Raw genomic sequence first — 110,576 nt, 5'->3', positions numbered from 1 at the left:
CTCAACGCCGGCTATTTTCTGCCATTGCTGTGGCGTGGCTGGTTCTCTCCGCCCGCCGACTGGCACGATGACAACTGGCGTGAGGAACGCTGGGAAACGCACTGGATGCTGCTCTTGCCTGCGCTGTTCACGGCCATGCTGTCGGTGCTGGTGGGTGTGTTGGCGGGTACGGCTTTGAGCCCGCTGGGTTGGGCACAACTGATCGTCAACCGAGAGTTCGCGCTATGAGTAGCGCCTGGCTCTGGTTACTGGTGCCGCTGGCGCCGCTCTTGGCGGCGGCCAGCCTGGCGATCTGGCGCGAGCGCGCCATCGGCTGGCTATGGTTGGCCTGCGTGCCGGCGCTGGCGATGGTCGTCCAGCCAGTGGCGCCGCTGGATCTGCCGATGTTATGGGAGGGCGTGCGCTGGGGCGCGAGTGACGACCTCAGCCGCGCCTGGCTGGGGTTCACCGCCGTGCTCTGGGGCTGCGCAGGCATCTTCGCCAGCAGCAGCCAGAAAGACGACCCGAAGCGGCTGCGCTTCTGGGCGTTCTGGCTGTTGGCGCTGGCTGGCAATCTGTTGTTGATCATCGCTACTGACGCCTTGAGCTTCTATCTCGGCTTCAGTGCCATGAGCCTCGCCGCCTACGGGTTGATCGTCCATCAGGGCGGGCCCAGACCGCGGCGTGCCGGGCGGTTGTATCTGCAACTGGCAATCACTGGCGAGATGGCTTTGCTGGCCGGGCTGATGCTGCGCAGCCATGCCGCGCAAGGCGATTTCTCGTTCGCCGCCTGGCAAGCGCTGCCCATGGACGCCCTGACGCTGATCTTGTTGCTGACCGGTCTGGGCTTGAAAGCAGGGTTCTGGCCGCTGCATGTCTGGTTGCCCCTGGCGCACCCGGCCGCGCCAGCGCCGGCCAGCGCGGTGTTGTCCGGGGCGATGCTCAAGGCCGGACTGCTAGGCATCTGGCGATGCCTGCCGGAAAGTGATCCGCTGCTGTCGAGCTGGGCGGACGTGTTGCTTGCCATGGGGATCTTTGGTGCCGTCTATCCGGCCCTGCTCGGGCTCGTTGCGAGAGAGGCCAAAGCAGTGCTGGCCTATTCGTCGGTCAGTCAGATGGGCTATCTGGTGATGCTGCTGGCGCTCGCCTGGCGGCATCCCGAGCAATTGACGGCAATGACCGTCGTGCTGATGCTCTACGGCGTCCATCATGGCTTGGCCAAGGGGGCACTGTTTCTAGCCGCAGGGTTGATTCACGCCGGTCGTCTCTCTCGTATCGGCTGGGTGCTGCTGGCGCTGCCGGCACTGGCGATTGTGGGGCTGCCGCTGACCAGCGGCGGGGCAGTCAAAACGGCTTTGAAAGACGTCTGGCATGCCGGTGAGTTCGAGGGCTGGCTGATCTGGCTGAGCCTCAGCAGCCTGACGACCTCCCTGCTGCTGATCCGCGCGCTATGGCTGTTACGTCGGGATGCTCGCAACGCCCCGGCGAACCGCCCGCCGTTAACCCAACTGTTGCCCTGGGCGCTGCTTAGCAGTTGTGCGCTGTTGTTGCCCTGGCTCTGGCCCGCCCTGCGCGAGCCGATGTTGCATGGGCTCTATCCGGGTGGCATCTGGGCGGCGCTGTGGCCGCTGCTGCTGGCGCTGGGCTTGGCTGGCGTGGTGCTCAAGCGTGGCTGGACGGTTCCGACACGCCTGGCCAATTTGCCCAACCCGGCGCTGACGCTGTCGCTGCGACTGCGACGTCTCACCCTGCGCCCACCGATGCCCGTACCAACCGTCCACCCCGATGCCTCGCGCTGGCGCCAACGGGAGCGCCGCTGGAACCGCTTCTGGAACACCAGCGCACTAACCATGAGCGCCTGGCTGCTGGCCGCTTTGCTGTGGTTGGGGTGGTTGTGGTGACAGGCCGCCGTGGCGCCTTACCCTGCAAACCAGCCCAAGTAAGGGCCGAATGGCTCCTGCCTCACAGCTGCAGTAGTTGATTTGATCAAGCTTTGGGTCAGACCTCGAAGCGCCGAACTTGCTGGCTTAGCGTGCTGCCGAGCCGCGCGAGCTCCACGCTGGAAGCGGCCGTCTGCTCGGTTGAGGTGGCGGACTCGTCAGCGATATCGCGCACTCGGGTCACGCTGCGGCTGATTTCTTCAGCCACGGCGCTTTGCTCTTCGGCGGCCGTTGCGATCTGCTGCATCATCTGCTGGATGGCGGCGATCATGAGGGTTATGTCCGCCACTGCAGTGCCTGTGTCGTTGACCCCGGCCACCGTGCGCGCTGTCAGCTCGCTGCAGCCCTGCATGGTATTGGCGGATTCCTCGGCAATCCGCTGCAGCCCCTCGATCAGTGACTGAATTTCGACCGTCGCATCCTGGGTGCGGCGTGCCAGCGTACGCACCTCGTCGGCGACCACAGCGAAGCCTCGTCCAGCATCGCCTGCTCGGGCCGCTTCGATCGCAGCATTCAGCGCCAGCAAGTTGGTCTGGTCGGCCACCGATTTGATGACATCCAGCACGCCGCCGATCCGCTCACTCTCGTTTTTCAGGCGTGCCATCGCCGCAGATGATTTATCCATCTCATCGGCAAGCTGCTTGATCTGCACGACCGCCTGGCGCGCCGTGGCTTCGCCGGTCTGAGCCTGTTGATCGGCCGAAATTGCGGCGCTGGCGGCTTCCTCGGAATTACGCGCGACCTCAAGCACCGTTGCAGCCATCTGGTGAATCGCGGTGGCTACCTGATCGACTTCTAGCTTTTGCGATATCACGCCTGCGCTCGCTTGCTCAGTTGACTGAGACAGCTCCTCTGCGGCGGATGATATGGTTTCAGCAGAGCGACGTACCTGTCCGATCAGCTCACCAAGACTGCGCTGCATCTCGCCAAGGGATGCCATGACGCTGCCAGCAGGCGCCTGCTCAATACCCGGCATGCTGCGCATGTCGCCAGATGCAACCCGGCGGGCTGCAGCAGACAGGTTGAGTGGCTCGGCACCGAGCGTGCGCAGCAGGCTCCGCACGATGCCGATGCCCAGACCCAGCGCGAGCAATACGGCAATCACGCAGACGCCGATCATCAGGTTGCGCTGGGTTTCATACGTCGCGCGCTCGGCCTCCACTTCGGCGTTTGCCGCCTCACGGCTGTGATGCATATAGGCTTCACCGGCTGCAAGCAGCTGACGGAGCAGGGGTATGCAATCCTGGTTGATCCGCACGATGGCTTCTTCACGCTGCCCGGCTACGGCGCGCTCAACAATATCCAGCGCCACTGGACCGTAGAGGCTTTCTACGCGAGCAATCTCTGCAAACAGCTGCTTTTCTTCGTTGGCGTCGGCGCTCGTTGATCGAGCTACTGCCGTTTTGAGGTCAGTGAGATGGGTCTGAACATCACGGTGTGCGTCTAGCACGGCCGCATGTTCGAGCTTCAGGTCTGCTTCAGAGGTGACCAGCACCAGGTTACGGGCCGCGACAGCGCGGCGCTGAGCCGCAATGAGCAGCGCGGAGGCAAGCTCCTCGCGAGCATTGACGCCCTCGACGTAGTCGGAAAACGCGCGGTTGAATTTCGCCAGCTCAACGATGGCCAGGGCGGAGACCAGCAGGACGATAAGGGTAAGCGCTGCAAAGCTCAGGCCGAGCTTTAGTTTTACGGTTAGGTTCATGACGTGCTCGCATAGTGTGAGGCTCGTCCATGAACTGACTGTGCAGGCAGTATGGTGGCGTGTTGATATTAGCAACACTGTACTTTGGTAGCGGGGTGTACAGGTTTCGTACAGGCTGGCTCGGCGTGGTTTTTCAGGGTGATCGGCTTTCCGACTGATCGTGCTATCACAGTGCGGATTGCGCTTCAGTTGGCCGTAAAGGGTACAGAGGGCAATAAGGCATCTGGCCTGATATACGTAAAAAAGCGTTGGCGTTGTGTCGGGCTATAAAAAGGCGCCAACGGCGCCTTGATTTGAAGCGTTAACGTCAGACCGTACCGAGTCCGGTGCGGTCGCTGCCGTCTTCGGCGACCAGCTGCCCGAGTGGAGTACGGTCGAAACCATCATCTACAACCTGCTCACTGATCGGTGTGTGATCGAAGCCATCTTCGGCGAGCTGCTCCGCTTGTGGCGTGAAGTCAAAGCCGTCTTCTGCAAACTGGTCGCTAAGCGGGGTGCGATCAAAGCCGTTTTCTGAAACGCTGCGATCGTTGATTACCTGCTTCTGCACGGTTTCGGCGCCCTGCGCTTCGCCCAGGATAGGTTGAGGATGGCTTGGCGGGATTGCCAAGGCAGTGGACGCGACGCTGGCCAGAATCACACTTGCAAGTAGCTTTTTCATGAGAGTGTCCTCGGTAGTAGGGGTACGGGGCCTATGCTACGAGCGAGGACGAACGGGACAAACGTGAGCGTATCAATAGTACAAATCGACGTATGTGATAACCCAGAAACAGCGTTTTACTGATTAACTCAGCCAGTTCGTTTATTCAATTAGATCGATAGCGAGCAGCCGTCATTTATCTCGCGGTTTCGCCCTGGATGGCTGAGCGTACCGGTTGAGGCCTGCCGATGGCGGCCATGCTGCGGTCGTGTAAACGCACCAGCAGCGTCATGGCGGTGAGGCTGCCGAGCAGTGCGCAGAACATGTCCGCCTGGGTGTCCCACTGATCACCCTGCATGCCGAGAAAGGCTTTGGCCCCCTGACCAAGCGCAAGGGCCGCCGCCCATTCGACCAGTTCGTAGACCGCGCTGAGCATCATGGCCATGCTTACGCAAACAAACGGCAACAGGTGTTTGCCATGAACCCGGTCCTTGCGCACCAGCAGTTCCCGCGCGATCAGCGCAGGCACAACGCCCTGGAAGAAGTGCCCAATGCGGTCGTAGTGGTTGCGGCTGAGGTCCAGCCAGTCCTGTAGCCAGAAGCCCACCGGCACGCGGGCGAAAGTGTAATGCCCGCCCGCAACCAGCCCCAGCGCCTGGACAGCCAGTAACAGATACAGCAGGGACGAAAGCGGAAATCGATGGTGGTTGTAGACCAGCGCCGGCAGCAAGATGGCCACCGGTAAGACTTCCAGCAGCCAGGTGGTGCGGTCATGCGGATCGATCGCGGACACCATCAAGGCCAGTACTACGAGACAAACCAGGGTTTTGAGCAACAGCGGGCGGTGCATTCAACCTGCCTTTTCAGAATCGGGACCTGTGCAATGGACCGCGAAACCGGGGCGATGACTGCTGCGAATAACCGAACGGTCCCCTCCAGGCAGGTAGTTGTCGTCAGGGCAGGGCTTTCTCGGCGTAGGTGCGGGTCGCCAGCCCAAGCTGGGCGCGAAAGCTTTCCATGTCGAACATGGTGCAGATTTCGCGGATCTGCTGTCCGGGCGTCAGGGTCCAGAACGCCATGGCCGAAATGCTCAAGACCTTGTCGCTGGGCGGATAGCCGAGCGCGGGTGTTTCGATGGTGCCAATCAGGGTGCTCCAGGTAACCACCTTGTCGCCTTCGGCAACGCAGTCTTCGACGACCACCTCAAGATCAGGCATGGCAGTGCGGATTTGGGTGACCATCGCGGCAAAGGCGGGACTGGCCATCGCGTGGCCAACGAAGGAGCTCTTGTAGAGGAAATCCTTGCTGTGCAGCTTCTCGGCGAGGGCCAGGTGTCCGCGGTTCCAGCTCAGGTCGATGTGCTGACGGACCAGCCGTTTGTTGTCGTCCAGTGACATCTGTCGCATCCGGTAGGTGACTTGGCCTGGAACTGTAGCAGCCAGTACCCGCCGCCGGCATCCATCCTCAGAGCCCTTCGTCGGGTCAGTCGAGCGGCAGGTGTAGCCGGAACGCCGCACCGCCCAGATCGGAATCATCCAGCCTGAGTTCTCCGCCGTAGCTGTCGATGATGTCCTTCACCACCGCCAGGCCGATGCCCTGGCCAGGATGCTGGGCGTCCAGCCGCTCACCGCGACGCAAGATACGTGCACGCTGGTCAGCCGGTACACCAGGCCCGTCGTCCTCGACACTCAGGATCAGCTGTTCGTCGACGTGCTGCAGGCTGATGCGCACCTGATGGAGGCAGAGCCGGTAGGCGTTTTCCAGCAGGTTGCCGAGCAATTCCATCAGTGCGCCCTGTTCCAGCGGCAGGGTGGCGTTGGCCGGAAGTTGCAGCTCGACCTGCACGCGCTTGTCCTGATAGACCTTGTCCAGCGTACTGCACAAGCGCACCAGCAAAGGTTGCAGCGCAACCCGGTGGCGAACCAGGCCGCTCTGGCCGAGACTGGCGCGTTGCAGCTGATAACCGATCTGCTGGCTCATGCGCTCGATCTGGTCCCGCATGACTCGGGACTGGTCACGGTTGTGGGGTTGGTTACTGATGACTTCGCCAACGCTCTGCAGCACCGTCAGGGGTGTTTTCAGGCTGTGCGCCAGATCCCCGAGCGAGTTGCGGTATTGCTCACGTTGTCGCCGCTCGCCATCGAGCAAGCGGTTCAGTGAGCGGGTCAGGCGCAGTAGTTCCCGTGGGTGCTGGTCGCTGAGGCGGTCCAGCCGACCGGCCTCAACCTGATCCAACTCGTGGCTCAGGCGCTTGAGCGAGCGAAAGCCCCAGGTCAGGCCCAGCCATAGCAGCGTCAGCAACACCAGCAGGCCGCCGCCAAGCCAGAGATAGAGCTGCCTGCGAAATTCCTCGAACAGGCTGCGGTATTCACTGGTGGGTTGCATGGTGACGAAGCTGAACGCCTGGCGCTGGTCGTTGTTCAGCCGCAGCTCGACGTCGTAGACGAAATATTCGGCGCCTTCAGCATCGCGGACTCGCAGGAATTCGGTGACATCGCCCCGCAGGCGTGGCTGGTAGTCGATGGACTCATCTTCGGCCGAGCGCGACTGCCAGAGCCGTTTGCCTTGTGGGTCGTAGATGTAGCCCAGCAGCCTGGCATCGGGCAGGTCGAATTCTTCGTCGGGCAGACGCTCCGGCATCAGCAGCTGGCCGGCTTGGATACGCGATGCGGTGATCAGCGTATTGGCATCAGCGGCCAACCGCTCTTCGATGACCCTTTCGAAGGCGAGGCTGAACGCAGCCTGCAGCACCGGCAGCAGGGCAAGCATGAACAGGAAGGCGAGGCCGGTGGCGCCCAGCATCAGGCGCAGGCGCAGCGACAGGCTGCCGTTGCGGGCGGTCCGAGCCATTACGAGCCAGCGTCGCCAACGAAGACTCATCGACAACGCTCGGTGAACAGGTAACCCAGGCCGCGAACGGTATCGATGGGTTTCAGCCCGCCGTGGGCCTCCAGCTTGCGCCGCAAACGTCCGACCAACACTTCGATGACATTGGCGTCGCGCTCGTTGTCGTCCGGGTAGAGCTGCTCCATCAGGCGTTCCTTGGCCACAACCTGCTGCTGGTGACGCATCAGGTATTCAAGAATGCGGTACTCAAAGGCAGTCAGCGGCAAAGGCTGGTCATCGACCAGCGCCTGCTTGCGGTTGAGGTCGAGCTTGAGTGGGCCGGCCTCGATACTTGCCTGGGTAAAGCCGGACGAGCGCCGCAGCAACGCGTTGAGCCGCGCCTCCAGCTCCTCGAACTGGAAGGGTTTGACGACATAGTCGTCGGCGCCGGCGGCCAGTCCTTCGACCTTGTCCTGCCAATTACCGCGCGCGGTGAGGATGAGGATGGGGAAACGCTCGCCATTGCTGCGCAGCTGGCGTATCAGATCCAGGCCGGAGATGCCTGGCAGCCCAAGATCGACCACCGCCAGGTCGTGATTGAACTCGCGGGTCTGGTACAGCGCCTCTTCGGCATCGGCTACCGCATCGACCACGTGCCCACTTTCGCTCAGGCGAGTCAGTAGGTGGTGGCGCAGCAGCGCCTCGTCTTCCACCACCAGCACTTTCATTTCCGGCTCCTGTCATGCAAACGGCCGGGACAATTCCGGCCGTGTTCCTGTTGATGCAACTTGCGGCCTGGCGCCGCTGGCTCAGAACTTGTAGTTCACGCCCAGGTAGGCCTGCTTGGTGCTGTGCAGGTCGATGGAACCCACCTTGCCGACGCCTCGCTCGGCCACTTCGGTGCCGGCATTGCTGCGCAGGTAACGGTAACCCGCTTCGATCGAGGTGTTGTGGCCGACGTCCTGCAGCACACCGGCTTGCAGACCGACCAGATAGCCGATATCGCTGTCGCGGCGGTAACCGCTGGACTCGTTCTCGAGTTTGGTCAGACCGACACTGGCACCACCGAACAAGCGGGTGGTATCTCCAACTGGCAAGAACAGGTCGTAGCTGCCGATCAGGTTCTGCTGGCGCAGCTTGAGTGAGCTGCCGTAGTCGTCAGAGACGTTTTCGTAGGTGGCATAGTAGCGCGCCTCGTCGGTCATCTGACCGGCGCGGATGCCCCAGGTGCCGCTGTTCTTTATGGTGTCATCGAAGCGATTCGCGCCCGGCATGTTCTGCTTCAGGGTGCTGGAGCGGTCGATGTTGACGGTGCTCTTGCCCCAGGTAAGACCGGCAAAGTTGTCGGCGGCTTGGGCGCCGATGCTGAAGACGCTGAGGGTGGTGGCGATGGCCAGGGTATGCAGCTTGTTCATCTGTCGCTCCTTTGCAGGCGTGGAATGCAGGCGTGGAAAATTCACGTCTCCATCCTGCCTAGGCACCGCTGAACGGCGCCTGAACCCTGGCTGAACCTGAGCTGAACGACCATGCAGCCGGCGTAGCCTGAGCTGCGCCGGCCATTCGCTAACGCCCGCGACGGCCCAATAGTGCGACCAGTGCTGCCGCACCCACGGCTACAGCGGCGGTGGTCGCGACCGGATGCTGCGTGGCGCGGGTGTAGAGGCTGCGTGTCAGTACTCTGCCGGGATAGTTACCGCTGGCGCTGCCGTCACCGGCGCTGCCGACATCGCTGGCATGGAGCGCCCCGCGTGGATGTCGATCCGGACGGCCGCTCTTGATGGTGTCGTAAACAAAGGTGCGGTTGATCCAGTCGGCCAGGTGCGGTGCGTTCTGCGCGAGCCGCGAGAGCAGCTTGGCATTGCCGATATAGACGTCGCGCTGCGGATGCTCGGCAGCATGCAGAATCGCGCGGGCGACGACTTCCGGCGCGTAGACGGGCGGCGGAAACACCGGAGCACTGGGCAGGTAGTTCTTGGAGTGGTCCATGAACTGGGTGTCGGTCGAAGAGGGGCGTACCAGGGTCACCGATACTGGTGTGCGCGACTTCTGCAGCTCGACGCGCAACACATCGGTCATCGCCTTGATCGCATGCTTGCTGGCGCTGTAGCTGCTGTGGAAGGGCAGGGCATTGGCCGACTCGACACTGCCGACGTTGATCAGCGCACCGCCTTTATCACGCAGATGCTTCACTGCGATGGACGAGCCGTAGTGCGTGCCCCAGAAGTTGGTCTGCATGACTTGTTGGTGGTCTTCGTCGCTGACCTCGTCGAAGCGGCCCCAGACCGAGCTGCCGGCATTGTTGATCCAGGTATCAAAGCCACCGAAGCGCGAGATCGTCTCGCTGGCGACGCGTTCCAGCTGCGCCCGCTCGCCCACGTCGGCCATGACGTGAAGGACGCGATTCCCCGCATTAAGCTCTCGCTCGATTTCGAACAGCGCTTCTTCGTTGCGCGCCACCAGCACCACGCGTGCGCCCTTTTCGATGGCGAGGCGGGCCGTGGCCAGGCCGATCCCGCTCGAAGCGCCGGTAATGACGATGACCTGCTCATGCAAAGGTTTGAGAGAAATGCGCATCGGGTCTCCTCGAATAGCGGCGATGGGGGTGGGCTCGGTAGAAGCCGCGGCCCCGCTTCCGGTTCCGGACAGGCGATGGATGGCAGCGCTGGTTGGGCTGGAGGCAGGTCGTCGATGTGGGGGCTAGCGAGAGCAGGGCGGCTACTCGATTGCTCCCGGCCTCTTTGATTGGTGATAGCCAGAGGAAAATATGTGCAAATGTTTCAGATTGCTTGGAACTCTTTTGATGGCCAATTGCTCTCAATTTCGCTTGGGAGATTCCTCCCGCATCCCCCATTTGATCAACACGCCGGCATTAGTCTCTTGCCGTGGTATGCCTCGATATCGAGCTAGGTGCAGGAATGAAACGCTTTGTTGTGCTGGATAGTTTTCGCGGTATCTGTGCGATTGCGGTGGTGCTGTTCCATACCCAGATCATGTTGAGTTTTTCCGAACTGAGTTTCTTCCGGCACGCCGACTTGTTCGTCGAGTTCTTTTTCGTGCTTAGCGGTTTTGTGATGTTTCACGCCTACGGCGGGCGCGAGTTCGGCCCCGTTGTGCTTAGGCGTTTCATTATCAGCCGCACCTTTCGGTTGTATCCGTTGCACCTGCTGATGCTGCTGGTCTTCATCGGCCTGGAGTTCGGCAAACTCTGGGCAGAGCACCACGGCTTCTCCTTCAATGATGCGGCTTTCACTGGCAAGACGGCGCCTGGCGAAATCCTGCCCAACGCCCTGTTGCTGCAGAGCTGGATTGGCGACTTCAACAGCCTGTCGTTCAACACGCCGGCCTGGAGCATCAGCATCGAGTACTACCTGTACATGGTGCTGGGAATGGTCCTGCTGGCAATGCCGCGGTACTGCGCACAGATCCTGGCACTGGCAACGCTGGTGTCCTTCGCGGCGCTGTATGTCGAGCTGGACGTGATCAAGCCCTTCATCTGGCGCGGCGCTTCCTGCTTCTTTGCCGGGGCGCTGACCTATCGGCTCTACCAGAAGCTGGAGCCAGCCATCAGCCGCTTTGAAGACCGGCTGTTCTTCAGCGTGCTCGAGCTGCTTTGCCTGTTGCTGGTGTACCGCACACTGACTCACGAATCGCCGCATCAGGGCATCATCGCCAGCCTGCTGTTCTGTGGGGTGGTGCTGGTTTTCGCCAGCGAGCGCGGTGCGGTTTCGCAGCTGTTGCAGCGCCGCGGCTTCGCCCGCCTGGGGGAACTGTCCTTCTCGATCTACCTGACCCATGCAGCGGTCATCTTTGCCTTCACCAGTGCGGCGGTGGTGCTGTCGAAGCTTTCCGGCACCGAATACACCACGATTCTGCAGCAGCCAGGAAGCGAGCAGATCATGCGCTACATCAGCAGTGGCAGCGTTGTGGTCGACGATCTGCTCACCCTGCTCGAGCTGGGAATGGTGCTGGCGATATCGAGCCTGACGTACCACTACGTGGAGCTGAAGGGCATTGAGCTGGGGCGTCGGCTCTCACGTCACCAGCCGCGACAGCTATCGCAGGTTTGAAGCGGACCTGGCGACCATGCTCTCCGCGGCCGGTGACTGGCGAGGAGCCGGCTTCGGAGCACCCGCGGGTTCGGTGGACGGGTAGCTCTGGTGCAAGGGTGTTTGCCCTTCACCGTCGATGGTCCAGGTGACGGTTGCCTCGATATGGCTATCGGGCGCCACGCCCAGCCAGTTGTTCAGCGGGCATTGGGTTTGGGGGGCGCTGGTCAGCTCGCCTGATTGGCGGCTGCGACTGGTGCCGGCTCGGCCTTGAGCGCGCACTTCCAGCTGATAGCTTAGCTTGTGGACTTTGGCACTGCTGAAGCACAACCGCAGATTCAATCGGTCGGCTTCAGGTACTAGCTCCAGGCGAGCGTCAACCGGGCCGGCGGCAGAGGCTAACAGCATGGCGGCGAGGGTCGCAGTGAGCATAAGTGAAGGCCAAGGGAGGGGGTCACTGTTGGGTAACGGTGGCCATGTTGCCGGTCCCCGTCTGCGAGATGACCGCGTTCATGAGCTCAGCGTTCTGGGTGATCGAGGCCTGGTTTGCCATGCCGACCTGGTTGATGCGGGCTTCGTTGTATCCGGCTAGCTGGTTGATGGCGGCGATGTTGTCATCGCCGGACTGCACGACGCTGGCTTGGTTGCCGTCGAACCATTGCACCAACTCGACACTGTTGCTGTTTCCGGTTGAGGACCCTCTGAACGAATTGCTACGCCCGCTCTGTTCAGCTGTCAGCAGGTTGTCGTCGCCTGCCTGATTGAACTCGACCTCCCCAAACAGGTTGTACTGCGAGATCGTCGCGGTGTTCAGATTGCCGTTCTGGGCCAGCTTGATATTGCCGCCATCGCCCTGCCCGATGGTCACCCTGTTCTCATCGCCGACCTGGTAAACCGCCAGCGTGGTGCCGTGGTAAAAGCCGTCTTGGGTCATTACCAGCGAATTGTCGTTGCCAATCTGACGTGCCTCGGCCTGGGCAAACCCCTGCTGGGTTGCGGTAATGAGGTTGTTGTCGCCAATGCTACTGAGGCGCAGGTCATTGGCATACCAGGTCTGCTCGACCTCGGCGCGGTTATCGGTGCCATGCTGATAGACGCTGGCGCTGGAAAAGTAAGTTTCATCACCTTGGTAGACAGAGGCGTTATTGCTGCCGATTTGGACGATGCTGGCCACATTCTGCTCAGCAATTACGCCCTGGTAGATCGAACCGCTGTTAGCCGTACCGTTCTGCCGGATTGTCGCCTCGTTCAGCACGCCCGTCTGATCAATCGTGGCGTCGTTATCACTGCCGGTCTGTACAAGTTTGGCGTTGTTGTCGGCATGGGCGCCAATGGCGACGGACAGCAAAGCGGCTGACGCGAGGAGATGCAGACTGCGCATAGGGTTACCTTCTTATTAGCGATGCTGGACGATCTGGACGCTTTGGCCGCTGCCGTATTGGGTGACACTGCTGCTCAAGCCGCTGCCGAGCTGTTCGATGCTGGCAGCATTGTCTGAGCCGATCTGAGCGATGGCGGCCTGGTTGTCGCTGCCGATCTGGCTGATATCCGCCAGGTTGCCCTCGCCGATCTGCAGAATGGTTGCGATCTGGTTTTCGCCCTGCTGAAGAATGAAGGCCTGCTGGTCGCTGCCCTGTTGCACGATGTTCGCCAGCTGAGCTGTGCCGGTCTGGCTTACGTCGGCCAGGTTGTCACTGCCTGTTTGCAGCACCCGTGCGACCTGCATGTCGGGCAGCTGCCATGCGGCCCCCGCCTGACTGGCAAGGCTCAGCGAGCCGTCTGCAAGATCCCCGTTGTCCATCAGATCGGCCGCATGAACCGCGTGACCGGTGAGCAGAAGGGCGGCGAGCAAGCCGCGGCGCAGTAGGGCTAGACGATCCATGCAGGCACCTCGAAGTAGTGCTCGGATTCTTGTCTGCGGGCCGGCTGCTGAACATCCATCGAACGGTGCAAAACAAGCGCTACGTGATGAACGGGAGGGATTAACTCCTCGGTCGCTCACAATTCGCCTCGGTCCATGTCGAAAGTGTCCTGAAGCAGGTTCTGCAGCTTGCTTCGGTTGACCTCTTCCAATATCAACTGCGCGGCTTGGGTGGCGATCTCCTCTATCTCCGCGACGTTGGGCTGCAGAAACCGTCGGTAGACGGTGAGCTGTCCGTACTCCACCCAAACCAGGCTGCCCCAGCGCGCCGAAGGGCGTTCGCGCACCACCAGATCGCCCTCTAGCGCGCTGGCGTCCTGCAGCTGGAAGCTGAGGTAGCGGTGAAAATCATGGCCGAAGCGGGTGATGGTGTTGTCGATGATCAGCCCACTCAGCTCGGCCTCGCCCTGCGCCTGGCTGAGCGGCTCCTCGGCCTGGAGGGGGCCAGCCAGGCTCAGCAGCAACAGGCACAGCGTCAGGCGTGGCACGACTCGGACCAATCCAGCCGGCCGCGAAGCAGAAAGGCCGCCTCGGCCCGATTGGAGGCGCCAATCTTGCGCAACAGGTTATGGATGTGGCTCTTGATGGTGTGCGGGCTCAGGCACAGCTGTTCGGCGATCTCGGCATTCGACAGGCCTTTGCCGGCCAGGCTGAGAATTTCGCGCTCGCGCAACGTCAGTGACGGCTTGCTGCCGGCGAGTTGGCGCATGCGTCGCCATTGGCTGAGCAGCCGTTCGGTCAGAACTCGAGGAAGCCAGTCGCCGCCGTCCAGTAGGACCTGAATGCCGTCGAGCAGATGCTCGCGCGTGGCATGACTGTAAAACACGCCACGAATGGTGGGGTGCTTGTCGACCAGCTGCTCGGCCTGTTCCGGCGCGATATTGACCAGCGCAACGGGCGTCTGCTCATCAAGCTGATCAAGCAGCGTCGACAGTTGCTCGGTCTGGCTGTTTCCAGAGTCGAGTAGATAGAGATCGGTGCTGCCCGGAACGATTTTCTCGAGCCGCGCCAGGGCTACCTCTAGCTGAGCCTGCTCACCAAGAAAGTGCTTGAAGAACAGTCCAAGTAGCTCATTGCCGGTCAGCAGGGTGACAGTAGGCCGGTTACGTTCCCGGTGGGTGAAATCCGCTTCGTCCATGTTCAATCCTTGGTCTGGGGTGCCGTTATGCTGCATAGAAAAGTTACTAAACGACCGGCTAGAAATGACGAAGTTCAGCGTTCCAGCTGGGATTAGGCCGGCATCTGCGCGCTGAGGATGACAACCCGACAGACGGTTAAATAAGCGGCTTGGCGGACCAAACGATCCATGTCGAGTCAATCACCCGTTCGATGGAGCCTGCATCTATACCCCTCGCACGAACTGCCAGTGCGCACGTCACTCATCGGTCTGCTGCTCGGTCTCGTGCTGACGCCTTCAAAGATCTCCTGTGAGGTGAATACCGGCTGGTCGCTAAACCTGTCGATCTACCGGCTTCGCCTACTGGCGTGGCCTGATGCGGGGGCTGGATGGCCTGACCACGCTGCGTGACAGGGATGTCCACCAGCCTACTGTCTCGTCTGCGGCCTCATCGACCGTCAGCGATTAGCCCCCAGCCACACGCGCCATAACAAACCGCTAGTTAACGGCCAGCGCAAGGGCATAAAAAACGGCCGACGAACGGTTTTGCCCTGGCTTGGCGACCAATGGCGATATGCCCGTGAGGCCCGCCGCATAAGGCCTTCATCGGTTCTGAAAGATCCTGTCATGCAGCAAGGTGAAATTTATTTCCACCACCATTGCCGTATTAGGTGAACCCCTTGAACTGGAGAGCGATCATGCAAACGACCAAGCTCGCCGCGCTGACACTGGCCGGCCTGATGTCTGCTTCTGCTTTTGCTGGCACTACTGATAACGGCGCCATGCACGACAAGGACGCCTACGATTCGAAAAGCAGTGCGATGAAAAGCGGCACTCATGACGGCAAGATGGATGGCGCTCATGACGACACCATGATGGATGGCAAAACCACCGACGACACCGACCGCACTGGATTGACAACCGGAGCAGGCACCACCGTTGACGGTGAGACGGCAGGCCCCGGTACTGAGACAGGTACCAGTGTCGGCAATACCACCGCTACGGGGAACAGTGCCACTGGCAACTGACTTGGCGTCGCAGCTAGATTAAAAGCCCCGGCCCTGCTGGGGCTTTTTCTTGCGCAGCCGTCAGCGTCCGCCGTCGGGGCTGGCCGCAGAGGGCTGATGATGGGGAGAAGATCATGGTCACACGCATCTGGTTATGCGCTTCGATACTGATAACAGCGCCGCTGGCGATCGCCGCCGGAACCGGCTCGACGCACCCGGAAAAGGCTCGCGAGCATCCGTTGGACTCACGTGAGCCACGCCAGGGCGTGATCGAGGGTGAAAGTCACGGCCAGCCACGACCACCAACGCTGGAGTCGCTGCCTGAGGCGCCGCCGGTAATCCCGGTCGAGAACCCGTCGCAACCTGTTCGGCCAGACGCCCGCTCGAGCGAGAATCGGGACCCAACCTCCAACTGATCAAACGATGCAGGTCTGTTTCAGCCCAAGCGGCAAACGAAAACGGGAGGCCTGAGCCTCCCGTTTGGTGCCGCCAGTGCTGTGTTTAGAACAGTACGCGGCTGCGGATAGTGCCGTTGACGTGCTGGAGCTTTTCCAGCGCCAGGTCGGAATATTCCTTGTCCACGTCGATTACTACGTAGCCGACCTTTTCGTTGGTCTGCAGGAACTGACCGCAGATGTTGATGCCGTTGTCGGCGAACACCTTGTTGATCTCGCTCATCACGCCTGGAATGTTCTGGTGGATGTGCAGCAGGCGGTGCTTGCCCGGATGCGAGGGCAGGGCGACTTCAGGGAAGTTGACGGAGGAAACCGAGGTACCGTTGTCGCTGTACTTGACCAGCTTCTCCGCGACTTCCAGGCCGATGTTGGCTTGGGCTTCGGCAGTGGAGCCGCCGATGTGCGGGGTCAGGATCACGCGGTCAAGACCACGCAGGGGGCTTTCGAATTCGTCGTCGTTGGACTTGGGCTCGACCGGGAATACATCGATGGCGGCGCCGATCAGGTGCTCATCCTTGATCGCGGCGGCCAGGTGATCCAGTTCTACAACGGTGCCACGCGCGGCGTTGATCAGAATGGCGCCTTGCTTCATGGCGCGGATTTCCTTTTCACCGATCATCCACTGAGTGGACGGCAGCTCAGGTACATGCAGAGAGACGATGTCGCACATGCCCAGCAGTTCGTACAGCGAGCCGATTTGAGTGGCGTTGCCCAGCGGCAGCTTGGTCACCACGTCATAGAAGAAGACCTGCATGCCAAGACTCTCGGCGAGCACCGACAGCTGCGTGCCGATGGAGCCGTAACCGATGATGCCCAGCTTCTTGCCGCGGATCTCGAAGGAGTTGGCCGCAGACTTAATCCAGCCGCCGCGGTGGCAGGAGGCGTTCTTCTCGGGGATGCCACGTAGCAGCAGGATGGCTTCGGCCAGCACCAGTTCGGCCACCGAGCGGGTGTTGGAGTAGGGCGCGTTGAACACCGCGATTCCGCGTTCACGGGCGGCATTGAGGTCGACCTGGTTGGTGCCAATGCAGAAGCAGCCGACGGCGATCAGTTTCTGCGCCGCGTCGAAGACTTCTTCGGTGAGCTGGGTACGCGAACGGATGCCGATGAAATGGGCGTCGGCGATCTTCTCCTTCAGTTCCGCATCGGTCAGCGCGGTCTTGAGGTACTCGATGTTGGAGTAACCGGCGGCCTTGAGGGTGTCGACAGCGTTCTGGTGCACGCCTTCGAGAAGAAGGAACTTGATCTTGCTCTTGTCGAGAGAGGTCTGGCTCATCTGCATTAAAACCTTAAGGCCGGAGGGTAGGACGAAGTGTCCAGCGAAGGCTGGCCGACCCGGTATCAGCGGTGTCGGGAGCTGCCGAGGCACGTTTCAAAAGGGTGCGTATGCTAGCATACAGGCCCCTCGAAACACCCCCTGTCCTGAGCTGAAGCGTGCTCAGGGTGACCATGAATCGAATGAGAGTTCCCATGATGACCGATCTCGCCCTGATCGACGAGCTGAAGACCCTGGTCGAGCCTGGCAAGGTGCTGACCGATGCCGATTCGCTGAATACCTACGGCAAGGACTGGACCAAGCAATACGCCCCGGCACCCTCGGCCATCGTGTTCCCGAAGAGCATCGAGCAAGTGCAGGCGATCGTGCGCTGGGCCAATGAGCGCAAGGTCGAGCTGGTGCCATCTGGCGGCCGGACCGGTCTCTCTGCTGCGGCGGTCGCCGCTAATGGTGAGGTGGTGGTCTCGTTCGACTACATGAACCAGATTCTCGAATTCAACGAGATGGATCGCACAGCTGTCTGCCAGCCGGGCGTGGTCACCGCACAGCTGCAGCAGTTTGCCGAAGACAAGGGGCTCTACTACCCAGTGGATTTTGCCTCGGCCGGCTCCAGCCAGATCGGCGGCAACATCGGCACCAATGCGGGCGGCATCAAGGTGATTCGCTACGGCATGACCCGTAACTGGGTGGCGGGGCTGAAGGTCGTCACTGGTAAAGGCGATCTGCTCGAGCTGAACAAGGATTTGATCAAGAACGCCACCGGCTATGACCTGCGCCAGCTGTTCATCGGCGCCGAGGGTACGCTGGGCTTCGTCGTCGAGGCGACCATGCGCCTGGAGCGTCAGCCGACCAACCTAACAGCGCTGGTGCTAGGCACGCCGGACTTCGAGTCGATCATGCCGGTGCTGCACGCTTTCCAGGACAAGCTGGACCTGACCGCCTTCGAATTTTTCTCCGACAAAGCACTGGCCAAGGTGCTCGCCCGTGGCGACGTGCCTGCACCGTTTGAAACCGATTGCCCGTTCTACGCGCTGCTGGAATTCGAAGCCACCACCGACGAGCGCGCCGATCAGGCGCTGGCGACCTTTGAGCACTGTGTCAACGAAGGCTGGGTGCTCGACGGCGTGATGAGCCAGAGCGAGCAGCAGCTGCAGAACCTATGGAAACTGCGCGAGTACATTTCCGAGACCATCAGCCACTGGACGCCGTACAAGAATGACATCTCGGTGACCATCGCCAAGGTGCCGGCTTTCCTCAAGGAAATCGACGCCATCGTCGGTGAGCATTACCCGGATTTCGAGATCGTCTGGTTCGGTCATATTGGTGACGGCAACCTGCACCTGAACATCCTCAAGCCGGATGCGATGGACAAGGATGAGTTCTTCGGCAAGTGCGCCACCGTCAACAAGTGGGTGTTCGAAACCGTACAGAAGTACAACGGTTCGATCTCCGCCGAGCACGGCGTGGGCATGACCAAGCGCGACTACCTCGAGTACAGCCGCTCGCCGGTGGAAATCGAGTACATGAAGGCGGTCAAGGCTGCCTTCGATCCGAACGGCATCATGAATCCGGGCAAGATCTTCGCTGTTTGAACAGACAGGAACCCACCATGACCTACAAGCACCAGTACACCGACGGCACGACTATCCACTACCCGCTGGGCAAGGTCGTCTGCATCGGCCGAAACTACGCCGAGCACGCTAAAGAGCTGAACAACCCGGTGCCGACCGAGCCATTGCTGTTCATCAAGGCCGGCAGCTGCACCGTGCCGCTGGACAGTGGTTTCAGCATTCCAGCGGACCGTGGCGCCGTGCACTACGAGGCGGAAATTGCCGTGCTGATCGGCAAGCCGCTGTCGCGCAAACCGAACGACGAGGAGGTTCGCGATGCGATCTCCGGTATCGCTCCCGCTCTGGACCTGACCCTGCGCGACGTGCAGGCCAAGCTGAAGGAAAAGGGCCACCCGTGGGAGATCGCCAAGAGCTTTGACGGCGCTTGCGTGCTGGCACCCTTCGTGCCGGGCGATGCGGTGGATGACCTCGGCGACATCGGTATCCGCCTGACCATCAACGGTGAAGTCCGTCAGGACGGCAACAGCAGCCAGATGCTCAATGCCATCCTGCCGCTGTTGCAGCACATTGCCGGGCACTTCAGCTTGCAGCCTGGCGACGTCGTGCTGACCGGCACGCCGGCGGGGGTCGGTCCTCTCAATCAGGGCGACGACCTGGTAGTGGAGCTGGTCGGGCTGTCGCGCTTCGAGAGCCGCGTGCTTTAACGTGCATATGAGCCGGGTACGCCTGACGTATCCGGCCCGCAGAGCTCTATCCTCCCTGTGACGGTCATGCTGTAATCGCACGCTCTCCCTGGGTTTGCCTACATGCCTGAGTCTGCCGTCCGACGTTCCCGCCTACGCCTGTTCCTCTACACTTCGCTGTTTCTGACCATTGCAATGGCCTTGCTGGCCGGCTGGATGCTGCATTGGAATGACCAATTGAAGCTCTATTGGCAGGAGCAAACTGTCGATGCCAACGCCCGCGCGGCGAGCATCTGGTTGCCGGACTATGAACTGGCGCTGGAGACCACTTTGTCCGGCCTCGAGGAAGACGAAACCTCAGGCCTGACCTGGAACGCAGAGACCGGGACGCTGTTCACCGTCACCGGACAAAACCCCCAGCTCGTGGAATTCTCCCCCGGCGGCGTGGTGCTGCGGCGCATCACCCTGACCGGATTCTCTGATCCTGAGGCGGTCGAAGCTCTGGATAACGGACAGCTCGGTATCGTCGATGAGCGGCGCCGACTGGTTGCAGTGTTCCGGTTGGCGCCTGGGGTGGAGAGCCTCGATCTCGAGGATCTCGCCACCTATGACCTGGGTTTCGACGGCGCCGGAAACAAAGGCTTCGAAGGACTGGCCTGGAATCCGCGCACCCAGCGCATGCTACTGGCCAAGGAGCGCGATCCGCAGGGCTTGTTCGAACTGCCCTTCCCTGGAGAAGATGGCGCTGCCGGCGCCCTTGAGTCGCTCCCTGACCAGCCGCTGCTGGTACGCGATATCTCGTCGGTAGCCATCGACCCGCGTACCGGGCATACCCTGATGCTTTCCGACGAGTCGCGTCTGCTGGTCGAGCTTGACTTGCAGGGGCGGCCACGCAGCTTCATCAGGCTGCTCGGCGGTCTCAATGGTCTGGTGGAGGGCATCGACCAGGCTGAAGGTGTAGCCATGGATGGGCAAGGCAGCATCTACGTCGTAGCGGAGCCGAACCGCTTCTATGTGTTCAGTCGGCGACGCTGACCTCCGATCCAGATCGCCGAAGCATAACTACTACCATCAAAGGTGATCAGCTATGACCACTTGCGGCGCCGGATGCGGCCGTGGGGGCGCGCACCGGGCTGATGGAGCCTGCCGCGAGAGGTCAGCGCTTGAGCGTCTGAACCCCGTCCGTTGTGCCCAGCAGCAGGACGTCGGCCGGGCGGGCAGCGAACAGCCCGTTGCTGACCACGCCCACGATGTTGTTTATCTGCGCTTCGACATCCGGGGCGAAGCCGATCATGAGGTTGTGCACGTCAAGGATGACGTTGCCGTTGTCGGTCACCACACCCTCACGGTAGACGGGGTCGCCGCCTAGCTTGACCAGCTCGCGCGCGACGTGGCTGCGGGCCATCGGGATCACTTCCACCGGCAGGGGAAACTCGCCGAGGCGTTCGACCAGCTTGCTGCCATCGGCGATACAGATGAAGGTGCGCGCCACTGCCGCGACGATCTTCTCGCGGGTCAGGGCTGCGCCGCCGCCCTTGATCAGCTCCAGATGGCTGTTGGTCTCGTCGGCACCGTCGACGTAAAACTCCAGGTCCGCTACGGAGTTCAGGTCATAGACCGGAATGCCATGGCCTTTCAGGCGCTCGGCGGTGGCATCGGAACTGGCTACAGCGCCGTCGAAGAATCCTTTGTGCTTGGCCAGCAGATCGATGAAGAAGTTGGCGGTTGAGCCGGTGCCGACGCCGACGATGCTGCGGTCGGTGAGCTGCGGCGCGATGAGGTCGACAGCGGCCTGGGCAACGGCCTGCTTGAGTTGATCCTGGGTCATGGCGTAAAGGTCCGGTCGGTAAGTAAGTCGTGGGGCGAGAGTATAGCGGGGGCTCGTCAGCGGGTCTTGCCCGCGAGACTGTACGGCTGTTTTGTGCGCGGATTGCCGGTGGTCGCGGCGTTTTTCGCAGAGTAGACTCGTCTGCCCCGCAAGGCCCGCCAAGATAGCTCACGATGCTCGAACAGTACGTCAAGAAGATCCTCACCTCGCGCGTCTATGACGTTGCGGTGGAAACCCCGTTGCAGCCTGCCCGTCAGCTCTCTGAGCGGCTGGGTAATCAGATTTTGCTGAAGCGCGAAGATCTGCAGCCGGTGTTCTCCTTCAAGATTCGCGGTGCCTATAACAAGCTGGCACAGCTATCACCCGAGGAGTTGGCGCGCGGCGTGGTTACTGCGTCGGCCGGTAACCATGCGCAGGGCCTGGCCCTGGCGGCCCGTGAGCTGGGCATCAAGGCGACCATCGTCATGCCGCGCACCACGCCGGAACTGAAGGTGCAGGGCGTGCGTGCACGTGGAGGCAAGGTGGTGCTTCACGGGGATGCCTTTCCCGAGGCGTTGGCCTACTCACTGAAGTTGGTCGAGGAAAAGGGTTACGTCTATATCCACCCCTACGACGACCCGCACGTGATTGCCGGGCAAGGCACCGTGGCGATGGAGATCCTTCGCCAGCATCAGGGTCAGCTTGATGCGGTCTTCGTGCCGGTCGGTGGGGGCGGCTTGATTGCTGGCGTCGCTGCGTACATCAAATACCTCAAGCCAGACATCAAGGTCATTGGCGTCGAGCCGGACGATTCCAATTGCCTGCAGCAGGCGATGGCTGCGGGCGAGCGTGTGGTGCTGCCGCAGGTGGGTTTGTTCGCCGATGGGGTGGCGGTGGCGCAGATCGGTCAGTACACCTTCGACATCTGCCAGCACTACGTCGATGAGGTGATCACGGTCAGCACCGATGAGATCTGCGCGGCGATCAAGGACATCTACGACGATACCCGCTCAATCACCGAACCAGCAGGTGCGCTGGCAGTGGCCGGTATCAAGCGCTATGTGGAGCGCGAGGGCATTGAGCATCAGGTGCTGGTCGGCATCGATTCCGGCGCCAACGTGAATTTCGATCGGCTGCGTCATGTGGCGGAGCGCGCTGAGCTTGGCGAGAAGCGCGAGGCGATCATCGCGGTGACCATTCCCGAGGAGCCTGGCAGCTTCAAGGCATTCTGCGAGGCCATCGGCAAGCGCCAGATTACCGAATTCAATTACCGCTACCACGAAGACCGTGAGGCGCACATCTTTGTGGGTGTGCAGACCCATCCGGAAAACGATCCGCGGACGGCCTTGGTGGATGGGTTGCGGGCGAAGGGTTTCCCCGTGCTTGATCTCACTGACAACGAACTGGCCAAGCTGCACACCCGGCACATGGTCGGGGGGCACGCCTCTGGCGTCAGTGATGAAGTGGTCTATCGGTTCGAATTCCCGGAGCGTCCGGGCGCGCTGTTCAACTTCCTCAACAATCTCGGCGGGCGCTGGAATATTTCGATGTTCCACTACCGCAATCACGGCGCGGCTGACGGGCGGGTGGTTGCCGGCCTGCAGGTACCTGCCGAAGACCGTCACTTGTTGCCGGCCGCACTGGACAAGATCGGCTATCGCTACTGGGACGAAACAGACAATCCGGCCTACCAACTTTTTCTCGGCTGACCAGCCGTACCGCGGGGATCGATGGAACACTACCAACTGCTGAACATGACTCACGCCGCTCTGGCGATTCTCCTCACGCTGGGGCTGATTGCCCACATCATCATGCTGTGGAAAGCCTGGCGGCGGGCCGATCCGGTGGTGCTGCAGAACAAGCTGCGCCGCACCCGGTTGATGTCGCTGCCATTGCTGGCGGTGTTTGCCTTGTTGCTTCCGGTGACCGGCTGGTGGCTGGCGCACCTGGCAGGTTTTCCGCTCGGTCAGCTGTGGTTGCTGGCCAGCTCGGTGCTGTTCCTGGTTCTGGTGCCACTAGGCCTGCTGCTCAGCGGCCGCCTGCGTGCCTGGCAAGCGCTGGGCGATGCCCCAGCGCCCGCGCGCCTGCCGCGCTTTGCGCTGGTTTACGCGGGTCTGATCCTGCTGATTCTGGTCGCCATCATGGGTTTGATGGGCGCCAAGCCGGTCTAGCGTTGAGGTCAGCGCAGGCTGATGATGCGCCAGCCGCGTTGCTCGGCGATGCCCTTCAGGGTCGGGTCCGGATCGACCGCTACCGGATGGCTGACGCGCTCCAGTAGCGGCAGGTCGTTGCGCGAGTCGCTGTAGAAATAGCTGTCATCCAGGCTCTGGTCATTTTCCATCAGCCAGCGTTCGATGCGCGTTACCTTGCCCTCCTGAAAACAGGGCACGTCGGTCAGCCGACCGGTGTAGCGTCCCTCTTGCATCTCACACTCGGTGGCCAGCAGCGTATCGACGCCCAGGCGCTTGGCGATTGGCCCGGTAATGAAGCGGTTGGTGGCAGTAATGATCACCACCCGGTCGCCGGCTTCATGATGCTGACGCACCAGTGCCTCACCCTTGGCCAGGACGATGGGCTCGATGTGGTCGCGCATGAACTCGGCGTGCCACTGCTTCAGCTGCGGCATCTCGCTGCGGCCCAGCAGCTCCTGGCAGAAGTTCTGATACTCCAGTACATCCAGCGCGCCGGCCAGATAGTCCTGATAAAAGGCATCGTTGCGGGCGCGGTACGCCTCGGCATCGACCAGCCCGCGCTGGCAGAGAAACTCGCCCCAGGCGTGGTCGCTGTCACCGGCCAGGAGGGTGTTATCAAGATCGAAAAGAGCCAGGCGCACGCTGCGTTCCTCGGGGGATAAAGGGGGGTGAAGCATAGCGGTATCGCTCGATAGATGGCAGCCGGCAAGCGTTCGGATCGAGGATCGGAGCCGGTAGATCAATGGCTTCCATGCGCGCTTTCTGCTTTTCACGTTTTTGTGGAACAATGCCGCGATATGCGTTTGCGAGGTTGTATGCCGTGATCGACTCCGATGGTTTTCGCCCCAATGTCGGCATCATCCTGACCAATGATGTCGGGCAAGTGCTGTGGGCCCGGCGGATTAATCAGGATGCCTGGCAGTTTCCGCAAGGCGGAATCAACCCGCGCGAGACGCCGGAGGAGGCGCTCTTTCGCGAGCTGAACGAAGAGGTCGGCCTGGAAGAGCAGGACGTCAAGATTCTCGCCTGCACCCGTGGCTGGCTGCGCTACCGCTTGCCTCAGCGGCTGGTGCGTACTCATAGTCAGCCGCTGTGTATCGGTCAGAAGCAGAAATGGTTCTTGCTGCGCCTTACCGGTGCCGAAGACCGGGTTCGTATGGATCTGACCGGCAAGCCCGAGTTCGACGGCTGGCGCTGGGTCAGTTACTGGTACCCGTTGGGGCAGGTGGTCACCTTCAAGCGCGAGGTTTACCGTCGCGCCTTAAAAGAACTCGCTCCGCGCCTCCTGGCGCGGGACTGACGGGAGAAAGCCCCTGAGCATGCTCGGCACGCTGCGCAAGATCGTCCAGGAAGTAAACGCTGCCAAGGACCTCAAGGCGGCCTTGGGCATTATCGTGCTGAGAGTTCGGGCGGCCATGGCCAGCCACGTCTGCTCGGTCTACCTGCTCGATCCCGAATCCGGGCGTTTTGTCCTGATGGCCACCGAAGGCCTGAACAAGAAGGCCATCGGCAAAGTCAGCATGGCGCCGAATGAGGGTCTGGTCGGCTTGGTTGGCACGCGCGAGGAGCCGCTCAACCTGGAGCATGCGTGTGAACATCCGCGCTATCGCTATTTCGCTGAAACCGGCGAAGAACGCTACGCCTCCTTTCTCGGCGCACCGATCATCCACCACCGGCGGGTGATGGGTGTTCTGGTCATCCAGCAGAGAGAACAACGCCTGTTCGACGAGGGTGAAGAAGCCTTCCTCGTAACAATGAGTGCACAGCTTGCCGGTGTTATCGCTCATGCCGAGGCGACCGGGTCGATCCGCGGCCTCGGCCGGCAGGGCAAGGGCATCCAGGAAACCCGCTTTATCGGTATTCCCGGCGCGCCTGGCGCGGCAGTGGGTACCGCTGTCGTCGTTCTGCCACCCGCTGACCTCGATGTGGTTCCGGACAAGACGATTGAGGACATCCCGGCTGAACTGGTGCTGTTCGAGGCTGCGCTCGAAGCAGTGCGAGCCGATATGCGTGCGCTGTCGGAAAAGCTAGCGACCCAGATGCGCAAGGAAGAACGTGCGCTGTTCGACGTCTATCTGATGATGCTGGATGACTCCGCACTCGGCGGCGAGGTGTCCAAGGTTATCCGCACGGGCCAATGGGCCCAAGGCGCGCTGCGTCAGGTCGTCAGCGACCACGTCGGCCGTTTCGAGATGATGGACGATGCCTACCTGCGCGAGCGCGCCTCGGACGTCAAGGACATCGGCCGGCGCCTGCTGAGTTATCTGCAGCAGGCCCGCCAGCAGACCCTGACCTACCCGGACAACACCATTCTGGTCAGCGAGGAGCTGTCCCCGGCGATGCTCGGCGAGGTGCCTGAAGGCAAGTTGATGGGCATGGTTTCGGTACTGGGTTCGAGCAACTCACACGTGGCGATCCTGGCGCGGGCCATGGGTATTCCCACGGTGATGGGGGCGGTTGACCTGCCATATTCGAAGGTCGATGGCATCGAGCTAATCATCGACGGCACCCGTGGCGAGATCATCACCAACCCGGCCAAGGTCCTGCGCGAGCAATACCTGGTTCTGGCCGAGCAGGAGCGGCAGCTGTCCGAAGGGCTCGACGTGCTGCGCGAGCTGCCTTGCGAGACCACCGACGGTTTGCGCATCCCGCTGTGGGTGAATACCGGTCTGCTCGCCGATGTGGTGCGCGCGCAGGAGCGCGGCGCCGAAGGCGTCGGCCTGTATCGCACCGAAGTGCCCTTCATGATCAAGGAGCGCTTCCCCAGCGAGAAGGAGCAGATGGCGATCTATCGCGAACAGCTGCAGGCCTTCCACCCGCTGCCAGTGACCATGCGCAGCCTCGACGTTGGCGGCGACAAGAGCCTGCCGTACTTCCCGATCAAGGAAGAAAACCCCTTCCTTGGATGGCGCGGGATTCGCGTGACCCTCGATCATCCGGAAATCTTTCTGCTGCAGACTCGCGCCATGCTCAAGGCCAGCGCCGGACTGAACAACCTGCGCATTCTGCTGCCCATGATCTCTGGCACCCGCGAGCTGGAAGAGGCACTGCACCTGATCCATCGTGCCTGGGGCGAGGTACGCGATGAGGGCACCGACGTCGAAATGCCGCCGGTGGGCGTCATGATCGAGGTGCCGGCTGCTGTCTACCTGACCCGTGAGCTGGCCCGTCAGGTCGACTTCCTCTCGGTGGGCTCCAACGACCTGACTCAGTATCTGCTGGCGGTGGACCGCAATAATCCGCGCGTCGCTGATCTGTACGATTACCTGCACCCGGCTGTGCTCGAAGCGCTGCAGCGGGTCGTTCGCGAGGCGCACGAGGAAGGCAAGCCGGTCAGCATTTGTGGTGAGATGGCCGGCGACCCCGGTGCCGCCATCCTGCTGCTGGCGATGGGCTTCGACAGCCTGTCGATGAACGCCACCAACCTGCCAAAGGTGAAGTGGATGCTGCGTCAGATCAGTTCGGTCACGGCGCGTGAGCTGTTGGCCAAGGTGATGAAGATGGACAGCCCGCAGGTCATCCACGCCACCGTGCAGCTGACGCTGCGCAATCTCGGGCTGGATCGCATGGTTAATCCATCTGCCGCGATCTAACCCAACACCTTTGCGGGCTCAGTTGTCGTCGGCGGCAGGTCTATCGCTGTTTCACCGGTCACACCCTTCGCGTCGAAACGGCGCTCGGTCATGCTCATGGATCCGTCCGAGCGGCGCACCAATAAGGTGATGGCGCGGGTGCCGTAGTCCGGGCTGGCGATGAACGCGCTGGACAGCAGCTTCTCCATCTCATGCGAGATGCCGGTAGTGGGCAGTTCGGCATCCGCGGCGGGCCGTGAGTCGCTCATGATCTCTAGCAACCGGTCGCGCTCCGGCGCACCGAGGCAGGCCTCTAGCGCCGATCGAGTGCTCAGCAGCTTTGGCCAAGGCGTATCCAGCGCTGCATTGGACAGACCGTAGACGCCCGGCGATAGAGCGCGGGGCGTTGCTTCCTTTGAATTGAGATACCAGAGCTCGGTGAGATTCCCGACCAGCAGGTTGAAGCCGGAATATTGACCGAGATTGCCGGTCAGCTCCTGCATATAGTGCGCCGGCGATTGCGCGCCCCGCAGGAAGCGTTCGGGCAGCTCGCCTCGCGAGCGCTCGCCAAGAGGGGCGCCAGGCGCACGAATATTGGTCAGCGCAGCGAAGCGTCCATCCGTGGTTTCACCCATCCAGGTGCCGCCTGCCTGCAGGTCGCGACCGGCTACGACCTGCGGCGCGTCGTCCCAATGCCCCAGCGGCAGACTGGGGCGCGCATGAAATTCGTCACGGTTGGCGGCGACGATCAACGGCTGTGCATGGCCGGGGCGCCAGGCGAATACGATCAAGCACATTAGAAACCGGACTCGGTAGCAAGGAAGCACCGAGGCTAGACGAAAACGCAGCGCCCACGCCACATCGGCAGGACGCTGGTTACGTTTCAGAGGATTGCCGCGTACCGCCCCGCTGGCGTTTTTCCGCTAACATGCCGCTTTGTTTTTCAAGGTGGCTCGATGGAGTTCGCGCTTTATCTGCTTCTCGGCGGATTCGCTGGTGTACTGGCAGGGCTGTTCGGTGTCGGTGGTGGCCTGATCATCGTTCCGGTGCTGGTGTTCAGCTTTACAGCGCAGGGGTTCGATCCACAGATCCTTACCCATCTGGCCGTCGGCACCTCGCTGGCAACCATCGTCTTTACCTCGATGAACTCAATTCTGACGCACCATCGCAAGGGCGCCGTGCAGTGGCCCGTGGTGCTCTGGATGACGCTTGGCATTCTGTTCGGTGCGGCGCTGGGAAGCCTGACGGCGGCGTCGATTCAAGGCCCGCTGCTGCAGAAGATCATCGGTTTGTTCGCCATCGCCATGGCGGTGCAGATGGGTTTTTCACTGCAGCCAAAGGCCAGTGCCGGTGTACCGGGCCGGCCTGTGCTGGCCGTTGCAGGCGCAGTCATCGGGTGGGCATCGGCCATCTTCGGGATCGGCGGCGGTTCTTTGACCGTGCCCTTCCTCAGCTGGCGCAGTGTACCGATGCAGCAGGCAGTGGGCACCTCGGCAGCTTGCGGTTTGCCGATTGCCATCGCCGGTGCATTGAGCTTCGCGGTTGTTGGCTGGCAGGATGCGCACCTGCCTGACTGGAGCGTCGGCTATGTCTATTTGCCAGCGCTGGTTGGCGTCGCCATCACCAGCATGTTCTTTGCCCGTGTCGGCGCTAATCTGGCGCATCGATTGTCCGCATCAATGCTGCGGCGCCTGTTCGCGCTGCTCTTATTGGGCGTAGGTATCAATTTCTTGATCTGAGGAAAACCCGGATGCTGCCTTATCCGCAGATAGACCCTGTGGCCGTGTCGCTTGGCCCGCTGCAAATCCACTGGTATGGCCTGATGTACCTGATCGGCATCGGCGGTGCCTGGCTGCTGGCATCGCGTCGGCTGCACCGCTTCGATCCCACTTGGGACAAGGACAAGCTTTCCGACCTGGTGTTCTGGGTGGCCATGGGCGTGATCGTCGGTGGGCGGCTGGGCTATGTGCTGTTCTACGATCTGGCGTCCTATATCAACGACCCGACGCTGATCTTCCAGGTCTGGAAGGGCGGCATGTCATTTCACGGTGGTCTGCTGGGCGTGCTGCTATGCACCTGGATATTCGCCCGGCGCAACGGCAAGAAGTTTTTCGAGCTGATGGACTTCATTGCCCCCTTTGTCCCCATTGGGCTGGGTGCCGGGCGTATCGGTAACTTCATCAATGCCGAACTCTGGGGCAAGGCGACCGATGTGCCTTGGGCGATGGTCTTCCCAACCGATCCGCAACAGCTGGCGCGGCACCCGTCGCAGCTCTACCAGTTCGCCCTGGAGGGCGTGGCCCTGTTCGTCATTCTCTGGCTCTACTCGAGCAAGCCGCGGCCGACCATGGCGGTGTCCGGCCTGTTCGCCGTGTGCTACGGCATCTTCCGCTTCATTGTCGAATTCGTTCGCGTACCCGACGCCCAGCTCGGTTACTTGGCGTTTGGCTGGCTGACCATGGGGCAGGTGCTGTGCATCCCGATGATCCTGATCGGTCTTGGCATGATTGCCTGGGGCTACCGTCACGAGCCGGTGAAGGCGGTCGCCTGACCGCACACCGTCCGGCTTCGTCGCCAAAAGGGCGACAAGCCGGACGTCGGCTTTTACTATTTGCAGCATTTCTCTCACCGCGCCCCGGCGCCCGCTTCGAGCCCATCGATGAAACAGTATCTCGACCTGATGCGCCATGTGCGCGAGCACGGCACCTTCAAGAGTGATCGCACCGGCACCGGCACCTACAGCGTATTTGGTCATCAGATGCGCTTCGACCTGGCGGACGGTTTCCCGCTGGTGACGACCAAGAAGTGCCACCTGAAATCGATCATTCACGAGCTGCTGTGGTTTCTTCAGGGCGATACCAATATCAAGTACCTGCAGGAAAACGGGGTGCGGATCTGGGACGAATGGGCCGACGAAAACGGCGAACTCGGCCCGGTCTACGGCTACCAGTGGCGCAATTGGCCGGCGCCCAACGGCGAGTCGGTCGACCAGATCAGCAAGCTGGTGGAGATGATCAAGAAAAACCCGGATTCGCGGCGGCTGATGGTATCAGCCTGGAACCCGGCGCTGGTCGATCAGATGGCGCTGCCGCCATGCCACGCGCTGTTCCAGTTCTATGTGGCGGACGGCAAGCTCAGCTGCCAGCTCTACCAGCGCTCGGCTGACATCTTCCTCGGAGTGCCCTTCAACATCGCCAGCTACGCATTGCTGACGCTGATGGTGGCGCAGGTGTGCGACCTGCAACCCGGTGAATTCATCTGGAGCGGCGGTGATTGCCACCTCTATGCCAATCACCTGGAGCAGGCCGACCTGCAGTTGACCCGCGAGCCGCTGCCGCTGCCGACCATGAAGCTCAACCCCGAGGTAAAGGATCTGTTCGCCTTCCGCTTCGAGGACTTCGAACTGGTCGGCTACGAAGCCCATCCACACATCAAGGCCCCGGTTGCCGTCTGAGACGCCCTTGCTCTATTGCCCGCCCAGGTAGCGTGCCTGCATGTCCGGCCAGCGGGGGCTGTTGGTGATATCCAGAATCGCCTGGCTCAGCCGCTCCCGGTACGGGCTGCCAGCGCGCACGGCAAAGGCATAGGATTGATCTTCAAAGGTGCCGGGCAGCAGTCGTAAGCCCTCGCCCTGCCTCTCGGTGTTTCGGTACTGAAGGATCGGCTGGTCGTAGACGACAGCGTCGGCCTCTCCATCGATCACGGCTTGAATCGCCTGACTGAGGTCGGAAAAGGCGGTGGTGCGCACGCGGTGGTGCTGTAAATAGTCGGAGCTGACGGTGCCGTCTACCGTCGCTACGTGAGCGCCGCGCAGATCGTCCGGCCCTTGCAGCCCGCTTTTCAGGCTGCCAACCGTCAAGGTACTGGTCACGGCCGCGGTGAAGGTCGACACCATGATCAACGCAGCGAACATCCAGACAATGGCGATCAGGCGACCGCCGAGGGTAACCGGCGCCTTGTCACCATAGCCGACGGTGGTCATGGTGACCGCTGCCCACCAGAAGCTGTTGCCTAGCCCCTCGACCGAACTGCCGCCGAACTGCTCGCGGTTGCGCCGGCGCTCGAACAGCCAGAGCAGCGCGCCGACCAGCAGCAATAACGCGCCCAGGCCCAGCACCAGGCTCGCGAATTGCCAGGAAAACAGGGCTCGAACGGCGCCCCAGCCACTGCCCTGCTGGGCTGGCGGAACGCCGATTGCCAGCCCCGTGCGGTAGAACGGGTGGGTGAAATCCACCAGCGCCTCGCGCTCGGCGGTCATGGTCAGCGCACCGACCACCACATCCAGCTGATCCTGCTCCAGTCCGGGCAGCAGCTGATCGAACGCCATGGGCTGCAACTCGTAGCGATATCCGGCCTGCTCGGCGATGGCCTGCCACAGATCGATGCTGATGCCGCTCCAGCGGCCATCGGCCTCCTGAATGACGAAGGGCGGCACCTCTGTGATGCCCACACGCAGCACCTCGCCTTGTGACTGGGCAGTGGCCTGCTGGCTCAACAGGGCGAACAGCAAAACGATCAGAAACCTCGGCACATGACTTTCCTCGTTGTCGTTATGCGCCAAGGGTAGCAAAGCTGGGCGGGAGGACTGCGGCGCCTTCGGTCCAGGAAAGTCGCCAGAGTGCCATCTGCGTTGTATAGACTCCGGTGAAACCATGATCAGAGGACGGAGCATGCGACGGGTCGTATTCAATCAAAAGGGCGGTGTCGGCAAGTCCAGCATTGCCTGCAACCTGGCTGCAGTCAGCGCAGCGCAAGGCTATCGCACGCTGCTGATCGACCTGGACGCGCAGGCCAATTCCAGCCATTACCTCACCGGCCTGACCGGCGACGAATTGCCAACGGGGATCGCCGACTACTTCAAGCAGATCCTGGCGGGAGGGCCCGCAGGGAAAAAGGCTCGCCCACCGATCACCGAAACCCGCTTCGAAAACCTGCACCTGATTACCGCCACCGCCGAATTGGCCGATCTGCAGCCCAAGCTCGAAGCCAAGCACAAGATCAACAAGCTGCGAAAGCTGCTGGAAAGCCTCTCTGAAGAGTACGGGCGCATCTATCTGGACACGCCGCCGGCGCTGAACTTCTTTACCCTGTCGGCCCTGATAGCTGCGGACCGCTGCCTGATACCGTTCGACTGCGACAGCTTTTCCCGGCAGGCGCTGTACAGCCTGCTCGAGGAAATCGAGGAGCTGCAGGAAGACCACAATGAAGCGCTGCGAGTCGAAGGTATCGTCGTCAACCAATTCCAGCCGCGCGCGGCCTTGCCGCAGCAGATGATCGACGAACTGCTGGCCGAGGGGCTGCCCGTACTACCGGTGCACTTGATGAGTTCGGTGCGCATGCGTGAGTCGCATCAGGTCTGCACGCCGCTGATCCACCTCGACCCACGGCACAAGCTGACACAGCAGTTCATCGAGTTGCACGCACACCTGGAAAACGCGGGCTGACCGAATTTCACGGACCGCTTTTTCGCGCCCTCGATGCGGTGGCCAAGGCTCGTCGCTCTTGTTTATAGCGCTAAACGTCGCAAGTTTTTGTGCAGGCGCAACCGCAGCGCCCGGCAGGACGGTTCCGTCAGAACTGTCCGCTCGCAACATCTATTGGCCCGCCCGGGTGTCAGTGCGCGATCAGCACGTCGCAGGGGGGCTGGTCGAGATACTCTCGTGTAAGGCTGCCGAGCAGCGCTTCGCTCATCGTGCCACGGCTGTGGCTGCCCAGTGCCAGGAGTTGTGGTTGCACCGCCGCAATGGCCGAGTCTAGACAGTTGTTGCGCTCACCGTACCGTAAGCTCGATTGCAACTGGGCACCGGTAGCGGCCAAGTGCCGGCGAAGATCCGCGACAAGCTGGTCGAACAGTTCGTGCTGCAGCGTCAGCTCGGCTGATTCCGGCGGGCACACTTCCGATGACTCATAGATATTCAGTGCGGTTAGAGCACTCCCGCCGGGCATCAACTGCCACGCCGACTGCAGTGCGCGACTGGCGCAGTCGGAGTAATCCAGCGCAGCCAGCGCGCGTGAGTAGGGGGCTGCCGGCGTGACCGCCAACAGTAGCGGCGCGGGGCAGCGCTGCAGGACCTGCTCCAGCGTGGTGCCGGCGAAGCCTTGCGGCGAATGCCGGTGGTGGCGGCCCATTATCAGCAAGTCAATTTCCAGCCCGGCGGCTTGGGTAAGAATTTCCTCGGCTGCGCGACCCTCGCGGATCCAGGGCTGCAGCTGAGCAAGGCCGTGGCGTTCAAGCCTTGTGTGCAGATAAACCTGTGCATGCTGCTGCTCCTTCGCGTCCGGCTGGCCTGTCAGAACGTGCAGCACGCTCAGTCGTGCTCCGGTTTGCTGCGCCAACTGCGCCGCGCGGCTCAAGGCCAGGTCGGCCTCGGGGCTGAGATCGTGGGCGACAAGAATATGCTGAACCATGACGGCCTCGCGGTTTGCTGAGCGAAATGGCTGCAGTATGCCGGGCAGATCCAGGCGTTGTCCTGATCAGGAGCAGGTGTCCTCTGTGTGCACAAAAAAGAGGCTGGCCGCCGCTTTGATCTGGAACGCTTTTTTCATCGGGCTGCTGACGCTATGCTGGCGGCCATTCATGCAGGAGCGAGTGATGAGCAAGGTCAGTGTGCTGGTGGTGGATGACGCACCCTTCATTCGGGATTTGATCAAGAAAGGGTTGCGTAGCCACTTCCCGGGGATTCGTATCGAGGACGCTGTGAACGGGCGTAAGGCCCAGCAGATGCTCGATCGCGATTCTTTCGACCTGATCCTCTGCGATTGGGAAATGCCGGAAATGTCCGGTCTTGAACTGCTCACCTGGTGCCGCGCTCAGGAAAAGCTCAAAACCACCCCGTTCATCATGGTCACCAGCCGTGGCGACAAGGAAAACGTGGTGCAGGCGATCCAGTCCGGTGTGTCCGATTTCATCGGCAAGCCATTCTCCAACGAACAATTGACCACCAAGGTCCGCAAGGCCCTTGGAAGGGCCGGCAAGCTCGGTGCGTTGGCTGCCAGCGCACCGGCACGACCGACCAACACCGGCATGGCTAACGATTCCTTGGCTGCGTTGACGGGCGGTAAGGCTGAAGTCATCAAACCGGCGTCTGCTGCGGCGGCAGTGTCACCGGCGCCCGGTTCCGCCGCGCCGCTCGTGCAGCCGGGCGCAGCCAAACCAACAGCAGCCAGTGGCGGTCGCGGCCAAGGCCAGCTGCGCCTGGCGAGCGGGACGCTTGCGTGCGTCATCAAGGCCCTCAGTCTCAAAGAGGGGCTGCTAGTGGTCAGGCGCGGTGAGACGCTACCGCAGGTGCTGGAGAGCGCAGTGCTCGATCTGGAGCAGGGCGAAGGCGGGGAGGTGGCACGCCTCAATGGCTATCTGCACGCGGTCGCAGCGCTGGAACCCAAGCCGGACAGTGAGTGGCTGCAATTGACCTTTCGCTTCGTCGATCGCGATCCGCAAAAGCTCGATTACCTGTCCCGGCTGATCGCTCGGGGCACCGCTCAGCGTCACTTCGTGCCGGGCGCTTAAGGCCCGCCGAGGCAATTGAGAATGCGAGCAGTGCGACCGACTGTCCGGAAAGCCCATTGATGCGATGAACCATTTCACAGGCTGGCAGTCGGTGGCTCGCGCTTACACCGCTGCGCTGTTAGTCTGCAGCGCTCTGACACATAACCACATGAAGTCTGCCGTTATGTTGGGGCGCACCTTTCTTGCTCTTGGGTTGTTCTGGCTGGCCATGCCTGCCTCGGCCCTCACCATCTACAAGTACACCGACGCCAACGGCGTGGTCACCTACAGCGACCAGGCTGCACCGGGTGCGCGCGTGTTCACCTTCAGTGATCGAATGGTCGAGAAGCTCGACACCCAGGTAAAGCTGGAAACCCGCAAGCATGCCGGCGGCGAAACCCTCGTGGTGCGCAACGACCTGTTCGCCCCGGTCGATGTGGAGCTCAAACTGACGGGCGTGCAGAACGCCGTCGGCGCACCGGACAAGCCAATCCGCTGGGTGCTGCCGCCGCGCAGCCAGATCCGCCTGGCGACCCTGGCCCCACTCGACCCTTCCAAGCCGCTGAAATACACCCCCAAGCTGCGCCACGCGCTCGGCGATCCACGCCTGTTACCCAAGCCCTACAAGTATCCGCTGCCCTGGCGCGGCGGCCCGTTCCGCCTGACTCAGGGCGCCAACGGCAAGTACAGCCACTTCACCCCGAAAGGTCGGTACGCCGCCGACATCGCCATGCCCGAGGGTACGCCGATCATCGCGGCGCGGGGCGGAATGGTGGTCAAGATCGAGAACGCCCAGAGCGGACGAGGCAACAACCCGGCCGGTAACTTCGTCCGTGTGCTGCATGATGACGGCACCATGGGCGTCTACCTGCACCTGATGAAAGGCTCGGTCAGTGTTGGCGAAGGTCAGCGCATCGAAGCCGGTTCCCTGCTGGCGCGCTCGGGCAATACCGGCAACAGCACCGGCCCGCATCTGCATTTCGTCGTCCAGCGCAACGTCGGCCTGGCGGTCGAGTCGATCCCCTTCGATTTCGCCCAGCCAGTCAACAGCCTGCCGAATTTCGCGGTTGGTGGGGACTAAGGGTAGCTGCAAGCTCCTAGTCATGGGTCGAAAGCAAAAGCCCGACGCTAGCGCTCGAACCGCAGCTGAAAGCTAGCTGGCCTATTCCTGCTTCAACACCTTGGCCAACACGATCTTCGGGCCGCGCATCTTCTTGACCACGATCTGCAGATCGTCGACCAGCAACTCCTCGTTTTCTTCCGGGACGCGCTTGAGGGTTTCGTAGATCAGCCCTGCCAAGGTGTCGGCCTCGATATGGTCCAGGTCGATACCGAGAAGGCGCTCCAGCTTGAACAGCGGCGTGTCGCCGCGCACCAGCAACTTGCCAGGCTGATAGGCGAGGATGCCGCGCTCGGTCTTGCGATGCTCGTCCTGAATGTCGCCGACCAGCACTTCCAGCACGTCCTCCATGGTCAGGAAGCCCACTACCTTATGGTCGCCCTCTTCAACCAGCACGAAGTGCGCTCCGCCTTGGCGGAATTGTTCCAGCAGCACGTTGAGCGGCAGATAGCGCGGCACCCGTTCCAGGGGTCGCAGTATGTCGCTGAGCACGAAGTGCTGGGCCAACTGGTCGTCGCTGGCTAACGCCAGCAGCAAGTCCTTGATGTGCAGCAGCCCGATGTAGTCACCCTGCTCGCTGTCATATACAGGGTAGCGGCTGTACTTATGGCGGCGGATCACGTCGAGGATTTCTGCCAGCGAGGCACTGTGTTCCAGCTGAACCAGGTCCTCCCGGGAGTTGGCCCAGTCCGCCACCTCCAACTCACTCATCTCGACTGCCGAGGCGAGCACTTTGATGTCTTGGTTCGCCGGGTCCAGCGCCCGGTTTGAATGCAGGATCAGCTTCAGCTCTTCGCGGCTGTAGTGGTGTTCATGATGACTGCCAGGCTCACCCTGGCCGGCTACCCGAAGAATCGCGTTGGCGCTGGCGTTGAGCAGGTAGATGGCGGGGTACATCGCCCAGTAGAACAAGTACAGCGGTGCAGCCGTCCACAGCGAAAGCAGCTCGGGCTTGCGGATCGCCCAGGACTTGGGCGCTAGCTCACCGATGACAATGTGCAGATAGGAAATGATGAAAAACGCCGTGAAAAAGGCGATGCCATGCACGACCGCCGGGGACTGGATGCCAACGGCAGCCATGACCGGCTCCAACAGGTGAGCAAAGGCCGGCTCACCGACCCAGCCGAGGCCCAGGGAGGCGAGGGTAATTCCCAGCTGGCAGGCCGAGAGGTAGGCATCCAGCTGACTGTGCACTTTGCGCAGGATGTGCCCGCGCCAGCCATGCTGCTTGGCGATGGCCTCGACCTTGGTGGCGCGCAGCTTGACCATCGCGAACTCGGCCGCCACGAAGAAGCCATTGAGCAAGACCAGGAAAAGTGCAAACAGAATCATGCCGAAGTCGGCGAAATAGGATGAAGCGGCGTAACTAGCGGGGGAAGGGTCCATTAGGGTGTCAGGTAGTCGAAGACGGCCCAAGGATGGGGCCGGCCCGGGGTTATTTCAAGGCGCCATTGGGCGTCAGGTTTCGGCCGGCCGCGCAGCGGTCACTGTACCGTGGCCTGGCTCAACGGGAAGTGGCAAGTGAAGGTGCTGCCCTTGCCGGGCGTGCTGTTGATGTCCAGGCGGCCTTGATGGCGCAGCAACACGTGCTTGACGATCGCCAGGCCGAGGCCGGTGCCGCCGGTGTTGCTGGCGCGGCTGGAATCGACTCGGTAGAAGCGTTCGGTCAGGCGCGGCAGATGCTTGGATTCGATGCCGATGCCGGAATCCTGCACCGCCAGGTGCGCGCCATGTTCGTTGCACCACCAGCGGATATGCACTTCGCCATGGTCCGGCGTGTATTTCACGGCATTGAACACCAGGTTGGAGAAGGCACTGCGCAGTTCGCTCTCGCTGCCCTTGAGCAGCAGGGTTGGGTCTGCTTCCAGCAATATTCGATGGTTGCGCTCGGCCGACAGCGCCTGGGCGTCGCCCTTGATCGACTGCAGCAATGTCGCGACGGCTACCGGCTGTGAGTTGGTCGGTGGATTGGTTGCCTCCAGCTTGGCCAGCAGCAACAGGTCGTTGAGCAGGTGCTGCATGCGCCCGGCCTGCTGGTTCATCTGGTTCAGCGCACGCGGCCAGCGGGCCGGCATTTCGTCGGTATGTTCGAGCATCGTTTCCAGATAGCCGGCGATCACCGTCAACGGCGTGCGCAGTTCGTGGGAAACGTTGGCCACGAAGTCCTTGCGCATTTGCTCCAGCAGATGCAACCGGGTGATGTCGCGCACCACCATCAGGTGCTCGCTGTTGCCGTAGCGGGTGATGGTGACCTGCAGCCAGAGTCTGTCGTTGACGGGGGAGGACAGCTCCAGTGGCTCCTCGTGGCGCCCTTTTTCGAAATACTCCTTGAAGCTCGGGTGGCGCACCAGGTTGGTCACCGGATGACCGGTGTCCTGCGGCTTCTTCAGGCCCAGCAGACGCTCGGCAGCAGGGTTCCACCACTCCAGATTTCCGTCGCTGTCGAGCATGATCACTGCATCCCTGAGTGCAGTGGTAGAGCCCTGCACCCGGTCGATCACCGACTGCAACTGGGCGCGCAGACGCAGGTCGCGGCGCTGGAGCTGGTACAGGTTGTCGAAGATTTCGCCCCAGATGCCATGGCTGTCCGGCGGCGGCTGGTCGGTCTGATCGCTCTTCAGCCACAGCAGCAAACGGCGGATCTGGCGCAGGGTCCATGCCAGGTAGCCGGTGAGGCCGATGACCAGCGCCCAGGCATATTCGCCTGTGATCAGGCCCGCCAGCAGGCATCCAGCCAATATCAACAGCAGGCGGCGCACCAGGGCGCCTTGCCAGTCTTGATTCACCGCTAACGCTCCTTGAGGCAGCTTGGGGCCGGCCGGAATGGATCTACAACGCCAGCGAATGCCCGGCGGTTGCGGCTTGTTCAGCTCTTGGTGGAGAAACGGTATCCGGTGCCACGCACGGTTTGCACCAGGTTTTCATAGGTCTCGCCCAATGCTTTGCGCAGGCGACGGATATGCACGTCCACGGTGCGCTCCTCGACGTACACATTGCCGCCCCACACCTGGTCGAGCAACTGTCCGCGGGTATAGGCACGTTCCTGGTGGGTCATGAAGAACTGCAACAGACGGTATTCGGTAGGGCCCATGTCCGCCGGCGTGCCGTCGATGGTTACCCGGTGGCTGATGGGGTCCAGCAACAGACCGCCGATCTCGATAGGCGTTTCGTTGTCGCTGGTGCCTGCGCGGCGCAGCACGGCCTTCAGGCGCGCAACCAGCTCACGTGGCGAAAAGGGTTTGGTGATGTAGTCATCGGCGCCCACTTCCAGGCCCTGGATCTTGTTGTCCTCGGCGTCCTTGGCGGTAAGCATGATGATCGGTGTGTTGGCCGTCATCTCGTCCCGCTTGAGGCGTCGTGCCAGCTCGATGCCCGAGGTACCTGGCAGCATCCAGTCGAGCAGGATCAGGTCCGGTTGGCGGTCGATGATCAGCGCATGGGCCTGCTGGATGTTTTCCGCTTCAAGGCATTCGTAGCCGGCCATCTCCAGCGCTACCACGATCATTTCCCGAATCGGCGCTTCGTCATCGACGATCAGTATGCATTTGCCGTTCATGTCCGCTCTCGGTCCGTTTTATTGTCGCTCGGCATTAGATAACGGAAATGTTGCAGCCATGTGACAGGAAGTGACTCGCTGCAACAGGGGCTGGTGCCCGACCCGCTCTAGCAGATGATTTCGAGGGGGCGGTCTTCGGTCAGGCTGCGTCTTGCGGCGGCTAGGCCGCTCTCGTCGCGTAGTCGAGCATGATCCCCACAAGAATCGCCAGCCCCGCCCAATGGTTGTGCAGAAAAGCCTGGAAGCAGACCTGTGGCTTGCGCGAGCGTGTTTTCCAGAACTCCCAGGCGAAACAGGCCGCGGCGATGGTCAGCCCAAGGTGAAACCACTGCCCGAGCTCGAAGCGTAGCCCGGCAAGGATCAGGCAGAACAGGGCGAGGCCCTGCAGCGTGGCAATGATGACCCGATCAGCTTCGCCAAAGAGGATTGCGGTGGATTTGATGCCGATCTTCAGGTCGTCCTCGCGGTCGGCCATGGCGTAGTAGGTGTCGTAGCCCACTGTCCACAACACGTTGGCGATGAACAGTAACCAGGCTTCCGGTGGCAGCTCGCCTCGCTCAGCCGTAAACGCCATCAGCATGCCCCAGGAAAAAGCTGCGCCGAGCACGACCTGCGGGTAGTAGGTGTAGCGCTTCATGAAGGGGTAGAGCGACGCCACACCGAGCGCGCCGAAAGACAGGAAGATGGTCGCTGTATTGGTCAGCAGAACCAGGCCGAAACTCAGTGCGACGAGAACGGCAAACAGGATCCAGGCTTCCTTCGAGGTGACCCTGCCCGTCGCCAGCGGACGGCCCTTGGTGCGGCTGACGTGTCCGTCCAGGTTGCGGTCGGCGAAGTCATTGATCACGCATCCGGCGGCGCGCATGAGGATGACGCCGAGTACGAAGATCACGATGTTCTTCGCGCTGGGCGAGCCCTCGCCAGCGATCCACAGCGCCCAGAGCGTGGGCCACAGCAGCAGGTAGGTTCCAATCGGGCGATCCAGTCGCATCAGCTGGATAAAGTCCCAGGCGCGCGGATGAAGGCGATTGCTCGATTGCAGAAGCTTTTGATACATCAGCGGGGCTCCGATCGGTGAGGCGGTTGCGGGGCAGTGTGTGCCGGGTTCAGGTCGCGATCCGTGCGGCCTGCCACAGGGCCGGCAGAAACACTTCAGCGACCAGCACACGCAGGTCGCCCTGACTGAAACAGGAGCGGCGGGCCCACAGCTGGGACTGGCGCACATCCTGCGGCAACCAGGCAGCCGGATAGCGGCGGGCTTGCAGCGGTCCGCGGCTGAACGCCGGATCACTGAACAGCAATTCGCCGAGTGAGCGGCTGCCCAGGTGTGGCAGGTCCAGCCCGGAACGTTCCAGCGCGTGGCGGGCGGCGACACTGCGGGCGAATACCCAGGGCTCGTGGTGGCCGCGCAGGTAGACCTCGCGCACCCAGCCCTCACTGCCCTCAGCCACGTCTAATGCGGCGCACTCATCGGCGCGCATGACCTGCCAACCTTCATTCAGCGGTTCGACGCTGAAGGCACCGTTGGCGAGGTCGGTCAGGCGATGGGTGAGCGATCCCCGGTCGACGTAAAGCCAGTCGTGCAGATCAGGGGCGGGCGGGGCGGAAAGATGGTCGGCAGGCAGCCAGGCTTGAGAATCGGGCACGGGCGATAACGGGCAGCAGAAAGAAGCGGCGAGTCTAGCATGGGGGCTGTCAAGCGGCTTCAAGGCGTAGGGTTTGCCTTGAGACGGCCAGCGCTTAACGCGGTGAGATGAGGGGGCAGCGGAAAAATACGCGCTGTTATCTGCAGTGTCGCGGTTTGAGCGCATGTCGCAGTTCACGGGTGGCGCGAGCCCCGCCTTGCGACCTGTGCCGCAGGCGGGGCCTGGTGCGAACCGAGTCCTTGGGACCGGGTTAGCTCTGCTGGAACAGGCTCCGCAGGATTTGCGCAAGCTCGGTGATGTTTTTCTGAACGCCTGGCGTGAACTGATCACCCATGGCGTATGGGCGCCACTCTTCTTCAGCCATCTCGGTCTGGCGATCCAGTTCCTTCTCCATCACGTCCAGACGCTGCTGAGCTTTCTGAAGGTTAGGCTTGTTGACGGTCATGCCATCCATACGTTCCAGCGCCTGAACAAGATCCTCGACGGTTTCCTGCAAGTCATCGACCTGATTCGCCACGTCGGCGCTGTCGATTTCCTGCATTTTCTGGCTTTTCGCCCCGCCAAGCATTTTGGCCACTTCATCGAGATTGCTGGCAAGCTCGTTGACCTGCTGGGTCACGCTGACCTTGTAGTCATCACCCGTGATCCAGGTCGACCAATCGTCGTCAGTACGCTCGGCTTTCTCGTCCAGGCGATGCTCCATCTGCTGATTGAGCTTTTGCTCCATCTTGTCCAGCTGGGAGTCGCTCTGCTGCCAGTTGGCTACGCCCATGGAGACACCGGAATGGCGCAGCGAACCGATCAGGTCGGCAACGTTTTCGCGCACATCGTCAACGGCATCAACGACATTATGGCCAACTCGAATGGAGGCGCCTGCCTGCTGAGTCTGCATGCTCTTTTGCGTCTCTTGAGCGGCGGCGGGCAGCGCCAGGCTGGCGGCCATCAGGGCAGTGGCGAGTGCTAGTGGCTTCTTATTCAATGCGTTCATTGTTCGTTCCTCACAGGTCATGGTCGGGGTTCTGCTGGGCAATCACGGGGTGGCCCTCAGCGCGCCTGACTGCTGCGGCTGGCGAGACAAGCAGTGACTGTTTCGCACGGTTCCTCCTTTGTAAGGGCGCTATGCTCGGGGCTTCAGGTGCTAGCGCTCGGTTTCGACGTCGACATTTGGAAGCGGCACGGACCGCTCCTTGATTCCAACATCCACGTCCGCGTCTTTGACGTCATACTCGGGCATGTTGCCGCCTTGAACATCAACGTCGGGCAACTGGCCGGACTCTTCCTTTTCGATGGTGCAACCGCCTACGCCCAGCATGAGTGCCAAGAGACTGCCGCCGACGGCTAATTTGGTTGATTTGTTCATGCAAACGTCCTCCGAATGGCTAGCAATGACGCGGGTTCCCCAAGACAGCAACGCCTATGCGCCGCCGAGGCAACGGTTCGTCCGCGCTTACTAAAGTCGACAGGGTGTGGCTTTTACAGTTCAGCGTATTGTTCGGTTTGGCTCGACCGGCTGACAGAGCGGTCTATCTGGGTTGCCGGCTGTCAGGCGGCGAGGCATGACGCAAACAGCCATGCCAGACGGATCGAGAAGGGGTACTGATCCTCTGCGTTGTTGGAGAGCAGCGATTACGCCCATCCCTCCAGGCGCATGGTCGCGCGCACCAGCCGCTGCTCCTCCTGCTCGATCTCCTTGAGGTTGTCGCGAATGCTGTGGATGTGATCGCGCGCCGCGCGCTGGGCCTGATCGGGCAGGCGCTCGGTGATGGCGTGGAACAGGCGAGAGTGCTGACGATCGATCTGCCGCTTCTGCATCGGCCGGTGATAGAGGTTGTTCACCGAGGCAAACACGGTGGAGAGCATCAGGTCGGTCAACGACTGCAGGGTGTGCACCAGTACCGGGTTATGCGAGGCCTCGCTGACCGCCAGGTGAAAGGCGTGGTCGAGGCGCGCATGCTCGCGCGGGTCGGCCTCCTCGGCGGTGTGCGCGGCGAGCATCTCTTCATAGCGGCGACGCAACAGAACGAAGTCGGCATCGGTGCCGCGCAACGCGGCCAGTCGCGCCGATTCGCCTTCGAGCAGGGCACGGACTTCGAGCAAATCGTACAGGGTGCGCGGCTGCGAATTGAACAGGTGCATCAGCGGGCTGGCGTCCTGTTCGCCGGACAGCTTGGCGACCTGAGAGCCGCGCCCCTGGGACGTTTCGATAATGCCGCGACCGCGCAGTACGCGCAGCCCTTCGCGCAGGGCCGAACGCGAGATGCCGAGTTTTTCGCACAAGCGACGTTCCGACGGCAGCGTTTGGCCCACCTTGAGCACACCGTCGACGATAAGCCGCTCGATACGCTCGGCCACCACGTCCGCCAGCTGGCGACGCTCGGTATTCTCGATCAACATGTTTCGCCTCCGTAACTGGTAGGACCAGCTTGGCGGAAGTCTATCTCACCGAGCGCTGTAGATGCATCAGCCCTTAATATATGGGGCTGCTGGCTGTATCGCTTGAAAGGTTGCTGAAAGAAACTGGTAGGACCAGTGGTTTTCGAGATAGACGATGAGGGGCTGTCGGGCTAATGATGCGTCAAACCACCGCAGCTGGCCGTGCTGACGGTGAACGAATGAAGAGCCTGACTGCCATGAATATCCTCTACGACGAACGTGTCGACGGTGAGCTGCCCAAGGTCGACAAGGCGGCGCTGCTGGCCGAATTGCAGGCGCAACTGCCCGGCATGGACATCCTCCATCGCGGCGAAGACCTCAAACCCTACGAGTGCGATGGCCTGTCGGCCTACCGCACCACGCCGATGCTGGTGGTATTGCCCGAGCGCGTGGAGCAGGTCGAAACCCTGCTGAAGATTGCCCACAAGCGTGGCGTGCCGGTGGTGGCACGTGGCGCCGGCACTGGGCTCTCCGGCGGCGCGCTGCCGCTGGAGCAGGGCATCCTGCTGGTCATGGCGCGCTTCAACAAGATTCTCGAGATCGACCCGGCCGGTCGCTTCGCTCGCGTCCAGCCCGGCGTGCGCAACCTGGCGATCTCCCAGGCAGCGGCGCCCTATGAGCTGTATTACGCCCCCGATCCGTCTTCGCAGATTGCTTGTTCCATTGGCGGCAACGTCGCCGAGAACGCCGGCGGCGTGCACTGCCTGAAATACGGCCTGACCGTGCATAACCTGCTGAAGGTGGACATCCTCACCGTTGAGGGCGAGCGCATGGTGCTCGGCTCCGACGCGCTGGATTCGCCGGGCTTCGACCTGCTGGCGCTGTTCACCGGCTCCGAAGGGATGCTTGGCATTGTCACTGAAGTGACGGTCAAACTGCTGCCCAAACCGCAGGTGGCCAAGGTGCTGCTGGCGGCGTTCGACTCAGTCGAGAAGGCCGGTCGCGCGGTGGGCGACATCATCGCCGCGGGCATCATTCCCGGCGGGCTGGAGATGATGGACAACCTGTCGATTCGCGCTGCCGAAGACTTTATCCGTGCCGGCTACCCCGTGGACGCCGAGGCGATCCTGCTCTGCGAACTGGACGGTGTCGAAGCCGATGTGCACGACGACTGTGCCCGCGTGGGCGAAGTGCTCAAGCTGGCTGGCGCCACCGAAGTTCGGCTGGCCAAGGACGAGGCCGAGCGCGTCAAGTTCTGGGCTGGACGCAAGAACGCCTTCCCGGCGGTTGGGCGCATCTCGCCGGACTACTACTGTATGGATGGCACCATCCCGCGCCGCGAGCTGCCGGGCGTGCTCAAGGGCATCAGCGACTTGTCCGACGAATACGGACTGCGCGTGGCCAACGTGTTCCACGCAGGGGACGGCAACATGCACCCGCTGATCCTCTTCGATGCCAACACCGAAGGTGAGCTGGAGCGCGCCGAGGCGCTGGGCGGCAAGATTCTCGAGCTGTGCGTGAAGGTGGGTGGCTCGATCACCGGCGAGCACGGCGTCGGTCGCGAAAAGATCAATCAGATGTGTTCGCAGTTCAACGCAGACGAGCTGACGCTGTTCCACGCGGTAAAGGCGGCCTTCGACCCCAGCGGTCTGCTCAACCCCGGCAAGAACATCCCGACGCTGCACCGCTGCGCAGAATTTGGCGGTATGCACGTCCACGGCGGGCAGTTGCCCTTCCCTGAACTGGAGCGCTTCTGATGACGGTTTCCTTCGACGACAGCGGGCAGCTGCTCGATCAGGTCAACCAGGCGTTGGCCAGCAACACCCCGCTGCGTATTCACGGTGGCGGCAGCAAGGCGTTTCTCGGTCGCGAAGTCCAGGGCACGCCGCTTGATACCCGCGCCCATCGCGGCATCGTGACCTACGATCCGACCGAACTGGTGATCAGCGTTCGTGCCGGCACGCCGCTGGCCGAACTGGAGGCCGCGCTCGACGAGGCCAACCAGATGTTGCCGTGCGAACCGCCGCACCTGGGCGAAGGCGCCACCGTCGGCGGGATGATCGCAACCGGTCTGTCCGGCCCGCGGCGGCCATGGTCCGGCTCGGTGCGCGACTTCGTGCTGGGCTCGCGGGTCATTACCGGGCACGGCAAGCACCTGCGTTTCGGTGGTGAGGTGATGAAGAACGTGGCCGGTTACGACCTGTCGCGCCTGATGGCCGGCAGCTTTGGTTGCCTTGGCCTGCTCACCGAAGTCTCGCTGAAAGTGCTGCCCAAACCGCGCCTGTCGCGCAGCCTGCGGGTAGAAATGCCGGTCGATCGCGCGCTGCTGAAACTGGCCGAATGGGGCCAGCAGCCGGTGCCGATCACTGCGGCGAGCCATGACGGCCAGGCCCTGCACCTGCGCCTCGAAGGTGGAGAAGGTTCGGTCAATGCTGCTTGCGACCGGATCGGTGGCGAGACGCTGGATGCCGATTATTGGAACCAGCTACGCGAACAGCGCCTGGGCTTCTTCAGTGATGCGCGTTCTTTGTGGCGACTGTCGCTGCCAACCAATACCGGTGAGCTGGCCCTGCCGGGCGAACAGCTGATCGACTGGGCCGGCGCCCAGCGCTGGCTCAAGTCTGATGCCGATGCAGAGGCCATCCGCGCCGTCGTCAGCGAAGTGGGCGGTCATGCCACCTGCTTTACCGCTGGCGCAGCGGCGAACCCGTTCCAGCCGCTGGCCGAACCGCTATTGCGCTATCACCGCCAGTTGAAGGCGGCGCTCGACCCGCAGGGGATCTTCAACCCCGGCCGCATGTATTCCGAGGTCTAGTTCTAACCATGCAAACGAATCTCAGCGAAGCCGCGAAGAAACTGCCCCGTGCCGAGGAAGCCGAAAGCATCCTGCGCTCCTGCGTGCACTGCGGCTTCTGCAACGCCACCTGTCCGACCTATCAGCTGCTTGGCGACGAGCTCGATGGGCCGCGTGGGCGCATCTACCTGATGAAGCAGATGTTCGAGGGCGGTGAAGTCACCGAGGCCACCCAGACCCACCTGGACCGCTGCCTGACCTGCCGCAACTGCGAAACCACCTGCCCCTCCGGCGTGCAGTACCACAACCTGCTGGATATCGGCCGCGACTTCATGGAACAGCAGGTGCCGCGCTCGACGAGCGAGCGCCTGCTGCGCACCGGCCTGCGCACGGTGATTCCACGCCCGGGCCTGTTCAAGGCCCTGCTAGGCGCCGGCAATACGCTGCGTCCGCTGATGCCGGCGACACTCAAGGCACACATGCCGCGCCAGGTCACCCCGGCCAAACAGCGGCCGCAGACCGTGCATGCGCGTCGCGTGCTGATTCTCGAAGGCTGCGTGCAGCCAAGCCTGTCGCCCAACACCAACGCCGCCACGGCGCGGGTACTCGATCGCCTGGGCATCAGCGTGATAACCGCGCGTGAAGCGGGCTGCTGCGGCGCGGTGGACTATCACCTCAATGCCCAGGAAGCAGGTCTCGACCGCGCCCGTCGCAACATCGACGCCTGGTGGCCAGCCATCGAAGGCGGCGCCGAAGCCATCGTGCAGACCGCCAGCGGTTGCGGGGCCTTCATCAAGGACTACGGCCATCTGCTGCGAAACGACCCGACCTATGCGACCAAGGCCGCCCGGGTCAGTGCCTTGACCAAGGATCTGGTGGAAGTGATGCGCAGCGCCGAACTGGAGCGGCTGAAGGTCGAGACCGACAAGCGCATGGCCTTTCATTGCCCCTGCACGCTGCAGCACGCACAGAAGCTCGGCGGCGCAGTCGAAGACGTGCTCACCCGCCTCGGCTTCCACCTCACCGCGGTGCCCGACGCGCATCTGTGCTGCGGCTCGGCGGGCAGCTACTCGATCACCCAGCCGGAGATTTCTCACCAGCTGCGCGACAACAAGCTCAACGCGCTGGAAAGCGGCAAACCGGAAGTCATCGTCACCGCCAACATCGGTTGCCAGACGCACCTCGACGGCGCCGGGCGGACCCCGGTGCGGCATTGGATCGAGATCGTCGAAGAGGCGATGCACTAACCCCAAACCCAAACGCGCCGTGACGCACATCGAATCGATCGACAGGAGAGAACATGAAAACCAAAGCCATGCTGACCCAGACCGAAGTGACCGCCATCCTGGCCGCAGCGCGCAGCGAAGCGCAGAACAACGGCTGGGCCGTGACCATCGTGGTCGCTGACGACGGCGGCCATCCGCTGGCACTGGAACGTCTGGACGGCTGCGCGCCGATCGCCTCCTACATCGCCACCGAAAAGGCGCGCAGCGCTGCGGTAGGCCGTCGCGAAACCAAGGGCTATGAGGACATGGTCAACGGCGGGCGCAATGCGTTCCTGTCCGCTCCGGTGGTTTGCTCGCTGGAAGGCGGCGTGCCGGTGATCGTCGAGGGCCAGGTGATCGGTTCGGTCGGCGTGTCTGGCGTGACCGCCGCTCAGGATGCACAGGTCGCAAAGGCCGGCGTTGCCGCTGTCGCCAACTGATTCGGGATAGGAGAACAACATGACCGAGCGTGTAACCCTGGGCCGCCTGCAAGTGGCAGCCAACCTGCAACGCTTCATCGAAGACGAAGTTCTGCCGGGCACCGGCGTCGAAGCAGCCGCCTTCTGGAAAGGCTTTGACGAGCTGGTTCATGACCTGGCACCGAAGAACCGCGCCCTGCTGGCCGAGCGCGACCGCCTTCAGGTCGAGCTGGACAACTGGCACCGCAGTAACCCCGGCCCGATCAGCGACATGCCGGCTTACCGCAGCTTCCTCGAGTCCATCGGCTACCTGCAGCCCGAGCCGGGCGAGGTGAAGATCAGCACCAGCAATGTCGACAGCGAGATCGCCACCCAGGCCGGCCCGCAGCTGGTCGTACCCATTGGCAATGCGCGTTATGCGCTGAACGCCGCCAACGCCCGCTGGGGCTCGCTGTATGACGCGCTCTACGGCACCGACGCCATCAGCGAGGAGAACGGCGCGCAGAAGGGGCCGGGCTACAACGAAGTGCGCGGCGCCAAGGTCATCGCCTTTGCGCGCAACTTCCTCGATCAGGCCGCGCCGCTGGCTGAAGGCAGCCATGCCGAGTCGGTCAGCTACCGCGTGCAGGACGGCGGGCTCAAGGTCACCCTGGAAAACGGCAGCGTCACCGGGCTGAAGCAGCCCGAAAAGTTCGTCGGCTATCAGGGCGAGGCCGTCGAACCGACCGCGATCCTGCTGAAGAACAACGGCCTGCACGTCGAGATCCAGATCGACCCGAACAGCCCCATCGGCCAGACCGATGCCGCCGGCGTCAAGGATCTGCTGGTCGAAGCCGCCGTCACCACCATCATGGACTGCGAGGACTCCACCGCCGCGGTCGATGCCGACGACAAGGTGCTGGTCTACCGCAACTGGCTGGGCCTGATGAAAGGCGATCTGGTCGAAGACCTGGAAAAGGGCGGCAAGCGCATCACCCGCCGTCTCAACGAGGATCGCGAATACACCGCGGCCGACGGCTCCAGCCTGAAGCTGCACGGCCGCTCGCTGTTGTTCATCCGCAACGTTGGCCACCTGATGACCAACCCGGCGATTATCGACGGCGAAGGTCACGAGATTCCCGAAGGGATCATGGACGGCGTGGTCACCAGCCTGATCGCCAAGCATGACCAGCAGCGCAAGGGCAACTCGCGCACCGGCTCGATGTACATCGTCAAGCCGAAGATGCACGGCCCGGCCGAAGTGGCCTTTACCGACGAGCTGTTCGGTCGCGTCGAAGACCTGATCGGCCTGCCGCGTCACACGCTGAAGGTCGGCATCATGGATGAGGAGCGCCGCACCAGCATTAACCTCAAGGCCTGCATCGGCGCGGCGAAGAACCGCGTGGCCTTCATCAACACCGGTTTCCTCGACCGCACCGGCGATGAGATGCACAGCATCATGGAAGCCGGCGCGGTGCTGCGTAAGGGCGACATGAAGAGCACTGCCTGGATCCAGGCCTACGAGCGCAACAACGTGCTGGTCGGCCTGAACTGCGGCCTGCGTGGCAAGGCTCAGATCGGCAAGGGCATGTGGGCCATGCCGGACCTGATGGCCGCCATGCTCGAGCAGAAGATTGCTCATCCCAAGGCCGGCGCCAACACCGCCTGGGTACCGTCGCCGACCGGCGCCACGCTACACGCGCTGCACTACCACCAGGTCGACGTGCAGGCCGTTCAGGCCGAGCTGGAAAAAATCGATCTCGCCGCCGAGCGCGACAAGCTGACCAATGATCTGCTGACCATTCCGGTCGCGCCGGAGCGCAACTGGTCGGCGGCAGAGATCCAGCAGGAGCTGGATAACAACTGCCAGGGCATCCTCGGCTACGTGGTGCGTTGGGTAGAGCAGGGCGTTGGTTGCTCCAAGGTGCCGGACATTCATGACGTCGGCCTGATGGAAGACCGCGCCACGCTGCGTATCTCCAGCCAGCACCTGGCTAACTGGCTGCGTCACGGCGTGGTCGACGAGGCGCAAGTTCGCGAGACGCTCGAGCGCATGGCGAAGGTGGTCGATCAGCAGAACGCTGGCGATCCGGCCTACCGTCCTATGGCGGCTGACTATGCTGGCTCGGCGGCGTTTCAGGCGGCTTGCGACCTGGTGTTCAAGGGGCGCGAGCAGCCGAGCGGTTACACCGAGCCGCTGCTGCACGCCTGGCGTCAGCGCTTCAAGCAGCAGGTCGGTTGAGCGGTAGCTGTCCAGTTGGCGGTCGGCAAGTGCTGTCCGCCAACCGAGGTTGACGAGCCCCGGGCGCTTCAAGTGCCCGGGGCTTTCGAGCATGAGGGATCGGCCAATGTGACCTGTTGGTCAGTCGCTCGGACTGGAGTGAGTTGTTCATTTCAGCCATGCGTGGGACCGGGATGTTCCCGGATAGAAGCGGTTCACAACAAAAAACAAGGAACCCAACAATGAGTCAGACACTGCTGTCCATATTGGCCTTCGTGCCGCTGGTGCTGGCGGGGGTACTGCTGATCGGCTTTCGCTGGCCGGCCAAGTACGCAATGCCGCTGGTTTTCGTCCTCACTGCGTTGATCGGCCTGCTGGCCTGGGACATGACCTTCAACCGGGTCCTGGCTTCCACGCTGCAAGGCCTGATTCTTACCGCCGCGATCCTCTGGATCATCTTTGGCGCCATCCTTCTTCTCAATACGCTCAAGCACTCCGGGGGCATCGCTTCGATTCGTCGCGGCTTCGCCAACGTGAGCCCGGACAAGCGCGTCCAGGTGCTGATCGTGGCCTGGCTGTTCGGCTGCTTCATCGAAGGTGCTTCGGGCTTCGGTACGCCGGCTGCGGTGGCTGCGCCGCTGCTCGTCGCACTGGGCTTCCCGGCGCTGACGGCCGTTGTGCTGGGGATGATGGTGCAATCGACGCCGGTGTCCTTTGGTGCGGTGGGCACGCCGATTCTGGTGGGCGTCGCCGGCGGTCTGGATCAGGCCACCCTTGGCGGGCAAATGACGACCCTGGGTAGCAGCTGGGACGTGTTCTTCCAGCTGATCTACTCGCGTGTGGCGATCATTCATGCGCTGTGCGGCATCCTTATGCCGCTGATCATGATCTGCATCATGACGCGCTTCTTCGGTCGCAACCGCTCTTGGGGCGAAGGGCTGGCGATGGCGCCGTTTGCCATCTTCACCGGTCTGGCATTCGTCATCCCTTACGCTGCCGCGGGTGTATTCCTCGGTCCGGAATTCCCGTCGATGATCGGCGCCCTGGTCGGTCTGGCTATCGTGGTTCCGGCCGCCAAGGCGGGTTTCCTGCTGCCCAAGACCAGCTGGGACTTCGCCCCGGCCAGCGAGTGGCCGGTGGAGTGGATGGGCAAGATCGAGATGAAGATCGACGACGTCGCTGGACGTACACCGATCTCCGTACCGATGGCCTGGGCGCCGTACCTGTTGCTGGCGATCTTCCTGGTAATGTCGCGTATCTTTCCGGAGCTCAAAGCTGCGCTGATGTCGGTCAGCTTCGGCTGGAAGGACATCCTTGGCGAGACTGGCGTTTCCGGTACCCTCGAGCCGCTGTATCTGCCAGGCGGGATTCTCTGCATGGTGGTGCTGGTGACCTTCTTCCTGCATCGGATGAAGGCCGCTCAGCTGGGCGCTGCCATCGCCGAGTCGAGCAAGACACTACTTGGTGCTGGCTTCGTGCTGATCTTCACCATTCCCATGGTGCGGATCCTGATCAACTCGGGCGTGAATGGCTCGGATCTGGTGTCCATGCCGGTGGCCATGGCGCAGCTGGTAGCCAACAGCGTGGGCGGTGTCTATCCGTTCTTCTCGCCTGCGGTCGGCGCGCTGGGGGCCTTCATTGCGGGCTCCAACACCGTGTCCAATCTGATGCTCTCGCAGTTCCAGTACAACACCGCCAGCCTGCTGGGCCTCTCCGGCGCGTTGATGGTGGCGCTGCAGTCGGTGGGCGCGGCGGCGGGCAACATGATCGCCATTCACAACGTGGTGGCGGCTTCGGCCACGGTTGGTTTGTTGGGGCGTGAAGGCATCACCCTGCGCAAGACCATGCTACCGACGCTGTACTACCTTGTGATGGCCGGTAGCATCGGTCTGATCGGCTTTTATGTGATGGGTATCAGTGATCCGCTGGTAGGTATCGCGACCGCTCGTTAACGCGGCGTGAACCCGGACGGGCGGCTCAGGCCGCCCGTTTTGTTTGTCCGGAAAATCTTTACGGGTTCGCGGTCTATCACCAGGCGGCCGGTGTTTGGCGGTACGCGGTGTTCTGGTATAGCGTGCAGCGCAACCGAGACTGATCGAGGTGAACGATGAAAAAGTGGCAATGCGTGGTGTGCGGCTTCATCTACGACGAGGCCGAAGGTTGGCCGGACGAAGGTATCGCTCCTGGCACCGCCTGGGAAGATGTGCCGGAAGACTGGCTGTGCCCCGACTGCGGCGTCGGCAAGATTGACTTCGAAATGATCGCGATCGGCTGATATGAACGACTCGAACGATAAAGACTTGCCTCTGGTGATCATCGGCACCGGGCTGGCGGGCTATAACCTCGCCCGCGAATTTCGCAAGCTCGACACCGAGACGCCGCTGCTGCTGATTACCGCTGACGACGGCCGTTCCTATTCCAAGCCGATGCTCTCCACCGGCTTCGCCATGAACAAGGATGCCGACGCGCTCGGCATGACGGTGGCCGGGCCGATGGCCATCCAGCTCAACGCCGAGATTCGCACCCACACCAAGGTGACGCGCCTTGACCCGGCCAACCGTCGCGTCTGGATCGGCAGCGAGCCCGTGCCCTACCGTGATCTGGTCATTGCCTGGGGCGCGCAAACCATCAACGTGCCGGTTGCCGGTGATGCGCAGGAGGCCATCTTCCCCATCAACGATCTGCTCGACTACGGCCGTTTCCGTGAGGCCGCACAAGGCAAGCGCCGCGTGCTGATCCTCGGCGCCGGGCTGATCGGCTGCGAATTTGCCAATGACCTGCTGCACGGGGGTTATGAGGTGGAGCTGGTCGCGCCATGCGAGCAGATCATGCCGTCACTGCTACCGGTCGAGCCGGCAGCTGCAGTACAGCGCGGGCTGGAGTCTCTGGGGGCTCGTTTCCATTTGGGTCCGGTGCTAGAGCGGCTGGAGCGCGACGATGACGGGCTGGTGGCGCGGCTGTCGGATGGCCAGAAAATCCCGTGCGATCTAGTGGTCAGTGCCGTGGGACTGCGGCCGCGCACCGAGCTGGCCGAAGCTGCGGGCATGCAGGTCAGCCGGGGCATCGAAGTCGATCGGCTGCTGCAGACCTCGGCGGAGCACGTCTACGCCCTGGGTGATTGTGCCGAGGTCGAAGGGCTCAACCTCCTTTATGTGATGCCGCTGATGAGCGGCGTTCGTGCGCTGGCCAGAACCCTCACCGGTCAGCCGACACCCGTTACCTACGGGCCCATGCCAATCACGGTCAAGACGCCGGTTTGCCCCTTGGTTGTCTCACCGCCAGCAGCCGGAAGCGAGGGCAGTTGGAGCGTCGAGGGTGAAGGCAATGATCTGACGGCGCTGTTTCAGGATCGCGAAGGCCGCCTGCTGGGCTACGCCCTGACCGGAACGGCCGTGCAGCAGCGTTTGGCGCTCAACAAGCAGCTACCGCCGGTGTTGGCTGAACTGCCCCAAATTCTGTCCTTAAAGTCTCCGCAATGATTCGGCAAAGCGCTGGCGAGGACTGGCGCGAGTGCTAGCAGCGTGCCATGCTCCGTTGACCCGCTGGTGCAGCCTAGAGCTGCTGCGGCGGTATGGAACGCTGTTCGGAGAGCAGCGAAACAAAAAAAAACAATAAATATGTAGAGGCTATCTATGCGCAAACCGGAACTCGCAGCCGCTATCGCTGATAAGGCCGATCTCACCAAAGATCAGGCCAACCGTGTACTCAACGCCGTACTGGATGAAATCACCAGCGCACTGAACCGCAAGGACAGTGTCACCCTGGTGGGCTTCGGCACCTTCGTACAACGACATCGCGGGGCCCGTACAGGCAAGAACCCGCAAACGGGCGAACCCGTCACTATCAAGGCCAGCAACACAGTGGCTTTCAAGCCGGGAAAGATGCTCAAAGACGCGATCAACTAAACGTCGCGCCGCCCGGGGCCACCCAGGCTCCGGGTCAACCTGACTGAGCAGTCCTCTCCAGACCCCTCTGTTCTCCTGCTTCCGCCGCTCCGACCAGCCGCTACAATGCCGCTTTTCCCGCCAACGGTCGGTCAAACATGAAATTTCGCTTTCTTCTCTGGATGCTTGGTCGCCTGATGGCCAAGGCCAGCCGCAACAACCCAGATTTTCAGAAACAACTCGGCGACAAAGACCTGACCTTCCAATTGCATACCCTCGACGGCAAAGTGGCTCGCCACTACCGGGTCAAGGATCAGCGCGTCACCAGCCACGGCGGCCCTGCCGTTGAACCTGCCTTCGCCATTGGATTCAAGGACAGCGCCTACGGTTTCGACACCATGAACGCGAAGAACAAGCAGCTCGCCTTTATGCAGGGCATTCAGAACAAAGACATCCAGATCCAGGGCAACCCCGCGCTGGTGATGTGGTTTCAGGGCCTGACGAAGTATCTGAAGCCGCGAAAGAAGAAGCCGGAAGCGGCCTGATTCGCCGGCTGTGCCTGTCCGGCGAGGTGCAATTACTCCAGGCTGACTGGGGAGCACACCAGTCGGCCGGCAAGCCCGTCAGCGGCTAGCCTGCTGAGCCATCCAGGCGTGCACTTCGTCGAGCAGCCAGTCGCGGAAGGCATTCAGGGCGGCCGACTCCACGCGTCGCTCGGGGATCATCAGGTGATAGGCCTGATCCTCGCGCCGGAACGAGTGGGGGTGTGCAATCACCAGGCGCCCCTCGGCAAGTTCGCGCTGAATCAGAAACGGCGGAATCAGCGCGATGCCCATCTGATGCTCGGCAGCCTGGGCCAGCATCGAGAACAGTTCGAGGCGGGGACCGGTCATGTCCCGTGCGACTTTCATTCCCAACGAATCGAACCACTGACGCCAGGCATAGGGTCGGGTGGTCTGCTGCAGCAGCGGCATTTCTGCGATCGTCTGGACAGTCAGTTGGCCCGTATTGCCGAGCAAGGCGGGGCTGCACACCGGCAGTGAGTGTTCCGGCATGAGGCGATGGGCCACGGTTCCGGACCAGTCGCCGTCGCCGAAGTAGATGGCTGCATCGAACTCGGTATCGGCGAAGAGGAAGGGGCGGGTGCGATTGGTCAGGTTGACGGTGATTTCCGGGTGCAAGGCCTGGAACTGACGTAGGCGCGGCAACAGCCACTGGGTTCCGAAGGTCGGCACCAGCGCCAGCTCAATATTCTGAGCGCCCTGCTGCCCCATGACCGACAGGGTGTCGCGCTCCACCGCATCGAGCTGAGTGGCGACGCGGCGCGCATAGGACTGGCCCGCCTCGGTCAGCTTCACGCCTCGGCGTGAGCGGCGAAACAGCTCCAGCCCAAGGAATTCCTCGAGCCCGCCGATCTGTCGGCAGATGGCGCTCTGGGTCAGCGCCAGCTCCTCGGCGGCACGGGTGAAACTCTGATGACGCGCCGCCGCTTCGAAGGCGACCAGCGCGGCGGTGCTGGGAATCTTACGGCGCATTATGCGGCTGCCTCACTAATAGCCGGATATTCAGGCCGTTGAGCATACTCTGAAGTGAGTAAATCGCACAGATTGATGCGAATTACTCGTTTGCTGGGTGCGCCGGCAGCTTCTAGTATCAATCCATCCAATGCTGCACCGGGCCGTGTGCCCGGTTCATCGTCTACGACAAGAGGACCACCCATGGCCGGCAAAGCAAGCTTCAACTGGATCGACCCGCTGCTGCTCGATCAGCAGCTCACCGACGAGGAGCGCATGGTGCGTGACAGTGCCCAACAGTTCGCCGCCGACAAGCTGGCGCCTCGGGTCCTCGAAGCCTTTCGCCACGAGCGCACCGATGCAGCGATCTTCCGGGAGATGGGCGATACCGGTCTGCTTGGCGCGACGATTCCCGAAGCCTACGGCGGCAGTGGCCTGAACTATGTGTGCTACGGCCTGATCGCTCGCGAAGTCGAGCGCATCGACTCCGGTTATCGCTCGATGATGAGCGTGCAGTCTTCGCTGGTGATGGTGCCGATCAACGAGTTTGGCAATGAAGAAACCAAGCAGAAGTACCTGCCCAAGCTGGCCAGCGGCGAGTTCATCGGCTGCTTCGGCCTGACCGAACCGAACCACGGTTCCGACCCGGGTTCGATGGTCACGCGGGCCAAGAAGGTTGATGGCGGCTATCGACTGTCCGGCGCCAAGATGTGGATCACCAACAGCCCGATTGCCGATGTCTTCGTCGTATGGGCCAAGGATGACGATGGCGCGATTCGCGGCTTCGTGCTGGAGAAGGGTTGGGAAGGGCTGTCTGCTCCGGCGATTCACGGCAAGGTTGGCCTGCGCGCCTCGATCACCGGTGAGATCGTCATGGATAACGTGTTCTGCCCGGAAGAGAACGCCTTCCCCGACGTGCGCGGCCTGCGTGGCCCGTTCACCTGCCTGGACTCGGCCCGATACGGCATCAGCTGGGGTGCCCTCGGCGCCGCCGAGTTCTGCTGGCACACCGCCCGCCAGTACACCCTGGACCGCCAGCAGTTTGGTCGCCCACTGGCTGCGAACCAGCTGATCCAGAAGAAACTGGCCGACATGCAGACGGAGATCACCCTGGCGCTGCAAGGCTGCCTGCGCCTCGGCCGGATGAAGGATGAGGGCACCGCGGCGGTGGAAATCACCTCGATCATGAAGCGCAACAGCTGCGGCAAGGCGCTGGACGTGGCGCGCCTCGCCCGCGACATGCTCGGCGGCAATGGCATCAGCGACGAGTTCGGCGTGGCCCGGCATCTGGTCAATCTCGAGGTGGTTAACACCTACGAGGGTACGCATGACGTGCATGCCTTGATTCTGGGCCGTGCGCAGACCGGCATTCAGGCGTTCTTCTAAGCGGTGCCGTAGGGTGGATGGCGCTACTTCATCCACCTTCGGCTACGCCGACAACTTCAGCTCCGCTTGGTGGATGGGTAACGCGTCAGCTACGCGCCCCGATCCACCCTACGTTTTTCCTCGACCGGCTGCAGGCTGATGTCTGTGGCGGCGACAACACCTTGAGGCTTCATTCATGCCCGGCGCCCTTTCTCATATCCGCGTCCTCGACCTGTCACGTGTGCTCGCAGGCCCCTGGTGTGGGCAGATCCTCGGTGATCTCGGCGCCGAGGTGATCAAGGTCGAGCGCCCGCGCACGGGCGACGACACCCGCCACTGGGGGCCTCCATACCTGAAAGACCAGCAGGGCGAAAACACGTCGGAAGCCGCTTATTACCTGTCGGCCAACCGCAACAAGCAGTCGCTGACGCTGGATTTCACCCAGCCCGAGGGCCAGCGGATCATTCGTGAGCTGGTGGCCCAATGCGACGTGCTGCTGGAGAACTTCAAGGTCGGCGGACTGGCGGCCTACGGGCTGGATTACGAGAGCCTGAAAGCAATCAACCCCAAGCTGGTCTATTGCTCGATCACCGGCTTTGGCAGTGATGGTCCATACGCCCAGCGTGCGGGCTACGACTTCATGATCCAGGGCCTGGGCGGCCTGATGAGCCTGACCGGGCGCGCCGAAGACGAAGAGGGCGCCGGGCCGGTCAAGGTCGGTGTGGCGCTGACCGACATCCTCACCGGGCTTTACGCTACCGTTGGCGTGCTGGCGGCGCTCAACCGCCGGGAGCACAGCGGCGTTGGTCAGCATGTTGAGCTGGCACTGCTGGACGTGCAGGTCGCCTGCCTGGCCAACCAGGCGATGAATTACCTGACCACCGGCGTGCCGCCCAAGCGCATGGGCAATGCCCATCCCAACATCGTGCCTTATCAGGACTTCCCGACGGCCGATGGCGACATCATTCTCACCGTGGGCAATGACGGTCAGTTCCGCAAGTTCGCCGAAGTGGCCGGGCACCCGGAATGGGCCGGTGATCCGCGCTTCGCCAGTAACAAGGCGCGCGTGGCGCATCGCAAGGAGCTGGTGCCGATGATCCGCCAGGTCACGGTGTTCCGCACTACGGCGGAATGGGTCGCGATACTCGAGCAGGCTGGCGTGCCCTGCGGACCGATCAACGACCTGGCTCAGGTGTTTGCTGATCCGCAGGTGCAGGCGCGCGGACTGCGTGTCGAGATGCCGCATCCTTTGGCGGGCAGCGTGCCCCAGGTGGCCAGCCCGATTCGGCTGTCCGAGTCGCCGGTGGAATACCGCAAGGCCCCGCCGCTGCTCGGCGAACACAGCGAAGCCTTGCTGCAGCGGCTGCTGGGCTGTGCGCCCGAGCAGATTGACACGCTGCGTCGTGCCGGCGTGATCTGAGGTCGTTACAACCTGAACTCTCGGACCGCTCGGCTATCCTTATCCTGTACCCTGGATTTTTGGAAGGACGAGCGGATCATGCAGATGCAGCGTTATCGATTCACCTGGCAACTGACGGTTGTCCTGTTCATGTCCTGGCTGCTGGCCGGCTGTGGCATCAACAACATTCCGCAGTATGACGAGCAGGTGAAATCGGCCTGGGCACAGGTCGAGAACCAGTACCAGCGCCGCGCCGACCTGATTCCCAACCTCGTCGAGACGGTCAAGGGCTTCGCCCGTCAGGAACAGGACACCCTCACTGCAGTGACCGAGGCGCGCGCCAAGGCAACCTCGATCCAGATCAGCGCTGATGACCTCGACGATCCGCAGAAGATGCAGCAGTTCCAGCAGGCGCAGAGCCAGCTGACTGGCGCATTGAGCCGGCTGATGGCGGTGTCCGAGCGCTACCCGGATCTGAAATCCAACCAGAACTTCCTTGCGCTGCAATCGCAGCTCGAAGGCACCGAGAACCGCATCGCGGTCGCACGTCGCGATTTCATCGCCGCCGTCCAGCGTTACAACACCGAGATCCGGACCTTCCCCGGCCGCATCTGGCATACCCTGATGTACGGCGACATGCCCATTCGCGAGAACTTCGAGGCCACAACCGAGAACGCTGAACGGGCGCCGCAAGTGCAATTCCAATGATGCGTACGCTCCCCCTGATCCTCGCGCTGTTGTTCTGGGCGAGCGGCATCGCCGCCCAGAGCGTCGAGCTGCCTGCGCTGACCGGCCGAGTGGTCGATCAGGCCGAACTGCTCGATACGCAGGCCGAGGCGCGGCTGACCAGCATGCTCGCCGCGCATGAACAGGCCAGCGGCGAGCAGGTGGTGGTCGTCACTGTGCCGAATCTTCAAGGCCGCAGCATCGAAGAGTTTGGTGTCGAGCTGGGGCGTGAGTGGGGTATCGGGCAGAAAGACGAGGACACCGGTGCGCTGTTGATCGTTGCGCGTGATGATCGCCGAGTCCGCATTGAAGTCGGATATGGCCTGGAAGGCCGGCTGACCGATGCGCAGTCGTCGGTGATCATCAATCGCATCATCACACCCGCCTTTCGCGAGGGCGACTTCACCCGTGGGATTACCGAAGGCGCCGCGGCCATTATTCAGGTGCTGGGTGGCGATCCGCTGCGGACCGCTGCGCTGCCGCCGGCCATGCCGATGGGTGCGCAGCAGCCGGGCGGGCTCGGCATTCTTGGCTTCTTTCTGATGCTGGTGGCGATTTTCGTCATCGGTGGCGGCCGTGGTGGTCGCGGAGGCGGACGAGGTGCGGGTCGCGCGGTATTACTCGGTGCCCTGCTCGGTGGCATGGGCCGTGGTGGCGGCGGCGGCTTTGGCGGTGGCGGCGGATTCGGCGGCGGTGGCGGCGGCTTTGGCGGCGGCGGCGCTTCCGGTGGCTGGTAGCCGGCACGTGAACTCGATGGGGCCTGCCATGCAGGCTCGCCCCTTCAGATCAGAACGACAAGAGCCTCATCAATGATGGACATGCAATGACCCTTTTGAGCGAAAGCGAACTGCAGCAGGTGGCCGAGGCCATCGCCCGAGTGGAGCGCACAACGGATGCCGAGCTGGTGACCGTACTGGCCGGCCAGTCCGATGACTATCGCTATATCCCGCTACTCTGGGCGAGCTTGATTGCGCTGGTGCTGCCCGGTGCGCTGCTGTTCTTTACCGGTTGGCTGGCAGGCTGGCAGTTGTTGCTGGTGCAATGGCTGACCTTCCTGGTGCTGGCGGTACTGTTTCGTATACCCAAGGTGACCAGTCGATTGATTCCTCGCTCGGTACGGCACTGGCGTGCCTGCAACCTGGCGCGGCGGCAGTTCATCGAACTGAACCTGCATCACACCGACGATGGCACCGGGATGCTGATCTTTGTCTCCGAAGCCGAGCGTTATGTGGAAATTCTGGTGGATCGAGGCATTTCCAGCCGCATCGACAACAGCGCCTGGGAGTCGATCGTCGAAACCTTTACCGCCCATGTGCGCAGCGGACGGGTGCTGGAGGGTTTTGTCGGCTGCATCGATGCCTGCGGCACGTTGCTCCAGCAGCACGTACCGGCAACGCACGAGCGCAACGAGCTGCCGAACCACCTGGTGGTGCTGCCCTGAAGCCGGGATGCCGGCACTGCCGACATCCCTTCTGTCTCAAGCCGCGCTGCGCTGACGAGCAAGCAGCTCGCGTTCGCGCTGCAGGCCTCTCGCCAGACTGTGCTGATCGCTGCGGCGTGCGGCGGTGAGCAAGGTCTGGTCGATCAGGTCGCGCTGGGCGTGGCTGCCGCCAAATACATGAGCCTGACTGCGGACTGGCCTTAGCAAATCCACGCAACGCGCATATTGCCCATCGACGAACGCCGTCACTGCTTCGACCCCTGGACCACCGATCATCGCTGTAAAGCGTGCATTGTCGTCCTCCTGCCGACAGGCGCGCCGCTGCGCTTCGCTTAGCCCGTCGAGCAGGTCGGTACGACCGCTGCAGGCAAACGCCATCGCCGCGTGAAAATCATTGAAGGCGTAACGACCGTCATTGGCCATCGCGGCCCAGCGTTCGGCAACGCCCGTCCAGCGATTGCCGACATCCACACCGCGCAGTTGCAGGCGCCAGAGCAGCGAACTGGCGTCGATCAATTCCATTGCGAGGCTGCCCTGATGGCCATCGATCGGGCCGTCGTAGAGGGCCAGCACCGTTTTAAAATCCTCGTGCTCAAGATAGTGCAGGGCGAGGTGCCACCAATTGTGCACCGCGAGCATGCTGTCCTGCTGCCAGGCCGGGTTGCCTCGCATCCAGGCGATGCCTTCCTCACGCCGGCCCTGCATCTCGAGCACGTGTGCGACGGCGTGCTGCGCCCAGGCATCATCGGGTTGCAGTGACACCGCTTCGCGGCCAACGCGCTCGCCGTGCAGGTAGTCGCCAGATTCTTCCAGCCCAAAGGCGTACATGCCGAGCACGGCGTGATAGCCCGGCACCGAGGATGACCAGTCCGGCAATACCCGCGCGATGCGGTCGCGCAGCATGCGCGCATCCCCGGTGAAGAAGTCCAGCTGATGGCCTGCCTGCAATGCCAGCAGGTCATGCGGATACTCGAGGCTGAGGTCTTCCAGCATGCGCCCGGACGCGTGCCAGCGGCCGTCGATCAACAGTTGCAGCGCCTGAGTATGGCGCGCCTCCCGGTCGTTTTGCGGCAGAGCCCGGGCTTGGTTCAGCGAGGCTTGGGCAACGGGGATTCCAGCCGCTTCGGTGCCTAGCAAATAGAGCCAGGCATTAAGAACGTGGCCCATCACCAGTTCAGGAGAAGCTTCGAGTGCGGCTTCGGTGCTCGCCAGCGAGGCGGTGCGCAGGCAGCGGAACTGCTCCAGCGCCTGGTCAAGCAACGCCTGCGCTTGGCCGTTGCAGCCGGTCAGTTGGTAGCCATGTGCGTCTTTCATTGTTCTATGCTCCATGAGTCCAGTTCGTTGGCAGGTGCCAACGGAGCCCATAGTCGGGGTATGGGGCCGGTCGGACTAAAGCCATCCTGGAAACAAAACGGCCATTTCCGCCATGACACGCTCAGATCATGCTGAAAGACTGCCTCCCTTGACTGTCGCTCTTCTGGCGACACCGGATAGCACGGCTTCGACGCTGTTCGGTCTCTACGATCTGCTGTCGGGTGCCCGCCGCGACTGGCAGCATCTGATCAATCAGACCAGTGTCGATGCGCCTTTGTTGCCGCGGATCGTCAGCCGCGACGGGCAGCCGTTGCGTGTGTACAACGATGTCCTCGTGCACGCCCACGCCAGTCTGGACAGCATGGTCTCGGCCGATGTGGTGATTGTCAGTGATCTGGCCATCAGCCCCTGGGCGCCGCTGGATGATCGCTATGACCGCGAAGCGCAATGGATGCGCGAGCGTTACGAGGCCGGTGCGACGCTGGCTTCGGCCTGCTCCGGAGCCCTGCTGCTGGCGCGTACCGGCCTGCTGAAAGGCTGCGAAGGTGCCTCGCACTGGGGTTATTACGATTGCCTGCGGCGGGAATACCCTGAGGTTCACTGGCAGCCGGACAAAGCGTTGGTTACCGCTGGCGTCGGCCAGCGGCTGGTGATGTCGGGCAGCGGCAGCAGCTGGCATGCGCTGGGATTGTTCCTCATTGCCCGCTTCGTTGGCGCCACGGAAGCCATGGAGGTCGCGCGGATGAATCTGCTCGACTGGGATGCGACCAGTCCGCTGGCCTACGCCGCGATGATGCGCACCAGTCAACTGGCCGATCCGGTCATTGCCCATTGTCAGGAATGGGCTGCTCAACATTACGAGGCCGACGCGCCGGTGGCGGAGATGGTGCGGATCAGTGGACTGCCGGAGCGGACGTTCCAGCGCCGTTTCGCCCAGGCGACCGGGCTGTCACCGCTGGACTACGTGCATACGCTGCGACTGGAGGAAGCCAAGCAATTACTTGAAAGCGGAGACCTCCCGGTTGAAGCGGTCGCCTGGGAGGTTGGCTATCAGGATGCCGGCTTTTTCGGCCGGCTGTTCCGGCGCAAGGTGGGCATGACGCCGGCGCAGTACCGCCGACGTTTCGGTGTGCTGGCGCGGCGTCTGGCCGGGGTGGCGACCATGCAGGCCACGGCAGCAGAACCGCACTGAGCCGCTTGGCATACGACGCAGTGGCGGTCGCCAAGAAGCCCGCATGAGTGATCGCGGGCGTCTGCTTCAGAGCATTCCGGGGCCGTCGTCCTCGGGTTGCTCGACCGGTGCCAGATCAATAAAGCCGTCGTTCTCCATGGCGCTGGCGGCCACCCGGTCGATGCTGCTCATGGCATGGCCGATGATCGAGCTGACGCGGGCCTCATGATGATGCTCGGGCAAGCGCGCAATGGCGGCGAGGACCTCTTCACCCGGCACGGTTTCCTCGGCCAGGAGTTTGTCAGCGATCTCATCCAGCGCCGGCTTGAGCTGCTGCAGCAGGGCCATGCATTCACGGTCGAGCTGCTTGAGCAGGTTGTCGGCCGCGCGGATGGATTCGCCGGAGTCGAACTCGATATGCGCGTCGCGTACCGCCTGCAGACTGAGTAGCGAACCATTCGGGCCCATGCCCAACGCGCCAACCATCGACAGGGCGATCTTGGAGGCTTCCTGCAGATCCTGACCGGCGCCCGAGGACACTTCGTGGAAATACAGCTGCTCGGCCCCACGGCCAGCCAGCAGCATCTGGATGCGGTTGCGCAGTTCGGATTCCATGTGCAGACGCTTGTCCTCGACGGGCGTTACCAGCGTCACCCCCAGCGCCTGGCCGCGCGGCAGAATGGTGACCTTTTCCACCCGACCGGTTTTCAGCGCGGCAGCGACCAGCGCATGGCCGGCTTCGTGCACAGCGATGCGTTTGCGGTCGGTAGGCGACATGGGCGTCACGCCAGAAGGCTGCTCTCCGATGCGGCAGGTTTCCACCGCGTCGACGAAATGCGCCATGCTCACGGACTTTGCGGCGCCTCGTGCGGCGAGCAGGGCCGCATGATTGGCGATGTAGGCGATGGCGGCGGGAGTCAGGCCCACGGTGTTGCGCGCCAATTGTGCGTAGTCCAGATCCTGTTCCGCGCGGATCTTGGCGGCGTACAGGCGGAACAGTGCCTCGCGGTCGTTCAGCCCTGGCAAGCCCACTGCAATGGAGCGGTCGAAGCGACCTTCGCGCACCAGCGCTGGGTCCAGCGAGTTCGGAAAGTTGGTCGCACCCAGCACCAGTACACCGTTGGCGCCGTCGAAACCGTCCATCTCGGCAAGAAACTGGTTGATGATGCGGTTGCTCTCGGCATCGCTGGAGCGCTGCTGTTCAGCGCGCTTGCCGATGCCGTCGATCTCGTCGATGAAGATGATGCACGGCGCCTGCTTGCGCGCGGTACGGAACAGCGCCTTGACCTTCTGGATGCCAACGCCGAAATACATCGAGGAGAAATCGCTGCCGGTCACCTGAATGAAACTGGCATTGGATTCGGTGGCCAGTGCCTTGGCCAGCTGAGTCTTGCCGGTGCCCGGCTCGCCAGTAAGCAGCACGCCTTTTGGCGGGCGCGCACCCAGCGCAGTGTAGGCAGCCGGATCGCGCAGATAGGCGGTGACATCGCTAAGCGCCTGCTTGGCTTCGCTGGCGCCAATCACATCGGCAAAGCTGATGCCGCTGCCTTTGCGTTGGATCGGGAAGGCCTGGCTCTTGATCGCAAGGTAGGTGAGGGCGCCGATCAGCAACAGAATAAAGGGTGCGTAGGGCACGACCGGCTTGTACCAGGGCGCTTCGCCGTCGGTTTCAAACATGGACAGCGGGAACAGCTCGCCTCTGCTGCTGGCGTATTGGTCGAGCAGCAGCTGAGCGACACGCCCGGACTGGTCCGGTACCCAGTAACGAAGCCCATCGTGCAGGCTGATAAACACTGCATCCTTGCCCAGCGCGGCGCTGCTGATGCTGGCGCTACGCAGGTCGGCCATCAATACCGAAAGATCGCGGCGATTGGCTTCCCAGGGATCGGTAGATTGCTGCAGGGCCTCGAGCATGCTGGCCGCAGCGCCAGTCGCAGGGGTGGAGGGAGCAGCTGGCCGCAACTGCCAGAAGGCCACGCACGCGGCGATCAGCAGCAATAGGAAAACAGAGAGCACAGGGCCGCGGCGACCTTGTAGCAGACGTGGTGTTTTCATTTCACATCCAATCGGGAGGGCCCGATGTTCGACAAACAACCGCCGGAGGGCGGACCACAGTTGTTCACGGGAAAGTCCCGCGGCGCCAATTGGGTGGCGCAGCACAGTTCGGGCTTGTTGGATGCGATTTATATGCCGGACTGCGAATCGGGTTGCTGAACGCCGATAGCCGGCGAGAATACGGGAAGTGGCACCATACAAGCGGCTGCACGACGAATGGCAGGCCAGTTTTCGACGAATGACCGCTTGGTTGTGGAACGAAACGGCTGGGGCGGGGACGCAAGCCGTAGCCCGTCACCCGACCAGCTCAAGCGCCGTACTCTTGAACGACGCCGTGAGGTGTGGTCACTCGCGCTTGATCTCCGCTTGTCCATTCGGCTGGCCCGGCCGCGCTCACGCTGTAGTTAAAAAAGCGCCCACTCAGCTCTGAAGAGCGAGATTTATGTGTAAAAACAAGCCGTTCCGATGAGCGGCCTGCTGGACGTCGGCTACCCCGCGCAATCAGGGAGGATTCGTAGTAAATAGCCTGGTTTTTCGCACCCAGAGCATTACCCGCACCATGTCCACCCTGACCGAGTTGGCGCAGCAGATTGCCGCGCTCTATCCATTGCAAGACAAGACCGCAGGCAAGCGTTACCGCATCGTCAGCCAGCTCGCCGGCATGACGGAGTTGGAGGAGATCGGCGGCATGCCGCGCTACGTCGACACCTGCCAACTCGACGACAAGGAACTATGGGATGGTCGCGTCGCCAGCTAATCAAAGGTAAGTGACCGTCAGCTGGCGGCTGCAGTGGGACGCTGCAGAAACTCGCTGATATCTACCTGATCGAGTTGCTCGGGCTTGAGATGGCGATGGCCATAGCTGAGGTGCAGTCCCGATGAGAGGAATAGGGCAAAGAGGTCGGCGTCGATATGGCCGCGATCTCGCAGCCGCGCCAGGATGCGGATCGACTCACTCAGCGGTTTAGCCTTCTTGTAGGGGCGGTCGCAGGCGGTCAGCGCCTCGAAGATGTCGGCAATGGCCATGATTCGTGCGGGTATCGATAGCTGATCGGGCCCCAGTTGCCGCGGATAGCCGGTACCAAGCAAGGTTTCATGGTGGGTGCCGGCATATTCCGGCACGCGCTGGAGGTTCTTGGGAAACGGCAAATTCTCCAGCATGACGATGGTCTGCACGATGTGCTCGTTGACCTTGAACCGCTCCTCGGCGGTCAGGGTGCCGCGGCTGACGCTCAGATTGTAGAGCTCGCCAAAGTTGAACTGATGTTCGGGCACGCTCATCTTGAAGCCGTACTTGGGGTCCAGCGCCTTGGTTTCGGCGCGTGGCATCAGGTGTTCTGGCTTGTCCGACAATAGCCTTTCGGATGCCGGAAGCGGCGTGGCCGGGAAGCCTTCCAGGCGCGTCTCCTCCTCATGGGAAAGGCCCAGCCGGTCATCGAAGTGACGTGTCCAGCGCTGTTCGGCGATGCGCTGCAAGCGCTCGATCCGCTCCGGCGCCATCAGCTCGCCGCCGATGTTGCACTCGGCCACGAAGGTGAACTCCTCCTGCAAACGTGCCACCTCGGCGGCGTGTCGGGTCTCGACGGCTTCTGGTGGTTCGCCGGCCGCCAAGGCGGCGAGACGCTCGATCATGGCGTCGCGTAGCAGGACTTCGAAGCGCATGCGGATCTCATGGATTCGGTTGTAGACCGTTTCCAGCTTGGTTGCCTTGTCGACGATGTGCTCGGGTGTGGTGACCTTGCCGCAGTCGTGCAGCCAGGCGCCGATGCGGAACTCCCGCCACTGCTCGTCGGTTTCGAAGCGGAAGTCCGCCAGCGGACCTTCCGCCGTCGCACTGGCCTGTTCCGCCAGCATCAGCGCGAGCTCAGGTACGCGGGCGCAATGCCCGCCGGTATAGGCGCTTTTGGCGTCGATTGCGCCGGCGAGGATCTCGATCATCGCGTCGATCAGCGCAGTTTGAGAGTCGATGAGGTTGTGGTTCTCCAGTGCGACGGCCGACTGGGAGGCCAGTGCTTCGACGAATCGAAGGTTCTGCCTGCTGAAGCGGGTGACGTCGCCACTGTTGGGGTCGGTCGCGTTCATGAATTGCAGAACACCGAGTACTTCGCCGCCGTGCGCAACCAATGGCACGCAGAGCATCGAAACCGTACGGTAGCCCGATTCCATATCGAAGCGGCGGGTGCCGGAGAGATCGAAGCGCGTCTCGCTGTACACGTCGTCGATGATCACGGTTTCCCTGCGCAGGCCCACATAGGTCGACACGTGCCGCTCGTTGGGCGTGCCCGTGTCCGGATCGTGCAACGGCAGTTCGAATGCAGGTAATTGGTCAGCCTTCGAACGCAGGGTAAAGCGCAAGCTGTCGTGATCGGTCATCAGATAGAGCGTGGCGGCATCGGCGTTACAGATCCGCTTGCCTTGCATCAGGATGTGCTGGAGCAAACGGTGTTTGTCGCGCTCGGATGACATCAGCATGCCGTTTTCGACCAGGCTCGCCAGTTTCTCTTGAGCCTCTTCCAGCGCCTGGTTCTGTGTGTGGATCGAGCGTCGCATGCTGTCGTGCTGGCGGTGCAGCTCGTCGAGCTCGCGAATCGGCGAGTGAGGACTGCTGTGCGGGCTGAAATCGAGCTCGCGGATGCGCCGTGTGTCTTCTGCCAGTGCGCCCAGCGAGCGGCGGATGCTTCCCAGGCACACGAACAGCAGTGGCAGGCTGAGAAACATCAACAGCAGCTCGACAAGCAGCACGCCGCGCAAGTCGAGCCACCCGAAGCCGGCCAGCAGAAGCACCGGCACGGTGGGTACGAGAATGAACATCGTCACCAGTGCTGAGGCCCAGGTCTCGTAGCTGAGCTTGTATTTGCTAGAGGTCATACTGCATCCTGCGGCGATTACTTGACGGAAATGCCAGGAAAACATCGGTGAGCGCAGCCAGAAGCGCGGTGCACCGATTCGCAGGCCATTGGCCGACCACGGAGGTTACATTGATCATGGCCACTAGAAGCGCCCCAGTGGTAAAAATTGCCCGAACTGTGCTTGTCCTTGGCTTTATGGCGGCCTCTGGGCTGGCAGTGGCGGATGACATCAGCGAGCCCGTTGGTTACATCATGAAAGTCCAGGGCGAGGCGACCATGACCAGCCGTGGACAGACCATCGAGGCGCGGGTAGGGCAGGCGGTCATCATCGGGGCGACACTGCGCACCGGTGCCCAGGGGTCGATGGGCGTCACGTTGAGCGACAACACGGTGATGTCGTTCGGTCCCAACAGCGAGTTCACGCTGGATGAGTACCAGTTTGAGCCAGCTCACGAAGAACTGAAGCTGAGCGCGCAAATCAGCCGAGGTACGCTGAACTTCATCTCCGGTGTGATCGCAAAGCTGAAACCCGAGGCGGTCGAGCTGAAAACGCCGACCGGGACCATCGGAGTACGGGGTACGCATTTTCTGGTGAAGGTTAGCGAGTGAGGCGAATGCTACAGAGAACGTTTGCGCTGTTGTGTCTAGCGCTGCTGATGACAGGCTGCGCGACGGGTGACTATGTGGTGTTGCTGGAGAGTCCCGATGGCACCACCGGTGCCGTGGTCATCGAAGATGCACAGGGTCAGACGCGTCTTGATCGCAAGCATCAGGGTGCCGTGATCGGCTCACGGGGCTTCGGCTCTGGGCCTTTCGAGGTTGGCGACATGCGCATCGCTCGCGATTTTTCCGCCGCGCTGGCTGCACAGCCAGCGTTGCCTCAGCGGTTCCAGCTGTACTTCAAGATCGGTAGCGTTGAACTCACCGAAGAGTCTGAGCAGGCCATCGACCAGGTATTCGAGACGATCCGTCAGCGCGGTCCGTCTGCGGTCTCGGTGATAGGTCATACCGACACACTCAGCGGCCCACGCTGGAACGAGCAACTGGGGCTGAGCAGGGCCCAGGCAGTCGCCGAGATGTTGCGTAAGCGTCATATCGATGTGATCGATCTCAGAGTTTCGTCGCATGGTGAGCGCAACCTGCTGATCAAAACCCGTGATGGCGTGTCCGAGCCGCGCAATCGTCGCGTGGAAGTCAGCGTTCGTTAAGAGATCTACTTATCTGTCATCACGATGAGCTCTCCGCGTTGCCCGCTGCGCAACCGATCGAGCTGGTAGCGCACCAGCGCATCATCCTGCCGCTGAATATCCAGCCGTTCGAATGCTCCGAGGGCGTCTTCCTCGTCCTCTGACAGTAGTTTGTGTGCCGCCTCGTACTGAGCGTCCGGTTGCGTTTCGCAAGGCTCGTAAAGGCGGAGCGGCTGCTCCTTACCCTTGAGCAATACATTGCCGACCGGTCGCATCGGCGTGTCGGGGTTGGCATCGCGAATCGCCTGCGACACGCACAGCTCGGTGCCGAAATAACGGTTCACACCTTCGATCCGCGCTGCGACATTGACCGCGTCGCCGAGCGCACGGTAGTCGAACAGCGTCGAGCCACCGAAATTGCCTGCCACTACGTCGCCGCTGTGCACGCCAATGCGAGTGGGGCCAAGCGCAATTCCGGCGGTGTGCTGGGCGGCGGCATGCTTGCGAGTGAACCGGCGAATCTCCAAAGCGCAGGCGAGTGCGCGTTGCTGATGGTCGGGCTGCGCCAACGGTGCGGAGAAAAGAATGGCCATACCGTCGCCCATGATGCGTTCCAGCGTTCCGTGATGGCGGAAGGCGATCTGGATGATGCCCTCCAGATATTCATTGAGCATGCTTACCACTCGCTCTGGCGGTTGCCCCTCCATCAGCCGGGTCGAATCTGTCAGGTCAGTGAAGACGAAGCTGCAGCAGCGCCGCTCGCCACCCAGGCGCAACTGTTCCGGGTGGCGTACCAGATGCTCGACGAGGTTCGGTGAGATATAGCGGGAGAAGGCTGCGCGCACCCAGCGCTGCTGCTGTTCGCTGGCACGATGGCGAGCAATGCTGGCGCCAAGGTAGGTGATGGTCAGACCCAGGCTTGGGCTGAGCGCATCGAACAGCAAGCCATGGCGTGAGTAGGCCCACCAGGCAATGACATTCAGCGTCGCCAGCAGTCCAGCCGATACCAGGGCACCGGTCAGAGCTCCGGTGGTAAGCGTAATGCCACAGAGAACAAGGGCGGCGAGAAGGAGAGTCACAGCCTCGATCGGGTTGGCCCAGTAAGGACGTTGCAGTGGCGTGCCGAACAGTGCCTGCTCGACGGCCTGCGCATGCACCTGTACGCCGGGAAGCATGCCGCCAAGCGGGCTGAAGCGTAGGTCCTGCAGCCCTTGCGCCGAGCTGCCTACCAGCACGACGGCGCCCTGCAGTCTGGGGTCGGGACGTCCTTCGAACAGCTGCCATGCCGGCAAGTTCTGTGCGCTCATGTCGGCGCGATAGTGCACCCAGAGTTCGCCGCGACGATTGGTCGGCAGAGCGATACGGCCGACGCTGACCTGGGCGACGTCACCGCGTGAATCGGCGTCGACGCGGTAAAGATTCTGCTTTAGAAAGACGCGTATCGCTTCGGCCGAAAGCGATGGCAGCAGATAATCGTCAACCTTGATCATCAGCGGCACGCGCCTTACCACGCCGTCCCCGTCCGGCTGGAACGTCATGGCGCCGCTTCCTGCTGCTGCCGATTCCAGTTCTGGCAATGCCGTGGCGGTGCCGGCGTACATCGGAAAGGCGGGGCTACGCCCATCAGCCTGCAGCCGCACGGCGAAGCGGTTGATGGGCGTTGACCGGGTCGGCGCGCGCGTCGCTGCAAAGCCGAGAACACTGGGCTGGCGCTCGAGTGCTTCGGCGAACAGCCGGTCATGATCCGGCAGTTGCTTCAGTTGCGCAGCGAGATCGGAAGGGAGCCATTCGTGGAGTTGCGTCGGGGAACTGCGGTCCGGTTCGGCGAACAGCACGTCGAATACCACAACGGCAGCGCCAGCCTCACGCAGCCGGTCCAGCAGCTGCGCCATCTGGTCCCTGGGCCATGGCCACTGACCGAGACGCGCGAGGCTGTCTTCGTCGATGTCCAGGACCAGCACGTTGGTTTGTGCCGGCGCTGGCCGAGGCTGCCATCGCTGATACTGGTCGAACAGACTGTTGCGCAGTGTCTGCAGCAGCATCGGTTCGGTGAGGTAGAGCACGCATGCTGCCAGCAAGCCAACGCTGACAAGCAGCAGGCGTGGTGCCAAGCGGCCGGGTAGAGTCATCAGTCGCGCTCCCTGCAACCGGCCGACAGGCTGGCCCGATTACTCGAGTACCAGAACGGCGTCCATTTCGACTTGCGCGCCCTTGGGCAGCGCAGCAATGCCGATGGCGGCGCGGGCGGGGTAGGGCTGCTGGAAGTAACGGCTCATGACCTCGTTGACGGTGGCAAAGTTGCCGAGATCGGTGAGGAAGATGTTCAGCTTGACGATATCTTTCAGCGATCCGCCAGCGGCCTCGGCGACGGCCTTGAGATTCTCGAAGACCTGCACGGTCTGGGCTTCGAAGCCATCCACCAGCTCCATCGACTTGGGATCCAGCGGGATCTGACCGGACATGTAAACGGTATTGCCGGCTTTGATCGCCTGGGAGTAGGTGCCAATGGCGGCGGGTGCGTTGTCGCTGTGGATCACGGTCTTGCTCATGGGCTGCTCCGATAGAAGAGTGCGGCCCCAGAGGATACGGGCTGCAGCGAGCGGGCAAAAGCCCCGTGACGAGCGTGGAACTGGCGGAGTCGCTAGGCCTTCATCCGGGTGATGCGCATGACGCCCTTGATGGCGCGAAGCTTCTTGATGACGCGGGCCAGGTGTACCCGGTCGTGAACGCTGACCACCAGCTGGACCACGCTGATGCGACCGTCGCGCTCGTCCATGCCGATCTTCTCGATGTTGCCGTCGGCAGCATTGACGCTTCCCGCCAGCAACGCGATCAGGCCGCGCTGGTGCTCCAGTTCGACCCTCAGTTCGACATTGAACTCGCCGGTGACATCCTTCGACCAGGACAGCTGGATGCACTTGTCCGGGTTGTGCCGTACGTCGGCAATGTTCCGGCAGGTGTCGAGGTGCACCACCATGCCTTTGCCGGCCGACAGATGACCGACGATGGGGTCGCCAGGAATCGGCGTGCAGCACTTGGCATAGTTCAGCACCAGGCCCTCAGTGCCACGGATAGCCAGCGGGCCTTCATCGCTCGGTGCCTGTTCGCCGTCACTGGCGAGCAGACGCCGGGCAATCACATAGGCCATGCGATTGCCCAGCCCGATGTCTTCGAGCAGGTCCTCGATGACCTCCATGTGGTACTCGTTGAGTACCGTGCGGATGCGTTCCTGGGAAATACTTTCAAGGCTGGTTTCGAAACCGGTCAGCGCCTTGTTCAGCAGGCGCTCGCCGAGATTGATCGATTCCGAGCGGCGTTGCAGCTTCAGTGCATGGCGGATATGCGTTCGCGCCTTGCCGGTGACGACAAAGTTAAGCCAGGCCGGATTGGGGCGAGCGCCCGGCGCGGTCACGATCTCAACGGTGCAGCCACTTTCAAGGGCCTGCGAAAGCGGCGCCAGGCGCCGATTGACGCGGCAGGCGATGCAGGTGTTGCCGACGTCGGTGTGCACCGCATAGGCGAAGTCCACTGCGGTGGATCCCTTCGGCAGCTCCATGATGCTGCCCTTGGGGGTGAAAACGTAGACCTCGTCGGGGAACAGGTCGATCTTGACGCTCTCGATGAATTCCAGCGAATTGCCGGCGCGTTCCTGTAACTCCAGCACGCCTTTGAGCCATTGGCGTGCGCGGGCGTGCGTGCCCTTGGGAGCCTCTTCCCCGTTGGATTTGTACAGCCAGTGTGCGGCGATGCCGTTGTTGGCCATCTCCTCCATCTCGCGAGTGCGGATCTGGATCTCGATGGGCACCCCGTGCATACCGAACAGCGTGGTATGCAGCGACTGATAGCCGTTGGCCTTGGGGATCGCGATGTAATCCTTGAAGCGGCCCGGGAGGGGCTTGTAGAGACTGTGTACCGCGCCGAGTACGCGATAGCAGGTATCGACCTTGTCGACCACGATGCGGAAGGCGTAGACGTCCATGATCTCGTTGAACGCCTTTCGCTTGCCGCGCATCTTCTTGTAGATGCTGTAGAGGTGCTTCTCGCGGCCGACGACTTCGCCTGCCAGGCCGTCGCGTTCAAGGCAGTGAGTCAGCGACTGCTCGATCTTTTCGACGATTTCGTTGCGATTGCCGCGCGCGCGACGCACCGCGGCGCGGATCCGCTCCGAGCGCATCGGGTGCATGGCCTTGAAACCCAGATCCTCGAATTCCACGCGCATGGCGTGCATACCCAGCCGGTTGGCGATGGGCGCGTAGATTTCCAGGGTTTCCTTGGCGATGCGTCGACGCTTCTCGCCTGCCAGCACCTCAAGGGTGCGCATGTTGTGCAGGCGGTCAGCGAGTTTGACTAGGATCACGCGGATGTCGCGTGCCATGGCCATGGCCATTTTCTGGAAGTTCTCGGCCTGAGCTTCGGCCTTGGTTTCGAACTTCATCTGGGTGAGCTTGCTGACGCCGTCCACCAATTCGGCGACGGTTTCACCAAATTGTGCGGTGAGCGCTTCCTTGGCAATGCCGGTGTCTTCGATGACGTCATGCAGCATCGCGGCCATCAGGCTCTGATGGTCCATGTGCATGTCAGCAAGGATGTTGGCTACCGCAAGGGGATGGGTGACGTAGGCTTCACCGCTGCGCCGACGCTGACCATCGTGGGCCTGCTCGGCGTAGAAATAGGCACGGCGGACCAAGTTGACTTGGTCGTCGCCGAGATAGGTCGACAGGCGATCAGCGAGAGCGTCTATGGCTGGCAAGGAATTACTCCTCGCCGGCGCTGCACTGTGACTGCGGTTCGACTTCGACCTGGCATTTAATCAGAGGGCCTCGTTGGGCTCTTCCTCGTACTGAACGAACAGCGGTTCGTCGTCGACGATGTCGTCCTGAGCGATGACGTCATAGTCCACCAGGCCGGAAGCGATTTCACGCAGGGCCACGACGGTCGGCTTGTCATTTTCCCAGGCTACCTTGGGCTCTTTGCCACCGGTGGCCAGTTGGCGCGAGCGCTTGGTCGCGAGCATGACCAGCTCGAAGCGGTTATCTACGTTGTCCAGGCAATCTTCAACGGTAACGCGGGCCATGGTGTTCCTCATCAATAACGGTAAAGCGTGCCCGAATGGGCGAGCGGACGGGATAGTCTAAAAAATCACCAGCCAATAGGGAAGCGGTAAAAGCGCAAAGCCACTCCGGGCATCCAGGCTCAAGCAGAAGCGAGAGGCTTCTGCTGCGGCTCGGCGCCAGCCGCCACCCTCATTGCTTACAGTTTTGCAGTCGCCGCTTTCAGGCGAGCAGTTGCCCGAGCAACGCTTCGAAGCGCTGTTGCTGAGCGGTCTGTAGAAGCTGGTTGGCGCGGAAGATGGCCTGCAGATCGATCAGCGCGTGGGCGAAGTCGTCGTTGATCACCAGATAATCGTATTCCACGTAGTGAGTCATTTCGCTCACGGCTTCACGCATGCGTTTTTCGATCACCTCATCACTGTCCTGGCCGCGGTTGGTCAGCCGCTGGCGCAGGGACTCCTGGGTGGGCGGCAGGATGAAGATCGACTTGGCCTGGGGCATCAGACGCCGAACCTGCTGTGCGCCCTGCCAGTCGATCTCAAGAATCAGATCGAAACCTTCGCTCAACGTCTGCTCAAGCCAGCGCTGCGAGGTGCCGTACAGATTCCCGAATACTTCGGCGTGTTCGAGGAATTCGTCGTGCTCCAGGCGTTCCAGAAACTCCTCACGGCTGACGAAGTGGTAGTTGACGCCATCCACTTCTCCGGGACGCATAGGCCGAGTCGTATGTGAAACCGAAACCCGAACCTGCGGTTGCGCATCGAGCAGGGCCTTGACCAGGCTGGTCTTGCCGGCCCCGGAAGGCGCGGAAACGATGTAGAGCGTACCGGTGGAGGCTGCCATGTAATTCTCTTTGCGGATTGCTGACTAGGATCTGGCGGTCTTGGCCCGTCGAGTAGGCCAAGCTTAGTTGCTATTCGATGTTCTGGACCTGCTCGCGCATCTGCTCGATCAGTACCTTGAGATTGACCGCTGCCTGGGTGCTGCGCGTGTCGAATGCCTTGGAGCCCAGTGTGTTGGCTTCGCGGTTGAGTTCCTGCATGAGAAAATCCAGACGGCGACCGGCCGCTCCGCCGGACTTCAAAACGCGGCGTACTTCAGTGACGTGGGTGCCAAGACGATCAAGCTCTTCGGCCACGTCGCTTTTCTGCGCAAGCATCACAAGCTCTTGCTCAAGACGCTGAGGATCCAGCTCGGCGCGCATTTCCACGCAGCGGTCCAGCAGTTTCTGACGCTGCGCCGCGAGCATCTGTGGAACCTGGCTGCGGAGTGTGGCGGTTTCCGTGCCGATGGCATCAAGGCGTTCGTTGATCAGGCGGGCAAGTTCTTCGCCTTCGCGCAGGCGGCCGGCTTTCATCTGCTCCAGCGCCTGATGAAACAATTGCAGAGCGGTGTTGTTGAGTGCTTGCGGGTCCGCAGCGTCGCCGACCAGCACGCCTGGCCAGGAGAGAATCTCAAGCGGGTTCAGCGGCGCGGGCTGTTTGATCATTGCCGCGACGCTTTCAGCGGCAGCGATCAGCTGGCCTGCCCGTTGGTGATCGACCTGCATGGAGCGACCTGCTGCATCTTCGGCAAAGCGTAGGGTGCATTCGATCTTGCCGCGGGATAGCCCCTTGCGCAGTGCTTCGCGAATGGCGCCTTCGAGGTCGCGGAAGGACTCGGGCAGGCGCAGGTGCGGTTCAAGGTAACGGTGATTGACCGAGCGGATCTCCCAGCTCAGGGTGCCGTGCTCGCCGGCCTGCTCGGCACGGGCGAAAGCGGTCATGCTGTAGATCATGGGGAACCTCTCGATGCGGTGGCGAAAGGCGGAGGATTGTAAAGGAAAACGCGGTCAGTGACGCCGGTGCATAGTTAACTGCCGTCAAGGCCGTTTGGCGTATAGGGTGCTCGATTCAGTCGCTGGCTCGTGAGTCGAGTGGCTCGACGGTGGCCCTTACCGTAGGTCAGGCCTCTATAATGCAGGTCAATTCACTCAGAATCAGGAAAGCCTCATGAAGCGTCCCAGTGGCCGCGCTGCCGATCAGCTGCGATCGATCCGCATTACTCGCAACTACACCAAGCACGCCGAGGGTTCGGTTCTGGTGGAGTTCGGCGACACCAAGGTGATTTGTACCGCCAGTATCGAGAATGGCGTGCCGCGCTTCCTCAAGGGGCAGGGGCAGGGCTGGCTAACTGCGGAATACGGCATGTTGCCGCGAGCTACTGGCGAGCGTAACCAGCGTGAAGCCAGTCGCGGAAAGCAGGGCGGGCGCACCTTAGAAATCCAGCGATTGATCGGCCGTTCACTACGGGCATCGTTGGACATGAGCAAGCTGGGCGAGAACACCATCTATATCGACTGCGACGTGATACAGGCGGACGGCGGTACGCGTACTGCATCAATTACCGGAGCGATGGTGGCGCTGGTCGATGCGCTGAAGTTGCTGAAGAAGCGCGGCGGGTTGAAGGGCGGCGATCCTCTCAAGCAGATGGTCGCGGCTGTCTCGGTAGGGATGTATCAAGGTGAGCCGGTCCTGGATCTTGACTACCTGGAGGATTCGGCCGCCGAGACGGACCTCAACGTGGTGATGACCAGTGGCGGCGGTTTTATCGAGGTGCAGGGCACCGCAGAGGGCGCGCCGTTCCAGCCGGATGAGCTCAATGCCATGCTTGGTTTGGCTCAAGCCGGTATGCAGGAGCTGTTCGCTCTGCAGCAGGCCGCGCTGGCCGACTAATCAGAAGGAGAACGCCATGTCTGACCAAGAATTGATTCCGGTACCGTCTGCCCAAGTGCGGCAATGGGCCATGTTCTGTCATTACTCGGCGTTCTTCTGGTTTCTGGTGCCGATGATCGGCAACGTCCTGGGGCCGTTGATCGTCTGGCAGCTGAAGAAGGATATGGATCCGTTCGTCGATGAGCAGGGAAAAGAGGCGCTGAACTTCCAGATCACCTTCAGTATTTTGCTGATGATCTGTGGCGTGTTGGCCTGGATACTTATCGGTTTTCCGCTAATGGCGCTGATCAGCGTGGTAGCTCTGGTACTGGTTGTGATTGCTGGCATCCGTGCCAACGAGGGCAAACCCTATCGTTATCCGTTCTGTTGGCGGATCGTTAAATAGGGTTTAGCTCAGATTGTCCCAGCCAGCGCGCGCCTAGGTCAGGCGCGTGCTTGTTGAGTAGTTAGAGGCTCAGCGTCCAGTCGTAATCCACGACCAATGGGGCGTGCTGGGAGAAGCGCGGCTGGCGCGGCAGGCGGGCGTTACGGACGAAACGGCGCATGCCGGATGTCAGGATTTGATAATCGAATCGCCAGCCGAGGTTGAGCATCTGAGCCTGCTCGGTATCGGGCCACCAGCTGTAGAGATCGCCCTCTCGAGTGACTTCGCGCAGCGCATCGATGTAACCCATGTTGCCAAAAATCTCATCCAGCCACGCACGCTCGGGCGCTAGAAAGCCAGTCGCCTGCTGGCAGTCGCGCCAGTTCTTCACATCCAGCTTCTGATGCGCGACGTATAGTGAGCCGCAATAGATATATTCGCGACGCTTGCGGCGCTGCTTGTCGAGGTAATGGGCGAAATCGTCCATGAATTTGAATTTCTGATTTAGGTCTTCATCCCCGCCACGGCCGGTTGGCAATAGCAGCGTGGCGATGCTGACCTTATCGAAGTCGGCCTGCAGATAACGGCCGTAACGGTCGGCAGTTTCGAATCCGAGGCCCATGATCACAGCCTTCGGCTGCAGCCTGGAGTACAGCGCGACACCGCCCTGTTCGGGGATTTCAGCATCGACGGTATAGAGAAAATAGCCGTCAAGCTGGTAGGCCGGATCGTCGAGTTCTACTACAGAGGCGCGGGTATCCTGCAGGCAGATGACATCGGCATTCTGCGCTTGCAGCCAGCTGAGCAAACCCCGCTGCGCCGCCGCTTGAATGCCATTCACGTTGACGCTGATGATCCGCATAAATGGCCCCTAAAAACACGTGTGTGTATGATAACCCAAGCTCTTTGCAATTAGCTAAATCAGTGTCTTCCGGGAATATTCTTCATGCAGGCGTATCAGCGCGAGTTCATTCGCTTCGCCATCGAGCGCGGGGTTTTGCGCTTCGGTGAGTTCACCCTGAAGTCCGGGCGCACCAGCCCCTACTTCTTCAATGCCGGATTGTTCGACAGTGGCGCGGCGCTGGCACAATTGGGCCGCTTCTACGCCGCAGCGGTTGCCGACAGCGGCATCGATTTCGATGTGATCTTCGGGCCAGCCTACAAAGGTATTCCTCTGGCGGCGGCGACGGCCATCTCCCTGGCTGAGCATCACCAGCGTGACCTGCCTTGGTGCTTTAACCGTAAGGAAGCCAAGGATCATGGCGAAGGAGGTACGTTGGTCGGCGCGCCTCTTAATGGTCGCGTGCTGATCGTCGATGACGTGATCACCGCAGGGACCGCTATTCGCGAAGTCATGCAGATCATTCAGGCCCAAGGTGCGCAAGCCGCTGGCGTGCTGATTGCGCTGAATCGACAGGAGCGGGGCCAGGGTCAGCTGTCTGCCATTCAAGAAGTAGAGCAGGACTACGGCATGCCCGTCGTGAGCATTGTTTCTCTCACTCAGGTGCTGGAGTTCCTGGGACAGGATGAGCAGCTCAAGCGGCACTTACCTGCCGTCCAAGCGTACCGCGACCAATATGGCATCTGAGAGCGGCCCGTCATGCCTGTTAAGTTGACCTGATCAACGGGTTTCCGCTGTGCCTGATTTTTGTCAGTTACTGACCAACTGTGGCTGCCCCGGCGTCCGGAAGCGGTCGTCAGTGCGGCGCTGTGGTAGCCGGCTGGCTCCCTAGTGTAATTAGCCGGGCCGCTTCGGTCTGGCGTCGCCCTGCCAAGCACCTTGCGACTCACGCTTGACCGTTGCTTTGTAAACCAACGGACAGGTCCGCGCAGTTGGTGTGCTTATTGCTGCGCAACTGTGCCTGGGTTTGTATAAGCTGAGACCCTTCGGCATTAAGAAGAAACAGGCATTTGGACTCGCAGTGCCGCACGCACCGATACGGAAGAGGCTGAAGTATGCGAATAGGGAGCAGCGCACTCTTGCTGTTGGGTTTACTGGCCTCGACGGCAGCGCAGGCTGAGCTGTATCGGTATGTCGATGACAAGGGCGTTGTGGTCCTTGATCGACATGGTGTGCCGCCGCAGTTCATTGGTCGCGGTTATGAAGTCCTCAACGACCAGGGCCGCGTGACGCAGGTTGTGCCACCAGCGCCGACAGCGCAGGAACGCAAACTGCTGCTGGAAGCCAAAGCCCGAGCTGAGACTGATGCACAGTTGCTGAGACTGTATGCCAGTGTCGCTGATGTGGAACGTGCCAAGGCGCGCAGGCTGTCCGAACTCGACAGCATTATCGGTATCACTCGCGGCAACCTCCAGTCTCTGCGGACGCAACAGGCGAACCTGCAGAGTCAGGCGGCCAACCATGAGCGTGCTGGTCGGAAAGTGCCCGAGCAACTACTCGTACAGATCGACAACCTCGCCAAAGAGCAGGCCAGCCTGAGACGGGATGTCGAACGCTACAAGCAAACCCGAAAGCAGGCCGAAGTGAGCTACGGTCTGGAACGTGAGCGAGTGGCCGAGTTGCTCGGTCAGTCGGAGTAGCAGGTAAACCCAGACGAAAAAAAAACCCGGCTTTTCATCCGAGAAGCCGGGCTTTTTCATGGTTTTTTCAGTGAGGGGCTGAAGCCTTTCGATTGGTGATCAGCGTGCCCACGCCGATGTCGGTGAAGATTTCCAGCAACACCGCATTGGGTACGCGGCCATCGATAATGTGTGCACTGTGCACGCCGCCTTGGACCGCATCCAGTGCACAGCGAATCTTTGGCAGCATCCCGCCGTAGATCGTGCCGTCGGCGATCAGGTCGTCGACTTGCGCGGTGGTCAGCCCGGTCAGGACCTGGCCCTGTTTGTCCATCAGGCCGGCAATGTTGGTCAGCAACATCAGCTTTTCGGACTGCAACGCCTCAGCGACCTTGCCGGCCACCAGGTCGGCATTGATGTTGTAGGACTCGCCGTCCGGACCAACGCCGATGGGCGCAATGACCGGAATGAAATTGCCGCGGACGAGCATTTCCAGCAGCTCGGTATTGACCCCGGTGACTTCGCCAACCTGGCCGATGTCGATGATTTCCGGTGAGGTCATTTCAGGTGTCTGACGCGTGGCCTTAAGCTTTTTCGCGCGAATCAGCTTGGCGTCTTTACCTGTCAGTCCGATGGCTGCGCCACCGTGCTGGTTGATCAGGCTCACGATGCTCTTGTTGACCTGGCCGCCGAGCACCATCTCCACCACGTCCATGGTCTGGCTGTCGGTGACCCGCATGCCGTCGATGAAGTGGCTTTCGATGTTCAGGCGCTTGAGCAGGTCGCCAATTTGCGGGCCGCCGCCGTGCACCACCACCGGGTTGATGCCTACCGCTTTCATCAACACGATGTCGCGCGCAAAGCCGGTTTTCAGCTCCTCGCTTTCCATCGCATTTCCGCCGTACTTGATGACCAGCGTCTTGCCGACGAATCGGCGGATGTAGGGCAGCGCTTCGGAAAGGACCTGGGCGAATTGGGTGGCGGCTTCACGGCTGAGGGTCATGCAGGGCTCCGCAAGTCAGAACGGCAGGGTGAGATCAGGCGCGACAGTATAGAGCTGGGCGCGGAAGACGTCCTGTATGCGCTTGAGTTCTTCCTCGGTTTCGGCTTCAAAACGCAGCACCAGCACCGGAGTAGTGTTCGAGGCGCGCACCAGGCCCCAGCCTTTCGGGTAATCGACCCGCACACCGTCGAGGGTGGTGATGTTGGCGTCGCCCCAATGGGCGTCGCGATGCAGCGACTCGATGATGGTGAACTTGCTTTCTTCGGTGACCTGAATATTGATCTCGGGTGTCGAGATATCGTTCGGGAAGGCCGAGAAGACTTGCTCGGCGTTGCGCTTGTCCTGGCTGAGGATCTCCAGCAGGCGCACGGCACTGTAGATACCGTCATCGAAACCGTACCAGCGCTCCTTGAAAAAGATGTGTCCGCTCATCTCGCCAGCGAGCAGCGCACCGGTTTCCTTCATTTTCTTTTTGATCAGTGAATGCCCGGTCTTCCACATGACCGGACGACCGCCGTAGCCACTGATCAGCGGTGTCAGGCGACGTGTGCATTTGACGTCGAAGATGATGTCGGCGCCGGGGTTGCGCGACACGACATCCTTGGCGAACAGCATCAGCAGACGGTCGGGAAATACTACGCTGCCCGCATTGGTCACCACGCCGACGCGATCGCCGTCGCCGTCGAAGGCCAGGCCGAGGTCAGCATTCTCTGATTTCACCTTGGCGATCAGATCCTCGAGGTTCTCCAGCTTGCCTGGGTCCGGGTGATGGTTGGGGAAATTGCCATCGACCTCGCAGAACAGCGGAATGACCTTGCAGCCCAGGGCTTCAATAAGTTGCGGCGCGATGACGCCCGCAACGCCGTTGCCGCAGTCCACCACCACCTTCATCGGCTTGGCCACGGCGATATCGTCGCGGATTCGCTTGAAGTAGCTCTCCAGCACGTCGACCTGTTCGGCCTGGCCGACACCTTCGCTGAGGTTGCCGGTTTCGATGCGCTGGCGTAGCGCCTGGATCTGCTCGTTGGCGAGGGTGTCGCCCGCAATTACGATCTTGAAGCCGTTGTAGTCAGGCGGGTTGTGGCTGCCGGTGAGCATCACGCCGGATTTTCCGGCCAGAACATTGGCGGCGTAGTAGAGCACTGGGGTCGGGACCATGCCGACGTCGCTGACGCTGCAGCCGCTGTCCACCAACCCTTGGATCAGGTGCTGGACCAACTCAGGGCCGGACAGGCGTCCGTCGCGGCCGACTGATACATTTGGCTCGCCCTGAGCCAGGCTTTCGGACCCTACTGCCCGGCCTATCCAATACGCGGTTTCGGTGGTCAGGCTGTCGCCGACCACGCCACGGATGTCGTAGGCGCGGAAGATGCTTGCAGGCAGTTGCGGGGCTTTAGCGGCGCTCATTGCAGTTTCTCGCTCCTTGGTATCGAGGCCAAGCCAGTCCTGGTCCTCGTCGAGAATGTCGATATCGAGAATGTCGGTGTCCTGGAAAAGAGGGTCGACATATTCGGTAGATGGGGGTTGCCTGACCGCGGCCTGCTCTGTGGTCGGTGCTTTGGTCGATGCCATTCCGGCGGTGCGAAGCGGCAATCGGACCAGGCTTTTCGCCAGTGCATCAAGCGCCGGCAGGCTCAAAGTCGGTGTTTTGATGGTCTTGCCGTTGGAGAGTTCCTGAACCATCTGGCCCAGATGCAATACATCTTCGCGAAGCCTCCGTTGCTGTGCGCTAAGCACTGCCTGGAGGCCGAGCAGCAGGCCGAACAATGCCGCCAGCGCCGCCACTAGGACGAGTACTGGCGAAAGGCCCCCCGCGCCAAGCGCCGGTGCCGGCAGGAAACTGATCTTCCAGTTCGGGTTGTTGCTCGGCAGGTCTATCGCGGAATCGTCCAGTCCGGCTCCGCCACGCTGCACCAGCAACTGTGTCGGGGCGCCGCTGAACTGTTGAACCAGCCGCAGCTGCCCGGCTTCGCTTGGCAGCTGCGGCAGGGTCGCCAGGAACCGTTCCAGGCTGGTGACCAGCAGCAGTGTGCCCTGAACCGGCTGCTCAGGGCTCGCGCGCAATGCGGCGGCGCTGTAGAGCAGCCAGCGTGACCCAACCTTGAACGCTTCGGTAGCGGGCGTTTGCCCATTTTCGGCGCGCTGCAGCATATCCAGCGCGGCAAAATTCAGGGGCCCGGGCCGGCCGACATCCGTTCGCGCTTGGCCGCGAAGGCTGAGGTGAGCATCGATGACGCCGTCCCGGTAGTTCAGCTCACGTTCGGCGGCTCGTATCTGCTGCGGCTGTTCGCTGCGCAGCGCCTCGAGCAATTGCGGATCGCTGGCGGCGGCGCGCGTGTCTTCGGCCAGTTGGCGCAGGGCCTGATTGATCGCCGAAGCCTGACTTTGGCCCCATGCCTCGGCAAGCGCGCTGGCTTGCTGCTGTTGACTGCTCTGTTGGGCAGTCCAAAGCAACGCTCCCGCCACCACAAGGCCCAGCAGTCCTGGGATCAGGCCGGGTGCGAGGGTCTTAAGGCCGACGCTTCGGCGCGGGCGGGGTGCGGCGGCATCGGCAGGATTGAGAACGGTGTCGTCCTCGGCGGTGCGCTTGAAGAGTTTCATGGAGCCCCTCGGTTCGTCCTGAAAAAAGGCGAGAACTATCTCAGTGGCTGCCCGAGTGGCCGAAGCCGCCGGCGCCACGCTCACTGTTGTCGAACTCATTTACCAGTTCGAACTGCGCCTGGATCACCGGGACCAGCATCAGTTGGGCGATGCGTTCTCCTATGGCTATGTTGAAGCTGGTCTGGCCGCGGTTCCAGCAGGAGACCATCAGCTCGCCTTGGTAGTCGGAGTCGATCAGGCCGACGAGATTGCCCAGCACGATGCCATGCTTGTGGCCTAGGCCAGAGCGCGGCAGGACCAGCGCCGCGAGGTTTGGGTCGGCAATATGAATGGACAGGCCGGTAGGGATCAGCAAGGTCTGCCCAGGCTCCAGTGTCGTATCGGCTTGCAGCATGGCGCGTAGATCGAGTCCGGCAGAGCCGCTGGTGGCGTACTCAGGCAGCGGGAAATCCTTGCCAAGACGGGGGTCGAGAATCTTCGCTTGAAGTTTGTGCATGGTCAGGCCTGATGGTAACGGTCGGCGATAAAGGCGATCAGCTGGCGAGCGATATGTCCCTTGCTGGCTTGGCTGAAGCGGGTTTCGTGTTGCTGGCGGTCAATCACCGTGACGGCGTTTTCTTCGCTGTTGAAGCCAATGCTCGGGTTGGCGACATCGTTGGCCACGATGAGGTCGAGGTTCTTGTCCCGCAGTTTGCGCGTGGCGTACTCCAGCAGGTTTTCCGTCTCGGCCGCGAAGCCGACGCTGAAAGGTCGGTCTGCCCGCCCGGCCAGCGTGGCAAGGATGTCGGGGTTGCGGACCATCTGCAGAAGCAGGCCGTCGCCCTTGGTTGGGTCTTTTTTCAATTTGTGCGGTGCGACCACTTCTGGCCGATAGTCGGCAACCGCTGCGGCGGCAATGAACAGATCGCACGGCATCGCTGCTTCGCACGCGGCAAGCATGTCCCGGGCGCTGACCACGTCGATGCGTTGAACGCGGTCGGGGGTTGGCAGAAACACCGGACCGGCGACCAGGGTTACGCGTGCACCGGCTTCGGCGGCGGCCTCGGCCAGGGCGAACCCCATCTTCCCGGAGCTGTGATTGGTGATGTAGCGCACCGGATCGATGTTTTCCTGAGTCGGGCCGGCAGTAATCAAAAGATGCTTTCCGGTCAGCAGACTGCGTTTGAAGCAATCAGCAGCCGCCTGAGCCAGATCATCCGCTTCGAGCATGCGGCCGAGGCCCACATCGCCGCAGGCCTGGCTGCCGGATGCGGGGCCGAACAGGCGGATCCCTCGCTGCTCCAGCAGTGCGCGGTTGGCTTGGGTGGCAGGATCAGCCCACATGGCCTGATTCATTGCGGGCGCCAGGGCTACCGGTGCGTTGGTCGCGAGCACGAGGGTGGTCAACAGGTCGTTGGCGACACCCTGAGCCAGGCGTGCCATCAAGTCGGCAGTTGCGGGCGCCACCAGTACCAGATCGGCCCAGCGCGCCAGCTCGATATGCCCCATGGCTGCTTCGGCAGCAGGGTCGAGCAGATCCATATGTACAGGATGGCCGGACAGGGCCTGGAGGGTTAGCGGCGTAATGAATTCACGACCGCCGCTGGTCATCACGACGCGCACTTCGGCGCCCTGGTCGCGTAGCCGGCGTACCAGCTCCGCGCTCTTGTAAGCGGCGATGCCGCCGCCGACGCCCAGGACGATGCGTTTACGATAAAGCCGCTGCATAGGCCTGCCTTGTAACGGGGTGAGAACTGGTTCCGGCGAAGGCCGGTTGCCGTGGATAAAAGGCCGCTAAGATAGCACAGCGCCCTCAGAGGACGAGGGGCTCGCTCGACATGGAGGTGACATGAGCATTCGTGACTGGCCAGCGGCGGAACGGCCGCGGGAAAAGCTGTTGGAGCAGGGTGCAGCGGCCCTGTCCGATGCGGAGCTGTTAGCCATATTCCTGCGCACCGGCGTGGCCGGGAAAAGCGCGGTGGATCTGGCGCGGCATCTACTCAATGAGTTCGGCAGTCTGCGGGCTTTACTGGAAAGTGATCTCGTCCAGTTCAGTGAGCACCTGGGCTTGGGGCCGGCCAAATTTGCTCAGCTGCAAGCCGTGCTGGAAATGGCGAGGCGACACCTGGCGGAGCGCATCCGGCGGGATTCGGCGCTGGAAAGCCCGCAGGCCGTGCGCGATTACCTCAAGGCACGCCTGCGGCATGAGCCGCACGAACTCTTCGGCTGTCTGTTTCTTGACTCCAAACACAGGGTGCTGGCTTTCGAGGTGCTTTTCAGCGGTCTAGCGTTTACTAATAAATAATATATCCCTTTTTTCTGTGCTGTTTTTGTATAATGCGAGACCGTTCAAGCTAGGGATGAGTTTATGAACAGCTATTCAGACGATAGAAACAAATTCGCGGAAAATGTTTTTATGGCGTTGAAGCACGACTACCGAATTCCTGTCTCGCATACGGAAATGGATAGGGGCGGAGAGCTAGAAGAGTTTCTAGATTGTTGTTGGGATTCTAGTCGGAACGTTGAGGAATGTGCTCTCCATATCGCGTTAGAAAAAATTAAAATTCTAACCAGCTTAGGGAAAAAACTCGAGGCGATTGAAATTATCACTCGCATTGAAATGCTATGCCCATATTTGCTGAATAAAAAACTTATCAGTGAGTATTTTGCTGAGTTCTTGAAAGATAAGCTAAATCTACTCAAGGATATTATCCTCAGCGAATGCTGAATTGACAAATCGCATTAATAAATTGTCTGGCGCTGGCTTTTATGATTATTCCAGCAAGCCCGTAGGGCATAGGCTTTTGACTCATTTCTATAAATTTTCTACATTTCTCTAACTTACATAGTCGTTTTTGACTTCCTATTGCTACGACTTTTCTACGAAAAATAAAACTTCGTTTTGCGTTTTATTCGCTTCGCTCTTAAAACTTTGCGAATTTTATTCGCATTTTTCTCAGAATGCTTTTGCTTGTGTTTGAATGAGAAAACCCCGTTTTCGATTTCAACATACTTTTATAATCCTTTTAACTTTTCAAACCCGCATAAATACTGGCCTTGGGTGTATGTTCGGTTCCGAGTTGTAATAATTTCGGTTCCGGGTTCTAATAATATTCCATATTTATTGTTATATATTGTATATTTTCGGTTCTGGGTTCTAATAAGGAGCTTGATTAGTTTAAGGGTAAAATAATAGGTTCCAAGTTTAAATAAGCATATCAATTGACTTTCAATATTTTAATGTTATAAATATTGTATAGATTAATAATTGTGAGGAACCAATGGGGAAAGCATTTGTAAGAATTAGATATACAGATAAGAAGTTATTTGTTCAGGACCATTTTATATCTGTCACCAAGGCTCTTTTGTCTCTTCCGGTATTTAATATTAAACAAAGGAAGAATGCGTTCTTACAGTTAAGAATAGGGCGTATTGCTCAATACGAAGACATCAAGATTGATACTTATCAACTTAGCCTAGATATTGATTTCAATCTTTTCCTTTTCTTAACAATAAAAGCAAATACAATTCAATCCGAGCGTTTTAGTTTTAGCCTTGATGAGTTGTTCGATTTTATGAACGTATCTAAAACAAATAGGTTTGGATACGTTGATAAGATAGATGAATCTTTACGTAAACTTAAAGTGTTAACTGTCTCTTTCAAAAAAGGGCCAGAAACCTTTATTTGCGGATTGCTGAATGATGCGGTTGTTAACAGAGAAACAAAAACTGTAGATATTCAAGTAAGTGATAAATACAAAAACTTTTTTATTGCCGATAGCAATGCTATTTACAATGTTCTTCGTGATAAATACAACGAGCTATCAACTGAATATGAAAAGGCGCTTTATCTTTTCTATACAACAAACAATGCGAACACCCTTAACACATACAGCGTTGAGTTGCTAAAGGTAAGACTTCAATGCGAAGAAGTAGAGGATAAGAAGTTTCTATTCAATGTTAGAAAAGCCAATAAAGCACTCGAAGATAAAGGATTGATTGTTGAGTTCTTCGAGAACAAAGCTTGTAGAAAAACCGTGTCAATATCAGTCAATGTCAACAAGCATAAGCCGTTCAAAAATCAAGAATACAAGAGAAGTGAAGTTTCAGATATAGGAATGAATGGTGAAGTTAAAGGAATAACAGAAGAAGTGAAGGAAAAGAAGACAAAGCTCAACTGGGGATTTAAAAGGCCAGAAGCTGAAGCAATCGAAGAAGAAGATGATGATTTACCATTTTAAAACAACAAGAGCCTTAAAAGGCTCTTTATTTTGCCCGTCAACATTAGCTTAACGGATATATCTTCGAACCCTTGACAATAGTTTATTCGATGTTATGTTATAACTAACAACGGAGAAACTTATGGAGAAATCAAATCTTAAAAATCAAGCAGAGATAAAAGGCTGGATAGGCGGACAAATCAGCGGATATAAGAGAAAACAAAAGGCTTTATTTCTAATTGATTTTGTCAAAATGATTGAAATGTTGGAGTATCCAGCATTCAAATTAACTTCAAGTCTGGCAAAGAAATTAATCGCCGGATTCACTGAAGGTAAATCAATTAGCAATAATTACTTAATTGGTTCATTTGCTGAAGCTGGAAACAAAGAAAAACAAGCCAATTTAGATGGCTTGGTTTTGTCATTAGTTGAACGCCATCAGCAAATATATATTGAGCAATGGGCTATGGCCAAAATACAAATAGATAAAGACGCTATAGAATTAAAAGCCAAACTAAAGCAGGAATTAAGAGAAAGCACCTAACGGTGTTTTTTTTGGCCGATGTTATTAGCTTCCGAGATATATCCTTTAACCTAAGATTGTTCAACAAAAAAAGAGCCTTTATAAGGCTCGATTTTATGGGCAATAGACACTTCGTCTACGTCTCTTGGGTGGCTCTGGCTGCGGTTGTGGCACGTTCTGCGGTGTTTCAGGTTCTTCCGGTGGGGTAGGTTCAGAAATGACAGGAACGGGCTGTATAGGTCCTTCAGGTGTCTTCTTCCATTTCTTATCTATAGCCGCATAATCTGCCTTACGTTGTTCCAATTCCTTTAAATCTGCTGGCGATGGTTCGTATCCGCTCAACGTAAAACCTTTGGCTTCAAGGTTCATCATTTTAAACTCAAGCCACATTCTTTTTTTAGCGTGTTCTGGTCCAGAGCAATGCAAAGCTCCAGGCTCCTTAATATCTTGAGTAAGTCTTTGTAAACCCGCCCTTATAGATTGATTGGACAAATCACTGAAAGAGACTTTTGACGGGTCTTTGTAATATTCAAACGCTTTTCTATTGCTGGAGTTCTTATAGTAATACTCAACCTTTTCATTTTCCAAAATTGGAGAGAAATGCTTCACTAAAGTTGTTTGGTATTTGCTCTTAGTAAGAAAATCCACTTTTCTAGCTGTAGCTATAAAGGCTTCAATATCTTTTGGCTTTTCTTTGTTTTTGTAATGTTCTAATAGCTCTGTAAAATCGTGTTGCTCTTCAAGTTTCTTTTTTAATGAGACATAGGAAACGCCAAATTCAGACGCCTTGAATGTATTCCCGTCTTTGCTAATTGAATATGCGGTTTTACCGTTTGGGCTAATTGAATAGCCGTTATCGTGCAGATGACCAAAGAAATTTGTTGTAGTTCTGCTCTTGCTTAAAGCATTATTTACGTCTTCTCTGAACTGCTTCTTAATGGTTTTAATGCCGCGTTGCTCAAGTGCTTGCTCTTTCTTTGATTTACTTGGTTGAGTTTCAAGGTCAGGCTTTAATAGCTTTCTGTTTTCAACCAGATAAAGATTATGTTTTAATTCAAGTTCAGTTAGCTTCATTTCTATGATTCGATAGTCATCTTTTTGATAATATATTTTGTTGTTAAAGTCTCTTGGCGCCCAAATAAAATGGATATGTAATTCGTCCGTATCGTTATGAACGGCGAAAGAGTGCTCACGGTTTAAACCAATCGTATCTCCATAAAGTTCTTTGGCTATTTCAAGGGCTTTTTCGGGTGTGATATTGTCTGAGGTATGAAACGATAGGGTTTCGTGAAAAGAAGTATTTTCCTGTTTTCCCTTGCAAGCCTTATCGAACTTCTTTGAAAGAAACTCTACAAACTCTTGATTAGTTCCAATTTGGCAACGATTACTTTCAACCAATACGGCCTTTTTAATTGTATATGCCAAAGTGTTTTGTGTTTCTATTCTACTCTTTTGAGTGCTTAATTTTTCTCTAATCATTTATTCCTCTTGGTTGTTGAATATAATTTTCTTATCCTGACACTTTTCAAGCCTTATATGTAAGTTATTGAAGACTTTCACAACATTTGAAAATGTTGCTTCCATTTTTGAGTTTGGATTGTTTCCACCGTTTAGATATTTAGCTATTTGGTTAATATTTATCCCTACCTTATCCAGTGCTTGTTCAATTTCATCATAGCGATTCATTAATGATGGATTGTTAATCTCTACGACTTGATTAAGGCCTTTTCGCGCAATCGTTTCTATATACTCCCCCTGTTTCATACCCAACAGTTTTGCATTATCCGCAATCAGTTGTTTTGCTTCTTTAGAAACTCGAACATTTAATTGAATATCTTTTTTTGCCATATCATTACCTCATAATTAGTTAGTAGTTGGCTCCTTTTGTTTTCAAACGAAGTGAAGAAAATCAAGCAGGGATAGTAAGTGAAAATGTCCGAAGGAATTTTTACGGTAGGAAATAACGCCAGTTATTTGCTATACAATCCCATTGCTTGCCTATAGAAAAAGAAACCTATATCTATATTTGTATCATATAAATTATAAGTTTCAATATGTATAGCAAACTAATTTTTAAAATGTATAGCGGGGATGTATAGCAAAACGTATAGCAAAAAAGCGGAAATAAAAAGGCCAGCATAAATGCCAGCCCTTTATAGTTCGATTATCTATTTTATGATGTTAGATAAGTCATCAATACCAAACTCTGCCAATGGAGATTTTTCTGGAAATTTATGCCATACAGATAATTTAAAATCTGGCTCATCCTTCAATTTTATAGTTAGGATGACCGTTCCGACTTCTTTATCGAAATTGATAAAAAATAGGATTCCACGATTTATAAAGAATGAGTTCAATTTCATTCTTCCAATCTCTGTTTGATATAGTTCTATTATTTCTTTGGGTGTTGTTGCTTCTAATACTTCTGCTTCAACAATCAAATCACCTTCAAGATTTACAATTTCTTTTTCAAGTTCTGCAATTTTTGCTTCACTATTTGCAATCCGTTGAATAAATGTTTTTGGAATAATTCCATCGAATTGAGCAAGCGAAGCGTCAAGCATAGATAAAGAATTTTTTTCAATGAGCAGTTCTGTTTGCTTTGATCTTATTTCTTCTTTCTGTTTGCTGTTATCTTTTGCCGCAAAAAACTTGCCAAACGCATTATTAAAATTATCAAAACTCGCATAGTCCTTATCACTAAACCAAGTGAAATCTTTTCTCTTTTTCTCTGTTCGTTCATCTATATAACGATTTTCATACATTTGTTGAATAGCGCAAAGGAATATCCCAAAAGCCAATTCAAATCTAATTCTATTGCCGCACTCGCAAACTCGTTCTGCTCTGTTTGAACAAACTAAATAAGCATAACGTTTCTTCTCTTTACCCAAGCCTTGGAGATTAAAAAACATCCCAACATCGTGGTCATCGCATTTAATGCAATGCCTAAATATGTTGTAGTTGTTTGGTGCTCTGCGCCCACTTTTCCTTTCATTGAAGCGTTTTTTGATTGCTGCAACTGCTGTTTCAAAAGTGTTTTCATCTACAATCTTTGGATAATAATTAGGGATATATCTATCAAAGATACGGCCTTCGCCATCATCTTCTCTTCTTTGAAGAGCCAAAACACCAATAGGACTTTTAGTCTTAATCAATTCATCAATGTGTTTTCTTGTCCATTTTCGTTTCGATGTTTTATTTACTTCCTTGATTGCTTCCAAGATTCCGACATATTTCAATCGTTCAAAAATAGTTCTAATTTCGTTTGCTTCATCTTCAACAATTACAAATCGTTCTTCTTTATCATCATAAGCAAAGCCATAAGGACATTGCTTTCTAATGATTTTAGTTTCTGCTGCATTTCTCTTTTTAATCCAAGAAGATTTTAAGCGTTTTGATTTTGTGTCGGATTCTTCGTGTGCTCGCTTCGCAATCACACCGACCATTAACAATGTTTCTAAATCACGATTCGGATCATCATAAGAATAGGTTTTATTATCAATAGCGGTATGAATCCGCACACCTTTACGTAAAATAGATTGGATCAGTTCAACGGAATCATTCAGCCTTTGGCGTGTTAGACGGTCGATTGACTCAACGATGATGTAATCACCGGACTCAATTTCCCCACTCTCAATCCTATCCAACAAGCCTTTCAATTGACCTATGCGAGCGTTAGCACCACGAAAGGCACTAACACCCTTATCAATGATAGTTTCAACCACCTCTACGCCAGTGGTAGCCGTGAAGGCTCCAAGTGGTGTGGTTTGGCGTGTGTGGCTGTCTCTGTCCAAACCGCCTTGCTCGGCGGTTGACCATCTAACATAGGCGTAGGCTTTGGGCATTGCTGCAAGTCTCTAACGGTTTTATTAGATACTACTACACCGTTGTTTCACGGCACCATCGACGGGGCCAGTGTGTATCCCCGTCAAGTGGTCAAGCGCGCGCTGGCGCACAATGCCGCAGCGGTCATTCTGGCCCACAATCATCCCTCGGGCGTGGCCGAACCGAGCCAGGCTGATCGGCAACTGACGCGCAGGCTCAGCGATGCGCTCGGGCTGATCGATGTGCGGGTGCTCGATCATTTCATCGTCGGCGATGGCGAGCCGCTGTCCATGGCCGAATATGGCTGGATGTGAGCCAGCCATGTTCAGGCCAGCAGCGGTATCAGCAGCAACGGGACCAAGACGCTAAGGACGAAGCGGCCGTTCCAGCCGACGGCGATGCGCCAGGGCGAGAGCTGCGCGTGGCGCGCCAGTAATACCGCTGAGGGGCCGTAGGGCGAGAGCAGCATCGCCAGCGAAAAACCGAACAGCAGCGCCACGGCCGGCTGCGTTACCGCCAAGCCCTGGCTCGCCAGCTGTGCCAACAAGGCTGCGCACACGTTTAGCGATATCAGTGGTGCGACGCCGAGCAGCGCCATCGCCATGACTGACAGGGCACCGACCGCACCCAGCCCGAACAATATCAGTGGGGTGTTTCCCAGCTGATCCGCCAGGTGATGCACCGGTAACACGGCGGCTACCAGGCCGGCGAGCAATGCTGAGCTGGCAAAAATGAACGTCTCGTTGCGCATGCCGATGAGTGTTTCGCTTACCTCGCGGAACACCTGGCGCGGCGCGATCCGCTGCCAGAGCAGGATAAGGATGACGGCGCTTGGTACCAGCAACATGGCTGCTTGGGTGGCGGACAGCCAAGTCAGCGCTGCCAGCAGGGCGATCAGGCTGATACCGATCAGGCTGCCGATCAGCAATCCACCCACGCGACCGCCGGGCTGCTGTGTTTGTGTGCCGAAGTTGGCGTCAGGGGCATCGGCCAGCTGTTGCAAGCGTCGGTTCTCGGCTGGCCATCCGAACAGCAGCAGGAGCAGCCCGCCAAGCAGCCCGAAGGGAAGCAGCGTGCTCCAGCTGAGGCCTGGGAGTTCGCGGGTCAGGATCGCCACCGCAACGCTGGTCGGCGCGAGCAAGGGCACCAGCGCGAATCCGCGCAAGGCGGTAACCATTACCCCACGGCGGCCTTCGCGTCGCTGAGTGTCGTTGTAGGGGCGGCGCTCAAGGTGATTTTCCAGCGAGCCGCATATCAGGTTAAGCATGCCGAAACTGAGCACCGAGCTGATCGCGAAGGTGCTCAGCAGATAGCCTGGGTAGAGCCACGCCCGCGGGCCTGCCAGCAGCAGGCGATGCAGCTCGCTGAGTTGGTGCAGACGCTTGACGAGGCAATGCATCAGGCCCAGCGCGCCGATAAAGGCTGCGTAGTAGGCGGCCGACGACAATATGCGCGCGCCCTGCTGCCAGCTTGCTTCCCCTGAAAGCAGCCAGTACCCGAGTAGCGCCGCGGTGAACATTCCGAGGCGCCGCGGATAGGGCATCAGCGAGCGCCAGTGCCAGACGAAGAACAGGCCCAGCAGGGCGCCGCTGATCACGCTCAGCGGCTGGATTCGGGTTATCAGCGCCAACAGCTCGAACAATAGAGCCAGTGGCAATAGTGCGGTCATCTAGGCGGGCAGCTCCCGGCGAAGAGCGCCACGCTTGAACACGCCTTCGCCGAACGCGATCAGCCGATCCTGTTCATCCAGCAAGTCGCAGCTGGCCATGAACACCTTATGCCCAGACGAACGACATTTGGCTTGGGCTCTGACGCGACTCCCTGCTGCGGCTGCGCTGCTGAAATTGATGTTCATCGACAGCGTCAATGCCACCCGGCGGTCGGCCGGGTCGGCTTCCCAGGTGCCGCACAAGCCCATGGCGACATCCATCAAGGTCGCCATGACGCCGCCGTGCATGTTGCTGGCATTGTTCAGATGGCGTGGCAGCAGATCCAGGGCGAGGGTGGCGTGCTCAGGGCCATAAGCCAGCAGCTCGCAGCCGATGTCCTGGAAGAAGCCGGTAACGGAGGCGTGGACCTGCAGCAGTTGGTCAGGTGAGTAGTCGGTTGCGGACATGGCGTTCGATCACGGATGGCTTGCTAAGGAGACTGGCAGTCTTTAGGCTCGTGGTCAATTGGATGGAATAACGTTTCGCAGTGCGAAATAAAGATTGAGTTAAAGCGGTCGCTTTGCAACGCCATCTCTATTAAGGAGGTTTCCATGTTTTCTCGTATCGGCATCATCGGCGCCGGCGCTATGGGGCGCGGCATCGCGCAGCTTTTCGCCAGCGCTGGCCAGCAGGTCTGGCTCTACGACAGTCGCCCCGAAACCATCGACCAGGCCTTGCAGTTTAATCGCGAGCTGCTCGAGCGCAGCGTAGCCAAGGGGCGCATGAGTGCCGATGAGCTGACAGCAATCCTTGAGCGCATGCAGCCGGCGCATCAGCTGGCCGAACTGTCCGGCTGCGACCTCCTGATCGAAGCCATCGTGGAAAACCTGGAAGCCAAGCAGAGTCTGTTCGTCGAGCTAGAAGGCTTGATCGCTGCCGATGCCGTCCTCGCGACCAACACCTCGTCGCTGTCAGTCACCCGCATCGCCAGTGCCTGCAAGCGGCCCGAGCGAGTGGCGGGTTACCACTTCTTCAACCCGGTGACGCTGATGAAGCTGGTCGAGGTGGTTCGCGGTGAACGGACTGATCCGTCGGTGATCGAGCGGCTGGTGCAACTGGCCGAGCACGCGGGGCACTTTCCCGCCATCACCCCGGACACCCCCGGTTTTCTGGTCAACCACGCCGGACGCGCTTATGGCACCGAGGCGCAGCGGATTCTCAGCGAGGGTATCGCCACGCCAGAACAGATCGACCGCATCCTGCGTGACGGCCCAGGGTTTCGAATGGGCCCGTTCGAGTTGTTCGATCTGACCGGGCTGGACATATCCCATGCGGTGATGGAGTCGGTGCATGACCAGTTCTACTACGACCCGCGCTACACCCCGTCCTATCTCGCTGCCCAGCGGGTGGCGGCCGGGTTGCTCGGACGCAAGACCGGCCAGGGCTTCTATCGCTACGAAGAAGGGCAGCAGATCCGCTCGCCGGAGCCCCGCTACGAGCTGGTGACCATTGACCGACCGTTCTGGCTGGACAGTATCGAGCCCGCGCTGCGCAGCCAGGTTGGCTCAGTCCTGCAACAGGCAGGCGCGGTGCTGGAGGACGGTGCCGAGCCTTCGGACCAGGCAATCTGCCTGATCACGCCGCTGGGTGAGGATGCCAGCCATTGCATCGAGCGGCTGGCGCTGCCCGCGGTGCGCACCATTGCGCTGGACCCGTTCAGCGACCTCGACAGACGCCGCGTGCTGATGCGTCAGCCTGCGCTCGATCCGGGGCTGGAGGCGCAGGCACGTCAGGCGTTAGGGGCCGACGGTGTGCCCGTAGAAGTCATCAACGACTCGCCGGGCTTCGTCAGTCAGCGCATCGTGGCCAGTATCGTCAATCTGGGGTGCGAGATCGCTCAGAAGGGCATTGCCTCTCCGGAGACACTCGACCGCGCTGTAACGGTGGCCCTCGGCTATCCAAAGGGTCCGCTGGGGTTTGCCGCGCACTACAACCCGGCCCGAATCCTGACCATTCTCGAGGGCATGCAGCGCTGCTACGGGCAGGAACCGCGCTATCGCCCAAGCCCTTGGTTGCGGCGCCGGGTGCAGCTCGGTCTGCCGCTGACGGTGCCGGATCAGGCGCGCTAAGGCGAACGCCTGAGCGCAAGTTCAGACTAAGCGCCGCTTAAGGTTGGCTGCATCCAGCCGCTAAACCGGTAAGTCTGCCGCGCCGGACGATTGCTGGGGTTGCGCAATCGTGCCGTGCTCGGCAAGGCCATGTGCCACCAAGGGACAATGTTCTTTGTTGGCAGAGGTGGTACAACGCCTTTTTACCGGATGAAAACAAGAGGCCACCGATGCGCCCAACCTTCCGCCTACACCCCAGGGCCTGCCTGTTGCACGCGGCGGCTCTGTTGGGATTGCTGCTGTTTCATGGCTGGATGGAGCTGCCGTTCTATCTGACGGCGATTTCAGTTCTGCTACTGGCCCTTTGGCCCTGGCTGGGTCCGTGGCGCACAGCGGCAAAAGCCCCGATTGCAGAAGACGCCAGCGAGCTGAGCTCCGCTGCGCTGAGCAAGAGTCTCTCGCGGCATACCTGCCATAACGCGCTGTCGGCCGCTCAGGTGTCGTTCAGTGCTGAACAACTGGCGGCACGGCTACAGTCGCAGCTGGTCGCGGTCAGCGAGATTGCCAATGGCGCCGAGGCGATGACCGCGACGGAGCAGGACAGCGCTGTCCGAGCGCGGCAGGCCTTAGAGGCGGCCGAGGCCGTGCGGCGCAGCAGTGATACCGGCCGTATTGAGCTCCAACACGCTATCGAACGTATGCAGCAACTCAGCGCACAGACCGAGGCCAGCCGCGAACTGCTTGATGGGCTCTCGGCCCGTACCGAAGAGATCCGTCAGATCACCGAGGTGATTCAATCCATCGCCAGCCAGACCAATCTGCTTGCGCTCAATGCCGCGATCGAAGCCGCGCGCGCCGGTGAAGCCGGGCGTGGCTTTGCCGTGGTCGCTGATGAGGTGCGCAACCTGGCCGGACGCACCAGTAGTGCTACCGAAGAGGTCGGTCGGATGGTCAGCGATATCCGTGAGCAAAGTGGCGCGGTGGTCAGCCATATTCAGAAGCAGGCCAGTGAACTGGACGAGGCCGCCGCTCAGATCGCAGGGACGGGTACTCAGCTGAGCGGAATTGCTGATCTGGCTGGCAATGTCGAAACCCAGGTGGCGGAGATCGCGGCCGGCACGGCAAGCAATCATGAGCGACTGGCGCAGTTGTTCGTCGCGCTAGAGCAGTTGCGTGGCGACGCACTGGAGAGCGAGACCCAGACGCGCCAGCTCGAACAGGCGGCAGAGAAGCTCGTCGAGCAGGCGGAAACGGTCAGCGAGCAGCTCGCGGAGGTCCAGCTGGATGCCTACCATCAGAACGTTTTCGACCTGGCGCGCGAAGGCGCGGCGGCCATCGGTGCGCGTTTCGAGGCGGACCTGCAAGCCGGGCGCTTGACTCTCGACGATCTGTTCGACCGCAATTACCGGGCGCAGCCGGGCACCAACCCGATTCGTTACAACACCCGCTTCGATCGCTATGCCGACGAGGTACTACCTGCGATTCAGGAGCCCTTGCTCGCGCGTAGCGAGGCGTTGGTTTACGCCATCGCCACCACGCCCGACGGCTACGTTCCGACCCACAACCGTGCTTTTAGCCAGCCGCCGGTGGGCGACCCTGAGATCGACAAGGTCAAGAGCCGCAGCAAACGCCTGTTCAATGACCGCACCGGAGCGCGCTGCGGCAGCCACGAGCGCAAGGTGCTGTTGCAGACCTACAGCCGTGATACCGGCGAGCTGATGCATGACCTCTCGGTGCCGATCATGGTTGGCGGGCGCCAGTGGGGTGGTCTGCGATTGGGCTACCGTCCGGAGCCCTAGCGGAACGCGGCGTGTTTGGCACAAGCGCCGTGGCCTTTGGCACTCAATGACCGGCGGAAGCCGCGCGGCTTCCCGCCAAGCTGACTAAGCTTGCCAGTCAGGCTATCCGGAGTCCGCCATGAAAACGCTCACCGACCACCTTGCCCAGTACGCGGCCTATCACCGAGACCCGCGCAACCTGCTCAGCCATTTCATCGGCATTCCGATGATCGTCCTGGCTGTCGCGGTGCTGCTATCGCGACCAGGTCTGGAGGTGTTCGAACTTTGGCTCAGCCCGGTTGCGCTGGTCGCATTAATCTCGACACTGTTCTACCTGCGGCTGGACCTGCGCTTCGGCGTGCTGATGGGGGCGGTGCTGCTGCTCTGCGTGTGGGTCGGCGCAGCGCTTGCCCAGCAGTCGACAACACTATGGCTGACCGCCGGGGCCGGTTTGTTCGTGCTCGGCTGGATCATTCAGTTCATCGGCCACTACTTCGAAGGGCGCAAGCCCGCATTTGTCGACGACCTGACCGGGCTGATTATCGGGCCGCTGTTCGTGGCGGCAGAACTGGGCTTCATGCTCGGTCTGCGCGAGCCCCTGCGCCACGCTATCGAGGCGCGGGTTGGCCCTGTGCAGCTGCGGCAGCAGCCGGCTGATGCGTGAACGGTGAGCGCTCAGTCGGGCGCGAGCGCCATCCACTGGTTGCTGAGGCTGCGAGCGTGGCGATCAACCATGATCGGGGCGAAGGCGCGGCCTGAGGCGGTGTTGAAGCTGTTGTTACCGCTGTTCATGTCTTCGAGCGCGACCTTGAGAAATTCCCAACGCGTCTTCAACTTGGCGATGGCCGCATTCGATTTGCCGTCCAGCGCCGCCAGTTGCTCGTCGATCGACGGTACGAGGCGGCGCTCGTCCTGACCGAGGTAGGTGTCCGGCTGTTCGCGTGCGGTTTCGAACGAGCCGACATAGGCGCGGCTCAGGTACTGAACGGTAAGGTATTCCACTTTGGCCGGAAGCTCGGCACGCACGTCGGCGCCTTGCTGGCTGCGCACCGCCGTCAGGAAATCGCGTAGCGCCTTGCTCATCTGCAACGGCCAGCCCCAGGGCATGTCGTCCTCTTCACGGCCGAAGCTTGCGCCTTCACGCAGCGTTGTCTGCAGGACCTGATGCAATTGGTGCAGGTCATTGCGGGCGCCGGGAAAGCTGTCGACCGTTTCAGCTAGCGACTTGAGGTCGCTCTCCATTCGGGCCAGGTGCGCTTTCTGGAAGCCTTCACCTCGATAGAGCAACAGGCTGCTGGTGGCGCGGTTGGCATGGATCTGCATGCTTTCCAGCGCGGTGAAGGTCTGAGCGTGGGCAGGATTAAGCAGCGCTGGAAACCAGCACGCCAGCAAAACCACCATCCATAGCCACTTGCGATGAGTCATGTTGCGCTCCCTTTTTATTTTTATAGAAGCAGGTGCCAGGCTGTAGAACCAGCACGGCATAGGTTCGGTAGCCTAGCCAAGGGGTGGCGCTCTGGTATCACACAAAGGGATTAATTCTGCGGGGACGGCCATTTGCGCGGCAAGATTGGCGGAAGTGACACGAAACCCCTTGCGCTTATTGCAGTATCAGAGCATCCGCTCCAGTCCAATCACTCGGCTGAACCAGGCATTGAACCGTCGCCATGCGCCGCCCGGTTCGTGCAGTAGCACCTTTCGTTGCCCGTCATCCTCAGCGATCCAAATCAACCGCGCATCGCCGTTTCGCTCGATCAGTCGCACTTCATAGCTCACGGCGGGCGAAGTACCCTGCTGCGTGAGCTTGTGCACCTCGCTGGCCAGTTCGGAGCTGTCGATAAGGATGCCCACCTCGGTGTTCCACAACACTGAGCGGGGATCAAAGTTCAGCGAGCCGAGGAAGACCTTCTCCTTATCGAACACAGCAGCTTTGCTGTGCAGGCTGGATTCGGAATCGCCAGTGATGCTGAAGCGAGTCTCCTGGTCCGGTTGTCGGCGCAGTTCGTACAGTCTTACCCCCGCTTTCAGCAGCTCGGCGCGATAGGGCGCATAACCACCATGCACGGCGGGCACGTCGGTGGCTTCGAGGGAATTTGTCAGAATCCGTACTGCAACGCCGTTACTGGCGTGTTCTGCCAGGTAGTCAGCGCCTTGCTCGGTGGGTACGAAGTAGGCCGAGATCAACGTCAGGGATCGTCGAACCCCATCCATGCTGGGCTGAAGCTGAGTGGTCAGCAGCAGGCTTTCATCGGGGATGCCGGGCGCTTCAATCTTGTCAGGGTGATCCCAGAGCGCTTCGCCAGGTGCCCAGATGAGATCGCTCAGCCAGTGACTAGGCCGGGGCTGCAGCTCACTCATCAGGTGCTGATAGCGGCGCTAGTTCTTGCGTCGTTCAGCCTGCAGATAATCAGTGATATCGCGGCGGGCCAGCTCCAGGTCCGCTTTGCTGGGGGGATGGCGCAAGAACTGCTGGATCGGCACGCTCAGCGAATGGTTCCAGTACTGGTCGAAGCTGACCACCAGCTGCTCGGCGACGGGGCCGGCGGCGAGCAGGTCGATATCGGTGAAGTTGAAACTCTGGTCGGCATCGAAGTATTCGTCGCCCAGGTTGCGCCCGCCGATAATGGCCAGGCTGCCGTCGGCAAGCATCAGCTTGTTGTGCATGCGTCGATGTTGCTGGGAGAGGTTGAGCAGCCGACCCAGCGAGCGGGTAATCAAGGTGCTGCGGCCGATATGCAGCGGATTGAACACGCGGATCAGGATGTTCGGGTGTGCTGCCAGAGTGGCGATCTGATAATCGCTGCCATCGCTGGTGGTGTCATCGAGCAGCAGGCGCACCCTGACGCCACGGTCGGCGGCGCGCAGGACTTCTTCTATAAGCGCTCGGGTGCTGAGCCCATCGTGGACGATGTAATACTGCACATCGAGGCTTGTCCTGGCCTGACGAATCATCTGCATGCGCGCCGCAAAGGCTTCGGCGCTGTCGGACAGCAGGCGAAATCCGGAGGTGCCCGCAGGCTGCGCTGCTGCCAGCGCCTCGACTCGCTGGGCCAGAACCGAATCCTGAGCGGGCAGCGCATAAGACGTAGGGGTGGGCGTAATCTGGCCGGCACAGCCAGCCAGCAACAGCACTGCCACAAGTAGCAGGCGCATGCGCAAGTTCACTCCTGTCGATTGTTATGTTTCCTCGACAGATTGGACGCCAGCGCAACGGCGAAATTCAGAACTCGTCTTTAAGCCGATGCCAGAGCATGCCCAGGGCAAGGAGCGGTGAGCGCAGTCGCTGACCGCCAGGGAAGGTCGGGTGTGGCACGCGGGAGAACAGGTCGAAGCGCCCCTCGAGCTGTCCGCTGATGGCTTCGGCCAACAGGCGCCCGGCCAGATGCGTGGCGTTCAGGCCATGCCCGGCATAGGCCTGGGCGAAGTACACGTTTGGTTGGTCTGGCAGTCGCCCGATCTGAGGAAGGCGGTTGGCGCCAATCCCAATCATCCCGCCCCACTGGAAATCGATGCGGGTATTACGCAGGCGGGGGAACACCTCAAGCATCTTTGGCTGCATGTAGGCGGCGATGTCCTTTGGGTCGCGTCCGGAGTAGTGGCAGGCGCCGCCAAATAGCAGTCGGCTGTCGGCCGACAGGCGGAAGTAATCCAGCGCCACGCGTTGATCGCAGACAGCCATATTCTGCGGCAGCAATTCCTGTCTGACCTCTTCAGGCAGCGGCTCAGTGGCGATGATGTAACTGCCGGCGGGTAGCACCTTGCCGGCCAGCGATTTGTTCAGCGAACCCAGGTAAGCATTGCCGGCCAGCACGAGCTGGTCGGCGCGCACGCTGCCCTGCGCTGTATGCACGCGGACCTGCGGGCCATAGTCGATCCGTTTAACCGCGGATCGCTCGTAGAGCCGGACCCCGAGCGACTGCGCCGCAGCCGCTTCGCCCAGTGCCAGGTTGAGTGGATGAAGATGGCCCGAGCCCATGTCGATCAGGCCGCCCACATAGCGATCGGAGCCGATGACCTCGCGCATGGCCTCCTTTGGTACCCGTCTTAACGGATGCGGGTAGCCCAGGCGCTGAAGATCGGCGTAATCCGCTTCGAAGCCGTCAAGGTGACGCTGTTTCGTTGCAAGATCGCAGTAGCCCCAGGTCAGGTCGCATTGAATGGCGTAACGCTCGATGCGCTCGCGCACGATGTCTACCGCTTCAAAACCCATGCGCTTGAGATCGTCTACCCCCCTGTCACCCAGCACCGGCTGAAACTGCTCAACGTCGTGCCCGACGCCCCGAATCAGCTGCCCGCCGTTGCGGCCGCTGGCGCCCCAGCCGATGCGATGGGCTTCCAGTAACACCACGGAAAACCCGCGTTCGGCCAGTTCGATGGCGGTGTTGAGGCCGCTGAAGCCACCGCCGACGATGCAGACGTCGGCGCTCTGTTCGCCTTGCAAGGGCGCGAACTCAAGCGGCTGATTGGCAGTGGCGGCGTAGTAGGACGCGGCGTGATCGTGGGAATTGGAGGCCGAGTGGCGGTTTGTCATGGTTGAGCCTTGGACGGTTTGCCTGGCTGAAGGGTAGACCGGACAGGTGCCGCTGGGCAAAAGCGTAGCGCTTCGGGTCAATCCGGCACGGGCAGTTCCAGGGACTCCTTTACCTCTTCCATGACGATGTAACTCTTGGATTCGCGCACATGCGGCAGTTTGAGCAGGATGTCACCTAGCAGTTTGCGATACGACGCCATTTCCGAGATCCGGGCCTTGATCAGGTAGTCGAAATCGCCTGACACCAGGTGGCACTCAAGCACATGCGGCAGTTTCAGCACGGCACGGCGGAACTCCTCGAAGATGTCGCCTGACTTATAGGCCAGGCTGATCTCCACGAATACCAGCAACCCGCCCTTCAGATGCTGAGGATTCAGCCTCGCGGTGTAGCCCATGATAATGCCTTCCCGCTCCAGGCGCCTGACGCGCTCGGTGCATGGCGTGGTGGACAGACCGATGCGCTCGCCCAGTTCGGTAAACGGCATGCGCCCTTCAGCCTGTAGCAAGCGAAGGATTTGCCGGTCGATCTTGTCCAGTTCGCGGCGGGTCTGGTGCTTGGTCCGCATAGGCGTATCGCCTCTGTTGTCGCCGTTTATGGCGTGAATAAATCGCAAATATAGCCGTTTATATAGCGAAATCCACTGCACGCCGCTTTCTATACTCCGCAGTAACAGTGATTAGAAAAAGCCCGGTAGCACGGGTGGGAGGCGGCGATGCGTGTTCTGGTGATGGGTAGCGGCGTGATTGGCACCACCAGTGCCTACTATCTGGCGCGAGCGGGCTTCGAGGTCGTGGTAGTCGATCGTCAGCCAGCCGTGGCGATGGAAACGAGCTTTGCCAATGCCGGCCAGGTCTCCCCTGGCTATGCGTCACCCTGGGCCGCGCCCGGTGTACCCCTGAAAGCCATGAAGTGGCTGATGCAGCGCCATGCGCCGCTCGCCATCAAGCTCACCGGCGATACCCAGCAATACCTGTGGATGGCGCAGATGCTGCGCAACTGCACGGCGGCGCGCTATGCGGTGAACAAGGAGCGCATGGTTCGGCTGTCCGAATACAGTCGCGATTGCCTCGACGAGCTGCGTGCAGAAACCGGTATCGATTACGAAGGCCGGCAATGCGGCACGACCCAGCTGTTCCGCACCCAGGCCCAGCTGGATAACGCCGCCAAGGACATCGCCGTGCTGCAGGCGTCTGGCGTGCCCTATGAACTGCTCGATCGCGCCGGCATTGCGCGGGCCGAACCGGCGCTGGCCAGGGTTTCGGACAAGCTCAGTGGCGCGCTTCGCCTGCCTAACGATCAGACCGGCGATTGTCAGATGTTCACCACCAAACTCGCCGCAATGGCCCGCGAGTTGGGCGTCGAGTTTCGCTTCAATCAGGACATTCAGCGGCTGCAATTCGAGGGTGACCGGCTCGAAGGCGTCTGGATCGATGGCAAGCTGGAAACGGCTGATCGCTACGTGCTGGCGCTGGGCAGCTACAGCCCGCAGATGCTCAAGCCGCTCGGCATTCGCGCGCCGGTGTATCCGCTCAAGGGTTATTCGTTGACCGTGCCGATCAGCGACTCTGCGATGGCGCCAGTTTCAACCGTGCTCGACGAGACCTACAAAGTCGCCATCACCCGCTTCGATCAACGCATACGGGTTGGCGGTATGGCCGAAATTGCTGGCCACGATCTTTCGCTCAATCCGCGGCGTCGCGAGACCCTGGAAATGGTTGTCGGCGATCTGTTTCCACAGGGCGGCGATCCCTCCACTGCCGAACTCTGGACCGGCCTGCGCCCGGCCACGCCGGACGGCACGCCAATCATCGGTGGTACAAGCTATCGCAACCTGTATCTGAACACTGGGCACGGTACTCTTGGCTGGACCATGGCATGTGGTTCTGGCCGCTTGCTGGCCGATATGCTGGCGAGAAAGCGCACGCAGATCAGTACCGACGGCCTCGATATTTCCCGCTACGGCACCAACAAGGAATCGCACAAGCATGCCCATACAGCGCCTGCACACTAACGCTCGCATGAGTCAGATCGTCATTCACGGCAACACGGTCTATCTGGCCGGTCAGGTGGGTGAGGACATGAGCGCGGGAGTCGAGCAGCAGACCCGCGAGACGCTCGACAACATCGAACGCCTTTTGCGGCAGGCGGGTACCGATAAGCAGCACATCCTATCGGTGACTATTTATCTGAAAGACATCGATGCCGATTTTGCCGGCATGAACGCCGTCTGGGATCAATGGTTGCCAGAGGGCGTCGCCCCGGCCAGGGCCACGGTCGAGGCCAAGTTGTGCGAGCCGGAGATCCTGGTCGAACTGTCAGTGGTGGTTGCGCTGCCGGCATAACCGGATCGCTGCACGGCACGACCTGTCATTTCGTCCCGTTGTGTTGAAAATACTGAACGCCCTCGCCATCATAGCGCCCTCAGCAATCGCTCTTATTGGGGGCTCCCGTATTGGACGTCGGTGTTCGACTGCAAACCATCCGCAAGCTCAAGGGTTTGTCCCAGCGTGAACTCGCCAAACGTGCGGGCGTTACCAACAGCACGATTTCCATGATCGAGAAAAACAGTGTCAGCCCGTCGATCAGTTCGCTGAAGAAGGTGCTGAGCGGCATCCCGATGTCGCTGGTCGAGTTTTTCTCCCCTGATTTTGAGCAGGACAGCGATACCCAGGTGGTCTACAAGGCTGGGGAGCTGATCGATATTTCCGACGGCGCTATCAGCATGAGGCTTGTGGGCAAGGCACATCCGGGGCGCGCGATCGCCTTTCTTGCCGAAACCTACCCGCCTGGCGCCGATACCGGCACCGACATGCTGGCGCACCAGGGCGAAGAAGCCGGCATGCTGGTCGAGGGGCGCCTGGAGCTAACGGTGAGCGGCCAGACCTATCTATTGGAAACAGGCGACAGCTATTACTTCGAGAGCAGCAAGCCGCATCGCTTTCATAACCCGTTTGACGCGCCGGCGAAGCTGATCAGTGCCACCACGCCGGCCAACTTCTAGCCGGTACCGCTGGCCCATGCCTTTGTCAGACGCTCTATGCGACAAAGCGTCGCTGGGGATGACAGGGCCTTTCGTATTGTTTCGGCGGGCATGGCTTGCCGTTATACTGACCGCCGCTCGCGATACCGTGGCCGCGGGCGTGTCTAGCCACATGAGGGTATAAGGTGAACCTGATTAAGAAGATCCTGGTAGCACAGACTGCCGTACTGGCCCTGTGGGCAGTGAGCGCTCAGGCTGCGACCAACGACGACATCGCCGAGCGCCTGAAGCCGGTGGGCGAGGTTTGTATTCAAGGTGAAGAGTGCGCTGCGGCCGGTCCGGCTGCTGCTGCCGCTGGCGGCGGTGGCCTTAGCGCTGAAGAAGTGGTCGGCAAGTTCTGCAATGCCTGCCACGGCACCGGTCTGCTGAACTCGCCAAAAGTCGGCGATACGGCTGCCTGGCAAGTGCGTGCTGATGAGAAGGGCGGTCTGGATGCGCTGTTGGCCAACGCCATCACCGGCATCAACGCCATGCCGCCGAAAGGCACTTGCGCCAGCTGCTCGGATGACGAGCTGATGGCTGCAATCAAGCAGATGTCCGGCCTCTAAGCTTCAGCCGGTCAGATTGAGCCGCCTTCGGGCGGCTTTGTCGTGTCTGGAGGGGAGAAAAGCTGCGCCGCAGCGGGTCGAATCTTGAAACCCGTTCCCTGGGCCAAGCCGATTGCTGGTCCAGGCAAGCAGATGAGGTGCCCATGCCCAGTTCCGCCCCGCAACCCGAGCAGCTGCACTTTTCCAGTGACGGTCGTACGCCAAACAGCTCGCATCCGGTGCTGGTGTACCGGCAGTTGCCGCTGGCCGGAAACGACTACGCCGGCGCGTTCGAAAATCTGTTCAACAGCCATCTGTGGCCGGCCCAATGGCGTGCCGGCGTGTATGACTACCATCACTACCATTCCACTGCGCACGAGGTGCTTGGAGTTTCCTGTGGTTCGGCGCGGTTGATGCTCGGCGGCGAACAGGGGCAGGAAGTCGAGGTGCGTGCTGGCGATGCGCTGGTGCTGCCAGCCGGGACCGGCCATTGCCAGCTCAGCGCCAGTGATGACTTCGAAGTGGTCGGCGGCTACCCGCTAGAGCAGCGATACGACATGCTGCGGCCGGATGAAGGCAGTCATGACGAAGCGCAAGCGCGCGCACAGCGGGTCAGCGTACCGGTAAGCGATCCGGTAGCTGGCACGCAGGGCGCGCTGGTTGATCTGTGGCGTAAGGAGTAAGCCGCACGAAGCAGCGCGGGGCGCTTACTCGACGAATACCACCTGACCGTCGCTGAGGGCGGCCACGCGAGCCAGGGACTCGACGCGGAAGCCCGCTTCTTCCAGTTCCTGACGGCCCGCCTGAAACGACTTCTCGATGACGATGCCAAGCCCGGCGATGCTCGCGCCCGCCTGCTGAATGATCGAAATCAAACCCTTGGCCGCTTTGCCGTTGGCGAGAAAGTCGTCGATGATCAGCACCCGGTCGTTGGGCGACAGGTGATTGGTGGAGATCGCGATGGTGCTCTCGACCTGTTTGGTGAAGGAGTACACCGAGGCGGTCAGCAAGTGATCGGTCAGGGTCAGGGACTGATGCTTGCGGGCAAAGATAACTGGTACGCCCAGCTCCAGGCCTGCCATGATCGCCGGCGCGATGCCCGAAGCTTCGATCGTGACGATCTTGGTGATCTTCTCATCGCGGAACCGGCGCGCAAATTCCTGGCCAATCTGCTGCATCAGCACGGGGTCGATCTGATGGTTCAGGAAAGCATCGACCTTGAGTACGCGGTCGGAAAGTACGATGCCTTCATTGCGGATCTTCTGTTTCAGCTGTTCCACGAACGCGCTACCTCAAGCGTGAGCGGCCGGGTTTGCCTAATGAATCGGGGCGCCGAAAACCAGTTGGGCGCTGCGCCATGGAGGCGAGCGCCCAGCTCGTTTCGATCCAGCGCCCGTTCATCACGGCTTACCGCAGCCTGGAAAGCCGCGCATTCTCGCTCATTTCGGTGCGCGGGTCCAAGTGGACCGTTCAGTCCGCTATTTCGATCGACAGGCGGCGAAAGCGCGCCGCTTCGCCGTGGTGTTGCAGCACCAGATGTCCTTCGGCAGCCTGGGCAAAGCGCGGATAGCCGCTGAATTTGCTGTTGGCGATGTGCTTATGCAAGGTCGGATCATCGAGGCGATAGCGCAATACGCGTCGCCCGTCCAGCCAGTGCTCAACCTCGCCGTCGCGCACACTCAAGGCGGCCTCGATGAACTGCTCGGGCTCGATCGGCGTCTCCAGCTCAGGCCGCAGTAACCCGTACAGCGCACCGTTGCGTGTCATCGGCTCGCGGCCATCGGGATGGCCTCGCTCGTCGAGCAATTGCATCTCCGGACCGCTGTGCCAGCTCAGTTGCGCCTCTTCTTCGACGCGACAGAACCGCCCGGAATTGCCGGCTACTGGCAAGGCAAACTCCAGACGTAGCACAAAATCGCGGTAGCGCTCTCGTGAAATCAGGTCGACCCGGCGCGTGCCGGCGATGGCCTGAAGTTCGTCGCCCGCTGCGCGCCAGCAATCAAGGGGAAATTCGTCGCCGTGCCAGGCGCGCCACTGAGACGCGTCGAGTCGCTCGATCATGTGCTTATCCGAACAGTTGCTGTTTACGCCGCAGCCAACGGTAGCCATACGGGCCGAGTCGAATCTTTAACGGCGAGCCTTCGGGCTGGTCATAGTCGTAATCGGCGAGCACGTCGACCATGTCTTGCAGGTCATCGGCTTCGATGGTCACCGTCGTTTCCTGATCCGCCAGGTTGACCAGCATAAGCACCGTCGAGCCGTTGTCATGGCGAATGGCAAACACCGCCGGGTCGTCGACCTCGACGGTAGAGCGTTTGCCGATGCCGATCTCGCGCAGGCCAATGCGCGTGCGGATCATGTTGCCGGTGCGGGCCATCAATGAGTCACTGCGCAGGGTCTGGGCGAAGACGTTGACCTTCTCGAAGCTGAACGGACCTTCATCAATCAGCGGCGCCGCCAGTTCACCCGTGGTGCAGGAAAAACCGGCGTTGGGCTCGTTGGACCATTGCATGGGGGTTCTTACGGCCTGGCGTTCGGGACGCTCCATGTCGTCGCCCATGCCGATCTCTTCCCCGTAGCGGATGATCGGCGTGCCGGGCAGCGAGAACAGCAGCGCGTGGGTGGCGGCGATGCGACGCTCGTCGCCGTCGAGCATGGGCGCAAGGCGTCGGCGGATGCCGCGATTGTAGGCGCGCATCTTCGGGTCGGGCGCGAAGGTGTCCATCACCTCCTTGCGTTCATCTTCATCCAGCCGGTCAAGACTCAGCTCGTCGTGATTGCGAATCCAAAGTGCGTACTGCGAATGGCTGGGCGGCAGCGGCTGACCATTGAGCGCGCGGGTCAGGGGCTCGGCCTGTTGCCGCGCCAGCGCCAGGAACAGGTGGTTGTTGGTCCAGAAGTCCAGCAGCAGGGTGACGCGGTCGGCCTCATCGCCAAAGTACTCCACGTATTTTTCCGGGTCGGTGTCGATCTCACCAAGCAGTACCGTCTCCGGCCGGCGCATGGTGACGAAGTCGCGCATGTGTTCGAGCAGCCAGTAACCCTTTTCGAGATCGCCGCCGCCGGCCTGGCGCACCATGTGCACAGCGGCGTCGATACGGAAGCCGGAGACGCCCAGGCGCAGCCAGAACGACATGATCCGTTCGATCTCGTGGATCACCCGCGGGTTGGCCAGGTCCAGGTCCGGCTCGTGCTTGTAGAACAGATGGCGATAGTACTGGCCGGCTTCCTCGTCCCAGGTCCAGATACTGTCCTCCACGGTCGGAAAGATCGGCGCCATTGAGTCGTCCGGCTCGTCCGCCCAGATGTAGTAGTCGCGGTAGGGCGAGTCGCGATCTCGGCGCGCTTCCTGAAACCATTTGTGCTCGCTGGAGGTGTGCTGCACCAGCAGCTCGACGATCACGTGCAGGCCGAGCTCTTCGGCTTTTTCCAGCAGCGCGACCATGTCGGCCAGGTCGCCGAATTGCGGGGCGATCTGCAGGTGATCAGTGACGTCATAACCCGCGTCGAGAAACGGCGAGGCGTAGCAGGGCATGATCCAGACCGCGGTGGCACCCAGGCCGCGGATGTAGTCCAGGCGTTCGGTGATGCCTTTCAGATCACCGCAGCCATCGCCGTTGCTGTCGCGGAACAGAGCGGGATCGACCTGATAGATCACCGCGTTGCGATACCAGAGTGGACGCATGCTCAACCCTCCGTCGGGCGCAGAATGACTGCCTGCAGCGAGTTCAAGGTTCCGCTATAGGGCTCGCCTTCGCCGACCCCATCGCTGGCAACTTCTACTTGCCAGGCACCGGCGTGCGGGTAAGCGTGGGAGTGTTCGGCAAAATTGATGCAGACCAGCCGACAGTCATCGCCGAGCTGTCTGCGGTAAACCAGCACTTCGGGATGTGACGGTAGCTCTTCGAAACTGCCGTTATGCAGTGCCGGGCTGGCCTTGCGTGCCGCCAGGAGGCGTTGGTAGAGCGCGAACACTGAATTGGCAGCACCGGTCTGCCGCTCTGCAGCGAGCTCGTCAGCTTCGGGTGGGAAGGGTAGCCATGGCTCGGCGCCGCTCCAGCCGTGCGGTGGCTCCGCTTGCCAGGGAATGGGCGCACGGCAGCCATCCCGGCCGCCCGGATCGACACGGGTATCGGCGGTGATCAGCGCATCCTCCAGCCCCAATTCCTCGCCCTGATAAATGAACGGTGTGCCGCGCAGCGTCAACAGCAGCACCGCCGCGGCGCGGGCGGCCTGCTCGGAACCCTTGTAGCGGCTGCGCTGGCGCACGTTGTCGTGGTTGGACAGGACCCAGGTCGGCCAGGCCCCGGACGGTTGCAGCCAGTGTTCGACCTCACGGATGCAGGTGCGAAACAGCACCGGGTCCCAGGGCGCATCGAGCGGGTTGAAGTTGAAGGCCAGGTGCAGCTCGTCACCGGCGCCGTAGTACTGCAGCACGCGCTCGGTCGAGCGGATATTTACCTCACCCACCAGCATGCGGTCGCCGGGATAGCTGTCGACCAGCCGGCGCAGGCCACGCAGGACTTCATGGCTGTAGGGCTGGTCGTTGAAATCCGACAGTGGCTGACCGGCCTGGCAGCGGGGATCGTCGGCGAAACTTGGATCCTTGCCCGTGCAGTGAATGACATCGATGCGAAAGCCGTCGACGCCGCGGTCGAGCCAGAAGCGCAGCACGTCATGCATGGCCGCGACCACCTCCGGGTTGCGCCAGTTGAGGTCCGGTTGCTTGGCCAGAAACAGGTGCAGGTAGTACTGCTGGGTGTGTTCGTCCCAGGTCCAGGCGCTGCCGGCACCCAGCGCGGCGCGCCAGTTGTTCGGCTGATCGCGCCAGATGTACCAGTCGCGCTTGGGGTTGTCCCGCGAGCTGCGCGACTCGACGAACCAGGGGTGCTCATCGGAGGTGTGATTGGGCACAAAGTCCAGCAGCACGCGAATGCCGCGGGCATGTGCTTCGGCGATCAGCCGGTCGATGTCGGCCAGCGAGCCGAACAGCGGGTCGATATCGCAGTAGTCACTGATGTCGTAGCCGGCATCGGCCATCGGCGAACGGAAGATCGGTGACAGCCACAGGGCGTCGACGCCCAGCTGTTGCAGGTGATCGAGATGGCGCAGCACGCCGTTGAGGTCACCGATGCCGTCGCCGTCGCTGTCGGCGAAGGAACGCGGGTAGATCTGGTAAATGGTGGCGCCTTTCCACCAGGGTGCCTGGGATGACTCGCTCATTGCTCGTAGCCCTTTTCCGGTGTGCGGCAAGCCCTGCGCAACGGACCTGTGAGAGTTACGACTGACGAGCGGTGCTCCGGTTTCCCCTATTCGTTGATCTCCGTCGGACGGTACTGAACGCGACCCGGGATACTCCGACTAACCTTCACCAGCCTCAACGACACCAGGAGACCGCCATGTTGCGTATTGCTATCAACGGTTATGGCCGTATCGGCCGAGCTGTACTGCGAGCCCTGTTCGAGCGAAATCTGGAAAATCAGATCCACATCGAAGCGATCAATGACCTCAGCGAGCGGTCGGCCATGGCCCACCTGACGCGCTTCGATACCACTTTTGGCCGGTTCCACGGCCAGGTCGATCTGCGCGATGACGTGATGCAGATCCGCGGCCAGTCGATCCGACTGCTGCAGGAGCGGGACCC

General features: G+C 60.5%; 108 protein-coding genes and 3 pseudogenes (2 of these 111 running past the window's edge). 56 read left to right on the top strand and 55 right to left on the bottom strand.

From position 1 onward, the window contains the following. On the top strand, window positions 1–228 hold the 3' end of the coding sequence (locus ACSSNI_RS07915; RefSeq protein ID WP_200636155.1) for a complex I subunit 5 family protein. It extends 1,269 nt beyond the left edge of the window; 228 of the gene's 1,497 nt are visible here — the last part of the coding sequence; the start codon falls outside the window, past its left edge; its stop codon occupies window positions 226–228. Further along, window positions 225–1,880, top strand: a complete 1,656-nt coding sequence (locus ACSSNI_RS07910; protein WP_200636157.1) for a complex I subunit 5 family protein — start codon at window positions 225–227, stop codon at window positions 1,878–1,880. The genes ACSSNI_RS07915 and ACSSNI_RS07910 overlap by 4 nt, the downstream gene beginning before the upstream one ends. A gap of 97 nt (window positions 1,881–1,977) precedes the next feature. Here ACSSNI_RS07910 and ACSSNI_RS07905 read toward each other — a convergent pair whose 3' ends face one another. From ACSSNI_RS07905 to ACSSNI_RS07870, 8 genes are all read right to left on the bottom strand, one after another. Next, on the bottom strand, window positions 1,978–3,621 hold the full coding sequence (locus ACSSNI_RS07905; protein ID WP_200636159.1) for a methyl-accepting chemotaxis protein: 1,644 nt from the start codon (window positions 3,619–3,621) through the stop codon (window positions 1,978–1,980). A gap of 307 nt (window positions 3,622–3,928) precedes the next feature. Beyond that, window positions 3,929–4,282, bottom strand: coding sequence for a hypothetical protein (locus tag ACSSNI_RS07900; RefSeq protein WP_200636161.1), 354 nt, complete (start codon window positions 4,280–4,282; stop codon window positions 3,929–3,931). A 175-nt stretch (window positions 4,283–4,457) separates the two neighbouring features. Further along, window positions 4,458–5,111 (bottom strand): DUF2238 domain-containing protein, encoded by a 654-nt coding sequence (locus ACSSNI_RS07895; protein ID WP_148923969.1) that lies wholly within the window; start codon window positions 5,109–5,111, stop codon window positions 4,458–4,460. A 103-nt stretch (window positions 5,112–5,214) separates the two neighbouring features. Then, window positions 5,215–5,658 carry a ketosteroid isomerase-related protein gene (locus ACSSNI_RS07890; protein ID WP_102837801.1) on the bottom strand — a complete coding sequence of 148 codons (444 nt, stop codon included), beginning with the start codon at window positions 5,656–5,658 and terminating at the stop codon, window positions 5,215–5,217. Between the two features lie 85 nt (window positions 5,659–5,743). Then, complete coding sequence (locus tag ACSSNI_RS07885) at window positions 5,744–7,141, bottom strand: ATP-binding protein (protein ID WP_200636163.1); 1,398 nt, start codon at window positions 7,139–7,141, stop codon at window positions 5,744–5,746. Further along, window positions 7,138–7,815 carry a response regulator gene (locus tag ACSSNI_RS07880; RefSeq protein ID WP_200636165.1) on the bottom strand — a complete coding sequence of 226 codons (678 nt, stop codon included), beginning with the start codon at window positions 7,813–7,815 and terminating at the stop codon, window positions 7,138–7,140. The genes ACSSNI_RS07885 and ACSSNI_RS07880 overlap by 4 nt, the downstream gene beginning before the upstream one ends. 81 nt (window positions 7,816–7,896) lie before the next feature. Beyond that, window positions 7,897–8,502: an outer membrane protein gene (locus ACSSNI_RS07875; protein ID WP_200636167.1), complete on the bottom strand. Its 606-nt coding sequence runs from the start codon at window positions 8,500–8,502 to the stop codon at window positions 7,897–7,899. A gap of 148 nt (window positions 8,503–8,650) precedes the next feature. After that, a complete protein-coding gene (locus tag ACSSNI_RS07870; RefSeq protein ID WP_200636169.1) occupies window positions 8,651–9,661 on the bottom strand; it encodes an SDR family oxidoreductase in 1,011 nt (336 codons plus the stop codon). A 341-nt stretch (window positions 9,662–10,002) separates the two neighbouring features. On the opposite strand from ACSSNI_RS07870, the gene ACSSNI_RS07865 reads away from it, so the two are divergent. Then, on the top strand, window positions 10,003–11,154 hold the full coding sequence (locus tag ACSSNI_RS07865; protein WP_200636171.1) for an acyltransferase family protein: 1,152 nt from the start codon (window positions 10,003–10,005) through the stop codon (window positions 11,152–11,154). On the opposite strand, the gene csgH is transcribed toward ACSSNI_RS07865, so the two are convergent. The 5 genes from csgH to ACSSNI_RS07840 all read right to left on the bottom strand — a co-directional run bounded on the left by csgH (window position 11,140) and on the right by ACSSNI_RS07840 (window position 14,114). Continuing rightward, window positions 11,140–11,565 carry a curli-like amyloid fiber formation chaperone CsgH gene (csgH, locus tag ACSSNI_RS07860; RefSeq protein WP_200636173.1) on the bottom strand — a complete coding sequence of 142 codons (426 nt, stop codon included), beginning with the start codon at window positions 11,563–11,565 and terminating at the stop codon, window positions 11,140–11,142. The genes ACSSNI_RS07865 and csgH overlap by 15 nt on opposite strands. Before the next feature lie 22 nt (window positions 11,566–11,587). Next, window positions 11,588–12,514: a hypothetical protein gene (locus tag ACSSNI_RS07855; protein ID WP_200636175.1), complete on the bottom strand. Its 927-nt coding sequence runs from the start codon at window positions 12,512–12,514 to the stop codon at window positions 11,588–11,590. 15 nt (window positions 12,515–12,529) lie between these two features. Further along, the gene (locus tag ACSSNI_RS07850) at window positions 12,530–13,015 is read right to left on the bottom strand and encodes a curli production assembly protein CsgB (protein WP_200636177.1); all 486 of its coding nucleotides are present in this window, start codon (window positions 13,013–13,015) and stop codon (window positions 12,530–12,532) included. Between the two features lie 116 nt (window positions 13,016–13,131). Beyond that, on the bottom strand, window positions 13,132–13,542 hold the full coding sequence (locus ACSSNI_RS07845) for a CsgE family curli-type amyloid fiber assembly protein (protein ID WP_102837793.1): 411 nt from the start codon (window positions 13,540–13,542) through the stop codon (window positions 13,132–13,134). After that, window positions 13,530–14,114, bottom strand: a complete 585-nt coding sequence (locus tag ACSSNI_RS07840) for a helix-turn-helix transcriptional regulator (RefSeq protein ID WP_102837838.1) — start codon at window positions 14,112–14,114, stop codon at window positions 13,530–13,532. The genes ACSSNI_RS07845 and ACSSNI_RS07840 overlap by 13 nt, the downstream gene beginning before the upstream one ends. A 755-nt stretch (window positions 14,115–14,869) precedes the next feature. Here ACSSNI_RS07840 and ACSSNI_RS07835 point away from each other — a divergent pair. Then, window positions 14,870–15,199 carry a hypothetical protein gene (locus ACSSNI_RS07835; protein ID WP_200636179.1) on the top strand — a complete coding sequence of 110 codons (330 nt, stop codon included), beginning with the start codon at window positions 14,870–14,872 and terminating at the stop codon, window positions 15,197–15,199. A gap of 113 nt (window positions 15,200–15,312) precedes the next feature. Further along, window positions 15,313–15,594: a hypothetical protein gene (locus tag ACSSNI_RS07830; protein WP_200636181.1), complete on the top strand. Its 282-nt coding sequence runs from the start codon at window positions 15,313–15,315 to the stop codon at window positions 15,592–15,594. Between the two features lie 85 nt (window positions 15,595–15,679). Here ACSSNI_RS07830 and serA read toward each other — a convergent pair whose 3' ends face one another. Beyond that, window positions 15,680–16,909 (bottom strand): phosphoglycerate dehydrogenase, encoded by a 1,230-nt coding sequence (gene serA, locus ACSSNI_RS07825; protein ID WP_200636183.1) that lies wholly within the window; start codon window positions 16,907–16,909, stop codon window positions 15,680–15,682. 197 nt (window positions 16,910–17,106) lie between these two features. On the opposite strand from serA, the gene ACSSNI_RS07820 reads away from it, so the two are divergent. From ACSSNI_RS07820 to ACSSNI_RS07810, 3 genes are all read left to right on the top strand, one after another. Then, the gene (locus ACSSNI_RS07820) at window positions 17,107–18,501 is read left to right on the top strand and encodes an FAD-binding oxidoreductase (protein WP_200637103.1); all 1,395 of its coding nucleotides are present in this window, start codon (window positions 17,107–17,109) and stop codon (window positions 18,499–18,501) included. Window positions 18,502–18,518: 17 nt separating this feature from the next. Then, a complete protein-coding gene (locus ACSSNI_RS07815; protein ID WP_200636185.1) occupies window positions 18,519–19,184 on the top strand; it encodes a fumarylacetoacetate hydrolase family protein in 666 nt (221 codons plus the stop codon). Window positions 19,185–19,286: 102 nt separating this feature from the next. Then, complete coding sequence (locus ACSSNI_RS07810) at window positions 19,287–20,198, top strand: SdiA-regulated domain-containing protein (protein WP_200636188.1); 912 nt, start codon at window positions 19,287–19,289, stop codon at window positions 20,196–20,198. A 121-nt stretch (window positions 20,199–20,319) separates the two neighbouring features. Here ACSSNI_RS07810 and rpiA read toward each other — a convergent pair whose 3' ends face one another. Further along, window positions 20,320–20,991, bottom strand: a complete 672-nt coding sequence (gene rpiA / locus ACSSNI_RS07805) for a ribose-5-phosphate isomerase RpiA (RefSeq protein WP_200636190.1) — start codon at window positions 20,989–20,991, stop codon at window positions 20,320–20,322. Between the two features lie 173 nt (window positions 20,992–21,164). Between rpiA and ilvA the strand changes: the two genes are divergently transcribed. Together ilvA and ACSSNI_RS07795 are read left to right on the top strand one after the other, a co-directional pair. Then, window positions 21,165–22,679, top strand: coding sequence for a threonine ammonia-lyase, biosynthetic (ilvA, locus tag ACSSNI_RS07800; protein WP_200636191.1), 1,515 nt, complete (start codon window positions 21,165–21,167; stop codon window positions 22,677–22,679). A gap of 21 nt (window positions 22,680–22,700) precedes the next feature. Further along, the gene (locus tag ACSSNI_RS07795) at window positions 22,701–23,141 is read left to right on the top strand and encodes a DUF2269 family protein (protein WP_102837786.1); all 441 of its coding nucleotides are present in this window, start codon (window positions 22,701–22,703) and stop codon (window positions 23,139–23,141) included. 8 nt (window positions 23,142–23,149) lie between these two features. On the opposite strand, the gene ACSSNI_RS07790 is transcribed toward ACSSNI_RS07795, so the two are convergent. After that, window positions 23,150–23,803, bottom strand: a complete 654-nt coding sequence (locus ACSSNI_RS07790) for a histidinol-phosphatase (protein ID WP_200636192.1) — start codon at window positions 23,801–23,803, stop codon at window positions 23,150–23,152. 179 nt (window positions 23,804–23,982) lie between these two features. On the opposite strand from ACSSNI_RS07790, the gene ACSSNI_RS07785 reads away from it, so the two are divergent. Both ACSSNI_RS07785 and ptsP read left to right on the top strand, forming a co-directional pair. Then, window positions 23,983–24,462 carry an RNA pyrophosphohydrolase gene (locus ACSSNI_RS07785; protein WP_102837835.1) on the top strand — a complete coding sequence of 160 codons (480 nt, stop codon included), beginning with the start codon at window positions 23,983–23,985 and terminating at the stop codon, window positions 24,460–24,462. Between the two features lie 19 nt (window positions 24,463–24,481). After that, window positions 24,482–26,755: a phosphoenolpyruvate--protein phosphotransferase gene (gene ptsP, locus ACSSNI_RS07780; protein WP_200636193.1), complete on the top strand. Its 2,274-nt coding sequence runs from the start codon at window positions 24,482–24,484 to the stop codon at window positions 26,753–26,755. Here the strand turns inward: ptsP and ACSSNI_RS07775 are convergent. Next, window positions 26,752–27,531: an NRDE family protein gene (locus tag ACSSNI_RS07775; RefSeq protein ID WP_200636197.1), complete on the bottom strand. Its 780-nt coding sequence runs from the start codon at window positions 27,529–27,531 to the stop codon at window positions 26,752–26,754. The two genes, ptsP and ACSSNI_RS07775, sit on opposite strands and share 4 nt — an antisense overlap. A gap of 159 nt (window positions 27,532–27,690) precedes the next feature. Here ACSSNI_RS07775 and ACSSNI_RS07770 point away from each other — a divergent pair, with 159 nt between their 5' ends. From ACSSNI_RS07770 to ACSSNI_RS07760, 3 genes are all read left to right on the top strand, one after another. After that, window positions 27,691–28,473 (top strand): sulfite exporter TauE/SafE family protein, encoded by a 783-nt coding sequence (locus ACSSNI_RS07770; protein WP_148923955.1) that lies wholly within the window; start codon window positions 27,691–27,693, stop codon window positions 28,471–28,473. An 11-nt stretch (window positions 28,474–28,484) separates the two neighbouring features. Next, window positions 28,485–29,285: a prolipoprotein diacylglyceryl transferase gene (lgt, locus tag ACSSNI_RS07765; RefSeq protein ID WP_200636199.1), complete on the top strand. Its 801-nt coding sequence runs from the start codon at window positions 28,485–28,487 to the stop codon at window positions 29,283–29,285. Between the two features lie 108 nt (window positions 29,286–29,393). Beyond that, window positions 29,394–30,188: a thymidylate synthase gene (locus tag ACSSNI_RS07760; protein WP_200636201.1), complete on the top strand. Its 795-nt coding sequence runs from the start codon at window positions 29,394–29,396 to the stop codon at window positions 30,186–30,188. A gap of 12 nt (window positions 30,189–30,200) precedes the next feature. Here ACSSNI_RS07760 and ACSSNI_RS07755 read toward each other — a convergent pair whose 3' ends face one another. Continuing rightward, window positions 30,201–31,265, bottom strand: a complete 1,065-nt coding sequence (locus ACSSNI_RS07755) for a transporter substrate-binding domain-containing protein (RefSeq protein ID WP_325166544.1) — start codon at window positions 31,263–31,265, stop codon at window positions 30,201–30,203. Window positions 31,266–31,404: 139 nt separating this feature from the next. Between ACSSNI_RS07755 and ACSSNI_RS07750 the strand changes: the two genes are divergently transcribed. Then, entirely contained in the window at window positions 31,405–32,178 is a 774-nt protein-coding gene (locus tag ACSSNI_RS07750; protein WP_200636203.1) for a ParA family protein, read from the top strand. A 169-nt stretch (window positions 32,179–32,347) separates the two neighbouring features. Here the strand turns inward: ACSSNI_RS07750 and ACSSNI_RS07745 are convergent, their stop codons facing one another. After that, on the bottom strand, window positions 32,348–33,142 hold the full coding sequence (locus ACSSNI_RS07745) for a universal stress protein (RefSeq protein WP_200636205.1): 795 nt from the start codon (window positions 33,140–33,142) through the stop codon (window positions 32,348–32,350). Between the two features lie 184 nt (window positions 33,143–33,326). Here ACSSNI_RS07745 and ACSSNI_RS07740 point away from each other — a divergent pair, with 184 nt between their 5' ends. Together ACSSNI_RS07740 and ACSSNI_RS07735 are read left to right on the top strand one after the other, a co-directional pair. Continuing rightward, window positions 33,327–34,241, top strand: coding sequence for a response regulator (locus ACSSNI_RS07740; RefSeq protein WP_148923950.1), 915 nt, complete (start codon window positions 33,327–33,329; stop codon window positions 34,239–34,241). A gap of 163 nt (window positions 34,242–34,404) precedes the next feature. Continuing rightward, complete coding sequence (locus tag ACSSNI_RS07735; protein ID WP_102837776.1) at window positions 34,405–35,301, top strand: peptidoglycan DD-metalloendopeptidase family protein; 897 nt, start codon at window positions 34,405–34,407, stop codon at window positions 35,299–35,301. Between the two features lie 81 nt (window positions 35,302–35,382). On the opposite strand, the gene ACSSNI_RS07730 is transcribed toward ACSSNI_RS07735, so the two are convergent. The 8 genes from ACSSNI_RS07730 to glcC all read right to left on the bottom strand — a co-directional run bounded on the left by ACSSNI_RS07730 (window position 35,383) and on the right by glcC (window position 42,936). Next, window positions 35,383–36,726 carry a hemolysin family protein gene (locus tag ACSSNI_RS07730; RefSeq protein WP_159969258.1) on the bottom strand — a complete coding sequence of 448 codons (1,344 nt, stop codon included), beginning with the start codon at window positions 36,724–36,726 and terminating at the stop codon, window positions 35,383–35,385. A 98-nt stretch (window positions 36,727–36,824) separates the two neighbouring features. Continuing rightward, window positions 36,825–38,126: a phosphate regulon sensor histidine kinase PhoR gene (phoR, locus tag ACSSNI_RS07725; RefSeq protein WP_200636210.1), complete on the bottom strand. Its 1,302-nt coding sequence runs from the start codon at window positions 38,124–38,126 to the stop codon at window positions 36,825–36,827. Between the two features lie 80 nt (window positions 38,127–38,206). Beyond that, window positions 38,207–38,896, bottom strand: coding sequence for a phosphate regulon transcriptional regulator PhoB (gene phoB, locus ACSSNI_RS07720; RefSeq protein WP_200636212.1), 690 nt, complete (start codon window positions 38,894–38,896; stop codon window positions 38,207–38,209). Between the two features lie 160 nt (window positions 38,897–39,056). Then, window positions 39,057–39,953, bottom strand: a complete 897-nt coding sequence (gene ubiA, locus ACSSNI_RS07715) for a 4-hydroxybenzoate octaprenyltransferase (RefSeq protein WP_200636215.1) — start codon at window positions 39,951–39,953, stop codon at window positions 39,057–39,059. A gap of 49 nt (window positions 39,954–40,002) precedes the next feature. Then, a complete protein-coding gene (locus ACSSNI_RS07710; protein ID WP_200636217.1) occupies window positions 40,003–40,542 on the bottom strand; it encodes a chorismate--pyruvate lyase family protein in 540 nt (179 codons plus the stop codon). Window positions 40,543–40,792: 250 nt separating this feature from the next. After that, complete coding sequence (locus ACSSNI_RS07705) at window positions 40,793–41,530, bottom strand: hypothetical protein (RefSeq protein WP_200636219.1); 738 nt, start codon at window positions 41,528–41,530, stop codon at window positions 40,793–40,795. 150 nt (window positions 41,531–41,680) lie between these two features. Next, entirely contained in the window at window positions 41,681–41,902 is a 222-nt protein-coding gene (locus ACSSNI_RS07700; RefSeq protein ID WP_102837769.1) for a hypothetical protein, read from the bottom strand. Window positions 41,903–42,168: 266 nt separating this feature from the next. After that, the gene (gene glcC, locus ACSSNI_RS07695; RefSeq protein ID WP_102837768.1) at window positions 42,169–42,936 is read right to left on the bottom strand and encodes a transcriptional regulator GlcC; all 768 of its coding nucleotides are present in this window, start codon (window positions 42,934–42,936) and stop codon (window positions 42,169–42,171) included. A gap of 236 nt (window positions 42,937–43,172) precedes the next feature. On the opposite strand from glcC, the gene glcD reads away from it, so the two are divergent. The 10 genes from glcD to ACSSNI_RS07645 all read left to right on the top strand — a co-directional run bounded on the left by glcD (window position 43,173) and on the right by ACSSNI_RS07645 (window position 54,022). Next, window positions 43,173–44,672, top strand: coding sequence for a glycolate oxidase subunit GlcD (glcD, locus tag ACSSNI_RS07690; RefSeq protein ID WP_102837833.1), 1,500 nt, complete (start codon window positions 43,173–43,175; stop codon window positions 44,670–44,672). Further along, window positions 44,672–45,730 carry a glycolate oxidase subunit GlcE gene (gene glcE, locus ACSSNI_RS07685; RefSeq protein ID WP_200636221.1) on the top strand — a complete coding sequence of 353 codons (1,059 nt, stop codon included), beginning with the start codon at window positions 44,672–44,674 and terminating at the stop codon, window positions 45,728–45,730. The genes glcD and glcE overlap by 1 nt, the downstream gene beginning before the upstream one ends. A gap of 8 nt (window positions 45,731–45,738) precedes the next feature. Beyond that, the gene (gene glcF / locus ACSSNI_RS07680; RefSeq protein ID WP_159969252.1) at window positions 45,739–46,956 is read left to right on the top strand and encodes a glycolate oxidase subunit GlcF; all 1,218 of its coding nucleotides are present in this window, start codon (window positions 45,739–45,741) and stop codon (window positions 46,954–46,956) included. A gap of 53 nt (window positions 46,957–47,009) precedes the next feature. Further along, window positions 47,010–47,414, top strand: coding sequence for a heme-binding protein (locus tag ACSSNI_RS07675; protein ID WP_159969251.1), 405 nt, complete (start codon window positions 47,010–47,012; stop codon window positions 47,412–47,414). A gap of 19 nt (window positions 47,415–47,433) precedes the next feature. Then, complete coding sequence (locus ACSSNI_RS07670) at window positions 47,434–49,614, top strand: malate synthase G (protein ID WP_200636223.1); 2,181 nt, start codon at window positions 47,434–47,436, stop codon at window positions 49,612–49,614. 221 nt (window positions 49,615–49,835) lie between these two features. Beyond that, a complete protein-coding gene (locus ACSSNI_RS07665; RefSeq protein WP_200636225.1) occupies window positions 49,836–51,545 on the top strand; it encodes an L-lactate permease in 1,710 nt (569 codons plus the stop codon). Between the two features lie 155 nt (window positions 51,546–51,700). Beyond that, window positions 51,701–51,868, top strand: coding sequence for a rubredoxin (locus ACSSNI_RS07660; RefSeq protein WP_102837762.1), 168 nt, complete (start codon window positions 51,701–51,703; stop codon window positions 51,866–51,868). Window position 51,869: 1 nt separating this feature from the next. After that, window positions 51,870–53,072, top strand: coding sequence for an NAD(P)/FAD-dependent oxidoreductase (locus ACSSNI_RS07655; RefSeq protein WP_200636227.1), 1,203 nt, complete (start codon window positions 51,870–51,872; stop codon window positions 53,070–53,072). A 153-nt stretch (window positions 53,073–53,225) separates the two neighbouring features. After that, on the top strand, window positions 53,226–53,498 hold the full coding sequence (locus ACSSNI_RS07650) for an HU family DNA-binding protein (RefSeq protein WP_045431184.1): 273 nt from the start codon (window positions 53,226–53,228) through the stop codon (window positions 53,496–53,498). Window positions 53,499–53,635: 137 nt separating this feature from the next. Further along, entirely contained in the window at window positions 53,636–54,022 is a 387-nt protein-coding gene (locus ACSSNI_RS07645) for a helicase (protein WP_102837760.1), read from the top strand. A 78-nt stretch (window positions 54,023–54,100) separates the two neighbouring features. Here the strand turns inward: ACSSNI_RS07645 and ACSSNI_RS07640 are convergent, their stop codons facing one another. Beyond that, window positions 54,101–55,012, bottom strand: coding sequence for a LysR family transcriptional regulator (locus ACSSNI_RS07640; RefSeq protein ID WP_200636229.1), 912 nt, complete (start codon window positions 55,010–55,012; stop codon window positions 54,101–54,103). 183 nt (window positions 55,013–55,195) lie between these two features. Here ACSSNI_RS07640 and ACSSNI_RS07635 point away from each other — a divergent pair, with 183 nt between their 5' ends. The 5 genes from ACSSNI_RS07635 to ACSSNI_RS07615 all read left to right on the top strand — a co-directional run bounded on the left by ACSSNI_RS07635 (window position 55,196) and on the right by ACSSNI_RS07615 (window position 59,922). Beyond that, on the top strand, window positions 55,196–56,377 hold the full coding sequence (locus ACSSNI_RS07635) for an acyl-CoA dehydrogenase (RefSeq protein ID WP_200636231.1): 1,182 nt from the start codon (window positions 55,196–55,198) through the stop codon (window positions 56,375–56,377). 175 nt (window positions 56,378–56,552) lie between these two features. Further along, the gene (locus ACSSNI_RS07630; RefSeq protein ID WP_200636233.1) at window positions 56,553–57,776 is read left to right on the top strand and encodes a CaiB/BaiF CoA transferase family protein; all 1,224 of its coding nucleotides are present in this window, start codon (window positions 56,553–56,555) and stop codon (window positions 57,774–57,776) included. 78 nt (window positions 57,777–57,854) lie between these two features. Beyond that, window positions 57,855–58,463, top strand: coding sequence for a LemA family protein (locus ACSSNI_RS07625; protein ID WP_102837756.1), 609 nt, complete (start codon window positions 57,855–57,857; stop codon window positions 58,461–58,463). After that, window positions 58,460–59,218, top strand: coding sequence for a TPM domain-containing protein (locus tag ACSSNI_RS07620; RefSeq protein ID WP_200636235.1), 759 nt, complete (start codon window positions 58,460–58,462; stop codon window positions 59,216–59,218). The genes ACSSNI_RS07625 and ACSSNI_RS07620 overlap by 4 nt, the downstream gene beginning before the upstream one ends. Window positions 59,219–59,304: 86 nt before the next feature. Continuing rightward, window positions 59,305–59,922 carry a TPM domain-containing protein gene (locus ACSSNI_RS07615; protein ID WP_200636237.1) on the top strand — a complete coding sequence of 206 codons (618 nt, stop codon included), beginning with the start codon at window positions 59,305–59,307 and terminating at the stop codon, window positions 59,920–59,922. Window positions 59,923–59,958: 36 nt separating this feature from the next. Here ACSSNI_RS07615 and ACSSNI_RS07610 read toward each other — a convergent pair whose 3' ends face one another. Then, window positions 59,959–61,236: a tetratricopeptide repeat protein gene (locus ACSSNI_RS07610; RefSeq protein ID WP_200636238.1), complete on the bottom strand. Its 1,278-nt coding sequence runs from the start codon at window positions 61,234–61,236 to the stop codon at window positions 59,959–59,961. A 148-nt stretch (window positions 61,237–61,384) separates the two neighbouring features. Between ACSSNI_RS07610 and ACSSNI_RS07605 the strand changes: the two genes are divergently transcribed. After that, a complete protein-coding gene (locus tag ACSSNI_RS07605; RefSeq protein ID WP_234484316.1) occupies window positions 61,385–62,428 on the top strand; it encodes a GlxA family transcriptional regulator in 1,044 nt (347 codons plus the stop codon). Between the two features lie 66 nt (window positions 62,429–62,494). On the opposite strand, the gene ACSSNI_RS07600 is transcribed toward ACSSNI_RS07605, so the two are convergent. After that, complete coding sequence (locus ACSSNI_RS07600; RefSeq protein ID WP_200636239.1) at window positions 62,495–64,462, bottom strand: AAA family ATPase; 1,968 nt, start codon at window positions 64,460–64,462, stop codon at window positions 62,495–62,497. A 24-nt stretch (window positions 64,463–64,486) separates the two neighbouring features. On the opposite strand from ACSSNI_RS07600, the gene ACSSNI_RS07595 reads away from it, so the two are divergent. Continuing rightward, window positions 64,487–64,621 carry a hypothetical protein gene (locus tag ACSSNI_RS07595; RefSeq protein ID WP_267908305.1) on the top strand — a complete coding sequence of 45 codons (135 nt, stop codon included), beginning with the start codon at window positions 64,487–64,489 and terminating at the stop codon, window positions 64,619–64,621. Between the two features lie 400 nt (window positions 64,622–65,021). Continuing rightward, window positions 65,022–65,219, top strand: coding sequence for a hypothetical protein (locus ACSSNI_RS07590; protein ID WP_102837752.1), 198 nt, complete (start codon window positions 65,022–65,024; stop codon window positions 65,217–65,219). 17 nt (window positions 65,220–65,236) lie between these two features. Here the strand turns inward: ACSSNI_RS07590 and ACSSNI_RS07585 are convergent, their stop codons facing one another. Further along, window positions 65,237–67,330: an HD domain-containing phosphohydrolase gene (locus ACSSNI_RS07585; RefSeq protein WP_200636240.1), complete on the bottom strand. Its 2,094-nt coding sequence runs from the start codon at window positions 67,328–67,330 to the stop codon at window positions 65,237–65,239. A 116-nt stretch (window positions 67,331–67,446) separates the two neighbouring features. Here ACSSNI_RS07585 and ACSSNI_RS07580 point away from each other — a divergent pair, with 116 nt between their 5' ends. Next, complete coding sequence (locus tag ACSSNI_RS07580; protein WP_234484317.1) at window positions 67,447–67,920, top strand: FecR family protein; 474 nt, start codon at window positions 67,447–67,449, stop codon at window positions 67,918–67,920. A gap of 5 nt (window positions 67,921–67,925) precedes the next feature. Next, window positions 67,926–68,519: an OmpA family protein gene (locus ACSSNI_RS07575; RefSeq protein WP_102837749.1), complete on the top strand. Its 594-nt coding sequence runs from the start codon at window positions 67,926–67,928 to the stop codon at window positions 68,517–68,519. Between the two features lie 5 nt (window positions 68,520–68,524). Here ACSSNI_RS07575 and ACSSNI_RS07570 read toward each other — a convergent pair whose 3' ends face one another. From ACSSNI_RS07570 to ACSSNI_RS07545, 6 genes are all read right to left on the bottom strand, one after another. Continuing rightward, on the bottom strand, window positions 68,525–70,627 hold the full coding sequence (locus ACSSNI_RS07570) for a CHASE2 domain-containing protein (RefSeq protein ID WP_200636241.1): 2,103 nt from the start codon (window positions 70,625–70,627) through the stop codon (window positions 68,525–68,527). 39 nt (window positions 70,628–70,666) lie between these two features. Continuing rightward, window positions 70,667–71,047 (bottom strand): RidA family protein, encoded by a 381-nt coding sequence (locus tag ACSSNI_RS07565; protein ID WP_200636242.1) that lies wholly within the window; start codon window positions 71,045–71,047, stop codon window positions 70,667–70,669. Between the two features lie 92 nt (window positions 71,048–71,139). Further along, complete coding sequence (gene spoT / locus ACSSNI_RS07560) at window positions 71,140–73,248, bottom strand: bifunctional GTP diphosphokinase/guanosine-3',5'-bis pyrophosphate 3'-pyrophosphohydrolase (RefSeq protein ID WP_159969240.1); 2,109 nt, start codon at window positions 73,246–73,248, stop codon at window positions 71,140–71,142. A gap of 60 nt (window positions 73,249–73,308) precedes the next feature. Further along, window positions 73,309–73,572 (bottom strand): DNA-directed RNA polymerase subunit omega, encoded by a 264-nt coding sequence (rpoZ, locus tag ACSSNI_RS07555; RefSeq protein ID WP_021207191.1) that lies wholly within the window; start codon window positions 73,570–73,572, stop codon window positions 73,309–73,311. A 199-nt stretch (window positions 73,573–73,771) separates the two neighbouring features. Beyond that, entirely contained in the window at window positions 73,772–74,392 is a 621-nt protein-coding gene (gmk, locus tag ACSSNI_RS07550; RefSeq protein WP_200636243.1) for a guanylate kinase, read from the bottom strand. A 70-nt stretch (window positions 74,393–74,462) separates the two neighbouring features. Beyond that, on the bottom strand, window positions 74,463–75,326 hold the full coding sequence (locus ACSSNI_RS07545) for a YicC/YloC family endoribonuclease (RefSeq protein ID WP_148923927.1): 864 nt from the start codon (window positions 75,324–75,326) through the stop codon (window positions 74,463–74,465). A gap of 214 nt (window positions 75,327–75,540) precedes the next feature. Here ACSSNI_RS07545 and rph point away from each other — a divergent pair, with 214 nt between their 5' ends. Both rph and ACSSNI_RS07535 read left to right on the top strand, forming a co-directional pair. After that, window positions 75,541–76,263: a ribonuclease PH gene (gene rph, locus ACSSNI_RS07540; protein ID WP_102837743.1), complete on the top strand. Its 723-nt coding sequence runs from the start codon at window positions 75,541–75,543 to the stop codon at window positions 76,261–76,263. Between the two features lie 16 nt (window positions 76,264–76,279). Then, on the top strand, window positions 76,280–76,648 hold the full coding sequence (locus ACSSNI_RS07535) for a DUF4870 domain-containing protein (protein WP_200636245.1): 369 nt from the start codon (window positions 76,280–76,282) through the stop codon (window positions 76,646–76,648). 61 nt (window positions 76,649–76,709) lie between these two features. Here the strand turns inward: ACSSNI_RS07535 and ACSSNI_RS07530 are convergent, their stop codons facing one another. After that, window positions 76,710–77,489, bottom strand: coding sequence for an exodeoxyribonuclease III (locus ACSSNI_RS07530; RefSeq protein ID WP_102837741.1), 780 nt, complete (start codon window positions 77,487–77,489; stop codon window positions 76,710–76,712). A gap of 84 nt (window positions 77,490–77,573) precedes the next feature. Between ACSSNI_RS07530 and pyrE the strand changes: the two genes are divergently transcribed. Further along, window positions 77,574–78,215, top strand: a complete 642-nt coding sequence (gene pyrE / locus ACSSNI_RS07525; protein ID WP_102837740.1) for an orotate phosphoribosyltransferase — start codon at window positions 77,574–77,576, stop codon at window positions 78,213–78,215. Between the two features lie 368 nt (window positions 78,216–78,583). Then, complete coding sequence (locus ACSSNI_RS07520; protein WP_200636247.1) at window positions 78,584–79,168, top strand: DUF4124 domain-containing protein; 585 nt, start codon at window positions 78,584–78,586, stop codon at window positions 79,166–79,168. Between the two features lie 67 nt (window positions 79,169–79,235). Here ACSSNI_RS07520 and argB read toward each other — a convergent pair whose 3' ends face one another. The 4 genes from argB to coaBC form a co-directional block, all read right to left on the bottom strand. Further along, the gene (gene argB / locus ACSSNI_RS07515) at window positions 79,236–80,150 is read right to left on the bottom strand and encodes an acetylglutamate kinase (protein WP_200636248.1); all 915 of its coding nucleotides are present in this window, start codon (window positions 80,148–80,150) and stop codon (window positions 79,236–79,238) included. A gap of 15 nt (window positions 80,151–80,165) precedes the next feature. Next, window positions 80,166–81,557, bottom strand: coding sequence for a phosphomannomutase/phosphoglucomutase (gene algC / locus ACSSNI_RS07510; RefSeq protein ID WP_200637105.1), 1,392 nt, complete (start codon window positions 81,555–81,557; stop codon window positions 80,166–80,168). A gap of 1,234 nt (window positions 81,558–82,791) precedes the next feature. Then, window positions 82,792–83,247 carry a dUTP diphosphatase gene (gene dut / locus ACSSNI_RS07505; protein ID WP_102837737.1) on the bottom strand — a complete coding sequence of 152 codons (456 nt, stop codon included), beginning with the start codon at window positions 83,245–83,247 and terminating at the stop codon, window positions 82,792–82,794. A gap of 2 nt (window positions 83,248–83,249) precedes the next feature. Continuing rightward, window positions 83,250–84,458 carry a bifunctional phosphopantothenoylcysteine decarboxylase/phosphopantothenate--cysteine ligase CoaBC gene (coaBC, locus tag ACSSNI_RS07500; RefSeq protein ID WP_200636249.1) on the bottom strand — a complete coding sequence of 403 codons (1,209 nt, stop codon included), beginning with the start codon at window positions 84,456–84,458 and terminating at the stop codon, window positions 83,250–83,252. 121 nt (window positions 84,459–84,579) lie between these two features. Here coaBC and ACSSNI_RS07495 point away from each other — a divergent pair. From ACSSNI_RS07495 to ACSSNI_RS07480, 4 genes and pseudogenes are all read left to right on the top strand, one after another. Further along, window positions 84,580–85,014 (top strand): annotated as a pseudogene (locus ACSSNI_RS07495) (UPF0758 domain-containing protein); the annotation flags it as partial. An 84-nt stretch (window positions 85,015–85,098) separates the two neighbouring features. Continuing rightward, window positions 85,099–85,458 carry a hypothetical protein gene (locus ACSSNI_RS07490; protein ID WP_241529964.1) on the top strand — a complete coding sequence of 120 codons (360 nt, stop codon included), beginning with the start codon at window positions 85,099–85,101 and terminating at the stop codon, window positions 85,456–85,458. A gap of 553 nt (window positions 85,459–86,011) precedes the next feature. After that, the gene (locus ACSSNI_RS07485; RefSeq protein WP_241529965.1) at window positions 86,012–86,971 is read left to right on the top strand and encodes a RepB family plasmid replication initiator protein; all 960 of its coding nucleotides are present in this window, start codon (window positions 86,012–86,014) and stop codon (window positions 86,969–86,971) included. 121 nt (window positions 86,972–87,092) lie between these two features. Further along, window positions 87,093–87,494: a hypothetical protein gene (locus ACSSNI_RS07480; RefSeq protein ID WP_241529966.1), complete on the top strand. Its 402-nt coding sequence runs from the start codon at window positions 87,093–87,095 to the stop codon at window positions 87,492–87,494. A gap of 93 nt (window positions 87,495–87,587) precedes the next feature. Here ACSSNI_RS07480 and ACSSNI_RS07475 read toward each other — a convergent pair whose 3' ends face one another. The 3 genes from ACSSNI_RS07475 to ACSSNI_RS07465 form a co-directional block, all read right to left on the bottom strand. Then, window positions 87,588–88,952, bottom strand: coding sequence for a relaxase/mobilization nuclease domain-containing protein (locus ACSSNI_RS07475; protein ID WP_241529967.1), 1,365 nt, complete (start codon window positions 88,950–88,952; stop codon window positions 87,588–87,590). Beyond that, window positions 88,953–89,321, bottom strand: coding sequence for a plasmid mobilization protein (locus ACSSNI_RS07470; RefSeq protein WP_241529968.1), 369 nt, complete (start codon window positions 89,319–89,321; stop codon window positions 88,953–88,955). A gap of 320 nt (window positions 89,322–89,641) precedes the next feature. Then, the gene (locus tag ACSSNI_RS07465; RefSeq protein WP_241529969.1) at window positions 89,642–91,318 is read right to left on the bottom strand and encodes a recombinase family protein; all 1,677 of its coding nucleotides are present in this window, start codon (window positions 91,316–91,318) and stop codon (window positions 89,642–89,644) included. Window positions 91,319–91,360: 42 nt separating this feature from the next. On the opposite strand from ACSSNI_RS07465, the pseudogene ACSSNI_RS07460 reads away from it, so the two are divergent. Next, a pseudogene (locus ACSSNI_RS07460) lies at window positions 91,361–91,612 on the top strand (JAB domain-containing protein); the annotation flags it as partial. A gap of 11 nt (window positions 91,613–91,623) precedes the next feature. Here ACSSNI_RS07460 and ACSSNI_RS07455 read toward each other — a convergent pair. Together ACSSNI_RS07455 and ACSSNI_RS07450 are read right to left on the bottom strand one after the other, a co-directional pair. Continuing rightward, window positions 91,624–92,967 carry a hypothetical protein gene (locus tag ACSSNI_RS07455; RefSeq protein ID WP_200636250.1) on the bottom strand — a complete coding sequence of 448 codons (1,344 nt, stop codon included), beginning with the start codon at window positions 92,965–92,967 and terminating at the stop codon, window positions 91,624–91,626. Next, window positions 92,968–93,414 carry a PaaI family thioesterase gene (locus ACSSNI_RS07450; RefSeq protein WP_200636251.1) on the bottom strand — a complete coding sequence of 149 codons (447 nt, stop codon included), beginning with the start codon at window positions 93,412–93,414 and terminating at the stop codon, window positions 92,968–92,970. A 144-nt stretch (window positions 93,415–93,558) separates the two neighbouring features. Between ACSSNI_RS07450 and ACSSNI_RS07445 the strand changes: the two genes are divergently transcribed. From ACSSNI_RS07445 to ACSSNI_RS07435, 3 genes are all read left to right on the top strand, one after another. After that, window positions 93,559–95,076, top strand: a complete 1,518-nt coding sequence (locus tag ACSSNI_RS07445) for a 3-hydroxyacyl-CoA dehydrogenase (protein ID WP_200636252.1) — start codon at window positions 93,559–93,561, stop codon at window positions 95,074–95,076. 209 nt (window positions 95,077–95,285) lie between these two features. Next, window positions 95,286–96,854 (top strand): methyl-accepting chemotaxis protein, encoded by a 1,569-nt coding sequence (locus tag ACSSNI_RS07440; RefSeq protein ID WP_200636253.1) that lies wholly within the window; start codon window positions 95,286–95,288, stop codon window positions 96,852–96,854. Window positions 96,855–96,972: 118 nt separating this feature from the next. Continuing rightward, the gene (locus ACSSNI_RS07435; RefSeq protein WP_200636255.1) at window positions 96,973–97,497 is read left to right on the top strand and encodes an Mpo1 family 2-hydroxy fatty acid dioxygenase; all 525 of its coding nucleotides are present in this window, start codon (window positions 96,973–96,975) and stop codon (window positions 97,495–97,497) included. An 11-nt stretch (window positions 97,498–97,508) separates the two neighbouring features. Here ACSSNI_RS07435 and ACSSNI_RS07430 read toward each other — a convergent pair whose 3' ends face one another. The 4 genes and pseudogenes from ACSSNI_RS07430 to ACSSNI_RS07415 all read right to left on the bottom strand — a co-directional run bounded on the left by ACSSNI_RS07430 (window position 97,509) and on the right by ACSSNI_RS07415 (window position 101,930). Then, window positions 97,509–98,258 carry a hypothetical protein gene (locus ACSSNI_RS07430; RefSeq protein ID WP_148923918.1) on the bottom strand — a complete coding sequence of 250 codons (750 nt, stop codon included), beginning with the start codon at window positions 98,256–98,258 and terminating at the stop codon, window positions 97,509–97,511. A 186-nt stretch (window positions 98,259–98,444) separates the two neighbouring features. Further along, a pseudogene (locus tag ACSSNI_RS07425) lies at window positions 98,445–99,992 on the bottom strand (phospholipase D family protein). A 61-nt stretch (window positions 99,993–100,053) separates the two neighbouring features. Continuing rightward, the gene (locus tag ACSSNI_RS07420; RefSeq protein WP_200636259.1) at window positions 100,054–101,364 is read right to left on the bottom strand and encodes an NAD(P)/FAD-dependent oxidoreductase; all 1,311 of its coding nucleotides are present in this window, start codon (window positions 101,362–101,364) and stop codon (window positions 100,054–100,056) included. A gap of 77 nt (window positions 101,365–101,441) precedes the next feature. Beyond that, window positions 101,442–101,930: an Lrp/AsnC ligand binding domain-containing protein gene (locus tag ACSSNI_RS07415; RefSeq protein ID WP_021207170.1), complete on the bottom strand. Its 489-nt coding sequence runs from the start codon at window positions 101,928–101,930 to the stop codon at window positions 101,442–101,444. Window positions 101,931–102,077: 147 nt separating this feature from the next. Between ACSSNI_RS07415 and dadA the strand changes: the two genes are divergently transcribed. The 5 genes from dadA to ACSSNI_RS07390 all read left to right on the top strand — a co-directional run bounded on the left by dadA (window position 102,078) and on the right by ACSSNI_RS07390 (window position 105,615). Continuing rightward, the gene (gene dadA / locus ACSSNI_RS07410; protein ID WP_200636261.1) at window positions 102,078–103,376 is read left to right on the top strand and encodes a D-amino acid dehydrogenase; all 1,299 of its coding nucleotides are present in this window, start codon (window positions 102,078–102,080) and stop codon (window positions 103,374–103,376) included. After that, window positions 103,351–103,707 carry a RidA family protein gene (locus ACSSNI_RS07405; protein ID WP_200636263.1) on the top strand — a complete coding sequence of 119 codons (357 nt, stop codon included), beginning with the start codon at window positions 103,351–103,353 and terminating at the stop codon, window positions 103,705–103,707. Before dadA ends, ACSSNI_RS07405 begins: the two co-directional genes overlap by 26 nt. Before the next feature lie 110 nt (window positions 103,708–103,817). Continuing rightward, window positions 103,818–104,366: a cupin domain-containing protein gene (locus tag ACSSNI_RS07400; RefSeq protein WP_102837724.1), complete on the top strand. Its 549-nt coding sequence runs from the start codon at window positions 103,818–103,820 to the stop codon at window positions 104,364–104,366. 164 nt (window positions 104,367–104,530) lie between these two features. Further along, complete coding sequence (locus ACSSNI_RS07395) at window positions 104,531–104,953, top strand: c-type cytochrome (protein ID WP_102837723.1); 423 nt, start codon at window positions 104,531–104,533, stop codon at window positions 104,951–104,953. Between the two features lie 143 nt (window positions 104,954–105,096). Beyond that, the gene (locus tag ACSSNI_RS07390; RefSeq protein ID WP_200636265.1) at window positions 105,097–105,615 is read left to right on the top strand and encodes a cupin domain-containing protein; all 519 of its coding nucleotides are present in this window, start codon (window positions 105,097–105,099) and stop codon (window positions 105,613–105,615) included. A 24-nt stretch (window positions 105,616–105,639) separates the two neighbouring features. Here ACSSNI_RS07390 and ACSSNI_RS07385 read toward each other — a convergent pair whose 3' ends face one another. The 4 genes from ACSSNI_RS07385 to ACSSNI_RS07370 form a co-directional block, all read right to left on the bottom strand. Continuing rightward, window positions 105,640–106,212 carry a xanthine phosphoribosyltransferase gene (locus ACSSNI_RS07385; RefSeq protein ID WP_200636267.1) on the bottom strand — a complete coding sequence of 191 codons (573 nt, stop codon included), beginning with the start codon at window positions 106,210–106,212 and terminating at the stop codon, window positions 105,640–105,642. Window positions 106,213–106,402: 190 nt separating this feature from the next. Beyond that, window positions 106,403–106,993, bottom strand: a complete 591-nt coding sequence (locus tag ACSSNI_RS07380) for a 3-keto-disaccharide hydrolase (RefSeq protein WP_200636268.1) — start codon at window positions 106,991–106,993, stop codon at window positions 106,403–106,405. A 4-nt stretch (window positions 106,994–106,997) separates the two neighbouring features. Further along, window positions 106,998–108,617, bottom strand: coding sequence for an alpha-amylase family protein (locus tag ACSSNI_RS07375; RefSeq protein WP_200636269.1), 1,620 nt, complete (start codon window positions 108,615–108,617; stop codon window positions 106,998–107,000). Between the two features lie 2 nt (window positions 108,618–108,619). Further along, window positions 108,620–110,155, bottom strand: a complete 1,536-nt coding sequence (locus tag ACSSNI_RS07370; protein WP_200636270.1) for an alpha-amylase family glycosyl hydrolase — start codon at window positions 110,153–110,155, stop codon at window positions 108,620–108,622. Between the two features lie 176 nt (window positions 110,156–110,331). On the opposite strand from ACSSNI_RS07370, the gene gap reads away from it, so the two are divergent. Further along, window positions 110,332–110,576, top strand: the 5' end (the start) of a protein-coding gene (gene gap / locus ACSSNI_RS07365) for a type I glyceraldehyde-3-phosphate dehydrogenase (RefSeq protein ID WP_200636271.1). It continues 772 nt past the right edge of the window; only the first 245 of its 1,017 coding nucleotides appear in the window; it begins with the start codon at window positions 110,332–110,334; its stop codon lies off the right edge, out of view.

The organism is Stutzerimonas tianxiuensis, from assembly GCF_053470365.1.
This window is presented reverse-complemented; position numbering and strand designations above follow the sequence as displayed.

What these genes read in the sequence shown, in the direction of transcription:
- ACSSNI_RS07910 (WP_200636157.1), top strand. Translation starts at nt 225, where the DNA reads ATGAGTAGCGCCTGGCTCTGGTTACTGGTGCCGCTGGCGCCGCTCTTG.
- ACSSNI_RS07905 (WP_200636159.1), bottom strand. Translation starts at nt 3,621, where the DNA reads ATGAACCTAACCGTAAAACTAAAGCTCGGCCTGAGCTTTGCAGCGCTT.
- ACSSNI_RS07900 (WP_200636161.1), bottom strand. Translation starts at nt 4,282, where the DNA reads ATGAAAAAGCTACTTGCAAGTGTGATTCTGGCCAGCGTCGCGTCCACT.
- ACSSNI_RS07895 (WP_148923969.1), bottom strand. Translation starts at nt 5,111, where the DNA reads ATGCACCGCCCGCTGTTGCTCAAAACCCTGGTTTGTCTCGTAGTACTG.
- ACSSNI_RS07890 (WP_102837801.1), bottom strand. Translation starts at nt 5,658, where the DNA reads ATGTCACTGGACGACAACAAACGGCTGGTCCGTCAGCACATCGACCTG.
- ACSSNI_RS07885 (WP_200636163.1), bottom strand. Translation starts at nt 7,141, where the DNA reads ATGAGTCTTCGTTGGCGACGCTGGCTCGTAATGGCTCGGACCGCCCGC.
- ACSSNI_RS07880 (WP_200636165.1), bottom strand. Translation starts at nt 7,815, where the DNA reads ATGAAAGTGCTGGTGGTGGAAGACGAGGCGCTGCTGCGCCACCACCTA.
- ACSSNI_RS07875 (WP_200636167.1), bottom strand. Translation starts at nt 8,502, where the DNA reads ATGAACAAGCTGCATACCCTGGCCATCGCCACCACCCTCAGCGTCTTC.
- ACSSNI_RS07870 (WP_200636169.1), bottom strand. Translation starts at nt 9,661, where the DNA reads ATGCGCATTTCTCTCAAACCTTTGCATGAGCAGGTCATCGTCATTACC.
- ACSSNI_RS07865 (WP_200636171.1), top strand. Translation starts at nt 10,003, where the DNA reads ATGAAACGCTTTGTTGTGCTGGATAGTTTTCGCGGTATCTGTGCGATT.
- csgH (WP_200636173.1), bottom strand. Translation starts at nt 11,565, where the DNA reads ATGCTCACTGCGACCCTCGCCGCCATGCTGTTAGCCTCTGCCGCCGGC.
- ACSSNI_RS07855 (WP_200636175.1), bottom strand. Translation starts at nt 12,514, where the DNA reads ATGCGCAGTCTGCATCTCCTCGCGTCAGCCGCTTTGCTGTCCGTCGCC.
- ACSSNI_RS07850 (WP_200636177.1), bottom strand. Translation starts at nt 13,015, where the DNA reads ATGGATCGTCTAGCCCTACTGCGCCGCGGCTTGCTCGCCGCCCTTCTG.
- ACSSNI_RS07835 (WP_200636179.1), top strand. Translation starts at nt 14,870, where the DNA reads ATGCAAACGACCAAGCTCGCCGCGCTGACACTGGCCGGCCTGATGTCT.
- ACSSNI_RS07830 (WP_200636181.1), top strand. Translation starts at nt 15,313, where the DNA reads ATGGTCACACGCATCTGGTTATGCGCTTCGATACTGATAACAGCGCCG.
- serA (WP_200636183.1), bottom strand. Translation starts at nt 16,909, where the DNA reads ATGAGCCAGACCTCTCTCGACAAGAGCAAGATCAAGTTCCTTCTTCTC.
- ACSSNI_RS07820 (WP_200637103.1), top strand. Translation starts at nt 17,107, where the DNA reads ATGACCGATCTCGCCCTGATCGACGAGCTGAAGACCCTGGTCGAGCCT.
- ACSSNI_RS07815 (WP_200636185.1), top strand. Translation starts at nt 18,519, where the DNA reads ATGACCTACAAGCACCAGTACACCGACGGCACGACTATCCACTACCCG.
- ACSSNI_RS07810 (WP_200636188.1), top strand. Translation starts at nt 19,287, where the DNA reads ATGCCTGAGTCTGCCGTCCGACGTTCCCGCCTACGCCTGTTCCTCTAC.
- rpiA (WP_200636190.1), bottom strand. Translation starts at nt 20,991, where the DNA reads ATGACCCAGGATCAACTCAAGCAGGCCGTTGCCCAGGCCGCTGTCGAC.
- ilvA (WP_200636191.1), top strand. Translation starts at nt 21,165, where the DNA reads ATGCTCGAACAGTACGTCAAGAAGATCCTCACCTCGCGCGTCTATGAC.
- ACSSNI_RS07795 (WP_102837786.1), top strand. Translation starts at nt 22,701, where the DNA reads ATGGAACACTACCAACTGCTGAACATGACTCACGCCGCTCTGGCGATT.
- ptsP (WP_200636193.1), top strand. Translation starts at nt 24,482, where the DNA reads ATGCTCGGCACGCTGCGCAAGATCGTCCAGGAAGTAAACGCTGCCAAG.
- ACSSNI_RS07775 (WP_200636197.1), bottom strand. Translation starts at nt 27,531, where the DNA reads ATGTGCTTGATCGTATTCGCCTGGCGCCCCGGCCATGCACAGCCGTTG.
- ACSSNI_RS07770 (WP_148923955.1), top strand. Translation starts at nt 27,691, where the DNA reads ATGGAGTTCGCGCTTTATCTGCTTCTCGGCGGATTCGCTGGTGTACTG.
- lgt (WP_200636199.1), top strand. Translation starts at nt 28,485, where the DNA reads ATGCTGCCTTATCCGCAGATAGACCCTGTGGCCGTGTCGCTTGGCCCG.
- ACSSNI_RS07760 (WP_200636201.1), top strand. Translation starts at nt 29,394, where the DNA reads ATGAAACAGTATCTCGACCTGATGCGCCATGTGCGCGAGCACGGCACC.
- ACSSNI_RS07750 (WP_200636203.1), top strand. Translation starts at nt 31,405, where the DNA reads ATGCGACGGGTCGTATTCAATCAAAAGGGCGGTGTCGGCAAGTCCAGC.
- ACSSNI_RS07745 (WP_200636205.1), bottom strand. Translation starts at nt 33,142, where the DNA reads ATGGTTCAGCATATTCTTGTCGCCCACGATCTCAGCCCCGAGGCCGAC.
- ACSSNI_RS07740 (WP_148923950.1), top strand. Translation starts at nt 33,327, where the DNA reads ATGAGCAAGGTCAGTGTGCTGGTGGTGGATGACGCACCCTTCATTCGG.
- ACSSNI_RS07735 (WP_102837776.1), top strand. Translation starts at nt 34,405, where the DNA reads ATGTTGGGGCGCACCTTTCTTGCTCTTGGGTTGTTCTGGCTGGCCATG.
- ACSSNI_RS07730 (WP_159969258.1), bottom strand. Translation starts at nt 36,726, where the DNA reads ATGGACCCTTCCCCCGCTAGTTACGCCGCTTCATCCTATTTCGCCGAC.
- phoB (WP_200636212.1), bottom strand. Translation starts at nt 38,896, where the DNA reads ATGAACGGCAAATGCATACTGATCGTCGATGACGAAGCGCCGATTCGG.
- ubiA (WP_200636215.1), bottom strand. Translation starts at nt 39,953, where the DNA reads ATGTATCAAAAGCTTCTGCAATCGAGCAATCGCCTTCATCCGCGCGCC.
- ACSSNI_RS07705 (WP_200636219.1), bottom strand. Translation starts at nt 41,530, where the DNA reads ATGAACGCATTGAATAAGAAGCCACTAGCACTCGCCACTGCCCTGATG.
- ACSSNI_RS07700 (WP_102837769.1), bottom strand. Translation starts at nt 41,902, where the DNA reads ATGAACAAATCAACCAAATTAGCCGTCGGCGGCAGTCTCTTGGCACTC.
- glcC (WP_102837768.1), bottom strand. Translation starts at nt 42,936, where the DNA reads ATGTTGATCGAGAATACCGAGCGTCGCCAGCTGGCGGACGTGGTGGCC.
- glcD (WP_102837833.1), top strand. Translation starts at nt 43,173, where the DNA reads ATGAATATCCTCTACGACGAACGTGTCGACGGTGAGCTGCCCAAGGTC.
- glcE (WP_200636221.1), top strand. Translation starts at nt 44,672, where the DNA reads ATGACGGTTTCCTTCGACGACAGCGGGCAGCTGCTCGATCAGGTCAAC.
- glcF (WP_159969252.1), top strand. Translation starts at nt 45,739, where the DNA reads ATGCAAACGAATCTCAGCGAAGCCGCGAAGAAACTGCCCCGTGCCGAG.
- ACSSNI_RS07675 (WP_159969251.1), top strand. Translation starts at nt 47,010, where the DNA reads ATGAAAACCAAAGCCATGCTGACCCAGACCGAAGTGACCGCCATCCTG.
- ACSSNI_RS07670 (WP_200636223.1), top strand. Translation starts at nt 47,434, where the DNA reads ATGACCGAGCGTGTAACCCTGGGCCGCCTGCAAGTGGCAGCCAACCTG.
- ACSSNI_RS07665 (WP_200636225.1), top strand. Translation starts at nt 49,836, where the DNA reads ATGAGTCAGACACTGCTGTCCATATTGGCCTTCGTGCCGCTGGTGCTG.
- ACSSNI_RS07660 (WP_102837762.1), top strand. Translation starts at nt 51,701, where the DNA reads ATGAAAAAGTGGCAATGCGTGGTGTGCGGCTTCATCTACGACGAGGCC.
- ACSSNI_RS07655 (WP_200636227.1), top strand. Translation starts at nt 51,870, where the DNA reads ATGAACGACTCGAACGATAAAGACTTGCCTCTGGTGATCATCGGCACC.
- ACSSNI_RS07650 (WP_045431184.1), top strand. Translation starts at nt 53,226, where the DNA reads ATGCGCAAACCGGAACTCGCAGCCGCTATCGCTGATAAGGCCGATCTC.
- ACSSNI_RS07645 (WP_102837760.1), top strand. Translation starts at nt 53,636, where the DNA reads ATGAAATTTCGCTTTCTTCTCTGGATGCTTGGTCGCCTGATGGCCAAG.
- ACSSNI_RS07640 (WP_200636229.1), bottom strand. Translation starts at nt 55,012, where the DNA reads ATGCGCCGTAAGATTCCCAGCACCGCCGCGCTGGTCGCCTTCGAAGCG.
- ACSSNI_RS07635 (WP_200636231.1), top strand. Translation starts at nt 55,196, where the DNA reads ATGGCCGGCAAAGCAAGCTTCAACTGGATCGACCCGCTGCTGCTCGAT.
- ACSSNI_RS07630 (WP_200636233.1), top strand. Translation starts at nt 56,553, where the DNA reads ATGCCCGGCGCCCTTTCTCATATCCGCGTCCTCGACCTGTCACGTGTG.
- ACSSNI_RS07625 (WP_102837756.1), top strand. Translation starts at nt 57,855, where the DNA reads ATGCAGATGCAGCGTTATCGATTCACCTGGCAACTGACGGTTGTCCTG.
- ACSSNI_RS07620 (WP_200636235.1), top strand. Translation starts at nt 58,460, where the DNA reads ATGATGCGTACGCTCCCCCTGATCCTCGCGCTGTTGTTCTGGGCGAGC.
- ACSSNI_RS07615 (WP_200636237.1), top strand. Translation starts at nt 59,305, where the DNA reads ATGACCCTTTTGAGCGAAAGCGAACTGCAGCAGGTGGCCGAGGCCATC.
- ACSSNI_RS07610 (WP_200636238.1), bottom strand. Translation starts at nt 61,236, where the DNA reads ATGAAAGACGCACATGGCTACCAACTGACCGGCTGCAACGGCCAAGCG.
- ACSSNI_RS07600 (WP_200636239.1), bottom strand. Translation starts at nt 64,462, where the DNA reads ATGAAAACACCACGTCTGCTACAAGGTCGCCGCGGCCCTGTGCTCTCT.
- ACSSNI_RS07595 (WP_267908305.1), top strand. Translation starts at nt 64,487, where the DNA reads ATGTTCGACAAACAACCGCCGGAGGGCGGACCACAGTTGTTCACGGGA.
- ACSSNI_RS07590 (WP_102837752.1), top strand. Translation starts at nt 65,022, where the DNA reads ATGTCCACCCTGACCGAGTTGGCGCAGCAGATTGCCGCGCTCTATCCA.
- ACSSNI_RS07585 (WP_200636240.1), bottom strand. Translation starts at nt 67,330, where the DNA reads ATGACCTCTAGCAAATACAAGCTCAGCTACGAGACCTGGGCCTCAGCA.
- ACSSNI_RS07580 (WP_234484317.1), top strand. Translation starts at nt 67,447, where the DNA reads ATGGCCACTAGAAGCGCCCCAGTGGTAAAAATTGCCCGAACTGTGCTT.
- ACSSNI_RS07575 (WP_102837749.1), top strand. Translation starts at nt 67,926, where the DNA reads ATGCTACAGAGAACGTTTGCGCTGTTGTGTCTAGCGCTGCTGATGACA.
- ACSSNI_RS07570 (WP_200636241.1), bottom strand. Translation starts at nt 70,627, where the DNA reads ATGACTCTACCCGGCCGCTTGGCACCACGCCTGCTGCTTGTCAGCGTT.
- ACSSNI_RS07565 (WP_200636242.1), bottom strand. Translation starts at nt 71,047, where the DNA reads ATGAGCAAGACCGTGATCCACAGCGACAACGCACCCGCCGCCATTGGC.
- rpoZ (WP_021207191.1), bottom strand. Translation starts at nt 73,572, where the DNA reads ATGGCCCGCGTTACCGTTGAAGATTGCCTGGACAACGTAGATAACCGC.
- gmk (WP_200636243.1), bottom strand. Translation starts at nt 74,392, where the DNA reads ATGGCAGCCTCCACCGGTACGCTCTACATCGTTTCCGCGCCTTCCGGG.
- ACSSNI_RS07545 (WP_148923927.1), bottom strand. Translation starts at nt 75,326, where the DNA reads ATGATCTACAGCATGACCGCTTTCGCCCGTGCCGAGCAGGCCGGCGAG.
- rph (WP_102837743.1), top strand. Translation starts at nt 75,541, where the DNA reads ATGAAGCGTCCCAGTGGCCGCGCTGCCGATCAGCTGCGATCGATCCGC.
- ACSSNI_RS07535 (WP_200636245.1), top strand. Translation starts at nt 76,280, where the DNA reads ATGTCTGACCAAGAATTGATTCCGGTACCGTCTGCCCAAGTGCGGCAA.
- ACSSNI_RS07530 (WP_102837741.1), bottom strand. Translation starts at nt 77,489, where the DNA reads ATGCGGATCATCAGCGTCAACGTGAATGGCATTCAAGCGGCGGCGCAG.
- pyrE (WP_102837740.1), top strand. Translation starts at nt 77,574, where the DNA reads ATGCAGGCGTATCAGCGCGAGTTCATTCGCTTCGCCATCGAGCGCGGG.
- ACSSNI_RS07520 (WP_200636247.1), top strand. Translation starts at nt 78,584, where the DNA reads ATGCGAATAGGGAGCAGCGCACTCTTGCTGTTGGGTTTACTGGCCTCG.
- argB (WP_200636248.1), bottom strand. Translation starts at nt 80,150, where the DNA reads ATGACCCTCAGCCGTGAAGCCGCCACCCAATTCGCCCAGGTCCTTTCC.
- algC (WP_200637105.1), bottom strand. Translation starts at nt 81,557, where the DNA reads ATGAGCGCCGCTAAAGCCCCGCAACTGCCTGCAAGCATCTTCCGCGCC.
- dut (WP_102837737.1), bottom strand. Translation starts at nt 83,247, where the DNA reads ATGCACAAACTTCAAGCGAAGATTCTCGACCCCCGTCTTGGCAAGGAT.
- coaBC (WP_200636249.1), bottom strand. Translation starts at nt 84,458, where the DNA reads ATGCAGCGGCTTTATCGTAAACGCATCGTCCTGGGCGTCGGCGGCGGC.
- ACSSNI_RS07490 (WP_241529964.1), top strand. Translation starts at nt 85,099, where the DNA reads ATGAACAGCTATTCAGACGATAGAAACAAATTCGCGGAAAATGTTTTT.
- ACSSNI_RS07485 (WP_241529965.1), top strand. Translation starts at nt 86,012, where the DNA reads ATGGGGAAAGCATTTGTAAGAATTAGATATACAGATAAGAAGTTATTT.
- ACSSNI_RS07480 (WP_241529966.1), top strand. Translation starts at nt 87,093, where the DNA reads ATGGAGAAATCAAATCTTAAAAATCAAGCAGAGATAAAAGGCTGGATA.
- ACSSNI_RS07475 (WP_241529967.1), bottom strand. Translation starts at nt 88,952, where the DNA reads ATGATTAGAGAAAAATTAAGCACTCAAAAGAGTAGAATAGAAACACAA.
- ACSSNI_RS07470 (WP_241529968.1), bottom strand. Translation starts at nt 89,321, where the DNA reads ATGGCAAAAAAAGATATTCAATTAAATGTTCGAGTTTCTAAAGAAGCA.
- ACSSNI_RS07465 (WP_241529969.1), bottom strand. Translation starts at nt 91,318, where the DNA reads ATGCCCAAAGCCTACGCCTATGTTAGATGGTCAACCGCCGAGCAAGGC.
- ACSSNI_RS07455 (WP_200636250.1), bottom strand. Translation starts at nt 92,967, where the DNA reads ATGACCGCACTATTGCCACTGGCTCTATTGTTCGAGCTGTTGGCGCTG.
- ACSSNI_RS07450 (WP_200636251.1), bottom strand. Translation starts at nt 93,414, where the DNA reads ATGTCCGCAACCGACTACTCACCTGACCAACTGCTGCAGGTCCACGCC.
- ACSSNI_RS07445 (WP_200636252.1), top strand. Translation starts at nt 93,559, where the DNA reads ATGTTTTCTCGTATCGGCATCATCGGCGCCGGCGCTATGGGGCGCGGC.
- ACSSNI_RS07440 (WP_200636253.1), top strand. Translation starts at nt 95,286, where the DNA reads ATGCGCCCAACCTTCCGCCTACACCCCAGGGCCTGCCTGTTGCACGCG.
- ACSSNI_RS07435 (WP_200636255.1), top strand. Translation starts at nt 96,973, where the DNA reads ATGAAAACGCTCACCGACCACCTTGCCCAGTACGCGGCCTATCACCGA.
- ACSSNI_RS07430 (WP_148923918.1), bottom strand. Translation starts at nt 98,258, where the DNA reads ATGACTCATCGCAAGTGGCTATGGATGGTGGTTTTGCTGGCGTGCTGG.
- ACSSNI_RS07420 (WP_200636259.1), bottom strand. Translation starts at nt 101,364, where the DNA reads ATGACAAACCGCCACTCGGCCTCCAATTCCCACGATCACGCCGCGTCC.
- ACSSNI_RS07415 (WP_021207170.1), bottom strand. Translation starts at nt 101,930, where the DNA reads ATGCGGACCAAGCACCAGACCCGCCGCGAACTGGACAAGATCGACCGG.
- dadA (WP_200636261.1), top strand. Translation starts at nt 102,078, where the DNA reads ATGCGTGTTCTGGTGATGGGTAGCGGCGTGATTGGCACCACCAGTGCC.
- ACSSNI_RS07405 (WP_200636263.1), top strand. Translation starts at nt 103,351, where the DNA reads ATGCCCATACAGCGCCTGCACACTAACGCTCGCATGAGTCAGATCGTC.
- ACSSNI_RS07390 (WP_200636265.1), top strand. Translation starts at nt 105,097, where the DNA reads ATGCCCAGTTCCGCCCCGCAACCCGAGCAGCTGCACTTTTCCAGTGAC.
- ACSSNI_RS07380 (WP_200636268.1), bottom strand. Translation starts at nt 106,993, where the DNA reads ATGATCGAGCGACTCGACGCGTCTCAGTGGCGCGCCTGGCACGGCGAC.
- ACSSNI_RS07375 (WP_200636269.1), bottom strand. Translation starts at nt 108,617, where the DNA reads ATGCGTCCACTCTGGTATCGCAACGCGGTGATCTATCAGGTCGATCCC.
- ACSSNI_RS07370 (WP_200636270.1), bottom strand. Translation starts at nt 110,155, where the DNA reads ATGAGCGAGTCATCCCAGGCACCCTGGTGGAAAGGCGCCACCATTTAC.